Here is a 115,343-nt window from a genome sequence, read left to right as displayed (position 1 = left end):
CGTTTAGAACGATTAAAATGCCCTGACAGGAAAAAGACGATGAATATAACGAAAACTACAAGCACTAGCATAAAAAGGATAGGAAGGAACTGTGTTATATTTTCAGTCATTGGATATTATCTCCTTTTTTCTTCCATTATACTCCATGCTTACGGCTGCTATGATATAGGGAGCCAAGTTTTTTAAACACTGAAAGGGGATATGCGAGCATGCATATCCCCTTTCAGTCAGTTCTGGAATAGCGAGGCGAACTTTTGAAGTCTGGGCAAGTCTGATTCTTGATACATCTGTTCTATCTTCAATGTCACCAATAACTGGCTCTTGGCAAATAACATGTCCCGGAAATGATCGACCGCCCCACAAAAATGATTATAGTTGGTTTCACCAGTGCCGAAGACTCCCGTTTTCAGATGAGCAATAGGCAACTGTTCCAGTTCTTTATAAAGGGCTGCTGATTTAGCGGGAAGCTCCCCATTGCCCCATGTATAGGTGCCGACGATCAATGCATCGTAATCTGGCAATGTACGTGAATCGAATTCATTCATTCGATATAGTCCAGCTTCAGGTAAAAGGGAAGCGAGGGCTTCAGCAAGCGCTTTTGTATTGCCGCCGGCAGAATGATAGACAATGGCAACTTTACAGCTCATCGAACCCATTGCTGGCATTTACTTGACTGTATGTCCTTGACTTCTGTTCGAAGAAATCGGTTTTGGTAAGTCCGATGGATTCATCATCGAACGTTTTGATCCATGGCATCGGGTTCTCGCCATACTCTTTATACAAATTTTCAAGGCCTAGCATACGTAACCGTTTGTTGGCGATATATTCGATGTACTCATTGAATTCTTCCAAATCAAGATCGGCTTTGGTTTGGATATCTTCGAGCATATATTCAGACCATTCCTTTTCGAGTTCGACTGCTTTTTCAATCGTTGTATAGATGAACTTCGTGTTTTCTTCATTATTTAACTCCGGATATTCATACATCAAGATTTGAATGAGCATTCCAATGAAATCGAAATGTACCATTTCATCGCGATGAATATAGGATATCATCGTAGCCGATCCGGTCATTAGATTTTGCCGTCCTAAATTATAATAAAAGGCGAAAGCCAGATAGAAATAAATTCCTTCAAGGTTCGTTGAATGGATCAGTGCCTCGAATAAATGCTGTGGGCTGGGATCGTCCACGAACGTTTGATAAGCATCAACGATCGGTTGGTTACGCTTAATCACTTCAGGATGTTCTTTGATGCGGTCGAAAAGCTGTTTTTGCTTGCCTACCGGAATCAAGGAAGCAAGGATATAGGAATAAGATTCATTATGGATCGATTCCTGCTGGGCCATGTTGGCCAGGATAGCTTTTGCCGCCGGATCTTTGATGTACCGAAGGATTTCTACTAATGTGGGCGTTTGAAGACTGTCCATTCCAGCAATCATCGTAAGGATATCGAGAAATGCATCCTGGATATCTTCATCCAATTCGCCCCACTGCTTTTTATCCTGAATCATGTTCACGCTCGAAGGCTTCCAAAAGTTATTGATGAGCTGTGTATAGGTATCATAGAATTTTTCATACTGAATATCGTTCCAAAGGAGGAAGCCTGAAGCTTCTCCTTTGAAAACACCGGTTGCCTTGGTTGGATGCGTCGGTTCGAGCATCCGAATTTTTTTGATATGATTGGTCATTCGTGAAAACTCCTTTAAGAATAGATTACTGGGTCATGATTGTCGTTAACTTGAACAGCTTTCGCAGGCATTGTCATATTCGGAAGAAGTCGAACGAACATAATACGTTGATTTCAACCCGCTTTCCCATGCCGTTAAATGTATATCCAACAGGACCTTCGCTTTGATTGTATTGTGTACATACAGATTAAAGCTGATTGCTTGGTCAATATGGCGTTGTCGGGCTGCATTTTGCCTGATGCTTTCCAGTTGGTCCAAATTGAATCGCGTCTTTTTATAATATTCATACGTATTTGGCGTCAAGCCTGGTGCGGTCACCTTGAATTTGAAGTTTTTCTTTTCTTCGTAAAATTCAATTTCATACAAAGGGTCGATGCCATCCGTGGAATTACCGATTTTGGCTGTCGATGAATTGGGGGCAATCGCCATTAAATATCCATTACGGGTTCCGTGTTCCTGTACGTCTGCTTTTAAATCCATCCATTTTTGATCTGTATAGTCACGGAGTTCGAAATAGTCCCCTGTATGCCAATCAGATCCTTCAAAATATGGGTATGATCCTTTTTCCTTGGCCAATTCGTTGGATGCCTTGATTGTTAAGTAAGCGATCTTTTCGTATAAAGCATCGGCATATTGAACAGCCTCATCGGATTCCCAATAAATATTCTGTGTGGCAAGTAAATGATGCCATCCAAACGTTCCTAAACCAATTGCCCGGTAACGTTTGTTCGAGATGGATGCTTGTTTGACAGGAAGATTATTCACATCAATGACATTGTCCAGCATACGGATCTGAATGGGAATCAATCTTTCCAAAACATCGCTGCCCACCGCCCGTGGCAAGTTAATGGATGAAAGGTTGCAGACAACGAAATCGCCGCTTTTACGAACCACAACAACATCTCCATCTTCTGTTTCATATTCATCCGTGATCGTCGAAGGGCTTAGGTTTTGGGCAATCTCCGTACAAAGGTTGGAACAATAAATCATACCTTTATGTTTATTGGGATTCTTCCGATTCACTTCATCGCGGTAGAACATATACGGTACGCCTTCTTCTAATTGAGAAATCATGATGCTTTTCATGATGTCCATCGCATTGATTTTTTCAAAGCTGTAGTTTGGAAGCGTGCCATTTTCTGCGGCCTCGACAGCAAGTGCATAATGTTTCCTGAAGCTTCCTTCGCCTTTCTTCTCGTCATAAAGATCTTCAAGTGAAAATCCAAGGGTTTGCTTAACGGTATGCGGATCGAAAAGATACCATTCTTTTCTGTCGCGTACAGCCTCCATGAATAAATCCGGTATGCAAACGCCTGTAAATATATCATGGGCTTTTAATCTGTCATCCCCGTTTTGTGTCTTCAAATCGAGGAAGCTCATGATATCTTTATGCCAGGCATCCAAGTAAATCGCGATGGCACCTTTACGTTGCCCCAATTGATCGACACTTACAGCTGTCTGGTTGAATAGTCGAATCCAGGGAGTCGTGCCGGAACTATTTCCAGAGAAACCCCGGATATCAGAACCAAGCGAGCGAACCTTACCAACGTAAAGGCCGACACCGCCGCCGAATTTAGATACTTTTGCTGCATCGTAGTTTGATAGATAGATGCCATCAATGGAATCTTCAATCGCGTCGATAAAGCAAGAGCTTAACTGTCCATGTGTTTTCCCAGCATTGGAGAGTGTAGGAGTCGCAACGGTCATATAAAGGTTGGACATGGCCCAGTATGCTTCTTTTATAAGTTGCAGGCGGTGCTCCGTTTTTTCCATTCGCATGATTTCCATCGCGATGATCATGAAACGTTCTTGCGGCAGTTCGTAGACCTTGTCCTTTTTTGGGCGGGCCAGATAGCGGTCGTTCAATAAGTAGATGCCTATGTATGAGAATAATTTATCTTTTTCCGGGTCGATCACCGAGCCCAATTCCTCAATTTCCGCTTTTGTATATGAAGATAGCAGTTCTGGCTTGTAAATTGGATAACGCTGACCTTCCGAAAGCTGGGAGAGTTCTGTGATCAGCTCATAGAATGGGCCATAACTCTTGCCTGCATAACCTCGATTGGCTTGTGCATCCCTATACATTGTATTCAACAGTTCTGCTGCAGCAACGAATGTCCAATCCGGAGCATCGATATCCACACCCTCAAGAGCGAGCTGAATCAGTTTTTTTGATGCCTGTTCTTCGGTTGAGTCACTTTTGCGATCAAGCCATTTTGTAAAACGCTTTTTGAACTTTTCCATATCGAGACGGCCTTCGAATTCCTTCGATAACATCTCAAGCTGGATGGATTTCTTTTCTGTTTCATTTTCACTTATGGTAGAGTTATATGTTTGAGTCATTAATAATCCTCCTTGTTAACTTCCGCTAAAATAAAAAAACCGCCCAAAGAATTGAGCGGATCAAACGATAGAATAAAAGAGCCATGAAAAAATAGCCGTTATACTATCGTTTCATCATCTCAATCCCCGAAGAATAAGAAACGTCAAAAATTCAAGGCAGGTCTCCTGACTCATGATCATCCTACTTTGAGTCCTTCCCGTATAGAGAGCTATACAGTGGGTTTCTCATTTCGTCACATTTACAGTTGCGGGGACAGTTCCGGGTTTACACCGGATTCCCTTTTCAGCCATCACTGGCACCTTGGATTATAAAAATTCTATATATAGTTATTGGTATAGATTATGTAATCAATATCTAGTATTTCTGCTTATATTATCGTAAGCCATATACGATGATAATTCAACTAATATATTTGAAAAAAACCAACCCTTATCTATTGACAAAGTGATGGCAGAGGGTGAAGGAATGAAAGATTTTATTGGGGAATGGATAATTCAAGCGCTGATTTTACGGGATTTTGTGTTAAAATAAAGTGTCTAGTAAAGGTGGCTCTCCCTTATTGCGGTGAGGGGATTCGCGGAAAAATATTTATGAAAAAGGGGATAAAATCTTGGAAAAAGTATTAGTTTTTGGACATAAAAACCCGGATACAGACACAATCTGTTCAGCAATCGCTTATGCAGATCTGAAAAAGCAGTTAGGTATCAACGCTGAACCAGTTCGTCTGGGTGAAGTGAATGGTGAAACTCAATATGCATTGGACCAATTCAAATTCGATGCTCCCCGTCTTGTGGAAAAAGTTGCAGGGGAAGCTGATGGCGTAATCTTGGTCGATCATAACGAACGCCAGCAAAGTGCTGAAGATATTGACCAAGTCCGTGTGTTGGAAGTTATCGACCACCACCGTATCGCTAACTTCGAAACGAGCGATCCTTTATATTACCGTGCGGAACCAGTTGGCTGTACGGCAACCATTTTAAATAAAATTTATAAAGAAAACGGCATTGAAGTTCCTAAAGCAATCGCAGGTCTTATGCTGTCTGCCATCATTTCCGATTCTTTATTGTTCAAATCACCTACATGCACGGAGCAAGACGTTGCAGCAGCTATGGAATTGGCTGCCATTGCGGGAGTCGACGCTGAAACATATGGCTTGGAAATGTTGAAGGCGGGAGCTGACTTGAGCGACAAAACGATCGCCCAGCTCATCACACTTGATGCAAAGGAATTTTCCATGGGATTGGCTAAAGTGGAGATTGCACAAGTAAATGCTGTGGATCCAAACGAAGTCCTTGCTAAGCAAGCTGAATTGGAAGCGGCGATTGAAGCGGTAATCGCTGTCAAGGAATTGGACTTATTCCTATTCGTCGTAACGGATATCTTGACTAATGATTCTGTTGCCTTGGCTCTTGGTAAAGCGGCTTATGCAGTGGAAAAAGCATACGACGTTTCATTAAACAACAACATCGCCGTCTTAGAAGGCGTTGTATCGCGTAAAAAACAAATCGTTCCGGTCTTAACGGACGTATTCAGCAAGTAATAAAGGAAAAGGGATGCTCATTATTTGGGCATCCATTTACTGTACATGCAAAAAAAGACTCAACCATCCATTAAGGATGTTTGAGTCTTTTTTCTTAATTCAAGGCTTCCTTTTCTTTTTCATAGGCGATGACAATCAATTCTTTATTGGCTTCCTCGCCAAGTTTGCTTTCAAAGCTTTTCAGTTCATTCAATAAATCCGGTGACAGATTTGCTGCTGTATAATCCTGCTCGGGTGTCATGCTTTTCGCTCCTTTCAAAAGGAATTGATTCATGTTATCTATTTTGTCGGTTTGAAAAGTTTCTATTCAGCAGAATGTTACTTCTTCAAGATATTTTACTTTCTGAGGTGGCGAGTTTTTCAAGCAATGACGAACTTTCTTCATCGAGCCCTTGGACTTGGACAGGTATTCCCAGAAGCTGATATTTAAGGATAACCGTATCAACAGCACCGACTGCTGAAGCATCCCAGATCTTGGAATGGGAGAAGTCGATGACGATTGCATCGGCTTTTTCCTTGAAGTCAAACTTCGAAACAAAGTCCTGGACAGAAGCAAAAAATATTTGTCCGCTGATACGATAAGTGATTTTCTTAGCCTGGATATCTTCCGTTTTCTCTGCTGCCACTTTAGAAATTTTAGCCGAGAAGAAAATCATGCTCAAAAGCACTCCGGCAAATACGCCTTTTGATAAGTCATGTGTATAAAGAACAATGAGGACCGTCACGATCATCACGGCTGCATCCGACTTAGGAGCTTTAGTGAGCCTCTTTAGGGAAGACCAGTCAAATGTCCCGATTGAAACCATAATCATGACCGCGACAAGTGCAGCCATCGGTATTTTAATAAGGACATCATTCAATACCACGATTAATATCATAAGGAATGCTCCCGCTACAAATGTCGAGAGCCGGCCCCTTCCACCTGATTTAATGTTGATACCGGATTGGCCAATCATCGCACATCCTGCCATGCCTCCAAAACATCCGGCGATTATATTCGAAATCCCCTGGCCTTTGGCTTCCCTATTTTTATTACTATCCGTGTCAGTCATCTCATCGACAATTTGAGCTGTCAATAACGATTCAAGCAGCCCAACAAACGCAAGGGCAATGGAATAAGGGAAAATGATCGCCAAAGTTTCGAAGGTCAAAGGGATGTCTGGAAGCATGAACATCGGGAGCGCTTCGGTCAATTGCCCCATATCCCCAACTGTCCGCACCGTAGCCCCTGTGGTAACTGCAACGACCGTCATGAATATGATGGCGACAAGTGGTGAAGGTATGACTTTCGTGACCAGCGGAAAAAGATAAATGATTGCTAATGAAACGGCTGTCATGACATACATAATCCACGTTTCGCCCACGAAATGGGTAAGCTGTGCCGTGAAAATCAAGATGGCTAAAGAATTCACAAAACCAGTCATGACCGGTTTCGGGATAAACTTCATTAATTTCCCGATTTTTAAGACCCCTAGTAAAATTTGCAGCAAACCAGTCAATATTGTTGCAGCAAGTAAATAGTTCAAGCCATGATCTTTAACAAGGTCGACCATGACGAGTGCCATTGCGCCAGTGGCAGCCGATATCATTCCCGGCCTCCCGCCGACGAAAGAGATGACAATGGCAATGCAGAATGAGGCATATAGACCAACCATTGGGTCAACGCCAGCAATGATCGAAAAGGCAATCGCCTCCGGAATCAATGCCAGGGCAACGACAATTCCCGATAGGACATCTCCTCTAACGTTGCCGAACCATTCCTGTTTGTATGCAGATGTATTCAAAGAAACACTCCTTCTTTCTTTTTTATATATGTGTGTGTTAATTTCATTTTTAACGCACTAAATTATAGCATGAGTCCTTCTTTCTATCTATACGGATAATTAAACGACAAATCGAGGGTTATTCATTTCTAATTGAATGAAGGTAAAATGCCTAAAGCGGGAAGAATTGATACAAAAGGTGCTTGAGCCATCTTGTAAGGGAACCAAGGCTGAAGAAGCCTCGATTCATCTATAGGATGAATCGGAAAACTGTCTATTGACCTTCGGTAGGGTCTCGAAAAAATGAATGACTAAAAGGGATGATATGAAGATTACCGGTTGAGGGGCAAATAAACTCGTACCTTCGTATTGGGAGGGATATATCATTATCTTATAACAGCCAATTATATATGGAGGTAGGCGGTACCACTAGAAAGCTGGATCATTTAGTATGTTTGCATACAGGGCATGCAAGTAATAATGTCAATCGAAATGGATTTCCGAAAAAATGGCTTGGCCATTTTTGACGTAATGGGCTCCTACACGCTTTGCCCCAACGAATGGAACCGGTTCATGACAGTCCAGACATGGGCTTTAGAAGGTAGTGAAACGCGGTAGAATCTAATGATTTCTTATAAACCACATGATGATTTATCAATCGAGCCAGTTATAGGCCGACCGTACATTTACTATTCATATAATGAAAAATGATAGTGCTTTAACTGTGTCAGTATAATTGGGCATGAGGTAATTGAGTGTTTTTTACCGGAACTATATATTCCTTTTTTTATACAAGGAAGTGGTGAGGGTTAAAAAGTAAGGAACCCCATACCATTGTTAAGGGGCTAACCATTATCAATGCTGGATTTACATTTAGGACATGTCACTTCTTTATAATGCTTGAACCTGATCTTTCGAAGGTCGCTTCTGGACAACATTGCGAATACATTATATCTTGTGCCGCATGCACAAGTATTTTTATCTTTAACTATGTGTCTCTCATCCGTAGTAGCTGAATAAATGGTTGGAAAGAACATATATAACCCTCCTTGTTTTAATTTTAGGCAAATTAAAAAGGGGCAAGAAATTGATAATAAAGTGATCCATTCAAGAAAAATCTTGGCAGCCCGGCTGCCATGACAACTAGTTGTTGGTTTAGGCCCGTGGCTTTGCGTCTTTTACTTTCATAAAATTTGCCTATAATAATCATAACATAAAACCTAATGTGTGATGAAGTGCAGTGCAGTAAAAATACTTATCAGTTTATGGGTGGGACCTAAGGTTGGATGGAGTTTACGGATAGGCATGAACGTTACCGGTTTCAAATTTTCAACTCACTGACTGTATCGGAATACGACCGAAACGAGATTCAGTTCCAAAAGTATCCAGCACTACAGCTGTATGAGCATTAAACATGAGAAAGCCTGCTTCCATCTGGAAGCAGGCTTTCTTGCCAAAGTGTGATTAATGTGATCTGGCCAACTCCGGATTGCGGTGCATCGCGAAATAGAGGACAAGTCCGGCAATGAGGAGTAAAGTGCTGGTCGTTATGAAAACGGCGGAGAATCCGTAGAAACCAGCAACCATTCCGCCCATAGCGGGTCCGATGATATTGCCTAAAAAGCGCAGGCTCGTATTGTACCCAAGCACTTCCCCCTGCATTGCGACAGGCGCTTCTTGGCGAATGTAGGCAATCCTTACAGGGATGATGCCGCCTATTGCCATGCCTAGTATGAAACGTACAAAAACAAGCTGCCAAAAATGATTGATGAAGGCACCGGGCAAGTAGACAAGAGCTGTCAGAAAAAGAAGCAGCACAAGAATCTTCACATGACCATGCCGATCACCTATCTTGCCCCAGTGACGCGCCATCAATAAATTCCCCAGGCCTGCTGCAGAAAAGGCGATTCCTGAATAAAATCCGAGATTGGAAGTTCCATGCAGCTCGCCAACGTATAAAGAAAGAATGGGCTGGATGCTGAAGTGGGCAACTTGGACAAGTGTCGAAATGAGCATGACATTCACTAAGATGGGGTTCCTTAAGATATGCGAAAGAACCTCCCTGCTTGTATAGCTCGACTTCGTTCCCTTCTGCTGTTCCATTATGTACTCCTTGGTTGCAAAAACAAGAAGTCCAGAGATGAAAATGGTGATGGAGGTGAATTTAAAGGCGGTTGAATAGCCGAGTGTGTCTGCAAGCACGCCGCCAAGCAATGGTCCGAAAAGGGAACCGGTTATATTTCCCGTTTGTAAGGTTCCAAGTACACGTCCGGCAATTTCTTTTGGTGTCTGCGTTGATATGAAGGCCTGTGACATGGAAATGAAGCCAGTGAATATTCCTGTGAACATCCTTAAGACGAATAGCTGCCAAACATTTTCGACGAATCCCATCAGGAAGATGGACAGACCCATCCCAAAGGCGCAGGCAATCAGGATTTTCTTTCTGCCATACCGGTCACCAATCCGTCCCCAAATGGGGGAAAATAAAAAGGCTGTCACGAAAGTGATTCCAAAAGTCCATCCGGACCAATGCTGGATATATTGAGTCGAGTAATCTCCGAATGTACCAATGTATAAGGATATGAATGGAAGAACCATCGTCATGCTCCCGCCTATGAAGAAATTGGCGAACCACATGATGAAAAGATTCCGTTTAGCTATTTTATGAGCGTTCATTTTACATACAACACTTCTTTCCTCCGAAAAAACTTCGGGTTCCTAAATAATAGTATACAGAATTTAACTAATTTATTAAACGAATTTGTTTTACTGGTTTTTTAATGAATGTGCAAATGTTATAATGTGAAAATATTGATTTTTCAGAAAAATTAAAAAATCTAAAGGTTCTCATATTTTCAATTAAAGGAGTTTTTAACATGTTAACGATTTTAGGATTTTGCATGATTTTAACGTTTCTTGTCTTAGTCATCACAAAGCGCTTATCAGTGGTTGTAGCTTTTATTTTCACGGCGATAGCCTTTGGTCTGATTGGTGGGTTTGCTTCGGAAATGGGAGATATGATGGTTGCCGGTATTTTAAAGGTGACACCAACAGCAGTCATGATCGTTTTTGCTATTCTATACTTTGGTTTAATGATTGACGTTGGTTTATTCGAGCCCATGATCGCTAAAATACTGAGTTTTGTAAAAGGAGACCCGCTAAAGGTTGTCATGGCAACCGCCATAATAACCATTTTGGTAGGTTTGGACGGAGACGGATCTTCTACATTCATGATCACCGTTTCAGCCATGCTGCCGCTTTATATCAAATTAGGGATGAACAGGCTCGTATTGGCCTGTGTCGTTGGTTTAGCCGCTGGTGTCATGAATATGATCCCTTGGGGAGGTCCTTTGGTCAGGGCGGCCGCGAGCCTTCAGGTTGAAGTATCGGAGTTATTCATTCCTCTCATACCGGTCATGATCTGCGGTCTTTTATGGACGCTTTTTTCGGCATATGTGCTTGGCAAAAAGGAAAGGGAGAGATTGGGAGTCAGCTCCCTGGAAACGAACATGCAACCTGGTATGAGCGAACAGGCTGCAGCTGTTGAAACCGCACCTCAAGGAACATCCAAGCTTTTTTGGTTTAATTGGTTCTTGACGATTTTACTGATGGTTTTGCTGGTGATGGAAGTGCTGCCGATACAAATCTTATTTGCCTCCGCTTTTGCGATTGCACTATTCGTTAACTTTCCGAACCCAAAAGAACAGCAGGAAAGACTTTTAAGTCATGCCAATAGTTTTGTGATGATCTGTACACTCATTTTCGCTGCAGGGATTTTTACGGGTGTATTCACAGAAACAAAGATGATGGACTCGATGGCTGCTTCAATCGTAACCGTAATTCCGGAGTGGCTCGGGGCACATTTGCCACTGGTGGTAGCGCTGACAAGCATTCCGATGGGGTTCATTTTTTCACCTGATGCCTATTACTTTGGCATTCTGCCAATAATAAGTGAAACGGCATCGAACTTCGGTATTGCTCCTGTAGAGATCGGAAGGGCGGCTTTATTAGGTCATTCGACCGCAGGGTTCCCCTTATCGCCATTGGTGCCTGCAACATTCATATTGATTGGCCTTGTAGGCGTGGATTTTGGGGATCACCAAAAATTCCTGTTTAAATGGGCGTTTGGGACAACCATCATCATGACGATTGCAGCCATTGCTTTCGGGGTCATCACTTTGTAAAATATGAGCCCATTAAGCTATATTGTAAAATCCTTGTCTGTGAATTTAGTAAGGTGTTCACTCTCACTGGTGTAATCTATTTTCCTATTTATCCCGCTTTCTGTTTATTCTTCCATAATAGTGGAAAGTAATAAGAGGAAATACATATAAGAGAGTGAGGGAATTTATCATGAATTATAAACAAAAACTTATACTGCCTATGTGTACTGCCTTTTTACTGTATGGATGTAATTCAGCGGATGATTCAAATCAGGCCGATAATAATGCCGAGGACATGACTACAGTGGGACAAGGAACAGATGCAGAGGTTGATCCGCAGGTGAAAGCGGAAGTTAAAGATGTTGAAGGTAATACACTTGGGACGGTGAACTTTACCGCTGAAGAGAATTCTGTAGTGATCGAGACCGCTTTGGAGGGCCTTGAGCCAGGCTATCATGGATTTCATGTTCACGAAAACGCAGCATGTGAGGCGGATGCCAAGGATGGCCCTTTCACTACAGCTGGAGGACACTTCAATCCAACTGACGAAACGCATTCTAAGCATGCAGGTGATATGCCTCCTTTATATGTAAAAGAAGATGGGACAGCAAAATATACGGCAACATTGGATAACATGACAATAGACCAACTGAAGAAAGAAGAGCTGGCTGTAATCGTTCATGCGAATCCAGACAACTTTGCCAATATTCCTGACCGCTATGAAGCCAATGGAGAAAAAGGACCGGATGCAGATACTTTGAAAACTGGTGATGCAGGCGATAGGCAAGCTTGCGGGATTGTTGTAAGTGCAGAGGCAAAATAAAATTAATGAAGTAAGAGCGATTCCTCTAAAGAGGAATCGCTCTTTTCATGAAGGTAGGACTGCAGACAGCTAAAATCTAAAAGCTGAAACCATTCTTTTTACGAATTAAGAAGGTTTTTTCTATTGTGATATAGAAGTAAGAATGTAAGTAATATTGCAAAAGAAGCAGTAGTATTAAAAAAGATCATAGTTAATTCTTGCAGTGGAATGAAGTCCAAGACATAGGTTTAATATAGGAAAATAAGGTTTGGTTTGAATCGATAAAAAAACCCGAACAGGGATCTTGTCCACTGATTCGGGTTTGCTAAAATTATTTTGCCGTAATGGAATTATCGATTAGCTGTAATCTCTCAGCCACTTCTTCTTCAGAAAGGTTATGCTCGACTACATAGCGATTACGCGGATGCACTCGGCATTCATGGGTACAGCTGCGCATATGTTTGTGTTCGTTCTCTTCGCTGCAAAGGATTTTCTTGTTGCATTCAGGATTAGCGCAATTGACATAGCGTTCACAAGGTTCGCCGGAATAAATATCGCGTCCGACAATGACATGTTCCTTTTGATTGATAGGTACGGCAATCCTTTCATCGAAAACATACATTTGGCCATCCCATAGTTCACCTTGGACTTCGGGATCCTTCCCGTATGTTGCGATGCCGCCATGCAGCTGGCTTACATCTTCAAAGCCTTCTTCGACAAGCCAGCCGGAGAATTTCTCACAGCGGATACCGCCCGTGCAATACGTTAGGATTTTTTTGCCTTCGAACATTTCTTTATTTTCCCGTACCCATTCCGGAAGTTCACGGAAATTCGTGATTTCTGGCTTGATTGCACCCCTGAAATGTCCTAAATCAAATTCATAGTCATTTCTGGCATCAAGGACGATGGTGTTTTCATCTTGCATTTGCTCGAAGAACTCCTTCGGGCTCAAGTATTTGCCAGTCGTCTGGTTCGGGTTGATGTCGTCTTCCAAGCGAAGCGTTACAAGTTCATTGCGTGGACGAACATGCATTTTTTTGAAAGCATGGCCTTCAGCTTCATCTATTTTAAACACGATATCGGCAAAGCGGGGATCGCTTTTCATCATGTCCATATATTTGTCGGTTTGTTCGATCGTACCTGAAACTGTTCCGTTGATACCTTCTGAAGCCACCAAGATACGGCCTTTCAATTCAAGGGCTTTACATGCCGCAAGATGCTCGACTGCGAATTCTTCGTGATTCTCGATAGGTACATACAAATAATAAAGTAATACTCTATATGGTTTTGTTTCCATTTTTTATTTACCACCTATGTTTTATATTTGCAAGATATAAAGGGTGATCATTTAGACACTTTTCTCTTACAGATAATCATTATACCAAGAAAACGTAAAAATGATAAGGGCATGAAGAAAAATCAAGAGGAGTTGTATGGAATGTTGAAAGAGTTAATTAGATATCCAATCATTCAGGCACCGATGGCAGGAGGAGCTTCCACTCCGAAGCTTGCGGCTTCAGTATCCAATGCAGGAGGATTGGGCTTTCTCGCAGCTGGCTATAAGACTGCGGAAGAGATGAAGGACGAGATAGGGCAGACCCGTCAGTTGACTGAGCGCCCTTTTGGCGTGAATGTATTTGTGCCAGGCAACGAGGCGGTGGATGAAAATATATTATCTGGCTATCGTGAAAAGATCGAGAAAGAGGCCGAGAGCGTTGGGGCTGAGATTGGAAAAGCCGATAGTGATGACGATGATTGGGGAAATAAACTACATGTATTGAAGGAGGCTGGGGTCGCTGTCGTCAGTTTTACGTTTGGATGTCCAACGGAAGATGTAATAAGGGAGCTCCAAGAGGTCGGTTCCCTTATAGCCGTGACAGTAACCAACCTTCAGGAAGCAAAAAAGGCGGCGGGAGCAGGCGCCGATGTTCTATGTGTACAGGGGTTTGAAGCAGGGGGGCACCGGGCCAGCTTTGATAACCGCACAGAAGATGATTATGGTCTTTTAGTATTGATACGGATGATAAAAGATGAACTGGACTTACCGATCATTGCCGCGGGCGGACTGATGCATGGAAAGGATATCGCGGCCGTGCTCGAAGCGGGAGCAACAGCGGCGCAATTGGGAACCGCTTTCCTTCGCTGTCCCGAAAGCGGGGCAAGTCCGGTCCATAAGGCGGCGCTGGGAAATCCACGATTTACTCAAACCTCTATTACCCGAGCCTTCAGCGGCCGGAGGGCACGCGGGTTGGTGAATCACTTTATAACGGAATATGATAGCGTTGCACCCGTCGCCTATCCTTTTGTCCATCACATGACAAAACAAATGCGAAAAGCGGCTGGACAAAAAAACAATCCTGAATTGATGGCTTTGTGGGCAGGACAGGGATATAAGTTGAGCAGGGAACTTCCTGCATCGGAATTGGTTGAACTTCTTGTAGAAGAATTAAACTGAGAAGGGTTTGGATGATGATGGAGATAAGGGAATTATTCAAGGATGAGCCACCCCCGATGCATTTATTGCTTTTGGCAGATCCTTCAAGGGAATTGGTCGAGGAATATTTGGGGAGCGGAACGTGCTTTGTTGCCGTGAGTGATAAGCGAATGATCGGTGTTTATGTTTTACTGCAAAAAGGCCCGGAACTGATAGAGATAATGAACATCGCAGTCGATGAACGGCACCATGGAAGGGGAATCGGCAGGCAATTGATTGAACATGCCAAAGGCCATGCAAGGGAACAGGGATATAAAATGATTGAAATCGGAACGGGGAATTCGGGGATAGGGCAGCTTGCCCTTTACCAAAAATGCGGTTTTAGAATCACTGGGGTCGATCGGGATTTTTTTAATAGAAACTATTCCGAGGCCATTTATGAAAATGGGATTCAGTGCCAGGATATGATTCGCTTGTCACAAAGCTTAGACTAAGCAATGATCATCCAGTTTGACGGAAATGCTTTACAGACAAAAGTGCGCGTCGCATTGCTTAGGGGGAATGAAGTTGTTCTTTGGTGATATGATTTATCTTCTTTTTGCTTTACTTATGCCGTTTTTATTTGCGATTGGCGTTTTCATATTCATTCGATCAACGAAAAGGCAAAAGGATTCTTTATCGAAAATTCGTAAAGACTCAGATGAAAAATAGCGCAAGAGAAAAAGAGTGCAAAACAACGGCACTCTTTTTCTCATTTTCACCTTTCCAAAAAAGCTTCCAAATTACTTTTCACACTGGGCCATTCATGCTCAAGAATACTATAGACCACCGTGTTCCTGATCCTCCCATCTTGCAGTTTTTTCTCCATCCTCAAAATGCCTTCTTCAAGGGCGCCGAGCCTGGTTATTGCTGCACGCGATCTTTTGTTGCATTCGTCAGTCCTGAATTCAACCCGTTTCATTTGCCACTTTTCAAAAGCATGCTGCAATAGCAGGTACTTACATTCTGTGTTAATGGCTGTTCGCCATTTGTCGGGATGATACCAAGTCGCGCCGATTTCCAGGGATTGATTATGAAAGTGAATATTTCTTAAGCTCGTGCTGCCGACTATCGAATCATCAGTCCGATCGATAACGATAAATGGATGATGAAGTTCCTGTTCCCTTGCTCGAATGCCTTCCTTTACATAAGAGATCGCCTCTTCATATGACAAAATTTTTGTTGCACTCCATTCCCATATTTCAGATGGCAGGGAAGCGGCGTAAAGTGGTTCGATATGACGTTCCAGCATCGGGGTGAGTATCACATGTTTCCCGTATAATTCGATATGCTCCATAGTTTCCTCCTCTTGATTGATATCTTCATTATAAAAATATTCTGGTTCTGCAATAAGGACCAATGCTGATATAATTTATGGAACCAGTTTGAAGGAGGACCAAATGTTTGAAATCACTCTAACCTTAGATAAAACGAATAAAGAAGCTTTATATGTCCAATTGTATAAATACTTTATAAAGGAAATCCAGAATGGGCAAATCCAGGCCGGAATGAAACTGCCTTCTAAACGAAAACTAGCCTGGCATTTAGGGATAGGCCTGAATACAGTGGATACGGCTTATCAGCAGTTGATGGCAGAAGGATATGTGGAAAGTCAATTAAGGAAAGGTTATTACGTAGCCGATTTAGAACCGATCTCAGCTATGAATGAGCCGTTGCCTGTAACAGAAGGGATGATGTGTCCTCCGAATGAAGGAAATGAGATAGATTACAACCATGGCCGGGTGGACGTGGATTCTTTCCCGCATGCCGTGTGGAAAAAATGCTTGAACAATACTTTGTATCTACAGGAAAGGGAAATGTTCATGAGCGGTGATCCTCAAGGGGAATGGGGGCTCAGGGCTGAGATTTCATCCTATCTATTTCAATCAAGAGGAGTTCGCTGCGGGGCTGATCAAATCATCATTGGAGCAGGTACCCAGTATTTCATCCATCTGCTGCGGTTACTTCTTGGAAATGAACGGGTATTTGGGTTGGAAGACCCTGGCTTTCATCGGGTAAGGGAGGTACTGAGGCTGGAGGGAGCGGATATGGCATACATACCCTTGGATGAAAGTGGAATGAGTGTGGACTCCTTGAAAGGGAGTGCAGCGAATGTTGCCTATGTCACTCCTTCCCATCAATTTCCTTCCGGTATGATCATGCCGATAACTAGACGGGTGGAATTGCTCAATTGGGCAGTGGAAAAAAAGGGTTATATTATTGAAGATGATTATGACGGGGAATTCCGACATGCTGGTAAACCGATTCCGTCCTTGCAGGGGTTGGACACCAATGGAAGGGTCATCTATTTAGGCACGTTTTCAAAGTCGCTCATCCCATCAATCAGGGTGGGATTTATGGTGTTACCCATGGAGTTGGCTTGCCGCTATCAGCAGAAGTTAATAGGATACAAACAGACCGTTTCCAGACTGATTCAGGAAACGCTCTGTCTTTTTATGAAAAATGGACATTGGGAACGCCATCTGAATAAAATGCGAACGATTTATCGAAAAAAGAATAAGGTGCTGCTGAATGCTATTGAAGAGAGCTTCCATGATCGTGTAGCCGTAATCGGTGAAAAGTCAGGCTTGCACGTTCTTTTAAAAGTGAAAAACGGCAGCAGTGAGGCAGAGCTCATTCAAAAGGCTGCCAGTGTGGGGGTTAAAGTCCACCCAACATCGGTTTATCATTCAAAGAATGTGAAAGATCCGACTATTTTGATTGGGTACGGTGGTTTAACCGAAAGGGAAATCGAAGCAGGAATCCGGCTTTTAAAAAAGGCATGGCTATAGCTTGGTGTGCAACAATGATATAAGATACCCATTTTAGTTTCTTATATTATTGAGGATTTTAAGGACCGTCTGGAAAAATACTTCCTGTTCTTCTTCTGTAATGCCTTCCAGGGCTTTCCCTTCGATTTTTTCGGCAATCTTAAGACATTTTGTATGTACCTCTTTGCCCCGGGGGGTCAATTCGATTCGTTTTTCCTGTTCATCTTTTCCAGGAACTTGTTTAATCATATTATTCTGTTCCATACTGTTGACCGAACGTGTGATGATAACACTATCTACATCCAAGTAACTGCAAATATCGGGGATTGTGGAATAGCCACAGTTCTTTAAGTAATTCAGGATTGTCCACTGATTATGGTAAATTTCAAGTGCTGTAATTTGTTCATTCATTTTGCTTACTAATGATCTCGATACTTGTAAATATTGATGAAATAATTGAGTAGGGTTCGTCATATGATTCTCCTTTATAATGGTCGACCAATCCATTATATTCTTTAATTCTTAAAAGTCTATTGTAAAGAATCATTTATTTCAGTCAATGTTTATTTTTGGAAGCAAAGCGGGAAAGGGAAAAACACTGGCAATATGAATGAATTGAGGGAAAGCTCAGTCTTCCCAAATCATCAAAAAACTACGGGGAAGCATAAGCACATTCACAAGAAGAACCTTAATATATGATGGGAGATATTTTAGACTATAGGAAATTCGAGTTTGCCAACAGTTTATTAATGGTTTTTCCATTTGGGCGTTTATTTCCGCACCAGGCACTCGCTTTCCTCGGCTTGCACCCCTTGGGCGCGCTTTTCCCGCAGGAGTCTCGACACCCGCTCCAATCAACTTTGTTATAACATTTAGTCAGAAACCATACCTGAGGAGTTGAAGGTGTTGCTTTCCGGGTCAGTTAGGCCCGGTACATCATTTAATTAAAAATACGTTTTCCGAACTCCTTTTGACTACTAACTGTAATATATGTTTTCCTTCAAATATTCTATTAGCAAGTACTAGTGGCGCAGAGAAAAGTCTATACGACACCTCACCTTGAAGCCTGAATTCAGTATATCCTGCAAACAAAACCCAGCCTCTAAAGTGGCTGGGTTTTGTTTAAAGCTTCTCGCTGGTGGAGCGGTGTTTTGTTTCTTTTTTATTTCTTTCTTCTTGTTGTTCATATTTAATTTCATCAATTGGTAAATCATCAATGGGCATGACCACTTGATCACGTTCCAGCTGTTTTTCCTGATTTTTCTTGAAGGCCTTGGATTTATCATTACGCTCCTCAAGATACTTTTCTTTATCTTTATTATCCAATGTCAATCCCTCCATCTCTTTGTATCTCTTTTTCCCCTTATTGAGAAAATAAAACGTATAAGCGAAATATATGTGATCCCATTTCATAAATATAAGGAGAACAGGAAAGTGCAAGGAGGGTTTGTTCAGTGAATTTCGCCGTCTTTTTTCGCTGGTTTTGGAGGGGGCTTCTCCTTTTAGTCATAGTAATCGTCATTCCCTATTCATGGGCTTTGATTTTAGCGTTGCTCACCGCCATTCTTTTGGATGGATTGGTCCGCATGATTGGTGAAACGGCAAAGCTGCATCGTTTTTGGGCAGTATTGATTTCATTTGTTTTATATGTAGGTGGGCTTATGAGCATCACTTATTTTTCCTTTTCGGTATTAATCAAGAAGGTCATTGTCTATTCGGAAGAATTTCCCGGTTTCATACGTGAAGTGTATTTGACGGCAATATTGCCAGTCATTAGGCAATGGGAAAGATATTCCCAAACTTTACCGCCAAATCTCATTCAATCAATAGAACAAACGATGGAAAAGGGAGTCATGGCTCTGGAGGGGTTCACAGAGGGCTTTGTTCAGGATATGGTTCAATTCGTTACACTCATTCCGGGATTTTTCATTGACTTTTTAATTTACTTAATCGCTTTATTCTTATTTAGTCTTGAATTGCCAAAGTTAAGAAAAAAGGCAGTCCTTTATTTGAAGGCATCCACCTATCAAAAGATTTCGCTAGTTTATCAAGATTTAAGTATGGCAGCCGTAGGCTTCATCAAGGCACAAATCACGTTGAGTTTAGTAACGTTCATCATGGCTTATGGAGGACTATGGTTGTTAGAAGTGAAGTATACGATTCCGTTGGCACTCTTAATAGTAGTTGTGGATATTCTTCCTATCTTGGGGACGGGATCTGTACTGGTTCCTTGGGCAGTTATCGTCTGGGCTCAAGGAAACCATCATCTAGGTATTGGCCTCATCATCCTATTCCTGGCCATTACCATCATAAGAAGGACAATCGAACCAAAAATCTATTCAGCAAATATGGGGTTGAGCCCATTGGCATCGTTGATCAGTCTTTACTTAGGGTTTAAGATGCTTGGCTTCATTGGGCTTTTCCTTGGACCTTCGATACTGATTGTTTATGATACGTTAAAGAGGGCAGGTGTCATCAAAACCAATTTCAAAATATGAAAGATTATTAGATGTTTTTTGCCTGATTTCTTAAATTTGACATATCTTTTACCGCTTTACCTTGACCGTTGCAATGATTGCAGTCCCGGGAAAAGAATTGCAGAAAACGGGTTTTCCCTTTCCCTTTGCAGTGCTGGCAAATGGTTATGAGTTTCATGATTCCTCACTCCTTCAAAAAGTATCGCTTTTTTAACAGTATGAAACAATTAAGGTAGAACTATACTTCATGTAATCATTCAATGTTAAAAGCAGCAGGTTTTATATAATATGTATTTATTTTATTTCATGTACCAGTTGAAAAAAATAACCCCCGATCCTATTGTCTTTTAGGAACGGGGGTTATTATCATGAAACGATTTCGGTTTGTGATATGATCGGGAATTCTTTTACTTCGCTTACGACTTTTACTTGTTTATATATTTCAATATAACGAATATGGTGATCTTCCATTTCCTTTATCTTAAAGTTATAAGGACCGTAAGTCAGAATATCACCTTGTTTGGCCTCGTAATTCTCGGTAAGGATCCATCCGCCCATCGTATCAATATCTTCATCATTGATATCCAATCCAAGTAAGTCATTCACTTCGCTGACCAATACCTTGGCATCGATGATGTAGTGATCTTCTTTTAATTTACGGACATCGGGCACTTCATCCAGGTCGAACTCATCGCGGATATCGCCAACGATTTCTTCAAGGATATCTTCAACGGTCACCAACCCTGACGTACCGCCGTATTCGTCCATGAGGATAGCCATGTGAATCCGTTCCTTTTGCATTTTTAAAAGTAAATCGTGAATGGGGATACTGTCAATGACACGGATGATCGGACGAACATATCGGTCGATCGTTGACGCAGCCTGATTGTTCTTATCTATCATTTCAGTGAATAGCTCTTTGATATTGACCATTCCGATAACATGATCCTTATCACCGTCAATGACAGGATATCGTGTAAAGTTCTCTTCCGCCATAACAGTGAAAAACTGCTGGATCGTATCTTCTTTGGATACCGTTGCAATTTCTGTACGTGGAACCATGATTTCTTTTGCAATCCGATCATCAAATTCAAAAATTTTATTCACATATTTAAACTCTGATTGGTTAATTTCGCCACTTTTGTAGCTTTCGGAAACAATGATACGCAGCTCTTCTTCTGTATGAGCCAAATCATGTTCGGAAACTGCTTTTAATCCTAGCATTCTTGTAAGCGACCTTGCAGAGCCATTCAATACCCAAATGAAAGGATACATGACTTTGTTAAAGGCAATTAAAGGTTTCGAAACCAATAATGTTACTTGCTCCGCTTTTTGAATCGCCAATGTTTTCGGTGCCAATTCTCCAACAACGACATGTATGAACGTAATGAAAGAAAAGGCAATTGCAACTGAGAGTACATGTGAAGCCGACTCCGGAAGATTTAATTGATTTAAAAGTGGTCGCAAAATGTTTTCAACTGTCGGTTCCCCAAGGAATCCAAGCCCTAGAGCTGTAACGGTAATTCCGAGCTGACAAGTTGAGAGGTATTCATCCAGGTTGGAGATGACCTTCTTTGCTGAAATAGCATTCCTCGTTCCTTCTTCAATTAATTGATCGACCCTCGTGCTTCTCACTTTAACAATCGCAAACTCCGTAGCTACAAAAAATGCTGTTAAAGCAATTAAAATGGCAATAAGAACCAAGTTTATTATGTCCAAATAGTCTCCCTTAACTCGCCTTCGAGACGAATAAGGAGTACACCTCCTACATTTTTAAAATATACAAGTATATTTTTTTTCCATGCTGAATATTTTTGGGATTACTTCAAAATGGCTGTGGTAATAGATGTGCAGCCGCTTGAACTCCCATTTTTTTTAGTGATGAAGAGAATAATAGTATATGCCGATTAGCGATGCGTAGACGGGAAATAGAAGAATTTCTGTCTGAAGGAGTGCAGCCATTTTCCAAAAGGATGCACATATCCGTTACGCAAAGCAGCTTCCGTCCGTCAAAACGAACATTCTTTAATGCCCCATCAAATCACCTCATTCTAATTAATTTAAATACTTTCATTATAGAAAGAGTTAATCATTCAGTCAAACAGCTTACGGCACCTTAAATCCGGTAAATTGCTTGTAAAGGATCAGTTTGAGCTAATAATTAGCTGTTTTTGACTGTTTTCTCTACTTTATTGTAACATATTATAGAATATTCAGAAAACTAAGAGCCGTTTCATAAAAAGTTGGTCAGTTACATTATTTTTTTGATGGTACAAACATATTCTATAGAAACCAAGACAAGTTTTAACGGAAGATTAAAGGGGGTGGCAGCCATGAAAATCATGGAAAGGATGGCAGCGATCATTGCTGGCAGCATGCTGGTAGGTGTGGGAATCAATTTTTTTCTGATACCTTATCATTTATTGGATGGTGGCATGATAGGGATTGGGCTGATTTTTCATTACTATATAGGACTTCCTACCGGACTGGGTGTGATTTTGAGCAGCATTCCATTATATATATATGCTTGGTATTTTGAAAAAAAATTATTTCTGAACAGCTTGCATGGCTTGCTTTTTTCCTCTTTATGCATCGACATTTTTTCCGACGCTGTCACAGGATGGAGTCTTCCCATTTATGTAAGTGCGATAATCGGGGGAGGGTTGATTGGACTTGGAATCGGCTTGATGCTTCGGTATGGGACTTCTACAGGCGGAACGGATATGCTGGCACAGATCCTTTCCAGGAAAAGTGGACTCAATGTAGGGCTGCTGATTTTTTTCATTGATGGATGCGTATTGCTTTGCGGATTGAGCGTTGTGGGGACTTCAATCTTTTTATATTCATTTTTAACGATCATCGCAGTAGCCATGCTGACTTCAGTCACCGTGATGCGGACGATTTAGTTTTGATTTATGTATAAAAATCTGAAAAATGGAAAGGATGGGCAATATGAAAAGGACAGATTTTTAGTCTAATAAATAGTAAAGGGAAGTTCATATGAAAAAACTTTATATGTGTACTGCATTGTTAGTTATGCTAGCTGGGTGTCAAGAGGCTGAAATGCCAGAGGATAAAGAAGTGAACAGTGCTGTTCCAGAATCGATGGATGCATCAATTGTCATTAAAGGGAAAGTGGAGCCTGGAAAAGAAGTCATTCTTGAAACGACAGTGAAACAGGGAAGCCAATTGGTGAATGAAGCTGATGAGGTACTGTTTGAAGTGAGAAAGTCCGGACAGGATAAACGGGAAATGCTTGAAGCGAAGAATACTGGAAGTGGAATGTATCAAGTGATGCATACTTTTGAAGAACAAGGCAAATATATTGTAGTCTCCCATGTAACGGCTAAAGGCCTTCATGTAATGCCTGAAAAAGAAGTTGTCGTTCCTGAACATGAAAGTGAAGGTGCATCGGTTCATCCTAGTACGGATGTATCCATCGAGTTTCAAAGTAACCCAGTAAAGGCAGGAAAAAGTTCAAACTTTGAAGCGACCGTTGAATTGAATGGGAAACCACTGACAAATGCAGATGTGAATTTCGAGGTCTGGAAGGAAGGCAGCGAAGAGAGTCATTTCACCAAAGCTGAAGAAGATGGAAATGGAACATATCTAAATAAGGTATCTTTCGAAGAATCGGGAACCTATAAGGTGCAGGTACATGTTGAAAAAGACGAAGTGCACGAACATCAACTGCAAACGATTCAAGTCAATTGATTGTTTTTTGATCCCATCGTTTAAACAGGTTTCATCTCTTCGTTAAATGGGAAGTTAAAGGATAACGGTACAGCAGAAATGGAGGGTAAGCATGAATAATCAAAAAATCAACAAGTATAAAAATCTCGGGATTCATATCGAAAAAACGAAATCACGCCAGGAGATTTTCACTAATGTTTCACAAAATGATTCATCCTTACTCACCACAGCTGTTTTTTCTCAATTTTCCCAAAAACGGGAGCTAAAAGAATATTGATGCAAAGAGACCGGAGTACATATCAGCTGGTCTTTTTTTTGTGCATTCCAAAATGTGATGTATTGTGAAGCTGGTATGAAAAATCGAATAGAACCTCATGAGCTGAAATAGGATAGAAGGACAAACAATTTGAAATTAGCGGTAAGGGGAGTCCGATAGCATGATATCACAGCTTATTATGACGATATTGAATTGGTTTGCGGAAATGGGGTATATGGGGATTTTATTGGGGTTGATGGTTGAAATCATCCCGAGTGAGCTTGTTCTCGGATACGGTGGTTATGTCGTCGGCCTGGGGAAAATGAATTTTTGGGGAGCTGTTCTTGCAGGAGTGGCAGGCGGGACGATGGCACAGCTATTTCTCTATTGGGCTGGTTATTATGGAGGACGGCCCTTTCTCTTGAAGTATGGAAAATATATATTAATTAAAGAAAATCATATTGTACATGCTGAAGAATGGTTTCAAAGGTATGGCGTAGGCGTGATTTTTACGGCTCGGTTCATTCCAGTGGTTCGCCATGCCATTTCCATCCCTGCCGGAATTGCGAGGATGTCCGTATGGAAGTTTATATTTTATACGGTTGCGGCTGTCATACCTTGGACCATCTTGTTTCTGACCTTAGGGCGGATCCTCGGCGAGAATTGGCAGCAAATCCGGGAAATAACGGAACCTTATCTCATTCCGGCTGCTGGTTTTTCCTTTATCTTTATCATGCTGTATATTCTATGGAAAAAAAAGAGTACACCTCCAATCGTAACGGTCAAAAAAATGGGACGGTTTCCCGATAAATGAACAATCGAAAAAACAGCCACGTAAAATCACCTTTTACGTGGCTGTTTTTAATCATTATCCTTGGGTAAGGTCTTCTTCCAGCGGAAGCTGAACGACCTTTTTTGTCACCTCGATAGAACGAATGGCGTGATCTTCCATTTCAATCACTTTAAAGCAGAAGCCGTCTTTTTCCATGATGTCCCCTACCTTCACATCATAATTTTCAGTAAGGACCCATCCGCCTATCGTATCGACATCATCTTCTTCTAAGTGAACGCCAAGTAAATCATTCACTTCCTTTACAAGAAGTTTAGAATCTAAAATATAATGGCCATCTTTAATTTTCCTGATCGAGGCAACTTCATCGATATCGAATTCATCACGAATTTCGCCAACGATTTCCTCGAGGATATCCTCGACTGTGACAAGTCCGGAAGTCCCGCCGTATTCATCCATCAAAATAGCCATATGAATGCGTTCTTTTTGCATTTTTAACAGCAAATCGTGAATCGGGATATTTTCCATTACCCGAATGATCGGACGAGCGTAATTTTCTATCGCTTTGATATGGATTTCCCGATTCTTTATAAGATCCGAGAAAACTTCCTTTAAGTTCACTAAGCCGATGACATGGTCTTTATCACCTTCGACAACAGGATATCGAGTGTATTTTTCCAATTTGGCGACATCGACGAATTCCTGAACCGTATCATCTTTGGATATGGTCATGATTTCCGTCCTAGGAACCATGATTTCTTTGGCAACACGATCATCGAATTCAAAGATGTTGTTTACATATTTAAATTCCGACTGGTTGATCTCTCCGCTTTTATAGCTATCTGATAGGATGAAACGCAATTCTTCTTCCGTATGGGCTATTTCGCTTTCGGATGCTGGCTTGAAGCCAAATAAACCGACAACTAATCGGGAAGAATGATTCAAGGCCCAGATGAAGGGAAAGGCTATCTTATGGAAAAATATCAGCGGGCTGGCAATTGCCAAGGCCACTTGCTCAGCCTTTTGGATGGCAACCGTCTTTGGAGCCAATTCACCTACAACCACATTCAGGAACGTAATCAGGGAAAATGAAATGACGAATGTCAGAATGCTTGTGACTTCTTGAGGGAAATTCAAGGCATTGAATAATGGACCAACCAATTTTAGGACGGTCGGCTGTCCAAGCCACCCCAATCCAAGGGCAGTAACGGTAATACCAAGCTGTGTCGCGGATAGGTACTCATCAAGATCGGATGTAACCTTCTTAGCCGCAATGGCTTTTTTATTTCCCTCTTCAATCAATTGATCGATCCTGGAGCTGCGAACCCTTATGATCGAAAATTCAGAAGCTACAAAAAAGGCCGTTAAAGCGATTAAAATAATGACGAATAAAAAACTTAATATGTCCAATTAGTGTGGGACTTAATTGAATCGCAAAACGATTTAATTATCCCAGTCACCTCCCAAAACCAATAATGAATGAAATGATATTTAGTGTATAAAATGTTAGATGAAAAATAAGTCTTGTCTATCTTGTATGAAAATTATGCTGGTTTATATTTTCAATCTATAGGATCATTCACCTCGATTAGTAGTGGAACCTACCTATTAGTATAAGTAACTGGACGTCAATCAGTCAAAAATTTCACACTAAAAACCTAAGTAAAAAAGGTTGTTTATCCATTATTTAGTTTTCAATTGTATGGAAAAGGTCGTTAGGAAATCGGTAGAGTGGCAGGTTAAGGTTCCATGATGCTTTAAGACGATTTCTTTACAGACGAATAATCCCAATCCCGTTCCCCTTTTTTTGGTTGTGATGAATGGTTCAAAAATATTCGGCAAAACGTCGTCAGGTATCTTCGGCCCGTTGTTCGATATATTTAAAGTAAGAATGCCGGGTGGTGATTCAGAGCCTGAAATGTAAATGGATGGGGAAGGCATCCCTGCAACCACATCAAGAGCATTTAAAATAATATTAAGTAAAACCTGACGGAATTCTTCTTTAGAACCGGAAATTACGGCATCCTCGGCAATATTACATGTAATGGAAGCATTTACTTCCAAGATGCTTGGATATAGAAATTCGATTACCTCATTAACAAGCTGAGCAATGGAAAATAGATCAGGTGGTGATGCTGAAGTTTCCTTTTTGGAAATATTAAGGAATTGTGTGATCCGGTAATTGAGCTGATCCAATTCCTTTGAAATGATATCAAGGTATTTTATTTCAGGCTGTTCTGCCTGTAACAATTGTATGAATCCCATGATGGAAGTCAGTGGATTTCTGAATTCATGGACAAAACTTGAGGTCATTTGGCCAAGTAGCGTCAAACGGTCTTTATGGTTTGGGCTTATGAATTGATAGCGTTCTTCAAGTTCCATCGTTTTCAATTCGGTATAATGGGATAATGCAAAATGAATGAGTTTATCGAAGCAAACGTTTATTTGCTTAATTAGATCCGATATTTCTTCTTTGGGTGCTTCGGAATTCAATACGTGCTCAATGATGATGGATCTCCCGATGGTTGCAGTGGAAAAGAAATTTTCCATATCCAATTGCTTATTAACTCGATCAGACGCAATTTTTTCCCCTACGACCTTCAGTACATCGCCTATTTCAGTATCCGATTTTCCAAGCTGATCCATTAGCAGATTAAAAATATTTTCCACTTCTCCTTTAAAATACCCTAGATATCCGTCAGGTAAATGCAGCAACTCATCTTTCCATTTGGAAATGATGCTGGTTTTTTGAGAAGATAAAAAGTGAATGGTCATTTCTCGATTAGATACCATTTTGCCCTCCATACTGTAGGAAAATGAATTTACTTTTGACCCAGAAAGTGCTTTATTAGAATAAAATTACAAAATATCAAAATAATTACATGTTGTTTTCATGATAACAGATTACTGTTCTTTTAACATGTGTCAATTGGATAAATATTCGGCAATCAATCAATAAATACCTTTTTTTGACACAGTTTTATTACAGTAATTACAGGAATTAATAACAAAAAAAGGTATCCGTAAAGTTAATGACGGTTACCTTTTTTATGAAATGCATATGGTTCGATATGAACGATCACATGCTGAATATTATATTCCTTCAAAAGATTCTCTTCGATTTTAACCGTAATATCATGACCTTGAATGACGGTCAAAAGGGGGTTAACGTGAACGGTAGTTTCGAGCAGGATTTCACTTCCGTGCATCCGGGCTTTAATTTCACTCATTTCTTTAACACCTTCTGTCAATATAATGGTTTTTCCGATCTTTTGCAGGAGCTGCTCGTCGAAACCATCGGTTAAAGAGATGGAGGCATCACGAAAGATATCCCAGGCTGTTTTACAGATAATGATCCCCACGACTGCTGCAGCTATCGCATCCAGCCAAGGGATTCCCATCTTGGTGCCGATGATTCCAATGAAAGCACCAACACTGACAAGGGCATCGGATCGATTATCCTGTGCGACGGCATAGATGGAAGAGCTGTTGATCTTTTTACTTAGAGATAAGTTATAACGGTAGATTCCGTACATGAAGATTGCAGAGAATAGAGCTACATAGCCGGTCAGCATACTGGGAACGGTTGTTGAATCTTGGTGAAAGAAGGATTCAATGGCACTGAATACAACCTGGAGGCCCACGGTGATCATGATGAAGGCAGCTACCAACGAGGCTACGGTTTCCGCCCGTAAATGACCATATGAATGATTATCATCGGGAGGTCTCTTTGAAATTTTTAAACCGATCAATACGGCTATGGAAGCGATGATGTCAGTCGTATTATTTAAACCATCAGCCCAAAGCCCTTTGGAATCTCCAAAATAACCGAATGACAATTTAAGAGCAGACAAGAATATGTAAGCGGCGATGCTTATGTACGCGCCTTTTTCAGCTGAAATCGAATGTTTATCCATGTCCATTCCCTCCCCAATGTAAATTAGGCTTAATAAAGATACCAAATCAAACCTTAGTGAGTCTATAGAAAAATTGTCGTATTTAGCCATCTAACATGGTTAATAGCAGGTGTATTGAAGGTCTGTAAAGAAGTTGGATAAACGAAAGAATATCGCCATAAAATGGGAACGGCGATTTTTGATGACATGTGCATTTTCTTTAATTGTAATATTCTATCCGATGATCGAAAATTAAATACTTACAAAGGGGAGCCAAATAGGCTGAGAGTGAACAGTTCGAACTGGTGCAGGGATGTGGTTTTGGATACAAACAATACATGTATTACTGAAAAATCCAACAAAAAGTCCGGATTCTATAAGAAAACGGACTTTTTCGAAGTATGAACAATTAGTGTGAACCGGCTCAACTTTCATTTTGCAATGAATACCGAACAGGGGGCGTTTTTCAAAATGGAACTACTTGTACTGCCAAGGAAGAACTTTTCCAAACCGCTTTTAGCGCTATTTCCGACAACGATAAGATCAGCTGAAGTTCTTGCTGCAAAGTCACATACGCTATCTGGCGCATATCCTTCCAATAGTTCGAATTTCCCCTTGACTTGACATTCACTTAACAATCTCAACGTATTACTTTCTGCGTTCTGAATACTATTCTCGATGGCGGAAGGGGTGTCATTTACCTTTTGATTTCGTGGCTGATCAACTTCAACAACAGGATGTGTCTGGACTGGATCTACATAAAATCCGGCAGCAGGTACGAACCCTGGAGCAGAGGCGTCTCCCACGATACGCTGTTCAACTTTATCATTTAGGACATGAACTACGGTCAACTCGGCTTTTGGAAAGGCCTTTTTCAATGTTGCTCCATATTCGACAGCCCGTTTACTCTCTTCGTTTCCATCAAAAGCGACGACAATATGCTTTAAGTCCTTCATTAATATCATCTCTCCCCTTTTTAAGACCTTAAAGGTGTTATACCCACTTTTAAATGGCTTCACGCCTTTAATCTGTATATAGCCTGCCATTTACGGGTAAAGGATAGATACGAGCATAGTTAAAATGGTAGGATGAAATCTGGTCCTTAAGTAAGTTGTCATGCTCAGACTATGAAGAAATATCATCAAGGGTGCCGATATCCGAGTATAGTGCTACATGAAAAGGGCGCCTAGCTTCGGCCTTTTATTCAATCGACGAGTTATCTTTAATAAAAAGGGTAAAATATTTTTAATGAAACATGTCGCAGATGGGAAAATGGGGGTACAAATGAGAGGGTTAGTGAAGTTAGGTCTAATTATAATATTGGTGATTGTGGTTTTAGGCGCCGGTTCACTGTTGTATTTCAGGCAGGGTGCTGATATAAGTCATCTTGAAAATAAGCTTCAGCAACCGACCGGGATCTATGATTTGGATGGGAATCTTGCCAGTACGATCACGGCAAATAAATCCGAAGGTGTTGCGATAGATGAAATACCGGAACATATGAAACAAGCGGTGGTTTCCATTGAGGATCACCGTTTTTATGAACATCACGGCATAGATTATCAAGGAATTATGCGGGCTTTGGTTAAAAATGCAAAGGCTGGAAGTGTTGTTGAAGGCGGGAGCACGCTCACCCAGCAACTTGTGAAAATCACGATGCTGGAATCGGATCGAACACTGAAGAGGAAGATAGGAGAGTTTTTTCTCGCCCAGGAAGTTGAAAATCAGTATACAAAAGATGAAATTCTGGAAATGTATTTGAATCAAGTTTATTTTGGCCATGGGGCATGGGGAATCAAAAAGGCTGCAAATATTTATTTTTCCAAAGAGGTCTCTGAATTGACCGTTGCCGAAGGCGCATTGCTGGCGGGAGTCATTAACTTGCCATCCAAACTTGATCCATACAAGAATTTAGATGGGGCAGTAAAGCGGCGCGATTTGGTTCTTTCGAGAATGGCGGAACATGGTTATTTGACGAAAGATGAAGAAGCAGCTGCAAAAAAAGATGCGGTGACACTTCTTATGGGGGAGAAGGAAACCGATCCATTAAGAGGTAAATATCCCTATTATGTCGATCATGTTTTATCGGAAGCATCAAGTAAATATGGAATTAAGCTTGAGGAGCTGCTTTCAAAGGGCTATAAAATTTACACGACTCTGGACCAATCCATGCAGCAGGCTACAGAAACCGTGTATGAGAATGCAGCCAATTTTCCAGCTGGAACGAGTACAGAAGAACTGGTTCAAAGCGGGTCTGTTCTCCTTGATCCTGAAACCGGCGGCATAAAAGCACTTGTCGGCGGGAGAGGTGAACATCAATTCATGGGATATAATCGGGCCACCCAGCTGACAAGGTCTCCTGGATCATCCATTAAACCGCTTGTCGTTTACACGCCAGCTGTTGAAGAGGGATATGATATCACTGACCCTTTAAAGGATGAAAAAATGAGCTTCGGTGAATATGAGCCAACAAACCTGAGCGGTGAATATAAAGGAGAAGTCCCCATGTATGAAGCGGTGATGAATTCCTTGAATGTACCGACGGTTTGGCTATTGAATGAGATTGGCATCGATAAGGGGCTTGATTCACTTAAGCGGTTTGGAATTCCATATGAAAAGGATGATCGAAACCTGTCGATCGCTTTAGGAGGGATGAAAAAAGGTGTTTCCCCGCTGCAGATGGCAGGAGCCTTTTCAGCTTTTGCCAACGAAGGGGAACGGATGGAGACCCATGCCATTGTAAGAATAGAAAATGCCGATGGAAAAGAGGTTGCCGCCTGGAAAGAGAAGAGCACCAAAGTGACCTCAGTAGGCGCCGTCGATAAAATGAATGCCATGCTGCTTGGAACAGTGGAATATGGCACAGCGAAAAACGCCGCAGTTTCAGGTTATGAAATAGCAGGTAAAACAGGCTCCACACAAGTTCCCATCGAAGGAATATCAGGGGTTAAAGATCAATGGTTCATCGGTTATTCACCTTCGCTGGTCGGTGCTGTATGGGCTGGATATGATAAGACCGACGAAAATCATTATTTAACGACACACAGCAGTCAGGGAAGTGCACTTATCTTCCAAAAAATAATGGCGCAAGCTTTACAGAATCAAGCGGCTCAATCTTTTAAAGCTCAGGATATCGGACCGCTAATAGCTGAACAGCAGGCACTTATAGCAGAGCAACAGGAGAAGGAAGAAGAGGACAAAAGGAGACAATATTGGATTGATAAAGGAAATGAGATTAGGGAAGGTTTGAATAAATGGAGGGACTGGGAGGTTCCATGGTGATTCTCAGGTAAGGGAGTTTAAATAAAATTAACAAACTGAGACTGTCAATCATTTGACAGTCTCAGTTTGTCGACGAAAGGGAGCGGATTTAATACGTGGCTCCGGAGTCTGAATAATCCGTGAACGGCCGAATAAAGAGCTGGTAAGGTCGAATAAATCCGAGAAGGGTCGAATAAAGAGCGGGTAAGGTCGAATAAATCCGAGAAGGGTCGAATAAAGAGCGGGTAAGGTCGAATAAATCTGTGAAGGACAGAATAAAGAGCGGGTAGGGTCGAATAAATCCGAGAAGGGTCGAATAAGGAACGGGTAAGATCGAATAAATCCGAGAACGGCCGAATAAAGAGCGGGTAAGGCCGAATAAATCTGTGAACCGCCCAAAAAAGCTCAGGATGAAATCAACTGGAACGTTTTTAAAATAAAAAAACTGCAGGCAAACTCGCGTTTGGCTACAGTTCTTCATTTATTTTAAAAAATTTGATTTGCTATAATGCCGATTACGACAATTGCGCCTATCACCATTAAAATGGTTCTCATTTTTATACACCCTCTTCATAACGTAGTCGGAATCATTTAAATATTAACGGTTTGGTTCGATTGGAAACCGAATGAACTTTCATCATTTTCTTTACAAATAGCCTGTACTTTTTCTAGCATGGCATGTACATTCTCGCCTTCAAGGATGACTTTCATGGTTGCACACTCTTGAAGAATGAGCACAAAGGATACGAAAGTCGAAAGTTTCTTGGCATCGACCAATTTATGGTTGCAGATAAAATATATATTCCCTTTAAATTCTTTTGTAACTTGATATAGGTTCATGATTTGTCGCATGGATAATCTTTTATTTGTTTTAATGTCAGAAGAAATCACTTTATTCATGTCGTTTGCTCCTTTTGTTTTTATACTTTTGGAAAAGCATAATCAAGATGTCAATTCGGCTACAACTTTTAAAAAATGAACAAGTATGTTTGGTCTTTTTTATGTAATTGTTAGCTGGTCATGTTGTATATTTACCCGGGTAAAAGATTTTGAAACCTATTTGAAAATTTGTATTTTTTGAAGGGAGAAGGAGAATGCTCACACTTATTAAAAATGGGGAGCTATATGGTCCGGAATATATGGGCCAAAAAGATATCCTCTTGGTTGGGAAGCAAATTGGATTCATCGAGGACAAGATTGAGGTACCTGACAATTTCGTTGAATTGGAGGTGATTGATGCGGATGGCCAAATCGTGGCTCCGGGTTTTATAGATGGTCACGTACATATTATCGGCGGAGGCGGGGAAGGCGGCTTTAAAACGAGGACTCCTGAAATCCAATTAACAGATGCCACTTTAGCGGGTATAACGACATTGGTAGGGGTCATCGGAACAGATGGAACGACAAGGACGATGCCCGCACTGCTTGCTAAAGCGAGAGCGCTTGAAGAAGAGGGAATTAGCTGCTTCGTTCAGACTGGTTCCTATCAAGTTCCAGTCAAGACGTTAACAGGTAAGATCGAAGATGATTTGATTCTTGTCGATAAAATTATCGGTGTTGGCGAGATAGCCATTGCCGATCATCGTTCTTCGCAGCCGACTGCAGCTGAGCTGGCTAAACTGGCCTCTCAGGCGCGTAATGGAGGTCTGCTGTCCGGGAAATGCGGTATCGTCAACATTCATGTCGGAGACAGTCTAGATCATTTGCATGTAATTGAGGAAGTTGTCGAGACAACGGAAATACCGATTACTCAGTTCTATCCTACACATATAAACCGAAATCCGCATTTATTCAATGCAGGGGTGGAATATGCAAAAAAAGGGGGGTATATCGATTTTACGACAAGTACGATCGAGAAGTTCCTTGAAGAAGGGGAGGTCAAAGCAAGTACAGCAATAAAAAGGGCACTGGAAGAAGGGGTTGAAATCGGGCAGATTACCATAACTTCAGATGGACAAGCCAGCCTGCCTGACTTCGATGGAAGCGGCAACCTGCGGGGTTTGAACATTGGTACATGCATGTCCTTATATGATTGTGTTGTCGATGCGGTCCTCGAGGATGGAGTGACAATTGCCGATGCCATACGAGTTGCGACGGCAAACCCGGCAAACATTTTAAAACTTTCTGCAAAGGGTCAGCTTGCGGTAGGTAAGGACGCCGATATCATCATAATGAAGAAACAAACTTTAGAAATAAATAGTGTTATCGCGATGGGGCAAATCATGGTCAAGGATGGTGAAGCAGTCGTGAAAGGAACATTTGAAAAATAGATCTTTCTAATTTTTGGTGCTATTTCGGTGCGAGTTCTACCCCATTTATCCTGAATTGCAAAAAGGGGTAACATTGATCTAATTTCGGATTTCTGAAAGAGGGAATGTGTAATGATTTCCACTCCAGGCACTCACTTACCACGGGCGGTCCGGGATCCTTCTCGGCGCTCGCCTGCGGGGTCTCTCTCGACGCGCTTTTTCCCGCAGGAGTCTCGAACACCCGCTCCAATCAACTGGAACTTCTTTTTTAAGAAATATTGTATGGAAACTGGCCCTTCTCCAATTCGTCTAGAGTCTGGCGGCTCTATCAATTTTTTTTTGACAAAAGGAGTTTCGGATTTCTCGACCTGAACCAAGATTAAAAAAGTAAACTCGATTATCCTTCATGTTTTTACTATAATCCTCATTGGATTTCAGAAATCAACTGGAATATTCCATTAGAAAAAAACGTATGCAACTGGATTTTTCCTTGGAGTTTGTATACAGTCTAAGACCCTTAATTATATAATGGGTCTTTTTTTGTGCTGGATACTTTTTGGGTGAGGTCGTGAATAAATCAAGCATATCACAATTTGTAGGTAATAAATGAAATTTACCCATTGAATGTTCTCATTTTCAAAATGAAGGTAAGGTATCAGAAAACATATTCTAAATAAAGGTAAACTGTGAAAAATTCATTCTATTTAACATATTATTAAAAACATGGATGTATTATCCTTTTATATAAGGAAATGTAGTTTATGAAACAGCATTTAATCACAGACATAAAGACCAATAAATATATTTTGGGCTGTTATTTCATGACTGTTCAAAACCTTGGTAAGTTTGCGAAACAAATCTATCTTAAGGGGAGAAATGAAATGGAAAAGACGGGAAACCCAATAATGAAAGCGTATTCAAATGAAGTTGAGCCGGAAATATTTCGTGTATTGACTCCTGATGGGGAAATCATTGAAACGATTGATGGAAAAATCGATAAATCACTAATGTTAAAGATGTATGAGAGCATGCTCCTGCTCAGAACATTTGACCGAAAATCAATTAATCTACAGCGCCAAGGCAGGATTGGAACTTATGCACCTTTCGAAGGACAGGAAGCATCCCAGGTAGGAAGCGCTTTAGCGTTGTCGGCAGGAGATTGGATGTTTCCCACATACCGTGATCATGGAGCGGCAATCATTCATGGGCAGGAATTATACCGTGTTTTCCTCTACTGGATGGCGCATTTTGATGGCTCAATTTGTCCAGAAGGAAAAAGGATATTGCCACCAAGTGTTCCAATTGCCACTCAAATGGTTCATGCCGTTGGAACGGCTTGGGCAAGTAAGATTAGAGGAGAAAAGAATGTTAGCATTGCTTATTTTGGTGATGGAGCAACTTCTGAAGGGGACTTTCATGAGGCGCTGAATTTTGCTGGCGTTTATAAAACCCCAACAATCTTTTTCTGCCAAAATAATGGCTACGCGATCAGTGTCCCTTTTGAAAAGCAATCGGCGTCCAAAACAATATCCCAGCGGGCTGCCGCTTATGACATCCATGGGGTGCGAGTGGATGGAAATGATATTTTCGCAGTATGGCTGACTGTAAAGCAGGCTGTCGAAAGAGCGCTTAAAGGGGAAGGACCTACATTAATCGAAGCCATTACCTTTCGTTATGGCGCCCATACTACTGCTGACAATCCGAACATATATCGCGATCAGGACGAAATTTCAACGTTCTGGAGGGAAAACCGGGATCCCATTACACGTCTTAGAAAGTATTTGATTAAAGAGGGTCACTGGAATGAAGAGCAGGAGGAATTGGCGTTAAAACAATTCAACGAACTGATTGATGCTCACCTTCAAAAAGCTGAAGGGTATCCAAAATCCGACCCGCTCGAAATGTTTAACCATGTATATGCCGAGGAGTCATGGCATTTAAAGGAACAGAAGCAGGAATTGAACCAAATCTTAAGGAAAGGCGGGAAGAAATAATGGGCAAAAATTTAACGATGCTCCAGGCTATTACGGAAGCGATGGACCAAATGCTGGGTCATGATGATCGCGTGATGATCATGGGTGAGGATATTGGGGTGAATGGCGGGGTTTTTCGATCGACGGAAGGACTTTATGAGAAGTATGGAAAAGATCGAGTCGTTGATACGCCATTAGCTGAATCCGGAATCATCGGCTCTGCCATTGGTTTAGCCCTTAACGGAATGCTGCCCATAGTAGAGATACAGTTTCTCGCCTTTATTTATCCGGGATTCGAACAACTCGTTTCCCATGCTGCCCGTATGAGGTATCGTACCCGTGGGCAATTTGGGGTGCCCCTTTTAATCCGTACTCCATATGGTGCCGGAATAAGGGGCCCCGAACTTCATTCCGAAAGTGTTGAAACCTTCTTTGCCCATACCCCGGGTTTAAAGGTGGTTGCACCCAGTAATCCATATGACGCAAAAGGGCTGCTCATTTCTGCGCTCGAAGATCCTGATCCGGTGATTTTTTTGGAACCGACTAAATTGTATCGGGCTTTCAAGGAAGAAGTTCCCGATGAAATGTACCGAATACCAATCGGTCAAGCAAAAGTGGTCCAGGAGGGAAGCGACCTGACCATTTATGCATGGGGGGCCATGTTAAGAGAAGCAATGAATGCCGCAAAAAAGATTGAAGCAGAAAAAGGCTGGAAGTGTGAAGTGGTCGATCTTCGAACATTATACCCTTTAGATAGGGATACGATCGTGCAATCCATTAAAAAGACAGGTCGTGCATTAATCGTCCATGAAGCCCATAAGACTGCCGGATTAGGTGCGGAGATTATCTCCATCATTAATGATGAAGCTCTTATTTACCTGAAAGCGCCGATTAAGCGTGTAACAGGATTTGATGTACCGGTTCCACCTTTTACAATTGAAGATCATTATTTACCGACTGTTGACCGTGTAAAACAAGGTATAGTCGAAACGATATCATTTTAATTGATGATTAAGGGAGAAGGAGGAAGTCGCATGTTGGAATTTAAACTTCCTGATGTAGGGGAAGGGATGCATGAAGGGGAAATTATCCAATGGCTCATCAAAGAAGGGGATGCGGTAAAACAGGACCAACCCATTGTTGAAGTGCAAACGGATAAAGTCAATGCGGAATTGACGGCTCCCGCAGCGGGAGTGGTCAGGAAAATATTTTTTTCCGAAGGGGATATCGTGGAAGTGGGAACCACTATATTCACAATTCAGCAAGATAACGATATGCCAGCTCCGGATACAGGCATGATTGAAGAAGAAATTCAAGTCGTGCGATCTGATGATGTAAAAGTAAATGCAGAGCATATTACGACTAAACCGCATTATGAGGCAGTGCGTGCGTTGGCAACGCCATTCGTGCGTCAAATGGCGAGGGAAATGAAGGTTGATATCGAGAAGGTTAAAGGCTCCGGTCCGGCTGGGCGAATTACCGAAAGTGACTTAAAGCAGTTTAAAGAAAATAACTCGATTACACGGGGAAATGCCAATCAGCATGATGACAAGATTGTTCAAGAGATGGCCCCGATGAAGGATGCCATCCAGGCAAAAGGAGTGGAAAATGAGTGGGAAGAACGGATCCCGCTTAAGGGCATTCGTAAAAAAATCGCTGAACATATGGTAAAGTCTGTTTCGACCATTCCTCATGTAACCCATGTAGATGAATTGGAAATGGACCGATTGAAGGAATTTAAAAATCAATTAAAGGAGTACTCAGATGATAAGGATATTAAATTGACTTTCTTGCCATTTTTCGTTAAAGCCATTGTCATCGCCTTAAAGGAGTTCAAAACATTAAACGCTTCAATTGATGAAAGAACCAATGAAATCATCCTGAAAAATTATTATCATATTGGAATTGCGACGAATACAAACGAGGGTCTTATTGTTCCAGTGATCAAACATGCCGATCAAAAAACCATTTTCCAACTGGCTGATGAAATTAGGCAACTGGCAGCTCAAGCCCGTGAAGGAAAGTTGAGTATTGAACAAATCACAGGCAGTACATTTACCATCAGCAATGTAGGACCGATAGGAGGGATGCACGCTACCCCGATCATTAACTATCCGGAAGCGGCCATATTAGCTTTACATAAAATGGAACATCGCATGGTCGTTCGCGATTTGGAAGGTGTTATCCGGTTAATGATGAATATGTCTCTTTCTTTCGATCATCGTTTGATTGATGGGGTAACAGCGGTGCAATTTACCAATAAAATCAAGGAATTGCTGGAAAATCCAATTCGTTTAGTTGTGGAGATGAGATAAATGGTAGTAGGGGAAGTTGCTGTTGAGACGGATGTTATCATCATGGGAGGAGGTCCGGGAGGATATGCTGCGGCTATCCGTCTCGGCCAGTTAGGAAAATCGGTCGTGCTGGTTGAAAAGGATAAGCTGGGCGGGGTTTGCCTTAATCGGGGCTGTATACCTTCAAAAGCATTGATTCACGCAGCTGATCTATATCATGGGCTTAACGATTTAGGGAAAATGGGAATCCGGCTACCTCAGGAAGGAACCACTATGGACTTGGGAGTTTGGCAGGATTGGAAAGCGGGCATCACATCCCAGTTGGGGCAAGGTATTGCCCATTTGTGTAAGGAAAACGGAGTGACGGTGGTTAAAGGCCAAGCAACTTTTTTATCTGATGACCGCATTGGAGTTGAAACCGATGGCGATTTTGAAACCTACAAGTTTGAACAGGCAATTATTGCGACGGGGTCCAGGCCCTTCATTCCATCCTTCATTAAAGTCGATGGAGAATATATATTGGATTCAACATCATCTTTGCAGCTGAAGGAAGTTCCAGCAAGCTTGTCGATCATTGGCGGAGGATATATCGGAATCGAGCTGGGTATGGCATTTGCAAAGCTAGGTACTAAAGTGACCATCATTGAGATGGACAATCGCATACTCCCCCACGTTGCTGAAAACCTTGTAAAGGAAGTCACCCGGAATGCCAAGAAGCTTGGGATCAATATCAAAACATCCTCTAGGGTAGAGAAAGCGAGTGTAGTTGATGGTCAAGTCCATCTTCTTGTTTCCTCGGAAGAACCTGGGACGGAAGCGGTCGTGAGCGAAAAGACCCTGGTTACAATTGGCAGGATTCCTAACACTGAAGAAATTGGCCTGAATCGGGCTGGAGTGACGGTTGGTGAAAAAGGCCATATAGCAGTGGATATGGAATGCCGTACAAATGTACCGCACATCTTTGCCATCGGTGATACTACGCCTGGTCCGGCTCTTGCCCATCGAGCGTCCAAACAGGGAATCGTGGCAGCTGAAGTGATAGCGGGGCTGCCAAGTGCCGTTGACTCGCCTTATGTTCCCTATGTAATCTTCTCGGAACCACAAATAGCTGGTGTTGGTTTAAGCCGTGAAGAAGCTGAACAACAGGGATACAGCGTCAAGGTTGGCAAATTTCCGTTCAGTGCCAACGGAAGGGCGCTTGCAACGAATGAAACGGAGGGATTTGCAGAAGTGATCGTGGATGCCAAAAGCCATATATTGCTCGGAATGCATATGGTAGGTGCTGATGCTTCCAACCTTATAGGTGAAGGGGTCCTTGCCCTTGAGCTGGCGGCTCGGGTCGAAGATATAGCCCTCAGCATGCATCCCCATCCAACTTTGACCGAAGGGTGGTTGGAAGCGGCTGAGGCAGTTTTGGGACATGCAATTCACATCGTAAATAAATAGGAAAAGGTAAGTAATGGGGATTACCAATGTAGTCCCCGATTAGAATATTATATCTTAATGGAGTCAATGACCTGATAATTGGTCCCCGAAAGGCAAGCCTATCAGTAAATTCACTCCATTTCGAAAATCTTTCCCGGCGTTTGACCAAACAGGGTCCGTATTGCCTGCAATGATTCCCTCTTGTAAAACCATCGGCATATTGATATCATTTTTACTTTGGGGAAGTATAGAGTTTTCAATAAGGCTTGGATCCTTCCACTCCTAAACCATAACTGTTGATGAGATAACATATCTATTCGCCATTCAACGATTGAAATGGGTTTAATTTATACGAAAAAATTATGGAATGAAGGAGGCAAATGTAATGGAGTCAAATGGTGGGTCATTGCAAAAGAAATTATTGCCGCGGCATATTAGCATGATGGCAATGGGAGGGGCAATAGGTACTGGGATTTTTAAAGGAAGTGCCGAAACCATATCGTTAGCAGGGCCAGGAGTCATATTCACTTATATTTTTGCAGGATTATTACTGCTTGTAGTCATGGGTGCTATAGCGGAAATGGCAATTGTCTATCCAAATACGAATATGAAAGGCTTCGTTCAGAAAGCTTTCGGTAAGCGCTTTTCCTTCATCGTAGGCTGGATGTATTGTTTCATGTGGCTGTCCGTTTGTGTCATTGAGGTAGTGGTGGCAGGAAGCTTCTTGCAGTATTGGCTCCCGGCAATCCCGTTATGGATATTAAGTTTAGGGTGTGCAGCTTTCATTATTGGGATTAACATGATGAATGTCAAAAATTATGGTGAATTCGAATTTTGGTTTGCTGGCATTAAAATTACAATGATAATCGTATTCATCATATTGGGAGCCTGTATTTTATTTGGAGTCATCCCAAGCGGCGGATCTAATTATCTACAAAACTTCACCGGGCATGGAGGGTTTTTCCCAAATGGGTGGATGTCCATCTTTTCGGCATTACTGATCGTCATGTTCTCTTATGGCGGTTCCGAGTTAATAGGGGTGACAGTAACCGAAGCAAAGGATGCGGAACGCATTTTACCGAAGGTCATTAAAAACTATATTTGGAGAGTCGTATTATTCTTCACCTTACCGATACTTGTAATCTGCGGTTTGATTCCTTGGAACGAAATTAGCGACCAGGCAAGTCCGTTTGTACAAGTTTTGTCAATGTCCGGTTTTCCGGGATCTGCACATATCATGAATTTCATTTTGATTACGGCCGTCTTATCTGCCGCTAACTCTGGAATATATGGGTGTACCCGTATGCTACATTCTTTGGCTGCAGAAGGGGAAGCTCCCAAGTCGTTCTCTTATGTATCAAAAAATGGTGTTCCCATGTACAGTTTGATATTAAGTGCTTTTGTATTGGTCGTCGGCTCCATGGTTACTTTCGTTGCACAGGACAAGGCATTTACTTTATTAATGGCGTTTCCAGGTTTTGTAGTATCACTTGTATGGATCAGCATCTGTTTAGCGCAGCTAAAACTTCGCAATTCATATCCCAAAGCCCCGAGTTTTAAATTGTGGGGATTTCCATATGTAACCTTGTTTGCCGTAATCACCTTAAGCATCATTTGTGTAACGTTCGTGTTCAATGAACAGAATCGGATCAGTATCATTGCTTGCCTGATTGTATTGGCTTCATTAATCTCGATTTCCATTTTTAAATTTAAAAGTGGGGATGAACAGGAAACAACGGTAATAGAAAAGGATATTGCTAAATAAATTCACGGAAAAGATAAGACATGGGCAAAGGCGTCCATGTCTTATCTTTCATTAATAATCATCGATATACTGCAACTTCATTTCGATCGTTCATGTACCTGACGTTTCATTGATTATATGTTGTAAGGAGGATATGAACCTCTCGTTTTCAAGTGGAGTGCCGATGGTCACGCGGATAGTATTTTCATAGCCTAGCAAATGACCGGAACGGATGATGACACCTTGAATTAATAACTTCTCAAAAATGTCCCTGCCAGGCTGATTCAATTTAACCATCAGGAAGTTGGCATGTGAAGGGAAGAATGTTAATCCCATCTTGCTTAGTTCGTTTTCTAAATATCTTCTTCCTTCCCCATTCTTACGAACACATTCCTCAACAAATGGATGGTCGTCGAGGGAAGCGAATGCCGCAGCCTGTGCTAAACGATTGGTATTGAAGGGTTCCTTCACTTTAACTAGCTCTTGTATGATGGAAGCATCCATTAAACCGTATCCAATCCTTAATGCAGCCAGTCCATAAATCTTTGAAAAAGTGCGTAAGATGACCAGATTTGAATGCATATTTAAAAGCGGCAAGGTTTCTAAATATTCTGTATCATCGACATATTCATAGTATGCTTCATCAACGATCAGTAAAATATGTTTCGGCACCTTCTCGATAAAAGAGCGTAACTTTTCTTTTTGAACGATCGTTCCTGTCGGATTATTGGGGTTACAGACAAATATCATTCTTGTTTTTTCTGTTATGGCATCATACATCCCCTTCAGGTCATGTACACCATTAATAAGAGGTATCTTTACTGGTGTGCCGCCGTCAATCAATACATTCGTTTCATATCGTGGAAATGTCACATCAGCCATGATGACCTCATCATTTTGTTGGATATAGGTTCGTGTTAACAAACGAATCACTTCATCAGATCCATTGCCTAAAATGATATGATCTTTATTGATATTCAATTTCCTTGCCAACTTTTCAGCTAATGCAGGTGCCATACCTTCAGGATAAAAGGAGGTTTGCTCCATTTCGGTAATCATGGCTTCCTTTGCTAGAGTTGAGCAACCGAATGGATTCTCATTGGATGCCATTTTAACGATCGTTTCAAGACCAAGTTCACGTTGCACTTCTTCAATTGGCTTGCCGGAAACATATGGGCTAATGCTTTCGATGTTTTGTCGAACCGGGATTTTCGTAAAGGTCAATGCAGGTTCCTCCCTTTGGTAAATTCTGAATTTTCTTTTTCTATTGGATTATTTTAATGATAGAATATTAACTGATAAAATTACATACAAAAAAGAATGTATTTTTCACTATCCATACAACATTTTAAAGAAATATAAGCTTATATTCCTTCATTATGAAAGGCGGTTGCTTCATGGATGAAATAGATGTCAGTTTACTGGAACTTTTACAAAAGGATGGACGCATTACGATTAGTGAACTATCGAAGAAATTGGCTCTCAGTCGACCTAGCATCTCTGAAAGAATGTATCGCCTGCAAGAAAAGGGGATCATTGAGGGGTTCAGCGCAAGGGTTTCACCTCTGGCAATAGGAAGAGGTGTACTTGTGTTCATTCAGGTGAGTGAACTTAAGGTTCCAGTTTCCGATTTTGAGCAATTGGTGAAAAATGATTTAGACATTATCGAGTGCCATCGTGTAACAGGAACCGTTGGATATTTCTTGAAAGCGGCTTTGGCTGATATGGACAGCATGAGATTACTGATAGATCGATTAATACCCTATGGACATCTGAATACATCCGTGGTTTTGACATCCCCGGTACCTTCCCGCTCCATCCTTCCTAGGATCAATGAAATGGAGGATCATGGTGCGAAATCCTAGGCGGAATTTCAACCGATCCTTGTAAATGGGTTTGCACGGATACTAATGAAGGTTTACAGAAAGGAACGAGGCACGGTGCCTGTTCCTTTTTTGGTGTTATTATAAATCCATCAAAGCCCCGAAATATTGCTGGGCCGTTGTAAAACAAATGAATGCCAATAGTTCAGAAATCTCTTCATCACTGAATGCCTCCTTCAATACTTGGAAAAACTTTTCCTCCGTTTTTTCACGTTGTAAGAGGAATACTTCCGCAAAGGCGATTGCATAGCTTTCTTTCATATCTTCGGGCTTAAGTGGAATCCCTTTTGCCTGACAATATGAGCAGCCATTACCGTATGCCAGGACCCTTCTGACGTTTTCCTTTAACTTCTTTGAAAGTTTCCCATCTGCAGATATGCAATCTGATAGGTCCGACCATTTATGCGAAATCTCTTCAGAATGAAATAATCTTTGAAATGGACTGGATCCCTGCGATGATTTTTTTATTCTTGTCATGAACATCTCTCCTTTGAGATAATCCTAATATAAAAATTCAGGAATTTTAATTCCGTTTGTAAAGCATTGCGGTTTAATAGTGAATAAGTGTAAAGAAAAGAAGGGGAATATTTGTAGAATGAAAATTGATGAAAAAGACCAGAGCATCCTTGCTGAATTAACGTTGAATAGCCGAATTTCCATGAGGGAATTGGCAAAGAAAGTAAACCTCTCCGCTCCCACCGTTGCCGAACGGGTACGGCAAATGGAATCGTTCGGGATCATTAAAGGGTATGTTGCCGAGATTGATCATAAAAAGATCGGTTTTCCAATTGAGTGTATCGTGGAAGCAACGGTAAAAAATGGGGAATATGAGAAATTCAAAAAGTATATCTCCGAGGTGCCGAATGTTGACTTTTGTTATCGAATTGCCGGGCAGGCTTGCTTTATGCTGAAAATCCACACTCAGAGTCTTGAAGAAGTGGAGGAATTCATCAATCGGACCATTCCTTTTGCGGCAACCGTTACCCATGTGATCCTTTCACAGGTGGAGCGGGAATAGGAATGAGTATTTTTCTAATGGAAGAAAAAGAGATCTGTAGGCCGATCATTTGAATTAATGGATAAAATCACGTGTCCATAAAGGTATACATAAGTTTGCAGCGCCTGGATATTTCCAGGTGTTTTTTTGCAATCAATGCTTTCGGTGATTCAAGAAAGAATAAGCTAATGGAATAAAGGGTACATGTAATAGTGGATTATAATCTGAAAAGGTGGGGTGAGGTATGTTGGAGGAAACTGACGACTTGAAACCTGAATTAGCCAGGGAAGCAGTTAATGTGATTGAAGATGTAGCTGGAAAATATCCTGGTTATCGGCGTGCACATGCAAGGGGATATGTTTATGAGGGGGTTTTTACCCCAAACGGAAAAGCGTCCCCATTAACGGTGGCTTCGCATCTTCAGGATGAAGCCGTGCCGGCGATCATTCGGTTTTCAAATAGCTCGCCGATTCCAAGCCATCCTGATGCCATTTCCCCTGTAAAGGGCATGGCAGTCAAGTTTCAATTGCCGAATGGAGAGGTGTCAGATCTTATTACTGTGACCATTCCGTTATTCTTTGCGAAAACACCGGAAGCGTTTGTTGATATAGCTGGCTTTTTCAAATCTGCCAAAGAAGGTTTCCCAAATCTGAAAGAGCTTGCAAAAATCCTGTGGAAGTATCCAGAAAGCAAGGCAAGCCTGCAAATGCTTAAAGAAATGCGTTCTCCAGCCAGTTTCTCAACGTGTCAATATTATTCCATTCATGCATTCTATTTCATTAACGCGGAAGGAAGGAGGCAGGCCATCAAGTACGAGTGGGTACCTGATGCCGGCCTTAGTATGCTAGAAAGAAAGGATTTGGCCAAGCATTCGCCAGAGTATCTGAATGAAGAAATGGAAGAGAGGCTGAAAGAAGGTCCGGTGGGCTTTAAATTGAACATACAAATAGGAGGGGAAAATGACCCGACTGACGATCCAACCACAGCTTGGCCGGAAGATAAACAGGTAATCACGATTGGGCATTTAATGATCTCCAAAAAATCGGAAGTGTGTAAAGATTCTTTATTGTTTGATCCAACCAATATTTCTGAAGGAATCGAGTGCTCGGAAGACCGGATCTTGAATTTTCGCCATAGTGCGTATGCCGTTTCATATGAACGACGGATAAATAACCAATGAATGAAATCACGAAAAGGGAACCCTGCATTAAAGGGGTTCCCTTCAGACTGCTGGAAAACCTGCTTTCGGAAATCCACTCCCTTTCCAACTGTAGACAAGCCTCATCAATGCAAGCGTCTGTGGGTTTCGGCTAGCCCAGTTATTCGGCAGGAGTGTCGTAAATTTCTTCAATCCAGTGAGAATTGCAGTAAAAAACTTAAAGGATAAGGACTTGTTTTAAATTCATGGTTCGGGATGAAACCAATCTGAACCCCTTTTATAGTAGGTTACATTTTTCCGGATCTGAATATGGTGTAGAGCATAAGTAAGAACATCAGGGTTGCAACGACAAATCCAATCTCGATAACCGGTATTTTCCATAGGATTAAGGTTTCCCCGCCTATTGCAGAGCCGATAATGAGACCGACCATAATTATGCTGAATGCAAGCAGGATAATACTGAACGACAGCCGGTTCGAGATTTGATCAAGCTTATGTAAAAATACTTGAAGTTCGGGAATGTTGATATCGAGCCGCAATTTCCCTTTTTTAATGATACTTGTCACTTCCTTGACATCCTTGGGCAGTTCGGCAATGGCTTCAGCAGACTCGATGAATTGATTCCAGGCGTTTTTCGCAATGTTTTTTGGATTGTAGCGTTCCTTAAAAAGCCTCTCCCCAAAAGGTTCAGCTGCCTTCATGATGCTGAAATTCGGATCTAACCCTTCGACAATGGCCTCCATGGTAAGCAGAGCCTTGCCGAGCATCGTGAATTCGGGAGGGATTTGGACTTGATGCCGATTGGCAACAGTGAACAGGTCATTGACTGCTCCGCCTAAACTGATTTGGCTCAATGGGATATCATAATATTTATTTCGCAGCTCATCAATATCCCCCCTTAATGGAGCCATATCGATTTCGTCCGTCAGGAGGCCCATATCTGAAAGCGTCTTGATCAATCCATTGGTGCTTCCGCGTTTCAGGTTTATGACTAGCGAGGCGAACTGATACTTCGTTTCTTCCTCCAGACGTCCCACCATTCCGAAATCCATGAGTGCGACGACATTTCCCGGCAAAATGATGATATTGCCCGGATGGGGGTCGCCGTGGTAAAATCCATCAATCAATATTTGCTGAAGCATGGAGTTCGCTAATCTTTCTGCGATTTGCCGGCGATCATAACCTTCATCATCAAGCTGCTTATAATGGTTGATCTTAATTCCTTGAATGAAATCCATCGTCAGGACCCTTTTTGTGGAAAACTCCCAATGGATCCTTGGTACCTTAAACCCTTGATCATCGATGAACTGCTTGGCAATTCTTTCCCCGTTTCGACCCTCGGAGTTATAATCGAGTTCTGCGCGTAGTGATTTAGCGAATTCATCAATCATTTTTCTGATTTGGTAGCGTCTTGCCCAAGATATGCGAGCTTCCATAAGTCTTGCCAAATCATCGAGAATTTCCAAATCCGTTTCCACTGTCGGCAGAATATCGGGCCGCTGCACTTTGATTGCTACGACTTCCTGTGAAGGAAGGCGTGCCGTATGGACCTGTCCAATTGAAGCGGTTGCCAGAGGGGTTTCATTAAATTCAAGAAAAATGTTTTCCAAAGAATCACCCAATTCGGCTTCGACAATTTTGCGAACCTTATCAAATGGAAAAGGGGTCACCTGGTCCTGTAGCTTTTCAAGTTCGCGGACGATCTCATCGGGAACGAAATCACGCCTAGTGCTTGCAATCTGACCAAGTTTAATGAATGTTGGTCCCAAGCTTTGTAATATCTTATGCAGCCGCTCTCCGATTGAGCGGAGGTTCAGGTTTTCATCGGGTTGGAGTTTCGATCCCGCTTTGCTCTCGGATAATCCCAGGCGATAGATGAAGTAACCGAAACCATTTTTCAAGAAGGCATTAATGATTTCCTGGTAACGATGTGCGTGTTTCAGTCGCTTGCGAAACATTCAAGTACCTCCTGTCACGATTGTAAGTTTTGGTTCTGCTTCTCCAAAATTACGATACGGCGCTCCAATTCCTGAACTTCTTCTTTAGTTGCCAAGTTTAGGCCATTGAGCGCTTGGTTGACTTTGGCCTTGATGGAATCATCCAGCTGCTTTTGGGCTTGTTCCCCTTTTTCGACCCATTGCTTCAAAAGGACCTTGGAGTCTTCTTTGCTGATATCGCCTTTTTTGACAAGAGAGTCCACTGCTTTTTCAATTTGCTCTTTTGTAGCAGCGGCAGCACCTAATCCTAAAGAAAACACATTTTTTAATAAGTCCATTTTTACATTCCTCCAATATAAGTTTTTTACACCGTAAGAAAGATAATAGCGGATCCCGTTCAATCTGGTTCATTCTTGCTGTTATTATCTATCATACATCACTTTAGGGCAGCTAGAAAAATATAAGGGTCCTCCAGGTTATTGATGATAGGAAATTGTTTGAAGTGTAGCGAATTGGATATTATGATAGGGACAAATCTGTGAAAGTGAGGATGGAATAATGGGTTTCAAAAATAAAACGGTGATTGTAACTGGCGCTTCGAATGGGATAGGGAGAGGCGTGGCAAAGGGATATGCAGAAAGCGGCGCTTCAGTCGTTCTCGCAGATTTGGACGAGCGGGAAGGTCTTTCGTATGTGGAAGAGCTCAAAAGTAACGGTCATGAAGCCATGTTCGTCAAAACGGATGTACGCAAGGAAGCTGACATCCATCATTTGATGGATGTAACTCTAAAAACATATAAGACCATTGATATATTAATCAATAATGCAGGAAAGGCATTATTCAAATCGCTTTATGACCTGACGATTGAGGAATGGGACGATATGATGAATACGAATTTGCGCAGTGTTTTCCTTTGTTCCCGGGCTGCTGCAGAATCGATGCGGAAAAATGAAAAGGGAGGTGCAATCATCAATTTGGCATCAACCAGAGCGGTGATGTCTGAACCTGATTCGGAATCCTATGCAGCGACAAAAGGAGGGATCAAAGCACTGACACATGCACTTGCCGCTTCTTTAGGCAAAGAGAAAATTACGGTCAATTCGATTTCTCCGGGATGGATTGAAACGCGAGATTATGAATCGCTGAGGGATAAAGATCACCAGCAGCATTTTTCCAATCGGGTTGGCAAGCCTGAAGATATTGCAAGGGCCTGTCTTTATTTGACGGCATCGGAAAATGATTTCGTTACGGGTGCGGACCTTATCGTCGATGGAGGCATGACAAGAAAAATGATGTACGAGGAGTAATCTCATTTTTTCCGATAAAGATATTGCAGTTCAGTCCCGAGTTCACGGTTGAGCAGCTGTTCCATTTCTTCAAGCTCCTTTATGCCGATAGGGCCATCGGCAGCTGTCCAGTGAATGGTATAAACAAAATAGTAATCTCTTATTTTTCGGAAAATAACAGGCGAATTCGGGAATTGATCAAAAATTGCCTTGATATTATAGCGTCTCATGTAGGACCACCTAACAAGCTGCATGTAGCTACCCATCCTTTTCAAAAGAGATCAATGACTGCCATGATGGCAGCCATTGGTCCGATTCTTATTTATCGTTGAATAAATTGAATAAGCCTCTAGCTACGCTGCCTTCTTCGGAGGATCCTCCATTTTGCGGAGCTGCAGCAAATACACGGCTTGCAAGCCGGCTGAATGGCAAAGATTGCACCCAGACGGTTCCTGGTCCTTTTAATGTTGCAAAGAATAAACCTTCGCCACCGAATAAAGCTGTTTTCACGCCTTTTACAGTTTCAATATTATAATCTACCCCGCTAGTCATCGCTACTAAACATCCTGTATCGACCCGTAAGATCTCTCCTGCAGCCAATTCTTTTTTATGGATTGTGCCGCCGGCATGAACGAAGGTCATTCCATCTCCTTCAAGTTTTTGCATGATGAAGCCTTCACCGCCAAAGAAGCCTGCCCCTATCTTTCTTTGAAACTCAATTCCGACTGAAACGCCTTTCGCTGCCGCCAGGAATGCGTCTTTTTGACAAATGATTTTCCCGCCGAGCTCGCTTAAATCCATCGGAATGATTTTACCTGGATAAGGCGAGGCGAATGAAACATGTTTTTTATCTCGTCCTTCATTCGTAAAAGCCGTCATGAAAAGACTCTCACCAGTAAGGAGCCGTTTCCCGGCACCGAATAGCTTACCCATCATTCCGCTGTCACCATTCGATGACCCATCGCCAAAGATGGTTTCCATCTTGATTTGATCTTCCATCATCATCAAACTTCCAGCTTCGGCAATCACCGTTTCCTGAGGATCCAATTCCACTTCAACAAACTGCATGTCATCTCCATATAATTTAAAATCTATTTCATGGTTATTCATTTTCCATTCCTCCTATCAATCTTATTTTCATTGTAAAAGATAAACTCTTAACCTGCCAATATTTTTCAATTTTTCGCCGTAATTTATATATTTTTTGTTTTCACGGGTATATCTAGTAAAATGTAGGAAGAAAAACAGCATGACACTTAAGCGGGAATGAACTTTTTCTTAAGTGCAGGAGGAGACAGCCATGGAGACTTACATACTATCATTGGACCAGGGAACGACAAGTTCCCGGGCCATTTTATTTAATAAAAGCGGGGAGGTTTTGCATATTGCCCAAAAGGAATTCACCCAATATTTCCCGAATCCTGGATGGGTGGAGCATAACGCCAATGAAATTTGGGGTTCCATCCTAGCGGTAATCGCTTCCTGTCTATCGGAAATGAATGTAAAGCCTGAACAGATCGCTGGAATTGGCATAACGAATCAACGGGAGACGACCGTGGTATGGGATAAGGAAACAGGTCAGCCGATCCATCACGCCATCGTCTGGCAATCCCGGCAGACAAGCGAAATTTGCACGCAATTGAAGGATGGAGGTCTCGAAGACTTATTTTTGCAAAAAACCGGTTTGTTGATTGATGCTTATTTTTCCGGTACAAAGGTGAAATGGATTCTCGACCATGTAGATGGGGCACGGGAAAAGGCTGAAAACGGAGACTTATTGTTTGGTACGATCGATACGTGGCTGATATGGAAACTTTCGGGTGGTAAAGCACATGTAACCGATTATTCGAATGCTTCAAGGACGCTGATGTATAACATTCATGACCTGAAGTGGGACGAAGAGCTGCTGGAAATCCTGCAAGTGCCGCGATCGATGCTCCCGGATGTTCGCTCTTCATCGGAGATATACGGGAAAACAGCGCCACACCATTTCTTTGGGCACGAAATCCCGATTGCCGGGGCAGCGGGAGATCAACAGGCCGCTTTGTTCGGACAAGAATGCTTTGAAAAAGGAATGGCTAAGAATACGTATGGCACAGGATGCTTCATGCTGATGAATACAGGAGAAAAGGCAGTGAAATCAGAGCATGGCCTGTTGACCACGATTGCATGGGGGCTGAATGGAAAAGTCCAATATGCCTTGGAAGGCAGTATTTTTGTCGCAGGTTCGGCCATACAATGGTTAAGGGATGGGCTGAAACTCTTGCATGATCCGAAAGACAGTGAAAAGTATGCTTTGCGGGTCACTTCAGCCGATGGTGTCTATGTAGTTCCCGCATTTGTTGGATTAGGTACCCCTTATTGGGATAGTGATGTCAGGGGAGCTGTATTCGGACTGACAAGGGGGACATCGAAGGAGCATTTCGTCCGGGCAACATTGGAAGCGCTGGCCTACCAGACAAAAGATGTACTTAAGGCCATGGAAGTCGATTCAGGGATTAACCTAAAGGCATTGAGGGTCGATGGCGGCGTTGTCAAAAACAATTTCTTGATGGAATTTCAAAGCGGCCTCCTGAATGTACCAGTCGAAAGACCGGTCATTAGTGAAACGACAGCTTTAGGGGCAGCGTATTTAGCTGGGCTTGCTGTCGGATATTGGAAAGATCAGGAAGAGGTTTCAAAGCTGTGGGCAGTCGATAAGAAATTCGAACCCGAGATGGAAGAACAGGAACGGAAGGATTTATATGATGGCTGGAAAAAGGCAGTTCAGGCGGCAAGGGTTTTTAAATAGAGTAAGTAAGGGTATTAATAGAGAGAGATGAATACAGAACGTATAAACTTAAAAAAGGGGTGGTAATATGTTAGTTAAGGATTTCATGATAAGGGAAGTCTACGTAGCCCGTCCTGATTTTACATTAAAGGAAATTCTGCGGATCTTAATCGAAAATAAAGTGGGCGGGGTCCCCGTTGTGGATGAACATGATAAGCTATTGGGAATGGTGACGGACGGGGATATCCTCCGTTACTTGACACCCGCAGAGGAAGCCATCATGGGGTATTTCACCTATATTACGGTTCTTCCCGGTGAAGAGTTGGATGAAAAGGTTACATCCAAAATGAATGATAAAGTCTCACAAATCATTAAAAATAAAAGGATTACAAAGCTATCTCCCGAAGATCCGTTAGATGAATTGATAAAGGTCCTTTCCAAGCATCATTTCAAGAAAATCCCCGTCGTGGACAAAAATGATAAAGTCGTCGGCATCATCAGCAGGGGAGATGCACTTAGGGCCCTTTATAAGGAATTCGTTCAAAAGCTGGAATAAACGGGCATCATAAAAAGGCCTGCTCGATTACGAGCAGGCCTTTTTTTGTAATCATCATTGAGTGCTTTCTACTGCTTTATCTGCATCAGATTCACCTTTTGCTCTTTTTTCCTTCAATTTAAAGTAGGCGTCCATTACGTCCCGCCCGATCCGTTTGTTAATATCATCAGAGGGCTTGCCTTGATACACCCATGGCACGACGACAGAAAATGCCACTTCCGGATTATTGTGAGGTGCATAACCTACAAGCGTCAAATTGATAGTCGGGACTGGCGCGCTATATTGATTTCTCCGCGGTCCGTCGTAAAAGGCCTCGGCAGTACCCGTTTTTGCTGCCGCACGGTAGGACTTCCCGCCGAAATATTTATATGCCGTCCCGCCTGGTTCCTGGGCAACCTGTCTGAATCCTTCCTGGACACGTTGCATCCAAACGTCTTTCCCGCCTAAATCGTTTAATACTTTAGGACTCATTGTTTTAAAAACGCTGCCCAATTCTTGGTGCTCATTGGAAGGATTCCTGATTTCCCTGACCATATGGGGCTCAAGCCTTTTTCCGCCATTTGCAATCGTCGAAACATACTGTGCCAATTGCATAGGAGTATATGTATCATACTGCCCAATCGATAAATCCAGCAGCAATCCGTCTGTTGACATATCGACTCCTTTAAACCCTACGGATTCATTTGGCAGGTCGATGCCTGTGCGGACACCCAATCCGAATTGGGCATAATGATTCCGCATGATTGAATAAGCTTCCCGGTTGATTCCTAACGGCCGGTGAGGGATATAATGACCGCCGGCAATTTTGATTGCCGTCATGAACATATAGACATTCGACGATTTCTTTAATGCGGAGACATCGGTTACATAACCCAAATCACTATAAGATCCTTTCTCAGGGGCCCCTGCTAAAAGGAGTTTTCTGTCAAAAAAAGCTGACCCTGGTGCGATGGCTCCTGTCTGAAAGCCCGTGTAGACAGTGGCTCCTTTAACAGATGACCCCATCGTATAGGATGTCGTAATGTTTCCAAGGGCGAAATCGTTCATTTCGGTCATTCCGGTCTTACTGTTGCGGCCGTATTGCCTGCCGGCCATTGTAAGCACCTCGCCTGTATTCGGGTCCATTAAAACGACGAAGGCACGATCCAATAAGTAGGTATTTCCTTTAGCTTTCGATTTCGACAATTCTCTCTCGATGATTTTTTCAACCTGCTGCTGCAGCTCCATATCAATTGTAAGGACCAAGTCTTTTCCGCTTTGCCCTTCAGTGAGGGTATTCGTTTTGATGACTTCCCCTTTGCTCAGCACATTTTCAATCCGCGTCTTTTGACCGCGCAGGACATCTTCATATTGTTTTTCAATATAACTTTTTCCGACCCGGTCATTCCTGGTATAGTCGCGTGCCAGGTAATAGTCGATATTTTCACTGGGAATGCCTTCTTCGGAAGAAGAGACCTTGCCAAGAACCGAGCGGAGGGTCTCGTCATACTTATAGGTCCTTTCCCAATCCGTCGTTACATCCACACCTGGCATTTCATCCAAATGTTCGCTGACCCTGGCGAATTCCTTAGTGGTGACATCTTTATTCTTCACGATCGACGGTGCGAGGGCATAGCCGCTATTGAATTCCCGGAAGATGGCGATCACTTCCAATTCAACCTTGGTGAATTCCTTGATATTCTCATCGGTTACCCGTTCCATTTGAAGTTTGTATAAATTTTTTTGCTCCAGTTTCTTTTCGACTACTTTCTTCCTCTCGGCCTTGGTAATCAAGGCTTCGGCTTCTTTCGGATGTTTTAAAATCCAAAAATCCTTTTTATCCGGCAGGGTTACCTTTTTGGTATCTTTTTCTATCAAGGTGGCAAGGACCTCTGCCGTCTTCACCATATCTGCCGTTTTTGTATTCGGGTATTTCGTATAAGTGATGGCATTACGTGGCTCATTATCAACGACCGGATTCAAGTTGCGGTCATACATCTTACCACGGGGAACCGGGGTATTGGCCACATCGTTTTCCGTTCGGTCGACTTCGCGGAGGTAATCATCCCCATACACGATTTGGACGATGCCAAGCCGGATTATTAAGCTTGAAAATAAAATGAATATTAAAAAGAACATAAAGTTCAGTCGGAAAGGAATTGGGGTTTTTTTCTTTTTTTCTTTGGCCATCATTAACATTCCTTTCTAGTAATAGTAAAAAATAAGAAAATTCCTATCTCCAATGATATATAAAATTAACTTATTTTTCTATGCTTTATCCGTAAATTTATCTATATTTCCAAAAGAATGTTATGGAGTTATATAATCCCTAGTAATCTTATAATTGGGAAAATTGATATAAATATAAATGTCAATGGGGTTTTAATAGATAAAGAGAGGGAGAAGCGGCAAAGCGACAATCATGAGGAGAGATGCATATATGAGTCGCTCTTGTGGCAAAAGCGCTAGGAAGGACATTTTGTAAATGAATGAAAAAAAGGTCTTTAAACCTTAGAATCCATTCACAATGACTTAAGTACCATGATAAGCATTAATTTACTTCATATTTCCTAACGGGAGTTTGAGTCGTGACACTGATAACCTCTTTGAAATATCCGCATAGCTCAAGCCATTTTTCAGGGTAAATATAGTTGAAGCGTTCGATCGTTTCTAGGGAGTGAAGCACAAGGGAATCGATTTGACCCGCTTTTTTACTTTGTAAATTGAATAAAAGCTCATGCGGGATTGTGTAATAAGGGTGGATTTGATACGGATTGAGTATGACCGGGGAAATATTCTTCTCTTCCATATACTTGTCCGTCACGATCTTTTGGATTGCAAAGCTTTCATCAGTATGTAAATCCCCGATTTTGTAATTTGGATTCAATAGTACAATGCCTCTCATTTGCTTCACCCATTCTTTTTTGCTAACCATTCTTGCCAAATGGGGGAAGGGATATTCAAAGTAAGAGGCTTGATGCTAGAAAATGGCTTTCATTCCGTTAAGGGTTTTGAGATGCTTGACATTTTCGAGCACCTCGTTGGTCAGGTCCGACTTTTTAATGATCGGTAAGCTTTGTAAATCTTCTATGAAGCTTACATTCGTGAACCAATCAAAGGAATGGGGAGGAAAGAATAGTTGATCTTCCCATGCATCATGAAGAGTGGGGCTGTAGACTTTATCATCTTTTGAAGTGGATGCATCAGAGGTATATATGCTTGCCCAGTAATCCTCTCTGGAACCCGTGTGGGGAATCTCTTTAGTAAATTGGCCAACACCGCGAAAAACCACCGGATGCTGAAAAAGAAGCTCATATAATGATTTCCCCGTTTCAATACGCTGTTTCGGGTCGGCAAAACGTTCAACGGTAAGGCCGGTCAAGGAATGAAGTCCTTTTTGCTTGTTTGCATAAGGAAAGATCACTTTCATGAAGCCTAAGTATTCCTGCAGCTGAAAATCAAGCCTGCGGAGGATTTCACCATGACGGGTGCGTTTTAATATCCTTTCCTGAAGCATTCTTTGCTCATTAATGATAAGGGCCGTTGTCAAAAGGGGTGAATGGGGCTCTTCAATGAAAGATTCCCAAATCGGGGCCATGAATCTTGAAATGCGGAATACCGGTAAATACCTTCTTAGCGGAAGTTCTTTTTGTTTAGAATGTTCATATAAAAGAAGCTGGGGGAAGGCATCATCAAATATGGCTGAATTGGCGCGCTCAAGGAACAGGAAGAATTTCTGCCGTTCCGATTGGTCAAAGAGGTGGGTCATGGCTGAGCTTTTCAAGTCAGTCATATGGTATCCTCCATTCCTCGAAACCATATGTGCTAAAAAGGCCCAATGGACCTCTGGATTACGATTGTAAAAGGCAAGATATGCTTGTGTTCTTGTGATATTGTTCCGGTTCAAGGCAGCAGTCTCGGTTCGAATGCTTTTTATAAGAGCGGTTTCCTCAGGGAAAAAAGCTTTTGACTCATCAAAAGGCTGAAAGAGCTCTTTTTGTAAAAGGGATTTTAGCGTGCCATATCTTTCATCATCGATGATGGGTTTTGTTTTGGCAGGGTGTTTACCCAACAGCTTTTGCAAATATTGGGAGAGCATACAATCACCACGGTTGTTTTTCGATCATTATATGCAGAGCCGTCAAGAAAGGGGCGTTGCATTTGCAACGCCCCCAAGGTGAGGTCATCTTTTCTTCTTCTTTTCCAGGTACAATAAAATATAATAGACTATCCAGAAAAGAAACACAGGCATGAAGGATAAAAATCTATATTGGACCGGTACGGCAAATAAGATGAAAATGGATGATAATAAAAAGGGAACCGCCAGGAGTATATATTTTCTCCATTGCATATGCTGAACCTCCTTAGGTTACGTCATTCTTATAAGAATAAAGGATTATCCATCAATAATCTAGAAAAGTCTCAATTGACAAAAATATGCAAACGTAGTAATCTTTAAATATAAGTTAAAAATTACCATTAATTAATGAAAAAGGAGGCGAACGTCATGACTAAATCAGTTAAGCACAGTGATGTCATAATCGAATATCATACGTCCGCCTGCCCTGAGACCTTGTCTTTCTAGACATAGGATCCGACGTGTTCATTGATCATTTTAAAGCGCAGGTTGTGGAATTTTCGCGGCCTGCGCTTTTTATATGTGTTATTACGCATTTAAAAAAGCTTCCGCTAATTGGCGGGGGCTTTTTGGCATTTGGACTACAGGTGCATTCGCATCCTTTCCATATAAAAGATAGGAGGAATTTTAAAATGAGACAAAAGACATTGGAAATTTTATTGCAGCCGGGAGATCCAGAAAGCGGTTAGCGAGTGAAAGAGTTGATCAAAAGGGAGGGGAATTCATGTTTGCGATTTTTAAAAAGCTGTCCTGGTTCTTTAAAGAACAGTGGCAGCGTTACACCTTGGCGATTTTATTTCTATGTATAGTGAATATCTTGGAGGTTATCCCGCCAAAACTTGTCGGGAATGCCATCGATGATATGAACAATGGCAGCATGACGCAGGAAGGGGTCATGAAATATGTTATTTATTTGCTGATTGTACTGATCGGCAGTTATCTATTTGGTTACTTATGGAGTTATCTGTTATTCGGCGGCGGAAACTTGGTCGAACGAAAACTAAGATCCGGATTTATGGGCCATTTGCTGAAAATGACGCCGAGCTTTTATGAAAAAAACCGTACAGGGGATTTAATGGCAAGGGCAACCAATGATTTAAAGGCAATATCCCTCACAGCTGGTTTCGGGATATTGACCCTCGTTGACGCTGTGCTGTTCACCATTACGGTAGTGGTCATGATGGGAGCCACGATCAGCTGGCAGTTGACGATTGCGGCGGTTCTGCCGCTTCCGATCATGGCAGTGATGATGCAAATTTACGTGAAGAAAATTTACAAACGTTTTACGGATGCACAAGCAGCCTTTGGTACTTTAAATGACAAGGTCCTGGAATCCATTTCAGGTGTCCGTGTTATCCGGGCCTATGTCCAGGAACGGGAAGATGAAAAGCGGTTTGATGAAATGACCGAGGATGTATATCGCAAAAATCTAGCCGTGGCAAGAATCGATGCCCTCTTCGATCCGACGATCAGCATTATCATTGGCATCAGTTATTTAATCGGGTTGGGCTATGGGGCTTACCTTGTATTTCAACAGGCCATAACTCTTGGCGGACTTGTTTCGTTCAATGTGTACCTAGGCATGTTAATTTGGCCGATGATCGCGGTGGGTGAACTGATCAATGTCATGCAAAGGGGAAATGCTTCGCTAGATCGTGTTCAGGATACCCTTTCACATGAAGCGGATGTGAAGAATTCATTGGGGCTGGAGAGTATTGCGAATCCGGGAAATATCCAATTCAATTCAGTGTATTTTACATACCCTTCCTCAACGGTTGTGAATCTATCCAATATTTCCGTTCAGCTTGAGCGCGGTCAAACATTGGGGATAGTGGGGAAAACAGGTAGTGGAAAAACGACATTCGTGAAGCAATTGCTGCGGGAATACCCATTAGGAAAAGGTGAAATCGCTTTTGCAGGCATGCCGCTGGAGCAACTGACCCTTGAAGATATTCGTAAATGGATCGGCTACGTTCCCCAGGACCATTTTTTATTCTCGAAGTCTGTTAGGGAAAATATCTTATTCGGTAAAATGGATGCAACCGAAGATGAACTGGCTGAAGCTATCCGGCTTGCGGATTTTGAGAAGGACTTAATGATGCTGCCAAACCGTCTTGAGACACTCGTCGGTGAGAAGGGTGTCGCACTATCCGGAGGGCAAAAGCAGAGGATCTCGATTGCCAGGGCACTGATCAAAAATCCGGAAATCCTTATATTGGATGATTCCTTATCCGCTGTAGATGCAAAAACGGAAACGACGATCATCGAAAATATCCAAAATGAACGAGCAGGAAAAACGACCATCATCACAACCCATCGCTTATCGGCCGTTCAGCACGCGGACAGGATAATCGTATTGGACAGCGGAGAGATCATCGAAGAGGGGACTCATGCGGATTTACTGCAGAATGATGGCTGGTATAAGGAGCAATATGAGCGACAGCAGGTTGACGAAGGGACGGAGGTGAAGGCATGAAGGTCGTAAAGAAACTTTTTAATTATGCTGCCCTTTATAAAAAATTGATCATTGGCGCCCTGATCATGCTGGCACTTTCGGTAGCCGCCGATTTAACGGGTCCTTTCGTTGCCAAGAAAATCATCGATTCACATATACTTGGCATTGAATCTTCCTGGTATGAAGCGGGTAAAGGAAAAGATGCTGTCAAGTATGATGGAAATTGGTATAAACGGGCTGATTACTTTGCAAAAGGTGAGAAGAAAGGCAGGGAAGTACATGTTCTGCAGGTCGGCAATCAATTTGTCTTCGTAAATGAGGCTGTCCCTATCGATGGGCGCAGAACCTTGGAGGACCAATCATTGATAATAAGGAAAGACGGGAAAGAGCAGCGTACGCAAGCAGTGAAATTGACGAGTCAGGAAGTGATGGGATTTTACCAACCGGAAATCCCTCGGATCATAAAGCTTGTGGCTTTTTATTTTAGTCTTGTCATCCTTTCCTCCATTTTTCAATATGGGCAGAGTTTTTATTTACAGAAAGCGGCGAACCGAATCATACAGAAGATGCGAAATGATATTTTTACGCATATTTCCCGTCTGCCGATACGTTATTTCGATAATATGCCAGCGGGTAAAGTTGTAGCCAGGGTCACTAATGATACGGAAGCGATCCGGGAATTATATGTAACCGTGCTCGCCAACTTCTTCTCGAGTACGATTAATATTTTCGGCGTTCTAATTGCTTTGTATATTCTGGATCCACGAGTCGGTACCATCGGCACGTTACTTATTCCGATCATCGTTATCTGGACGATGGTATACCGTAAATTCGCCTCGAAATATAATCACATCATTCGGGAACGGGTCAGCGATATTAATGGGATGATCAATGAATCTATTTCTGGAATGAGCATCATTCAGGCATTTGGACGTGAAAAGGAGACAAAGCAATCTTTTGAAAATCTAAACAGGGAGCATTATTCCTATCAAAATAAAATGCTCCATTTGAATTCGTTGACGGGTGGAAACTTGATTGGCGTCATTAAGGTTTTGGCGCTTATGGCATTCGTCTGGTATTTCGGCGGGATTTCCCTTACAGCCAGTTCGGCCATTTCCTTAGGGATGATGTATGCAATTGTTGATTTGATCAGCCGCCTGCTTCATCCGCTTCATGGAATCGTCAATCAGTTCGCTAATCTTGAACAGGCGCTTGTTGCAGGGGAGCGGGCATTCAGTTTATTGGATGAGCAGGGATTGGCAGTCAGTGATGAAAACATATCCAGATACAAAGGAAACGTGCAATTCGAAAATGTTTCTTTTGGTTATAAGGATAATGAATATGTGTTAAAGGACATTTCCTTCTCCGCTAAACAAGGGGAAACGGTCGCTTTAGTTGGCCATACTGGGTCAGGAAAAAGTTCCATAATGAATTTATTGTTCCGCTTTTATGACAGCAGTGAAGGCCAAATTAAAATCGATGGCACGAATATATTGGATATCCCTCATCAGACGCTTCGTGAGCATATGGGAATCGTCCTTCAGGATCCCTATTTATTTACTGGCACCATCGCCTCCAATATCAGTCTGAATCATAAAGACATTACAAGGGAAATGGTTGAAAAATCATTAAGAGATGTCGGGGGGGACAAAGTGCTGAAGCATCTTCCTTTAGGGCTGGACGAACCCGTGATCGAAAAAGGCGGAACGCTGTCTTCCGGGCAGCGGCAGCTAATCTCTTTTGCCCGTGCTCTTGCATTCAATCCGGCCATATTGATTTTAGATGAAGCGACAGCGAGCATCGATACCGAAACCGAGGCAATTATCCAGGAGGGGATGGAAGTGCTGAAAAAAGGGAGAACAACCTTCATCATTGCACATAGACTTTCCACGATAAAAAATGCCGACCAGATTCTTGTACTGGATAAAGGGCGGATTGCTGAGCAAGGTACACATGAGGAATTAATGGAACTAAAAGGGAAGTATTATCAAATGTATGAACTGCAGGCTGGTCCGCATAAAGGCATGGCTGGTTGAACACAATTGAATAAGGGTGAATCATCAAGATTAAACTATAATGAGGGTACCGACTTTTGGTACCTTCAAGCATAATTATTGATAATAGTAATCATTACGTTTAAGATATGCCTATACTGACGATGAGGTGATAATAGTGAAACAAGAAATTCATCCCGATTATCAACAAGTGGTATTCATGGATACCAACAGTGGGTATAAATTTTTGACAGGCTCCACGAAGACGTCCAATGAAACGATCGTTTGGGAAGACGGACAAACATATCCATTATTAAAAGTGGAAATCAGCTCGGATACGCACCCTTATTATACAGGAAAGCAGAAGTTTGCTGAAAAAGGAGGACGGGTGGATCGCTTCCTGGATAAATATAATATGAAGAATTGAGAGTCAGGCCATCGGGAAATCGATGGCCTTTTTTATGACTGGGAAGAAAAAGAGTTAATAATGATGCAAGGAAAAAGGGTGCCCATAATTTATGAGGCACCCATCCTTTATTCATTTTGCAGCAATTGCTTCCCCTTTGGCAATATTGACGAGGGCCGCATCGAAGTCCTTGATTATATCGTCCGGATTTTCAAGTCCGACAGAGAGGCGGAGCAAGCTGTTCGTGATGCCCCGCTTTTCCCTTTCATCATCAGGCATGGCAGCATGGGACATTTTGGCCGGGTAAGATAATATGGATTCGACCGCTCCCAGGCTTACGGCAAATACAGGGAGCTCGACAGTGTTCACGAAGGAACGGAAGATTTCCTCACTTTCCAATTCAAAAGATAGGACCGCCCCTGCTCCAAGTGACTGGCCTTTCTGGATGGCGTGCTGTGGATGATCGGCTAGGCCGGGATAATACACTTTTTTCACCAAGGGCTGATCTTTTAAGTAGGCTGCAATCTTTTCTGCCCCTTTTTGTGAATGTTCCATTCTAACTGACAAGGTTTTTAAACCTCTCATTACAAGCCAGGCATCTTGGACACCAAGGACCGCTCCAAAGGAGTTTTGGAGCGAACCGAGTCTTGCCGCCAATTCCGGATCTTTCACGACCGCAAGCCCAGCTACCACATCACTATGTCCGGATAAAAACTTCGTCGCGCTATGAAGGACAACATCAGCGCCCAGATTCAGCGGTTTTTGCAATGCGGGCGTCAAGAATGTATTATCAACAAAACTTAAGGCACCGGCTTTTTTTGCAATATCACATACAGCTTGAATATCGGTCACTTTAAGTAACGGATTTGAAGGCGTTTCAATGTATATGGCCCTGGTATTTGGCTGAACGGCCGCTTTGACGCTTTCAAGGTCCGTCATGTCAACGAAGGTATGCTCAATATTGAAACGGGTCAATACGCTTGTGACCATCCTGAACGTTCCGCCATACACATCTTCGGAAATGACGATATGGTCTCCGGCAGACAATAGCAGGAAGGCTGTTGAAATGGCAGCCATACCTGATGAAAAGGCAAAGCCGTGAGTGCCTTCCTCTAAATCGGCAATGATATCTTCAAGTGCCTCGCGAGTTGGGTTCCCGCTTCTGCTGTAGTCATATTTGCCGAATTGATCGATATCCGATTGATGGAACGTCGATGCATGCTGAATGGGGACGCTCACACCGCCCGTTGCCGGATCGAATTTATGTTGATTATGAAGTAATTTCGTTTCAAAGCTAAAATCATGACCTGTCATCGTAGTGCCTCCCTTTTTACATGTGCGAATGCTTGCTGCAGGTCGCCAATCAAATCATCGCTATCCTCGATGCCAACGGAGAAGCGAAGCAGGCGATTACAAACCCCATTTGCCGTTCTGACTTCAAGCGGTATATCGGCATGTGTTTGTGTGGCAGGATAGGTGATGAAGCTTTCAACCCCTCCAAGGCTTTCTGCAAAGGAAATTAATGAGAGCGATTGTAAAAATGGGTTGACCGCCGCTTCATCAATGATGCGGAAAGAAATCATGCCGCCTCTGCCGGGATACAATACATCAGTGACACAATCATGCTCCGATAAGTAATCTACAAGTATCTTAGCATTCTTTTCATGACGCTCCATCCGCAATGCCAGGGTTTTCATTCCGCGCATCAACAGCCAAGAATCAAATGGGCTCAAGACAGCTCCAGTACCATTATGATGGAAGGCAAGTGCATCACATAATTCAGCGCCGCTAGCAACGATCAGTCCCGCGAGCACATCATTATGACCACCGAGATACTTGGTTGCACTATGAATCACAATATCCGCTCCAAGCACGATGGGTTGTTGAATAAGAGGCGTGTAAAAAGTGTTATCAACGATTAACAATAAATTATATCGTTTGGCCAATGCCGCAACGGCGCTAATGTCCGTTTGCTGCATAAGGGGGTTAGTGGGAGTTTCGATGAAGATGGCTTTCGTGTGAGGAGTGATGGCTTTTTCGATATCCTCCAAACAACAAGTGTTTACATAGTCACACTGCAATCCCCATTTTTTAAAACCTTGTTCTAACAGACGATATGTACCGCCATAAAGATCTTCGCTGACAATCCATGCATCCCCGGATTTAAAAAGGGCAAGAATAGTGGAGATGGCGGCCATTCCTGAACTGCAGGCATAACCTTGGTCTCCTTTTTCCAGATCGGCGATGGATCGCTCCAATAGCTGGCGTGTAGGGTTACCAGTCCTTGTGTAGTCGAATCCCGTCGATTGGCCAATTCCTTCGTGACGAAAAGCTGTTGAAAAGTATACCGGCGGATTGACTGTTCCTGTCGCCGTTTCGCTGCGATTTCCTAATTGAGCAAGATATGTTTCAGATTTGTACATGGTTTTCACTGCTCCTTTGAGTTATATAAAATAAAAAAAAGTCTTCTTTAAGAAGAAGACTTTGATTAAGTAGGGACGAGTCATTCTTCTTATCTTCCAAGTTCACAAACTTGTGGAATTAGCACCTTTTCATTGGTTTGAAACAAATGAAGGTTGCTGAGGTGTCATCGGGCCATTCCCTCTACCTCTCTCGATAAGAGTTTAGATTATTCAATTTCTTTTGAATTTACTATATATACAAAATACTGTCAAGGACATTTTGGGAGTGATAATGCTTTGATGTTCATGACCAGGTCAATTGGAGCCTAGCGGTGTCTACACTTTATGTGTCTAAAAAGAATAATTGAATTTTCATATAAACATGAATGGAACTTGGATTTTTCAGAAAACATGGAAAGGGTCAGCGGGATATTTTTGCTTTAAAATAATAAAGTTTGTACAATGTATGGAGAGAAAGAATAATCCGACATTATTCATTTCATATGCAAAAGGTCTTCAATGAATAGTGCAAACATAGGAGGAGAACACATGGAATACAGAATCGAACGAGATACGATGGGTGAAGTGAAAGTTCCTGCTGATAAATATTGGGGAGCACAAACTGAGAGAAGCCGTAACAATTTCAAAATAGGTAACGAAAAAATGCCGATTGAATTAGTTCGTGCATTTGCATACGTTAAACAAGCTGCGGCAAAGGTGAACTATGATCTTGGTGATCTTTCCGAAGTTAAAAAGAATGCCATCGTCAAGATTTGCGGGGAAATCCTTGAAGGTACGCTTGATGAACATTTCCCGCTTGTAGTTTGGCAAACGGGAAGCGGCACGCAAAGTAATATGAACGTGAACGAAGTGGTCGCTAACAAAGGGAATGAGTGGTTAAAAGAAAATGGTGAATCTGAAACCCTTCACCCGAATGATGATGTTAACAAGGCGCAAAGCTCAAATGATACTTTCCCGACCGCCATGCATATTGCAGCCTTTATGGAAGTCGCTGAAAAATTGGTCCCTGCCATCAAAGCCCTTCGTGATACATTCGATACAAAAGAAAAAGAATTTTGGGATGTAGTGAAAATTGGCCGGACACATCTTCAAGATGCTACTCCATTAACATTAGGACAAGAAATTTCCGGTTGGAAAGCGATGCTCGATAAGGATCTAGCGATGATTGAAGAAAGCAGCCAAAAATTATTGAACCTTGCTCTAGGCGGAACGGCTGTAGGAACCGGAATCAATACAAAAAAAGAATTCCCGGGACTCTCTGCCAAACAAATTGCAGCAGATACAGGATACCCTTTTGTCACATCTGATAATAAGTTCCATGCATTGACTAGCCATAACGAAATCGTCTACGCACACGGTGCTTTGAAAGCATTGGCGGCGGATTTAATGAAAATTGCGAACGATGTCAGATGGCTTGCAAGTGGACCAAGAAGCGGAATCGGCGAAATAGCCATTCCGGAAAACGAACCGGGCAGCTCCATCATGCCAGGTAAAGTCAATCCAACACAAAGTGAAGCGCTTACCATGATTGCAACACAAATCGTTGGTAACGATGCTACAATTGGCTTTGCAGCAAGTCAAGGTAACTTTGAATTGAATGTATTCAAACCAGTCATCATCTATAACTTCCTGCAGACGGTCAAATTATTGACGGAAGGCATTCATTCATTCAACGACAATTGTGCGGTAGGCATCACTGCAAATGAAGATAAAATCAAAGAAAATGTAGAACGTTCCCTTATGTTGGTGACAGCATTGAACCCGCATATCGGTTATGAAAAAGCAGCCAAGATCGCCAAAACGGCATTCAAGGACAACTCTACGTTAAAAGAAGCGGCGTTGAAATTGGAGTTCCTGACGGAAGATGAATTCAAAGCATGGGTCGATCCTGCAAACATGGTTAATAAATAATTAGTAGTGCCCTCCCTCTGGTATTAGGGAGGGTGTTTCCATGTGTTAAAATAATGGAATCTACAAATACTGAAATCATAAGTATCGGGAACAGGAGGAAAAACAATGTCTATATGCCCGCTTTGCAACGGTCTGAGAAAAATTCATGTGAAATGCCCGGAATGCGGCAGTGATCTTGAGGATAAAGGGAAATTCATGGACTACGCGGATGATTACAGTGCTTACATGGATATCGACATACTTAAAGAAAACGACGGATACCCTCAATCCCTTCAAAAAGGCCAATGCCCGCATCTCATGAAATGCCCGGAATGCGGACATGATGAAGTGGTATTGGTCCAGGAATGAATTTGAATAAACGTAAAAAGACCCATTATGAATGGGTCTTTTTACGTTTAATTGGCAGATAACTTCATGCTTTCCTGCATCTGTTCATCTTCTTCAACTAAAATGCGATGTTCAGTCCCTTTATCAAAAAAGTGTGCTTTATTCATGTCGAGGGCAAGATCGATCTTTTCCCCTGCCTGAATAATATTCTTGGCATCGACCCGTGCAACGAAGTCCTGCCCCTCTAATGTGGAGTAGAGCATAATCTCCGCGCCCATGAGTTCGGCTACATCAATTTGGGTCGTGAATGTAGTGTTAGGGGACTTCGTGAAGTAAGCTCCTTCATTATGGAAATCCTCCGGACGGATTCCAAGGATAACATCTTTTCCGGCATATCCTTGATCACGCAGCATTTTCATTTTCAATTCAGGTATTTCAAGCGTTTGTTCGCCTATTTTAATTGTGCCTTCTTTTAATGTTCCGGTAAAGAAGTTCATGGCAGGCGATCCGATAAAGCCGCCGACGAAAACATTTATTGGTTTCTCATAAACGTCCTTTGGAGCACCAACCTGTTGGATGATACCATCTTTCATTACAACAAGGCGTGTCGCCATGGTCATTGCCTCTGTTTGGTCATGCGTGACATATATCGTTGTAGTGTCGAGCCGTTTATGCAATTTTGCAATTTCGGCACGCATTTGAACCCGCAGCTTTGCGTCGAGATTGGATAATGGCTCATCCATCAAGAAAACTTTTGCGTCCCTTACAATTGCACGGCCGAGAGCCACACGCTGGCGCTGACCACCTGAAAGCGCTTTAGGTTTCCTGTTTAGCAGCTCTTCAAGTCCGAGAATCCTTGCCGCTTCATTGACCCTTTGCTTGATTTCCGCTTTTGGCGTTTTCCTGAGCTTTAATCCGAATGCCATATTGTCAAATACGGTCATATGAGGATATAAGGCATAGTTCTGGAAAACCATCGCAATATCACGATCTTTAGGAGGGACATCATTGACTCGCTTGCCGTCTATGTATAAATCCCCTTGGGAAATGTCCTCCAGTCCGGCAATCATCCTTAATGTCGTTGATTTGCCGCAACCGGAAGGTCCCACAAAAACGATGAATTCCTTATCGGCAACACGAAGGTTGAAGTCTTTAACAGCCGTCACCTTTTTATCATAAATCTTGAATATATGATCTAACACTAACTCTGCCATGAAAAATCCCCCTTTTAAACTCCTGATTACTTGTACCAATTAGCTATAGTCTAAGCTATCGGTTTAGAAAAAAGTATGGGCACATTGCACAAAAAAGGATGATATTACCTCTTTGTAATGGAAATTAATCATTCAGAAGAAAAATCAAGTACGCAGTAAGGGCATGACGGAAGTTTCTAATATCGAGACCAGTTCTTTCAGAGAATTTATCGATTCGGTATTGTAAGCTGTTCCGATGTATATAAAGCTGTTTGGCGGCATAGGTGGCATTGGAATTACATTCAATATACGTTTTAACTGTTTTGATAAGCTCAGTATCCTGCTTGGTCTTGCCAAGAATTTGATTGATATACCACTTTGCATTCTTAAAGGATGGATCATTTATTAATGAATGAGGGATGATATCTGCCAAATCAGTCACCTTTAGATCCGGCAGATGCACCTGTGCCAAATCAAAACACCTTTTCTCCTGGGCCCAGTGATGGTGAAGGTCTTGATTTACAGGATGAAAGCGCCCCGTGAACATACGGGTCTTTACATAAAAATCACTCTCAAGCGTGGAAGAAATGGCGATTAGTTCTTTATTTGATAATGGTTCATCCTTGTCCGTTTCAATTAAGACTCCTGCCGTTTCATTTTCCCAGATAATAGCTGCGTCAGATGGAACGAAAGCGAGGAAGGCCTCTTCAAAATCGGAGTTGGAAAAATCAGCATGAGTCAGCTTGAAATGAAGGAATCGAACATTCTCCCAGCTCGTTAAAGGCAATGGTGCATTCGATTCGGATAAAAAATTTTTCCATGATGAGTCTGGATGTGCATTGAGGTTCTTTGGGTTTATGGAAGGAGCAAAAAGCAGTTCCAATAAACGGATTTCCTCGGCTGTGATTTCTGAACGGGGAATGCCAAGTATACTTCTGGATTCTTCGAACCAAACATAATCAGAAATATCATCAGTATCCTTTTTATTGGTAAGAGCGTTCGGGAATTTTTGTTTAAGATTTTCAAGCATCGGTTCCACCTTCTTTCTCTCTTTCCATTTCATTATAGCGAAAAAGAATAAAGTTCAAAAGATTAGGATATTGCCAGTTTTTCCGAAAGGGAAAATCAAAGAAAAGTTGCAAGTATTATTAATGTTTGGAAAGGGTATTGCGTATGCTTTATGGAATATCGTTAAAGAGGAGGAGATCTTATGAACATTTTACTATTGGGCGGTACACGGTTTTTAGGCCGGTATTTAGCAAAAGCTGCGATAGGGAAAGGGCATGATGTCACACTTTTTAATCGTGGAAGCGATCCTTATGTCTTTCCCGAAATAGAACAGTTAAAAGGGGACCGCGACGGGGACCTGGAAATGTTGAAAGGGAGACAGTGGGATGCAGTCATTGACACATCAGGATTTATCCCGCGAACTGTATCGAAATCCTGCAGATTGCTTAATCAAGTTAAACACTATACATATATTTCAAGCATCTCAGTTTACAATGATCCGACCGAGCCAGGAATTGATGAAAATGGAGAAGTTCATACACTAAATGAAGATAAAGCAGAGGAGATCACCCACGGAACTGCTGGACCGATATACGGTGAATATTATGGACCGTTAAAATCATTAAGCGAAAAAGCAGCTGAAAAAGAACTGCCGGGGAAAGTCCTGTCAATTCGTGCCGGGCAAATAGTGGGTCCATATGACTACACTGACCGATTGCCGTACTGGCTTAAAAGGATAGCGGATGGGGGAGAAATTTTAGCTCCTGGACGCCCCGGACGTCCAATCCAAGTTATCGATGCAAGGGACTTGGCCCAATGGATCATACAAATGATAGAAAAAAGCATGACAGGTACGTATAATGCCGTTGGCCCAGATTACACACTGACTATGGAGCAATTACTTGAAGGCTGCAAAAAGGTAACAAGAAGTAATGCTGATTTTACATGGGTATCTGAAAAATTTTTAAAGGACAATAAAGTAGAGCCGTGGGGAGAAATGCCTTTATGGATACCAGAAGAATTCCCTTTACCTGGAGGAAAGGAACCTTTGAATGGGTTTTTGGCTGTCGATAACGATAAAGCCATCAATAATGGACTAACATTCCGTCCCCTATCAGAAACTCTCGAAGATATATGGAATTGGGAAAAGAGCCGTCCGGAATCTGCCGATAGAAAAGCAGGCATTCACAGACAACATGAAAGTGATCTCCTTGGATTATGGAAACAGACAGTAGGTTGAAACATTCTTTTATTATTATTTTTAAATAAACAATGTGAAGGAAATTAAAAAAACGATGGGGTAAAGACCCCATCGTTTTTTAGTTCATGGAGCTGCTTGCATGGTTTGTGAGGATTTCAAGGTTTTCCATGGCCGCTGCCACTTTTTCCTTGTTGATATTAGGGAAAAGGAGATGGATGTCTTCACCTTCTTTGACAGAGTGGGCTGCAATCTGTTGAAGTTCGGCCTTATGTTCAATCGTCAGGCCAATATCAAGCAATGTCATCGGCAGTTTAAGCACCTGGTAGATTGGCAGCAATTGTTTGATTTCCGAGAATTTCCCTTCTAGCACAAGCTGGACTAAAATGCCATATGCCACTTTTTCCCCGTGAAGTAAATGATTCGCTTGCGTGATGGAAGTCATGCCATTATGAATGGAGTGGGCTCCGCCAACCCGCAGGTACTGGTCGCCAAAGCCGCCAACTAGACCGCTGGTGATGATGTTCGTTTCAATGATACGCTGCAGCGCGTCTGACCATTTACCCTTTTCCAAATCAGCTAGGGCTTCCTCGCCATATGTCAATAAAACTTCCTGACATTGCCTTGCGGCCATATGGGCCAATTCAATACAAACGGACTTGGTGGCAAGCTTTTCGGCCAGTGCATTGCCCTCGTACCATTTCGCCAATGTATTGCCGATTCCAGCACGTAAATAGTTAATGGGTGAATTAAGAAGAATTCCTGGTTCAATAAATAACATCCAAGCGCTTTTTTCATGAATATCATAGCGGACATATGAACCATTATCATCATAAATGACACTCAACGGTGTCCAGGCAGCGCAGGTGGAAGCCAGGGTCGGAATGAGGATGATTTCCTTTTGAAGCAAGTTACCGGCCGATTTGGCGAGGTCGAGCAGCTTACCTCCGCCAATGCCGATCAATGCATCCGCACCGTGTTCATGAGCTGAGTTCTTGACGCGTTCAATTTCCGCATCACTGCATTCCCCGCCGTATGTGAAAAAGATCGTCTCAATATTTTCTAAGGAAGGAAAAAAGGGTTCAGCAACTTCCCATGATTTTCTCCCATGAATAACGAGCACTTTACGAATGTTTCCTTTACTCAGTTTTGCTTCCAGTGTTTCAAGGACATTAGCTTTACAGGCATAATAAGCGGGGCCGCTGCGGACCTCCAGTAAGGTATTCATATTCGTTCTCCTTAATGAAAGGCCTGTACCCGGTAAAGGGGAAGCAGGCCTCGATTATTTGATCAATTCATCCAGTCTGGTTTTCCGAATCCGGCAAATTTGTCATCGATCACTTTTTCAAACTGGTCGGATTCCACTACTGATTTAATATCCTTGGGAATTTGAGCGTCTACATCTTTTGTCTTGTGGTCCATTTTCGCTGCAAGAGCGAAGTTGCCAAGGAGCGCCGATAGGTCAACACTGCCTCGCAATTGAGCGTATTTCAATGGTTTGAGTTGGATGTAGGCCGGGATATTATACAATAATCCAGCATTTACATCCAGGTTAATTATACCAACAATTCCTTGTCAAAAAGGTAAAGTGGTACTACATTTATTATAGTAAAGTTAAAAAAAGGAAGATAAAACTATTTTTGTACAATGATGGGGAGGCGATTGAATGATAGAAATTAAAACGATAAATGATGTGGTTTGTGTGCATGGGACTCCTGGCGGGAACAAGTCGGGGATGAGTGTTAATGTTTTTTTAACGGATGGACTATTGATAGATACTGGCGCACAGATTTTACTGGAAGAGCTTATTCCGTTCTATGAGTCCGCAGACTTCGACTCAGTGGCCCTGACTCACTATCATGAAGACCATACGGGGGGCGCTGCATGGATACAGGAACATAAAAAGGTACCGCTTTTCATTCACCCGATGTCGGTTGAGGTTTGTGCAAAGGATGCTGTATATCCTGAATATCGCAAAATTTTCTGGGGGAAGAGAGACGCCTTTAAAGCTGAGCCGCTAGGGGAGGTCATTCATTCACGCACCCAAACGTGGGAGCCGATTTTTACCCCCGGCCATGCGAAGGACCATATGGTGTATTTGAATAACAGTAATGGAGTGCTCTTTTCAGGAGACCTTTTCGTAACACCAAAGACAAAGCTTGTCTTACGGGAAGAGTCTGTCCCGGTCATCATTGATTCAATAAAAAGATTACTTCAATTTGACTTCGGGGAAGTGTTTTGCTGCCATGCTGGGCATGTCCCTGATGGAAAGGAAATGTTCAGGAAAAAGTTGGATTATTTGGAAAACCTCCAAGGTGAAATTTTACGCCTGTATTCTGAAGGGCTGACCGTTCATGAAATCCAGCAGGTCGTTTTACCGAATCGCTATCCCCTTATCGAGATATCTGGGCATGAATGGGATTCAGAGCATATCATTACATCGATATTAAACGAAAATATTTTGAGTGCCATGGAGAATCGAACAATTTGAATGTTAACGGTCTGACTGATATAAAGGAGAGCTCTCCATAAGAGAGCCCACATAATTCATTTATTGATATTGGGATCTGTTTCATCATAAAAATCATGTGCTTCTTCGATGTTCTGAAGGTTAGCGACTTCATACACATTTCCGCCCGCCATTCCTTCATTGATGATACGGTCGATATCAAGGTAAACGGAGTCCTTGCCATCATATTCGGTATCCTTCAAAAATGTCATTTTTTCTTTATCCAAAATAAATCCCTCCTAGCCTTTTCTTTAGTTTAGGCAAAGGAGTTTTTTTTATTCTGTTTAGGGATTTCATGAATGTAAAGGCGGTTCATTCATATACATGGAAGATCATTAAATCATGTATCATGCTTTTAAGTTTGGCTTCATCTGTTTCCGAAGGCGGATTGGCTGTCCACTCGATGGATCCATCTTTATGATACAAGGCTTGGATTGCCTGCTTGTTGAAATAAAAGGAAATTTTCCATCCTGGCAGATTCTTATGCAGTGGTGTCCATTGAAAATGAGTAATCATATGTATTACCTCCATATATACAGTTTCTCATTTAATTATAATGGAAAACGGCAGCTGGAGGTGCTATTTAATTGTCAGGCTGGGAAAAGTTAATTCAATAAAAAGATTTTTTAAATGCAAAAGTCTGTTTGTTTCAATTTCCTCCTCATCGAATTGCATGGGCTTTGAGTTCACTTCGTATATGAAGAGCGATCCTGATTCGTCTTCCCCTATATCCATGGAAAACTCTCCGAGAAATCCGATTTTTTTTGAAAGTATCTCACCGCTTTTTTGGGCGATTTTCGCTAATTTTCGATTCAGGCTTCTTGATTGCAGGTCTTGATAAGGAAAGATCTTACCCCCTTGGGGAGTGTGGGTGGTGATTTCCTGAGTTTGTGACATCCTTACCGCTTTGCCGGTCACTTTATAAAAACCTTTTTCATAATGGACCAGAATCCGGTAATCATAACGGTGTCCAAAAAGTTTTTTTGGTATGATCGCCTGTTGAGCAAGGTAGCTTCTTTTTAATAAATCCCTTTTTTTTGTTTCCCAGAATGACTCGAAATCCGGGAAGGACTCACTATGCTTTAAGCTATTGAACAATAGTGTATCATCATCATTTCTGATGATGGTATAAATGCCTTTACCTTGGCTTCCTTTGCAGGGTTTAAGGTATATATGCCTGTAGGTCTCCAGGAAAGCATCAAGGCAGCCGCTGTTTCGCAAGACCATGGTGGGCGGAAGGTGATTGGTGAGGGATCCTTCTTCCATCAATGCTTCGAACATCACATATTTATCTATGAAACAGGGGTTGAAAAGATTCATGCGAGATTCTTTAAAATATCCGATGAGCTGTTGGAATTCTCCTGACGCCTCATAGCTCCTAGAGGGGATTCGGTTATAGACGATGTCAGGGAAGGGCACTTTACATTCGATCCACTTGTTTGAAATGGAGGAAAAAACATACCCTCTCATCGATTCGGAATGAAGGGCCTTTTCTGTGAATACATACGCCAATATTCCATGTTTCAATAAATATAGTGATAGGTCCCGAAAAAGGGTCAGGTTTCCACCCAAACCTGATTCCTTTTTGGGATTGGAAACAGTCAGTATGCCGACGGCAAGCATCCGGTTACCTGGAAATATGGTGATAGGAAATAGGGGTTGATTCGTATGATCCTTATTATAGCTGATTACCTCTTCGGCAGAGCCTGCGAAAAGTTCCGCATTTTCTTGAATGTGGTACCAATTTTCAGTGGGGATATCGTAAAAAATGTTCATCGCGGCACACTGATTGATTTCGTAATCGTCTGTTCCGTAAGATAAATGGCGTAATCAAGGCTAAGCTTTCTGGTCAGCAATTCGAAATCCTTGAGTTTTGGATGGGAGAAGATGGAACGTCCCGGTTTGGAATTGGCTTCAAACATCCAAACCTGCCCTTTTTTATCCAATCCAAAATCAAATCCTATTTCTGCAACGATGCCGTCCAAGTTCTTTTCTATACTGTCACTTAAAATCAGTGCGGCTTCCGATAGCTTTCGTTCGACTTCTTTGGCCTCACCGTCATCTCCAAACAGTTCGGCAACCGTTTTAATCACACCCCCGCTTTTAATATGGGTCGTGACGCTGCCGGCACCGGCGATTTTTGCGGCGATCGCGGTTACCTGCCATTTTCCATTACTGTCCTTGTTCGTATGGACCCGGAAATCCACTGGACGTTTTTCAGATCGAATTAATGGGATGCCCTGCTGCACGATAAGATTCTCAAGCGGCCGGTCGTGAAAAATATGTTTAACGATGGATTCCAGTGTGGAAAACTTTTGCAGTTTATTTTCTTTTGCTTCATTTGTATAGCGGCAATAGTAAACATTCTCATGCTTATCATAAAGAATTTGATGAATCCCTAGGCCGAGGCTGCCGTGAATGGGCTTTATATAAACTTGCCGGTAATGGGAAAGAAGGGTTTCCACCACAGACATGGATTGAAATGGATACGTTTCCGGCAAATATGGCAGTGCCCGCTCATCTGCGCATAACCTTTCATTTACCTCCCATTTATTGAAAAAACCAGGATTATACCATGGAATGGTATATTCTTTTTGAAATTTCTGCTTCACTTCTTTAGGTCCATCGCGGTTTTCCGTCAACCGATTTGGGAGCCGGTCATAGATGACATTAGGAAAAGGAAATTCATTAATGTGCCAGTCATCGTTATCAAACACATAACCTTTGATTGTCTCCTCATCCCAATTGATTACATTCTCCCCAAATACAAAGGGGATACAGCCTGTGGTCCTGCTAAGCGAAAGGAGCTTTGCGAAAAAATCCGATCTCTCGCCCAATGGTTTGTTTGAAATGCCGGTGAAGCCTGATGAAAAGATTCCGACCAGCGGTCCGATATGAATGCTCTTGCCGTATATGAATAAATGAAGGGGAATATCGGTATGATCGAATATTAGAGATTCCGCAAGACTTTCCGAAAGGACGATTGATTGATTGACGGCCGGGTTTTGTTTGACGGTGGCAGGACATGAATGTCGTCCGAAATAAATTAATTCAATCTCTGCCAAATCTCCAAGCTCTGAAGGGTAGTAGAGAACATTGCCGGGGATAGCGGCAATTTCGGCAGGATAAGTCTTTCTCACTTTCTATTCACCTGCTTTCTGAAGATGTTCGGCTAAATACTGGCTATATTGAAACGGTGCGCGATGAATATCTTTCATGGTCTCCGGCTGTAGTGCCTGAATGATTTTCCTTCCGGGCTTCGAGTTAATGTCCATTATCCATATTTGGCCTTTTTTATCGATGCCTATATCGATCCCCAACTCGAATAACCTTTCAAAGACAGCTTCGGCTTCTGCCGGCAGGGTGCGAAGGATATGCTGAATCTTTTGTTCGACGGCAATCGAAATCGTTTCCGGGTTTCTTTTGATGAAATTATCCAATGAAATGGCTTCCCCGCCTGTGGCAAGATTTGAGGTGAGTCCGTCCTTTTGTCCCGTACGAATTCCGCGGCCACGTTCCATCCATTGATTCTTCTCGTTTTTTTGAAGTAAAATCCGTAAATCGAATGGCTCGTTATTTTGGTTGCAAAGCTCCAAATATGGCTGGCAGAGGTAACGGTAACGATTTAATAAATGCTGCAGCCATTTGTTAAGCTGAGATTTGGAGGGGAATTGGCGGTCATATTTGGTGCCCTTTTTCGTCATGGATACCAAGGTGCCGTCCTCGTTTTTTGAAAGCAGATAGATCCCTGTACCGCCTGCACCGAATTCAGGTTTGATGATGATTTTATCCAGGCGTTCCAAATGACCGGTAATATCTTCAGGTGTCGTCACTTGTACGGTCTCTGGAAAAAATGCCTGTAGGTGTGGATGGTTTTTTAGGATTTGATACACTTCCCACTTACCAGGAAGGCCAAGCCCCAAGAAATACGAGTTATCTTTTAACCAATCGATTTTGTGCCGCGTTTCCGTTGACTCCCGGACTAATCCGTGAAAACAGCGATCATAAACAAAATCAGGTATATCAAAAGATGCGGCGATCCAAGTTTCATTCTCGTCATCAAAACGCTCGCCGCGGACTTTTTTCAGATCCATATCAATATTTTCCGGTGAGAATTTACAAACTTTCATATTAAATGATTTTGCGGTTTTGGCTATTTCGGTGAAGTAGTTGTTTTCATGTGTATCCGACGCGGCCATTAATCCTATTAACACGTGCTAGCAACTCCTTTTATGGATGGTTTTCGCGGTTAAGGGCAAGCATGAAATCTATGATGGATTTTACTGATGGACGAAAGGTTTCATAGTTGCCTTGAAATTTTTTCGAAGGCTTTGAATTCACTTCGATGATCCATGGATGGGTATCGGTATCCAGTGCTAAATCGATCCCTAGCTCCCCGAATGAATCTTCATGGTTTTCGACCAAGGCCTGGGCAGTGTTTTTAGCCAGCCGAACGAGCTTTTGATATATGCGGCTGGCGTTCTGAAGGTCAAATGCTTCCTTTAGAAAATCCGGGCCATTTTTCATCAAGCCGCCTTGTGCAAGATTGGAAACGATAGTGCCAGGGTCCCCAATCCGGGCAACCATTGAAGAAACTTTCCATTCAAGCAGTTCGTTCCGGTGAAGAAGTATACGGAAATCAACTTTTCTCTGATCGGTTTCGAATAGGGAAATCCCTTTTTGAAGAATGAAGGATTGTTTTCTGGAAAACCTTTTTAAGGTTTCGTACAACTTTTCATCCGTATCAGCAAAATGCACATCCTGGAGATTTCCGGATTGCTCGATTTTCCATTTTCCAGCTACTTGCGTTAATCTGCATATATTCCTGCCTTGGCTGCCTGATGCGGGTTTAAAGTAGATTACCGAATGCTTTTCTATAAACCTCAAGAAAGATTCCATTTCGTTAAAAAGTATCGTCTCCGGCAAATTTGGCAACAGCTCATTTTCTAAGATTAGCAGTTCATGTACATCATGTTTGGAGAGGAACCTTCCATTGAACATCGGTATCGACCGTTCCTCCAGTTCAGTTTTAAACAGCTTGAAAGAATGCGATTCCTCAAGTTTGCGCGAATGTATCCGGTTATAAAACACATCAGGAATGGGGAGGTGCAAGGTTTGCCAGCCATCTTGCCCAGGCAGGTAGCTTTCCACAACTCCTTCTTGAAGAGACTGCAATTTTACTAAATAGAAGGGGATTCCTTGCTGATTACAATATGATTTCATTTCCTGATAAAATTTTTCCATCTCACCGAATGTCCCGTCTTGCAAGGGAGTCTGGTTCATGAGTGAAGCGAAGAACGGGCCTATTTTAATTGACCTTCCTTCCGCATTGTATGAGACCGAGATTGGATCGCAAAAACTGGGTAAGGATAAAGTTTGGTTCATATCATATGAAAGTTTCAATGTAGGCTGGGATGACGGGAATGGCTGGACAAGTACCGGGACCGAACGGCATCCAGCCATGATCGTTACGGGTTCTCCAAATTGAAGGCCCCATTCCTCAAATAGTTTTTCTTCGATAAACAGTAGCGCCTTCTTTCGCGTCTCTGCGGGATTTACCGTAATGAAAACTTTCTGATGGTTAAGGTTCATAATAATTCCCCGTTTGCACTAAGTTTAATATCCTTTAATAATTAAATGATGGGCAAATGTGGATAACACATTCTATGTTCTTTTAATTAGAAGGTGTCATCAAGCCTCTATTTAAAGCAATAAATGGAGAAATTTCATGGCGTTTTGGTTAAGGATACTGTATGGTCGTCTTAGGTGCTGTAATAGGTGGCTTCACTAAATTATTAGCTATCACAATGTGTTCAGACTTTATAAAGCAATCTATATTTTCGGGAAACAGCTGCCGTTGACACAGGGGTGATTCCGAAGCGGCAGGATGTGCCAAACAGTTAGGCAAATGGTGTTGATCATTTAATCACGCCAGAGAGTATTCAAAGTAAAGTCATCAGATGCCTCTATACAGAATATGAAAATTTTCGTGAAGGCAGAAGTAAAGAAAGCATTGTCCATGGAAAAAAGTACTGCTGAAATGCTTGATCAACTGGGAATGAAGAATTCTTCATTTACGTTAGAACAGAGATTACAAACATTCTTTCTTGGTAAATATGAAACATGGTCGGAAGAGAAACGATATATAACGAAAAAATGGCTGAAATGCTTCCTGTCACTTCGATCATGAATAAGCCGGTTCCATTTCCCGACTTGAGGAAATGATCGTTTCCATCACTAAGAAGAAATTGTCGATAATCATCTACCTTGGGGCTTTGCTTGGTGGAATACGGTTTATTTCAAGGTTTCGTAACTGTTTTAATAGGATGACGTGTAATTCGCAATCGGATTTGTTATAGTGGAAAAGGTGTAGGAATACAATGATTACCGGGAGGGGAAATAAATGAGTAACGTATATGATGCAGCGTATGAAATGGAAAAGGCAATTAGGGCAAGTAATGAATATGCCGATTTGCAACGCTTATATGATCTTGTCAATTCTGATGAAGCAACAAAAGGAATGTTTGAAAACTTCCGTAATTTGCAGATGACATTGCAGCAAAAGCAAATGATGGGACAGGAGATTGCACCGGAAGAGGTTGAGCAAGCACAAAAGACGGTGCAGCTTGTCCAACAAAACCCAACCATTTCACAATTGATGGAAGCTGAACAACGGATGAGCATGGTCATCGCAGACCTCAATAAAATTATCATGAAGCCGCTTGAAGATTTATATGGCTTACCTGAACAACAGCAATAAGCAGTTAAAGACTCCCTTCCATAATGGTTGGGGGTTTTTTTGTTTCCTGTAAGCACCGTTGCAAGGGTCGTGAACCACTATTTGTTCTATTCCCGAAATTTTAGTCATAAATTTGGAAAGAGGATACTACAGATGGGGGAGATCAGCATGGTATATCGACTACTTGCGGTCAATATCGACGGGACATTGCTCCAGTCGAATGGCCGTTTAAATAAATCGACTAAAGAAGCAATAGATTATGTTCACCAAAAAGGTGTCCATGTTGCACTTGTGACGTCAAGAAACTATCACTCAGCAAAAAAAGTGGCCAAAGCCCTAAAAATAAATCCGATGATCGTTGCTCAGCAAGGAGCCTTTGTCGGAGCTTCCATAGAAAAGCCGATAATGGTAAAAAGAATATCAGAAGAACTGACTGCAGAGCTCGTGCAAATGCTTGAAAAGACAACGTGCCAAATATTGCTCATTCATGAGAAATACTCGCTGGGCAATCGGGTGAACCTCCCGGAGAATTTGCTTGGTAAATCGGTAATGTATTTGAATGATCAAAATATTTATGCTCAAAATTATGTGGATGATATCAGTGAAGAGCTTATTGACCAGCCGATGGCCCCGACGAAGATGGACATTATATTTCCAGAAAAAAGTGCTCGAAATGATATGTTGAAATTGATAAAGGAAATGTTCCCTGAGGTTGATGCAATCTTGCATCCAGGACATAAGCTGACAATCGTTCCGAAGGGTGTTTCTAAATGGAGCGGTGTATTGTATTTAGCTGACCATTTAGAGGTGAAAAGAACGGAAATCGTCTCGATTGGAGATGGATTGGATGATATCGAGATGATTGCCGGTTCCGGTCTGGGAGTTGCCATGGGCAATGCGGATGAGGAAGTAAGGAAAGTGGCTAAATGGGTGACGCGCTCCAATGACCAAGATGGTGTTGCCTATATGTTGAGGGAATTCTTCCGGAAACAGCATCCAATCGATTTTTTACAAAAGATGAATATGCTTAAGTGAATGGCGGGGCTCCTTCATATAGAAGGGGCCCCATTCAGATAATTCCGCTTTTTAGGCCTGTCATATATCATAAATAATTATAAGCTTCTTTCCATAAGCTAAAGGAAAATCAGTAATGGAAAGGAAGAATTCAATGGGTGTAATCAATGCAAAAGAAGTGCAAGTCGGTGACGAGGTGTTTGTGATTTATAATAATCCCCACGTTCCTACCGTTTCGAATATAAGGGCGGCGGAAATCGTTCAGCATCCCAAAGATCCAAATGCAGTTGCCTTGTTCCTGAACGATACATTTCATACGATTGAGGACGATGATGCTTTGTTCACTTCGGAAGCCGCAGCGGAAAAAGCATACAGTGATTATATGGATAACCAAATGACTTAAAGAGACGTTCACTTTGCATGAACAGATGAAAGCCCTCGCTTATAGAGCGGGGGCTCTTTTTGATTATATTTATGAGTAAAGCACAAAATTCACGAGTATTTGCTGCAAACTCGCGAGTAAACGCTCGGAATTCACGAGTAACCCCCCGAACTCACGAGTAGACGCACCCATACCCACATGTCAGAAGTCATTAGTGATTAAAACGGCATATTTAACTGTGAAAAATAAAAAAATGCCACTCCTATTTCAAGAAATACAGAGTGACAGTTATGATTTAATCTCAGTTCTTGGATTGGATTAAGAGTTTCATTGCGTGAATTTGTCCAATATGATTGGCTTCATGGAGCACTACAAAATTAATGAATTCCCCCACTGTTTCCATTCCGTTGAAAGGCTGTGCCGTTTTTTCAGTCAATCGTTCTTCCGGAATTTCAAGAAGGCGATCAAGTTGTTCATGCAGTTGTTGCTTTAATACTTCAACGGAAGGTACGTCCCCAGTCCAGTCCGCTGGTTTTGAACCATATCCGAATAGTTGGCCGTAATTCGCTGGCAATTCACTATTGGAGTTCAATAAAAATTTTTCGGCTGCAGAAAGGACATGGCCAAGGTGCCAATGGATTGTATTATTAAAACCTTCAGGCTGTACATCCATAAACTCTGGTTTGATTCCATCGATTTCTTTTAAAAGATTGCCGCGCATAACCGTTAGCTGATTTTTTACATAATTCATTTTACATTCCCCTTTCAATCTTGTTTTTTTCTAAACGCTATCCCATGAAATTATAGCAAGGATAATTCAATATTATCAAATTTTAGCTAAGCCTTTTCAATAGGGGAAGGCTTATCAATTTAAAAGGGTTCTTTATTGTCGGCTAATAATGGAATTAAATGCAATATAAGTAAGTATGTGCTTTTGATGAAATGGAAGGCTGCATCAACTATTTTCTCTATGGTTGAATGCAGGGCCAAGGGATACCAGGGGTCAAGAACTCTTAAGCCAAAAGCTTAAGTTTTTTGGTTAATAAATCGATAAATATTCCTATTACTCTTTTGCGTGGAGAAGTATAATGAAATATATTGGATAATTAATCCAGTTGGGTAAGAGGAGATGACAGGAATGAAAAGGAAACCGCTGCTTGTTGCACTTAGCCTATTATCAATAACGTTAGCTTCAGGCTGTACAACAAAGCAAGAACATATTTCCGTCCAAAAATATGAAGGTAAAAACTACAAATTCGAAGCATATAAAGAAAAGGTAGAAATGGCGAAAACAGAAAAAACAAAAGAAATAGTAAGAAATGCTGATTGGGAAGAATTCGTATTGGAGAAGGATCATCCTAAGGCGGACTTCATCTTTTATTTTAATGATGAAAAAAGCGAAGGTAAAATAGCTGTATATTATGTTTGGGTTAATACTGATGAAAATATTGTAGAATTGACGAAGGATGAACATAGCCAGTATGCACAGTTAAATAGAAAGGATTCAAAAATCTTATTAAGACTGCTGCATAAATGAAAAGGCCTCCAGACAAGCATTAACATTAGAACTCTCATGTGCCTCAATATCAACAGAGTTATTTGAAAAAGTGTAATGGATGGAATCGAGGCATTAAAAAAAGAACTAAACCCTTAATCCTTCCTGTTTTATGACACCTTGTTGAAAAAAGGCGAAAGAACCCGGATTTTCATACAAGTCCGGGTTCTTTCATTTTGCTCAGGCTGAATCAGGCTTCTTACTCGTTGTCCTCAATAGTGGCATTGTGCAGCAACGGAAGGAGCCGCCGGACTTGATGATTTCGCTTATATCGACTTCGATGACTTCGTATCCGCGTTTACGAAGCTCACTATTTACCTGTTTATTACATGGAAGACTGAATAATTTTTTATTCCCAATCGAAAGCACATTGGTTCCTAATGTGAATTGTTCTTCTTTAGTCACTTCGATCATGTCATAACGTGAAGATAATAAATCCATTTCTTTTTTTGTAAAGGACTCTGGAAAAATAAGCGCCTCTGTCGGTGATATGATATTGAAAACACAATCTAAATGTAGGAATGTTTCAATGAAAGGAACCGCGATGACATCGTATTCCGGTAATAAGGTTTGAAGATGCTTGACGGAAGTTTCATCCGTTCTTTCACTAATTCCAATATAGATGGTCTTTCCGTCAATAAGGACGTCCCCGCCCTCAATATGATTTTTGAGTAGGTTGAAATATGAGATGCCATTCGTTTCGAGCCAGGATTTCAATATTTGTTCTTCACCCTGCCTGATACCTGTTGCCAACTCAGCCACATAAACGGTATTGCCAAGAGTGAAACCGATATCCCTAGTGAAAACTTGTTCTGGATATGTAAATTGAGGCGTAAGTTTTATGACTTCAATTCCTTCGTGTTCAAGTGCCTTTGTAAATTGGGTGTGCTGCTTCAAGGCTAGTGCTTGATCGATATTTTCCTCTTGAAACTCTTTTTGTGTTTCGTTAATGATCTCCCGGATTTCCATATAACGAGGTTCACAGACGATCACCCGTGATAGCTTTGAATATTCACTCGCGCAATAAGCTTCTAGTTCTTCGTTTATTTTGTTTACCATAAATGAGCTCCCTCTAAATATAATTGTATCTTTACTATTTCCTCTTTTTTCTAGAAAGAAACATAAAAATATATGTCAGGGAACTGCACCGATAAATTTGGAGGTCAGATTACGCTCCTAAGAAATGATTCCGTTATATACCGGTTTGATCCTTTCAAATCGAAGAAAGCGAGATTGCCTGCAGTTTTTTATTTAAAAAACATTCCAGTCGTTTCAGAAATCCGTTCCCTTTCCGAAATCGTCAAACTGATTTAAAAATTTTATCTAGATAAACCCAAATTCAAAATAATCGTAAAAGGCACCTAGGGATAAAGGATTATTTTTTTTCTGGTCGAATATATAATGAGGATGCTTTTAATATAAGGGGGAGATTGTAATGATGGATACTCCATTGATCATGACTCAAATCATTGAGAGAGCTGAAAAATATTTTCCGAAGAAAGAGGTAGTTTCGCGTACGGATGGTGGAATTCACACATTTACATATGCAGAGATTGCTGAGCGTACAAGAAGGCTGGCCAGTAATCTTGAAAAATTCGGCATTCAAACCGGTGACCGTATTGGAACGCTTGCCTGGAACCATCATCGGCATTTAGAAGCATATTTTGCGATTCCTTGTCATGGTGCTGTCCTTCATACAATCAATATGCGTCTGTCTCCTCAACATGTTTCTTATATCGTCAATAGTGCGGAGGATCGATTATTACTGATAGACCCAGATGTCATTCCCCTCTTGGAAGCAATTAAAGATGAGTTAACGACAGTGGAAGGGTACATCATTATGACGGATAAAGAGGAGCTGCCTGAAACGACCCTTTCACCCATTTATCATTATGAAAAATTATTAGCCGAGGGGAATCCGAAACAGCCATTCATTCAAACCTTGGATGAAAATGCGCCTGCCGGCATATGTTATACTTCCGCCACGACTGGAAATCCGAAAGGTGTGGTTTATTCACATCGCGGAATTTTGCTGCATGCGATTGCACTGGGGCTTGCCGATTCCACAGCATTAAGCGAACGTGATGTAGCCCTTCCTGTCGTGCCGATGTTTCATGTAAATGCTTGGGGCATGCCTTTTGCCAGTGTTTGGTTTGGAACGAAGATGGTTTTGCCGGGACCCTATTTCACCCCAAAGATTTTGGCTGAGCTTATAGAAAAGGAGAAGGTTACAATCGCAGCAGGGGTTCCGACGATATGGCTGGGCTTATTGAAGGAGCTGGAAGAAGGCACCCATGATACGAGCAGCATTCGCACTGTTCTATGCGGAGGGTCGGCTGCTCCAAAAAGCATGATTAAAACCTTTGAACAAAAGTATGGGATACCATTCCTGCATGCCTATGGAATGACTGAAACGAGCCCGCTTGTTTTTGTTTCGAAACCAAAAAGCTATCAGGAGGACCTCCCTGAAGAAGAACTTTATGAGTTGAAGGCCAAGCAGGGCCTTGTTTCGCCAATGATAGAAATTAAAGTGGTCGGTCAGGACGGCGAAGTGAAACCAGATGGAAAAGAAATGGGCGAATTGCTGATCAGGGGTCCTTGGATAGCGAATGAGTATTTTAAGGATGAGCGGTCAGAGGATACGTTTAAAGATGGCTGGCTGTATACGGGGGATGTTGTCACGATTGATGAAGAAGGATTCGTCAAAATCGTTGACCGGACGAAAGATTTGATAAAAAGCGGCGGTGAGTGGATTTCTTCCGTAGATATAGAGAATGCATTAATGGCCCATGAAGGAATCTTTGAGGCGGCGGTAATTGCAGTGCCTCACGAAAAATGGCAGGAACGGCCGATCGCTTGTGTTGTCTTGAAGGGCGCATATAAGGGGCAAGTGTCCCAGGAAGACATCATCGAATTTTTAATGCCGCAGTTTGCAAAATGGTGGCTGCCGGATGAAGTGGTCTTTTTGGATGAAATTCCGAAAACGGGTGTTGGGAAGTTCTTGAAAAGGGCATTGCGTGATCAGCTTCAGGATAAATATATCAATAAATAATGCTGGATCTGTATAATTGTAACTTTTCCCCCTATTCTGATAATTGTGAGGGATATATAATAGAGTCATAGAACGAAAGAGGAGGAAATAAATTGAGTATTGAATCGACATCACCTGCAGGCACTGTTTTAGTCACATATTCGGACAGGACGGCCACTGTTGCAATGAACCGTCCAGAGGCCATGAATGCTTTAAATCCGAAAATGCTGCATGACTTTATTCATGCCCTGAAGGAAGTAAGTGAGAATGATGATGTGGATGTCGTCATTTTAAAAGGGAATGGGAAAGCATTTTCCGCAGGTGGTGACATTAAGATGATGCTCTCGCCTGGAAAAGAAAACGCTTTCGATGAACTGATGGATGGAATCAGTGAATTGGTGACCACTCTATACTTCATGCCTAAATTGACCATCAGTGCCATTCATGGTGCAGCTGCGGGGCTTGGGTTAAGTATAGCTCTTGCAACCGATCATCTTATTGCCGATTCGGAAAGTAAGGTTGCGATGAATTTTATCGGGATTGGATTAATCCCCGATGGAGGCGGACACTTCTTCCTTGAACGCCGTCTTGGAGAAGTGGGTGCAAAAGAACTAATCTGGGAAGGTAAAGTGCTTACTGCGCTTGAAGCAAAAGAAAAGGGCCTCATTCATGAAGTGGCTGACGGAACCTTGGAACATGCGGTAGAGAAGAAAGTGCAATCATGGCTGCAAAGCCCGGTTCAGGCCATGATTAAAACGAAAAAAATTCTTAGTGAAAAAAATCGCCCGCTATTGATTAAGATCCTTGAGATTGAAAAAGCTGCCCAGATGAAAATGCGCCAAACAGCGGACCATCAAGAGGGAATAAAAGCATTCGTGGAAAAAAGGAAACCGAACTTCATCGGAAAATGAATGAAAAAGGCCGTCACGTTATTGTGACGGCCCTTTTTATATAAGGTATGTGTCTGAAACTTGATCATGTTTTTAGTGATTGCGCTTCCATTTTCGATCAGCGATGAAAAAGCAATAAAGCGCCTGACGGTGATGTACAGCGATGTGTTCGATCTTGATAGTTTTTTTCCTTCAATAAATTTTGTCCCAATTCTTTAGCTTGCTCATCATTCTCGGCTGTAAATGATTCATCCAATAGTTTTTCCCCTGACGGTTCAAAAACGGTTAATTTGTAGATTCTGCTCATTTCAAAAACTCCCTTATCAAAAATGTTATTGTCTTAGTAACTGTTATCAAAATTTTATCATTATCTGTCAATTTTGACTATTGTTATGTGAGGGAAATGTATTAAGACAGGGAATATTGATATGTAGCTGAATATCTTGAAACACGATGGAAAATAACTATACCGAACTAACTTCAAAACAAAACCTATTTATACTAGAGGAATTCTCTCTTTAAAATGAAAAATCATAAATGATATAATGAATCTGAGTAAAAGTGCATCTAGGAAGTGTATGGATCGAAGGGGGATTTTTTGAATGACGGTAAAAATCGTTAATAATATCACTGAATTGATAGGAGATACACCTGTTGTAAGGATTAATCATTTAACGGCGGAGGGTGATGCTGAAGTATTTGTGAAACTTGAATATTTCAATCCGAGCCGCAGTGTAAAGGATCGGGCTGCCTTCAACTTAATTAGGCAGGCTGAACTGGACGGCATCATTCAATCCGGGGCCACGATCATAGAACCAACATCAGGTAATACAGGTATTGGGCTTGCTATGAATGCCGCGGCAAAGGGGTATCGGGCGATTATGGTCATGCCGGATAATATGTCGAAAGAAAGAATCAATATCTTAAAGGCATACGGAGCGGAAGTTGTCCTCACCCCTGCATCAGAGCGGATGCCGGGAGCCATCCGTAAAGCTGAGGAACTAGCCGCAGAAATTCCTAATAGCTTTATTCCGCAGCAATTCGAAAACCAAGCCAATCCTGATATTCACAGAGTGACGACAGCAGTCGAGATTCTGGATCAGATGGATGGTAAACTGGATGTGTTTGTCGCTACTGCTGGAACGGGAGGAACGATAACCGGTACAGGTGAAGCATTAAAAGAACATCTGCCGGATTTAAGGGTTGTAGTTGTCGAACCTAAGGGTTCCCCAGTTCTTTCGGGCGGAAAGCCTGGTCCTCATAAGTTAGTGGGTACGAGCCCTGGATTTATTCCCAGCATCTTAAATACAGAGGTATTTGATGAAATCGTTCAAGCGGCTGATGAAGATGCGATATCCACCATGAAGGATCTGGCTTCGAAGGAAGGGATATTGATTGGACCTTCAGGAGGTGCCTCTGTCTGGACTGCCCTGCAGGAAGCCCGTCGTCTTGGAAGTGGAAAACGAGTATTATGCATTGCACCGGATAATGGTGAACGCTATTTAAGTATGGATATTTTTGAATGATGAAAAAGACCGAATGCCGTGCATGAAACAATGTTCACGCCATTCGGTCTTTTTCCTGTTGAATTTGCCCATACTGCATGATGACATATTAAAATAATAATGTATGGGAAAGTATGTTCTGTTCATGTTAAAATTAAATGTGAAACGTTGATAGAAATCGAGGTGACACTATTGAGCGGTGTGAGGTTCATTCATGCGGCGGATCTCCATCTGGATAGTCCCTTTTCAGGGTTGAAGGATATGCCGTCATCTATATTAAAGGAATTAAGGGAAGCTCCTTTTAAAGCTTTTCAAACCATCATTAATGAAGCAATTTCCCTTCAGGTTGACTTTATCGTGTTATCGGGGGATTTATTTGATGGGGAGAATCGGAGTCTCCGGACACAGGTCCGCTTTCGGACTGAAATGGAAAAACTCCAGCAGCATCAGATCCCTGCCTATATCATTCATGGTAACCATGATCATCTCAGCGGCTCATGGATTACTGTGGAGCTGCCGGATAATGTCTACATATTTTCAGGGCAAACCGAAGTGAAACGGTTTGAAAAAATCGATGGGACGACTGTCCACCTTTATGGGTTCAGTTATCCGCGCCGTCACGTAAGGGAAAGAATGATCGAAACCTACATAAAAGCTGAAGGGGCCGATTATCATATAGGGCTGCTTCATGGGAATTTGGAAGGCAATTCCGAACATAGCCCATACGCCCCTTTTTCATTGAAGGAACTAGCTGCCAAAGATTTCGATTACTGGGCATTAGGCCATATTCATAAGCATCAGGTAGTTTCAGAAGATCCGCTAGTGATATACCCAGGAAATATTCAAGGCAGGAACAGAAAGGAGTCTGGCGTTAAAGGGTGCCTGCTCGTCGAATTCGACGGGGACATGAAGCGTCATTCCTTTATTGAAACTTCTGAAGTGATATGGGAAAGCGAAACAATTGAAATAACCGCGGATGGTGGATTTGATGCCCTGTTCAAGCAATGCAGGGAAGTAATTGAACGGAAGGGCTTCGATGGGAGAAGCTTTCTTTTGGAATTGAAGCTGGATGCAGGTGACGCAGCAGGGGCTTCCGGGGAATATCTTGAAGAATTGACCCGGATCTTGCAGGAAGAGGAGCAGGGAGAATCGTTTGTCTGGGTGTATAAAATCAAAATCATCCAATCGATGCCGATGATTAAGTCAAATGAAACATTATTGCCATTTATGGCTGAAGTATCAATGCTTGCATCTGAATTTGATGATACGGATGCTGCTCTGGCCCCGCTTTATATTCATCCGGGTGCAAGAAGGTTTCTTGATACAATAGAGCCAAAGGAGCAGAGGGAACTTGTGGATGAAGCGGAAAGATGGCTATTGCAAGTTTTTGATGCGAATAAATGAGTGTAGGGAGGAGGAACGGATTTGATTATTAAAGACCTCCATGTTTATGGTTACGGCAAACTGGAAAATCAGCGTTTTCCTGAATTGGGACAGATGCAGATTTTCTTTGGGGAAAATGAATCGGGCAAGTCAACCATCATGTCCTTCATTCATAGTATGCTGTTTGGTTTTCCGACAAAGGTTCAAAACGAACCGCGTTACGAGCCCAAAATGCATGCCAAATATGGGGGAAGGCTCAGTCTCATAACAAAAAAAGATGGGGAAATCGTTATTGAACGTGTGAAGGGAAAAGCTACTGGCGATGTAAAATTGACCTTCGAGGATGGAAGGGTCGGCGGCGAGGAAGAATTGAATGAGATTCTCCATGGAGTTGATAAAAACTATTACCAAGCCATTTTTTCTTTCGACCTTCAAGGGCTGCAGGGATTACATACACTAAGTGAAGGGACCATGAGTAAATATCTGCTTTCAGCTGGGCTGATCGGGAATGATAAACTTCTTGAAGCCGAAACGAAATTGCAAAAAGAGCTCGATTCGAGGTTCAAGCCATCAGGCCAAAAACCTTTACTGAATGTGAGATTGAAAGAACTTAAGGAATTGCAGAAAAAGGTGAAAGCATCAGAAGAAGAACAGCAGTCGTATACGGCATTACTTCAGGAGGAAGCAAAACTTAAGGAGGAGCTCTACAAAGTCACGGAAGATATTCAAGAGATAGAAGAAAACCTTGTTAACGTGAGTACTTTTTTGCGAATTAAACCATTGGTTGAAGAACAGGGGGAACTTGAGGCCGAAATAAGTAAAATTCCGGATGTGAGTTTTCCTGTTGATGGCTTAAAAAGACTTGAACAGCTACAGGCAGTTGGAATGCCCATGAAAGCCCAACTTGCGGCATTGACTGAGAAAAAGGACAAACTTGAGGGCAAACTCACGGAAATCGAAATCAATCCGTTCATCAAGGAGCATAAAGAGCAAATTGAACATGCAATCGATCAAGGAACATTGCTGGAAAAGCTCGAGCTGGATATGAGAAAAGCGGAACACGAAAGGCTGTTGGAAGAAAAGAATATCGAAAAGGTGAAGCAGGAATTATTCTTGGATGTTTCTGATGATGAAATAAGAAAACTGGATATCAGTACATTCATGAAGGAAAAGGTGAAAAGGGCTGAGAGGGAAAAGCATCAACTCCAAAATGATAAAAAGCAGCTTGATGAGAAATATGAACTGCAAAAGGGAAGTTTGGAAACGACAGAAGCCCGCTTGAAAGAGATAAACGCCCAGTTAATGCCAGATGAAAAAAGAATCGAGCTGGAGTCCATATACAACAAGCAGAATAACATCGAATTTGAAGCAGCACAATCGCTTATACTTGATGAACAAATACTTGAACTTGAAAAGCAATTGGCATTACAGAGGAAGAAGGAAGCGGATAATCGCAAACGTTCACATATCATGAATGGCAGTTTAATAGCACTTCTTTGTTTAGGTGCTATTGGAAGTTATTTCAGTGAACAGATTTTGTTGGGGATGATACTACTAGCCGTAGCTGTTCTGTTTGCGGTTTCCAGGTATCTTTTTAAAGTTGATGATGTATTGTCCGGATATATCAGGCAATTGGATGAGATGAAAAGGAAAAGGGCAGCAATTGGGAGTGAGACCAATAGGGGGAGTGAAGGAGAGTCGATGGGTCGGCTGCTTGAACTGGACCAACGTCTCCAAAGGCGTTTTGAAAGTGAAAGTTTCAAATATGAAGAAAGGGAGGAAGCGTTTGAATCGACCATTCAGGAGTATGCCGATTGGGAAGCTAGAAGGGACCGGTTGGATAAAGAATTGAGGAGCATCTTAAGCGGTTGGGGTCTGTCTTATTCCGGAATGGAAATCAATCTTGAATCTGTATTTGAACTTCTTGAGAAATGGAAGGAAGCTGTTGATAGGAAATATGAATCAATCAAGAGGCATAATTTTCTGCAGGCAGAATTTGAGGGTAAATCAAAGGCTTTATTTCATTTTGCACACAGCCTTGATTTTGAACCATCCACATGGCGGGAAGCGATTGGCCTATTGAAGCGGGAATTGAATAAAGCGGTTGAATTCTCGGTTCAACTAACGCAATGGATGCAGGAACGAAGTCGTTTGACGAACGAAATCGAGCAGCTGACGATGGAAAATGGCTATCTTGATGCAGAAATGGAAATGCTTTTTAAGTTAGCGAAGGCCAAGGACGAGGAAGAATTCAGGCATGACGCTGCATTGTCCGAAAAGAAAATCACTTTACAAAAACAGCTTGATTTGATTGCCATTCAAATTGGGCAATCCAGAATGCTGCCTGATCAAATCCGAACTTACTTAAAACAGGAGATCAATACTTATACATTTGAAAATTTGGAACGGAAGCGGAAGGATTCTGTAAAGGTGAAATCCCACTTATTAGAGAAGCAGGCGGATGCGAGGCATAAGATAAAACAGCTTGAAGTTTCAGGGATTTATGATGATTTACTTCATCGTTTTCATGAAGAAAAAGCTGCTTTTAACGAAGAGGCGAAGGAATGGGCGAAATTGGCAATAGCCAAAAGCTTATTGAATAAAACATTGGACCGATATAAAAGGGAACGCCTACCTAAGGTCATCGCTGATGCCGAGCGGCACTTTTCCTTTTTAACGAATGGGAGCTATCGTAAGATCATACTTGATCAGTCGGGTGAAGGAATTTGGGTACAGCGCAATGATGGTTTGAGTTTCAGGGTTGAAGAGGTCAGTCGCGGGACAGCAGAGCAAATTTATGTTTCCCTAAGGCTTGCACTTGCTGACCATACTTTTGAAAATGATTCATTCCCTCTCATCATTGATGATAGTTTCGTCAATTTTGATGCGGAAAGGACAAAACGGATGCTCGAGTTATTGAAAAAAATTTCGGAAAAGCGGCAAATTTTATTTTTTACTTGTCACCGATATATAATGGAGCACTTTAGCGAAAATCAAGTGATTCGTCTATCCAGCCCCGTATTGCGCCAGGATATGAATGATTTGATCATCCCTGAAATATAATGGGTTTTAAACTATAGATAAAGAGAGTGAAGTCATTGAATATGAATGAGTTTGTAAGCCGCCATGATTCTTCTTTGAAGTTAATCATCGAAAAGGAGTTTCCTGGTAAACGGTGTGTTGGGGGAAAATATTCCGCCAAAGGACATAGCATCACTTTATATGAGAGAGATATCGAAATTCAGTGTGAGCGCTCCCTAGGCTCGCTTGCAAGGCTTGAGGAATATACATGGGTGATCCTTACACATGAGATGGGCCACGCATCAGACCCTGATCTCGCTGTGCTTAGTGAGGAGCTACACAGTACAGGAAAATCAGAAATCCTTTATCAAATAGAGGTCAATGCATGGAATATTGCAGAAGGATTAATTCCTTTTATCGATCAGGATTTATTTACCTTCATTAGGGATGAATCCTTGGCACATTGTACAAATCGCCTGCTGGTAGGTTAAAAAGCTCTCCATATGGAGGGCTTTTTTTTCCCTAAATGGAGAAGAGGCTAGTCCAGCGGAGAAGCACGCACTGATGAATCGGGAAGCTACATGCATGGTATGGGAAATGGCATTAATGTTTCCAAAGGAAGCTTCATATCTTTAAAAGAGCATTCACTTTAATGAATCAAACAGGAATGGGACATGGAGTTTTTGGTTTATATTCTTTTTTAAGATTGACAGTGAGAATCATTTTCATTAAACTGGTATTATTAGACTAAAAGGGGAGTATTTTAATGCGACCAGCTATTAACACACAGTCTTTATCGCTCGGTTATGGTGATAAATTAATTATAAATGATATGAATATAGAAATACCCAAAGGGGAAATCACCGTATTCATCGGTGCTAATGGATGTGGAAAATCAACACTTCTAAGGTCTGTTGCCCGATTGTTAAAACCTCAATCCGGCTCAGTTTTGCTCGAAGGCAAAGCGATTTCGACCATGTCATCGAAGGATGTAGCAAGAAAGATGGCGATTCTTCCACAATCCCCGGTTGCCCCTGAAGGGCTTACAGTATATCAGCTTGTTAAACAAGGAAGATATCCTTATCAAAGTTGGTTGAAACAGTGGAGTTCCGTGGATGAAGAAAAAGTTCAAAAGGCGATCGAAGCAACGAACCTGACCGATTTAAAGGATCAGGCAGTCGATGAATTATCGGGAGGCCAGAAGCAACGGGCATGGATAGCCATGACGCTGGCTCAGGATACGGACATCATATTATTGGATGAGCCGACTACATATCTTGATATGACTCATCAAATCGAGATTTTGGACTTATTGTTCGACTTGAATGAGTTTGAGAACAGAACGATCGTGATGGTGCTTCATGATTTGAATTTAGCTTGCCGTTATGCGGATAATCTGGTGGCACTTAAAGATGGGGCGATACATGCTCAAGGCCGGCCAGAGGATATCATCACCCCTGAATTGGTACAGCATGTATTCAGCATGGACTGCCAAATATCCTTTGATCCAATTTTCGGCAGTCCCATGTGCGTCCCGTTTGGTAAAGGCCGCTACGCCCAAAGTCAGGTAAAAGCGCTGGCCAATGCATAACCTCACACCATCCATGGAAAAAGAGCTGCAAGGATATCGCATATCCATCCGAGATGAGGCCAAAGTTTCCAAGACCTTCAATCATGCTGATGAACTTATTCAGTATGCACAAGCCCGGACTGGGGCGGAAACGTCAGGGGTAGCCATTTCAATGTGGTTCAGACGCTATGCTTTTTTTGTCACGGCACAATTTTACATGTTAAGCAAACATCGGCTTATCTGGGAAGGCAGACTTCTGGATATTGGTGTTTTGGATGATCAGGAAGATGAACATTGGCTCCCGAACTTTTTACTGAAAACTAACAGTTGGAGCAATGTCTCGGAAAAGGAAAGCCCTTCTGCCCTCCATTCCATATTGAGCAGCTTTGGTGCTGATGCCATTCGCTTCTTTTCCGGAACTGCTAAAATATCAAAACTAGTACTCTGGGAAAATATTTGGAGCTATACGGTATGGATGTATAGTGAGTTATTGAAGCAGACTGATATAAAGACGCGAGTTGAAAAGGACATTGAAAAACTGCTTGAAGATGAAGTATGGCTGAATATTGAACCGCGTTCCCCCTTTAAACGATTCATTGGGGAAAAAAGTGTTCCGGAGTCCATGAATCCTTATAAACGGGTGACATGCTGTTTATATTACCGAATTGACGGCCAGGACAAGTGCGCGTATTGTCCGAACAAAAACTGTTGAAATAGATTTGATTGGAGAGCCAGGCTTGGGGTCAAGCCTGGTTTTTTTGTGGAGTGATAAGAGAGAAGGTCAGCCTGTCCATTGTCCATCACTTATTATCGAAAACTAAACGCATTAACGAGATTGGTATGTTATAATGTTGATATTTAATTGAACGGAGGCAGTCGCATGGGAAATGGGATCATACACTACGGAATTGGTGAAGTAGTAGATATATATATGTACATTAAAACGAGCACAAAAGCGGTGGCAAGTAATGGAAAGCCGTTTTTAACATTGATTTTGTGCGATAAAACCGGGGAGATCGAGGCAAAGCTATGGGATGTTTCCGAGGTTGATGAGAAAACATACAGTGCGGAAGCTACGGTGAAAGTTCAAGGGGAAGTCCAGAATTATCGAGGACGCAGCCAATTGAAAATCCGTAACATTAGAATTACTTCAGATACTGATGGGGTCACGAAAGCCGATTTAATTCAAACGGCGCCTTTAAGTCAGGAAGAAATGATGGAAACCATCACTCAATTCATTTTTGAAATGAGGAATCCGAATATCCAAAGGGTGACTAGGCACCTCATTAAAAAATATCAGAATGAATTCCTGACGTTTCCTGCTGCTACCAAGAACCATCATGAGTATATGTCGGGACTGGCCTATCACGTTGTATCGATGCTAGGGCTGGCTAAGGCCATTTCAACCCTATATCCTTCGCTCAATAAGGATCTTTTGTATGCAGGAGTCATTCTGCATGACCTTGGAAAGGTACATGAGCTATCTGGACCTGTTTCGACTGTTTATACAGTGGAAGGGAACTTGTTGGGGCACATCACCATCATGGTGAATGAAGTCGGTAAAGCTGCAGAGGAATTGGGCATTGAAGCGGAAGAAATCATGATTCTTAAGCACCTGATACTAAGCCACCATGGTAAAGCTGAGTGGGGCAGTCCCAAGCCGCCAATGGTTAGGGAAGCGGAAGTGCTGCATTATATTGATAATATGGATGCCAAGATAAATATGATGGACCGGGCCTTGGAAAAAGTGAAACCGGGTGAATTTACGGAAAGAGTTTTCGCACTCGATAATCGTTCATTCTATAAACCAACATTTTAATGAAATATGCTTCTTTCTCGATGGAGAAAGAAGCATATTTTATTTGTTCGCGCATATTCTCTAGTAAATGAATAGTAGATTTTTTGGGAGGGAATGGACATGCCAATTTGGATCTGGTTCGTGTTTATTGGGATAATCGTCAGTGCAGTCATGTCAATTTGGACAGCTAGGCAGGAACGCCTCATAGATGATGCTTGGATTGAGAAGGAAGGTCAGAAGTACATTGAACGCATGGAAGAAGAACGAGAGAGGCGTAAAAAGGATATAAATCAGGGAGCATAGCTCGAACCATGAAAAAAAAGCGACAGGCAAAGTCCTGTCGCTTTTTACTATTCAATTATTTTTCAGCATTGGCTGCGCCACCGGAAGTGATTGCATCTTTTAGATCTTCGTCTTTAATCTTCACGTCCGCTTTTTTGACTTCTGAATTCAAAATGTCCTGAACTTTAGTTTGGTCAATTTGAGCGACTTTCAAATCATATTCAAGATCTTTTTTCATATCTTCGTATGATTCTTTTTCTTTTGTATCAAGAAGTTGGATGATGTGGTAGCCATAATCGGATTTAATCGGCTTGCTGATTTCATCTTTCTTCATTTTGTAAGCTTGCTCTTCAAATGCAGGAACCATTTCACCTTGTCCGAACCAGCCTAGCTCCCCGCCTTTTTCAGCTGTGCCTGTGTCTGTTGAATATTCTTTTGCAAGTTTAGCGAAGTCTTCGCCTTTGTCTAATTTAGCTTTAACTTCGTTGGCTGTTTTTTGGTCTTCCACTAGAATATGTCTCGCTTTGATTTGCGGTTTATAGTCTTCATAAGCTTTTTTCACATCAGCTTCTTTAACTTTTATATCGGCAACGGCTGCTTTTTCTTGAAGCATGCCGATTTTAAGTGCACGTTTAAGATCATCTTCGCTCTTATATCCGGAAGAGGCAAGGGCCGTTTCGAAGTTTTCACCCATTTGCTCTTTAAGTTCGTCCGTTTTAGCTTTAACTTCTTTATCCGTTACTGTATATTTTTCAGAAAGAACTTTTTCATAAACAAGTTCTTGAAGAACGGTTTCACCATAACGGTCTTTCATTACATTGTAAAATTCTTCTTTAGTTATATCCCCCGCTTTAGTTTCAACGACTGCTTCCTTGTCGCTGTTGCATGCTGTAAGTCCGATCAGCCCTGCAGTAACAGCAATCGATAATGCCCACTTCTTCATAAAAACAACTCCTAGTTATAAGTTTCTTGTTTGCTATTTTTTCGTATTTCCACAAAATTAACTATAACATATTCTGGTTACTTTACAAAAAATAATATATTGGTGCATGAATAAGAATTTTTTGAAAAATGGGTGTTCGCCTACCCAGATATTAATCCAATACATATGATAAATCGAGGACAACAAAAGGGGGTAGCATAATGGGTAATGGATTTAACGGGGGCTTCGCTTTGTTAGTGGTGTTATTCATTTTATTAATAATTGTAGGAGCAGCCTTTTGCTAATCGGCTGCAAAATTAATAATGGAAAGAGCCCACTCCTTTTGCCATGGAGTTGAATAGGATAGGGTAGCCGCTCAACAAAAAAGATTGAAGTGATTCTCAAGCTAGGAAAGGAATGGATTCCTTTTGGCGGATATAAGAGTGTGCATGAAGATACTATTACTTAAGAATGGAAAGGAGGAAGATCAATGTCTGGAGGAATAGGTGGAGGCTTTGCTCTAATTGTCGTTCTTTTCATCCTGTTAATCATCATTGGAGCTTCTTGGTTATAAGCCCATAAACAAAAGGCGAAGCTGTTGCTTCGCCCTTTTTCTTTATGTGGATAATGCTCCGGGTATCACCAATGTATGTAACAAATGATGGTCATCATTTGTTGCTCATCTCTACGTATACAAAATTTCAATATAGGAGGATAATAACATAATAGTAATTAATACATTAATGGTCCTGAATACTTTAGGCTGCCGGTCTTCAGCAATTTCCTTTTGAATGCATAAAGAGTTTGTCATTCTATTAATATTATAAAGGATCAAAATAGCAAAAATAATAAACCAGAACGAGATCAAAACCTAAAATCCCTCCTTGCAAAACATCATGTATAAATACGATACCAAATTATAATGAAAAAAGATACCTAAAAATCTTATCAGGTATCTTTATGGATAAATAAGAAATCACTTTTGAATAAGTATATCGTATCCTTCGAGATGTTCCTCGATAAAAGAATGCCTTGGGGAACCAACCAGATTTTTTATATAAATAAAATCCGATACGCATAATCCGGTGTGCAGAGATAATAAAATAGTGAAATAATGGATGTAATGCGGAAAGCTAAGGGCACAACCAATCAAAATGACCGACATAATGAAGAAAGGCAACACAAGGGTCAAGAGATAAAGATGCTTTCGAATCGGATCATGCACATTGACTCTGCATGTAAGCACAACGTTCCACTTCAAGGACCAAGAAGTTTTTACTTTTTTACATAATAATCGTAACGGTAAATAGTGTAATAGTTTGTGAACAGGATATAATAAGAGCAATAGGCTAAAAAATACCATTGTTTGATCGCCATACAAAATAACATGGGTTGAAAAGACACTAAATAATGTATAGATCAGAACAAAAGACATCAATATAGTAAAAACTGAAAAAAAGAGCAGACGGCAATTCCCATATTGTTTTGCCACGTCAATTGTTTTCCACGAATTCATTTCGAAATCAGCCCTCCAAAGCTGTTGAATTTACTTACATACATTACGATGAATGGGTGGAAAAAGCAATGAAATTCTTGGATTAAATTTAAGATAAAATCACTTTAGTGTGTAAGCATGGCTAAGGGCAATTCATGCCAGGTTCTGAACCAGGGATAAGAAGGATTACTGAGTGTGAAAAATCAAAAATTGGTTATAAGCTTTTATGTTAAATTGAATGATCGATTGGGGATTAGTGATGTATGAAAAATATAAATGAAGAAATAGAAATACTCCGTTTTCATCAACGGCTTTTGTTGAACCTTATACGCAATCCGGAGGCCAAGTTGGACTATCTATTTGTGGAAAAAAATTTCACGAAGAAGGAAGCGGAAGAATTATTGGAAACTTGTGATATCTTGAGCAAACGCTATGAAATAGAAAAAGCGGAAGGGTATATGAACTTTCGACCGCTTTTTAATCAATTTGAAAGAAAGGTTAATCCAAAAATAACCACAAAGGAATGCATTGATGCATGCCTCGCACAGGGGTTATATGTATCATTCATGAAGGAAATGGATAGAGTATGAGATTAAACTGGCTCAGTTTCTTTCTCTATCTTTTTTTTTGTGATTTTACCCTCCACGTCAGTAAACTCCTGATCGATGTTATCGAAGGATCGTTCAAAGATTTGCATGAAGTCTTCACCGTATATATTTCGGATGATGGCCATCATTTCAATCATATCCGGAAACTTGCCATAAAGCTCACGCAGTGGGAGTGCACCCGAGAAAGCAGAGTTCTTACTTGGGTCATATGTCTCCATTAAGTCAAGTAGGATTTTTTCACCTTCCGCTGTGATCTCTATATAGGTATTCCTTTTGTCATTTTCTTTTTTTGAAAATGTTAAGTACCCGCGTTCCTCTAATTTTTTTGAAAAATTAAATGCCGTAGAAACATGCATGACCCCAAATTTTGCAACATCTGAAATGGAAGAGCCATTAAGATGGTAGGCAATCCAAAGGATATGGTGCTCATTGATATTTAAATCATAGGGCTTGATCCATTGCTGCCAATCTTTTTCAATTGATTTCCATAATGCTTTGCTTAATTGTGCAATTCGTTGACTAAAAATCATTGCTTCTTTCATAGAATAATTTTTATTCTGCATATTATGGGCTCACCTACTTATAAGATTCTATATATTTATTATGACAATAAAATAAAAATTAATAAAGATAAATATTTGCAAAATTTTTAGAAAATTTTAGTTTTTTTAATGAATTCTCCATTCTTCTCCAATAAACCATGTGATTTATTGGGAAAAATGGAGAATCAAGCTTGTGTGTCGATGCCAGCTATTAATTTTTAGAAGTAGGTGCTGCCGCTTCCAATTCTTTCAATGAATTTTCAATTTCCTGAACGTTCTTCAATAATTCATTCTTATTGGGCTCGATTTCCCGCTTCCAGCTCTCGATGACCACCTGAACATCCGAAATGAACGTTTTTACCGTTTCTTTGCTGATTTGTGAAGCTTCCATCGTGTCATCTTTAATATTTAGCATTTTTACCTTTAACTCATCAATTGTATTCTTAATTTCGTCGGTATTCGTTTTGATGCGGGTCCGTAGGTCTTTACCTGAACTCGGTGTTGAAAGTAAGGTTGCCGCACCAGCTACTACTGTTCCGGTCAAAAAGCCAATTAGTAATGATTTTGCTTTCATTAGGATCACCTCATTTTATAATATGTTTTCGCTTTCCATGGTCTGAATCCCTGCTGCATCAATTGGAAATTATGATAAATAGGGAGAGAAATACTATTGATATCAAAATACCATAATTTTCATCCTTATGGAAGAGAATCGACCATTTTATCTTTATATCACAAAAATATTTTTTAAAACTTAGAGAGTAAATATATAATATTTAAAAATAACTTGAAGCTTTATTAATAATGCTACATATAAAGGGAAGAGCAGCATATAGATAATAAAAACAAGCTGTCGGAACATGGATGGCACTGGTGGGTTAATAATGAAAATCATTTTTTTATTAGGCCTGATATGCCTGTGCGGAATGGGGTATTTTCTAAGGCAAGCAAAAACTCCTGGCATCTATCCGCCCAAGAGGGTGCTCCAGGCTAGAGCCTTCGCAATGGGTCTCCCTGGGGCTTTACTGCTTTTCATTTGGTTTATGTGGATATTGATTCATTGATCATTGGAGGATGATTGTGACTAGAATTCCAGATTCATAAGATTGGAAAAAAAGCACCGGACATTCCGGTGCTTTTTAAGGTATGATGATCCCGCTTTATGCATTAATGGGTATATTTGATTTTCTAACAATGCCGTTCACAATTGGATAAATGATGACCATCGCAACTGTATTTAACAGTACGGCAGGAAGTACAACAGCGCCGAAAAGTGCAACGAAAGGCCCTGGAAGGGAAACGATATAATAAGCCGAACCAAGGAAGACAGCGCCGGAAATCATTGTTCCTACGGCAGTCAAGATACTAACGGTGACAACGGATGTTGAAAACTTCTTAAGACTGATGAATAAAAGGTAAAACAGAAAGGCTGTTGCCAATTTGTCTATGATATTTGGAATCTGTCCTCCAGGAAATGTAGTTGTCATGGCAGAGATGGCTCCAGCAGCCAGGGCGACAATGAATACATTCTTCTTCGCGGGAAACAGGGTAATCGCCAAAAACATCATCAACAGCATCATATCCGGTTTCATTCCAAGGAAGAATCCAGGTACGATAAAATGCAGGGCAGCCCCAATCCCGATTAATAGGGACAGTGACACAAGGGTTTTCGTTTTCATTTACTCATCTCTCCTATTCTCATCTCAACTAACATTTTTTCTTCAACAATGCACTATTGCCTGTTGCAAGAAGTATAAAATAGTATATCATAAGACCTATTTTTTTAGAAGTCATATTTGTTTGATTTATAGGGTTTGAGCTTCCTTCGCTTTATACGACTCCTGGAACTTCTTCATGAAATCAGCAAGGTCCTGGCAATGGGATAGAGGGACCGCATTATAGATGGAAGCTCTGCAGCCGCCGATGGAACGGTGACCATTCAGTCCTACGAATCCGGCTTGCTTCACTTCTTTAAGGAATTGTGCTTCAGCTTCTTCTGACGGAAGCGTGAACGTTACATTCATCAATGAACGGCTGTCCGGTAGGGCATGGCCTTTATAAAAACCATCACTGCCGTCAATGGCATCGTAAATGACTTTTGCTTTTTCTTCATTGATCTCAGCAATCTTTTCCACGCCGCCCTGTTCTTTTGCCCAATCCAACACAAGGGACAATAAGTAAATGGCCAATGTCGGAGGAGTGTTGTATAAAGATTTATTTTTTGAATGGATAGAATAGTTCATCATGGACGGGATTTTGTCATTATCCGTTATTAAGTCTTTACGGATGATTACGACAGTGATTCCAGACGGACCTAGATTCTTTTGTGCACCTGCATAGATGATGCCGAATTTACTAATATCAATCTTTTTGCTGAGAATATCACTTGACATATCGGCTACTAAAGGAATGTTGCCTGTTTCCGGGAAATCTTTCCACTGTGTTCCGTAAATCGTATTATTGCTTGTGATATGAAGATATGCAGCATCATCATTCAATTTGATATCTTCGACTTTAGGGATGAACGTATATTTTTCATCTTTGGATGAAGCGACTACGGCCGTTTCACCAACCTTTTTGGCTTCTTTTAATGCTTTTTCCGACCAAGAACCAGTGAGGACATAATCTGCCCTTTTTTCATCATTCAAAATGTTCATGGGAATCATGGAGAATTGCAGACTTGCTCCTCCTTGCAGCAGGAGAACTTCATAATTCTCAGGAATTTCCATAAGGTCTTTTAATGATTGGATGGCATGGTTATGAATTTTTTCGAATTCCGAACTTCTATGGCTTAATTCCATGACGGACATACCAGAATCCTCAATATTCAACCATTCGTTTTGGGCTCTTTGTAAAACTTCTAAGGGAAGGGCGGCTGGCCCAGCGTTAAAATTGCGTGCACGTTTCAATTTTTTTCCTCCTATGCGACTATGTGATAAAGTATTTGAGACTATTCATATATCCTACCAGAAAACTAAATTCAATAGGAGGAAAATTTAGAATTTTAAGTGACAATCTATTTTAATGATAGTCCAAAGTAAAAAAAGGTCCTGCACTTTAAAGTGAGGACCAAATTAGGATCATTGTTTTTTCATGCAACAAGCGTGCTTAAGTTCGATTCTTTTAAAAAGATATTAAGAAAGGAGAAAGAAACCTTCATGTGCCAGCAGTTCATTTTAAATGCTGTGCAATGGAGTCAGCGATTTGTTTCAGGTCATCTGGTGTATAGTCGCTGGTATTCGTTTTCCAAACTGCCCCAAAGCCGTCACCTTCCCCATGCCGTGGAATTAAATGCATGTGAAAATGGAAAACGGACTGTCCTGCAGCTTCCCCGTTATTGTTTAAAAGGTTCAGGCCTACAGGTTGGAATTCCTGTTTCATGGCGCGGGCAATTTCCGGTACCACTTCAAAAAGATTCTTGGCAATCTCAGGTGTCAACTCATAAAGATTTTCCTTATGTACTTTAGGTATTACCAGTGTATGGCCTTTTGTTACTTGACTGATATCGAGAAAGGCCAATACATGTTCATTTTCGAAAACTTTACTGCTTGGAATTTCCCCGTCGATTATTTTGCAAAATATGCAATCACTCATTAAAAACGCTCCTTTAAAAGTTAATGTATTTGGTTAATCGTACCATAGCTTGAATCCTTGAGAAAAGGAAAAATCATAAAAACAGGATGCAACATTAAGTTGCACCCTGCCTGTCGAAAAAGGGGGTTTTGCTTCAAAATTCGCATTAGCATAAATTCTCTGCGACAAACACCTCATCTACATTTTAGTAAAATACGGTTATTATCTGATTAGAGATTTTCCATTCAAAGCAACCATCTCCTATATCTTTAAAGTTTCATCAACTTTCAAAGCATAATTGATAATTATTGAATGATTTTTCTGCTTTTACGTGCAAGAGAACCATCTCCTTGCTCGAAACGATTTTTTTTATGAAGCTTCTGGTTTAATTCAGTTATACGTCTTTAACTGACACCTCATTTACAATATGATGTGAATCATTTGTAATAAATCTTATGGGTATTTCAGTGTAATACGTCTTTAACTGACACCTCATTTACAATATGATGTGAATCACACGTAATGACTAACCCCTTCTTCCTTAATTATGATGACCACAAAGGAGGAGAAATATAATTAGTTATTTATGGAAATTTAGTTCCGGGAACACTCGACTATATAAAAGCAGGAGAATTTGATAAAATGGAAATAAGAACCTCTATATAGAAAGGATCGTTTATATGTCCTTATTGGAAATAAAGCAATTAGTGGGCGGATACACGAAAACGCCCGTTTTAAAAGGAATAAGTTTTGAAATTCAGCCAAATGAGCTAGTAGGGTTAATTGGGCTCAACGGGGCTGGGAAAAGTACGACAATCAAACATATCATCGGACTCATGGAGCCGAAAGGCGGAAGTGTCTCGATTCATGGTAAAACACTTGCCCAGGACCCGGATACATATCGTAAACAATTCACTTATGTTCCAGAAACGCCAATTCTGTATGATGAGCTTACACTTGAGGAGCATTTAAAGCTTACGGCCATGGCACATGGTTTGGCGGAAGCCACATATAAAGAAAGGATGGACGTTCTGTTAAAGGAATTCCATATGGAGAAAAGGCTTAAATGGTTCCCGGCACATTTTTCAAAGGGAATGAAGCAAAAGGTCATGATCATGTGCGCCTTTTTAGTGCAGCCGTCTTTATATATCGTCGACGAACCATTCGTGGGTCTTGATCCATTAGGCATTCAATCCTTGCTTGACTTGATGAGGAAGATGAAAGAGAGCGGTGCGGGAATTTTAATGTCTACACATATACTGGCGACAGCAGAGAGGTATTGTGATTCTTTCATCATATTGCATAATGGAGAAATTCGGGCAAAAGGCAATCTTGAGCAGCTTCGTGAACAATTTTCCATGCCGGGGGCAACTCTGGACGATTTATATATCCAATTGACGAAAGAAGAAATCGGTCATGAATAGTCAAAATCTCTGGAAGGAAAGATATTTAGGCTATATAAATGAAACGCAAAAATATCTTCGTTATATTTTTAATGGCCATCTTGTTTTTGTCATGGTATTGGTTCTAGGTGGTTTGGCATATTATTACAGTGATTGGGTGAAGACGTTAAACAGTGATTTCCCTGCTGAATTGATCATGGCCTTAGTTTTATCGATCATTGTAACCAGAAGCCCGATAAATACTTTCTTGAAAGAACCCGATACGGTATTCCTGCTTCCGCTTGAAACGAAGTTGAGAAGCTATTTCAAGAATTCACTGATATTAAGCTGGGTCATGCAAGGCTTTATTCTTCTTGTTGTCCTGATTGCATCGATACCGATGTATTCGAAAGTTACGGGGGCAGGAGGTAAGGACCTTGGAATTATCCTGGTCGTATTGCTTATTTTGAAGTTTTTGAATTTAACCATGCGCTGGCTGGTATTGAAATATCAGGATACATCAGTGAGCCATTGGGATTCTCTCATCCGTTTTTTACTTAATGGAGTGATTCTTTATTTCATCTGTTCAAGGGCAAATATACTGTTTGCACTTATAACATTCTTATTATTGTTAGGTCTTTACATGTATTACCGAAGCGCAACTAAAGGTTTTGTGCTGAAGTGGGAACGGCTGGTGGAACTGGAGAACAAACGGATGAATTCTTTCTATCGAATAGCGAACATGTTTACAGATGTTCCTCATTTGAAAGGGAAGGTAGCGAGAAGGAAATGGATGGACTGGCTATTATCACTCATTCCGTATGGTGATAAATCAACTTATACCTATCTTTACGCCCGTACTCTGTTGCGATCCAATGATTATGTGGGCCTTTGTTTGCGTTTAACTATCATTGGATCCGTGATTTTAAGTGTATTCACTAACATATGGGCACATTTGATTGTAACGTTCATGTTCCTATTCATGACAGCCCTGCAACTGCTGCCGGTTTGGAAGGCTCATGAATGGAAAGTATGGGTCTCACTATATCCATTGCCAGCAAAAATGAGAGAATCTGCGGTCATAAAGCTAATTTCCTATTTCCTATTATTTGAGGACCTTGTCTTCAGTTTGGTCCTGCTAGTGAAAGGGGAATGGATGTCCGCTTTAGCCGCCTTGGCAATGGGGCTTGTTTTCATATTCGGTTTTAAAATCTATGCAGCAAAGAAAATTAAAAACTTTTAGCAGAAGCTGATTTTCAAAAAATCAGCTTTTTCTTTATTAATGTTTCAGTTGATTTCAGAAATCTTCTCCATTTCCGTTGACTGTCTGCCAAGCCTCCTCGGCGCAAGCGTGGAGTGGAAAACAACGTTCGAATTTTACAAACCCTCAAAAAAAACGTTTCAGTTGATTTTATGAAAATTGAAAATAAAAGCCTCGTAGGGGGTATATACATATTTAACGGAGGTGTTAATGAATGGATGAATATGAACAAAAGGCATTTTCGGAACTAATATCATGGAAAAAGAAAGTAGCCAAGAAATCTGGCAGGCTTGAGCGAATGTCCAAAAAGGCGCAGATCAAATTGAATAGTTATATTCCAGACCGAGTGCACAAAATGATTACTGATAGTATTAAAGGGATGATAGAGGCCGTATTATCAGGTTCTAAATATATGTCTAAAGAAAAAAATGTAGTGCTACTATCCTTGCAGCAAAAAGAAGAGTGGGTTGCGGAAACTGTAACGGCATATCGGAAAACGGCCGTTATAGAAGGTGTGGGAACCGGAGCGGCAGGGCTTTTAATTGGATTGGCTGATTTCCCATTACTGCTTAGCATCAAGATGAAATTATTATTCGAACTATCCCGTATATACGGTTTCGATCCAAATAAATATGAGGAACGATTATTCATTCTCCATATCTTCCAGATGGCATTTTCAAGCGAGGAGAAGAAATTGGAAACTTTACAGGTAATAGAGGAATGGGATTCAGGGAAATGGCCGGAAATAGACTGGCAAGAATTTCAGCAGGAATATCGCGATCACATCGATGTCATCAAAATGTTCCAGCTCGTTCCAGGTATTGGGGCAGCTGTCGGTGGATATGCCAACCATCATTTGTTGGAACATCTTGGGGAAACGGCTGTCAATTGTTACCGAATCAGACTTCTTAAAGAGTAAGGGACGGGGGTAACCCGTCCCTTCACCATTACCGCAATAAAGATTCATTCACCATTTGGGATGATTGTTTCTTATTGTGATAAGTTACCGCTGCAGTGCCTAATATTTTGGCTGCAATGAGCATCGCATTTTCATCAATATCAAACAAAGGATGATGATGCGGATATGTATGTTCATTTTTTGGCCTGGCTCCCGTAAAGAAGAATGTACCTTTTACATTTTGTAAATAATAAGAAAAATCTTCACCTGTCATATCCGGGTCAATTTCCTCTGTAATCAAAACTTCCTTGACTGACTCAGTGCTTTCGATGAGGAATTTAGTTTCCTCAACATGTGGAATAACAGCTGGATAACCTTGAAAGTATTGATATTCATAGGTGCAGTCCGCAGCTATGCAGGTTCCTTTAACAATCCGCTCTATTTCTTCGCTAATGAATGAACGGACATCTTCCTTGAATGTGCGGACGGTCCCGATTATTTTAGCCTTATCTGCAATGACGTTAAAGGCATTATCTGCTACAAAGGAACCGACGGTAATGACTGCAGAATCTATTGGGTTTAGGCGGCGGCTCACGATTTGCTGCAGGGCCATGACGAGCTGAGAGCCGACTACGATTGCATCACGGGTTTTATGCGGCTGGGCTCCATGCCCGCCCTGCCCTTGAATGGTGATTTCAAAACGGTCAGCAGCGGCCATAAGGGGTCCATAAGCGTATTGGACTGTTCCGGTTGGGGCCGTTGCCCATAAATGGGTGCCGAAAATTACATCCACTCCATCAAGGCAGCCAGCCTCAATCATCGGTTTGGCACCCCCTGGAGCATATTCTTCAGCATGCTGGTGGATAAATATATATTCACCTTCGAGCTCATCCTTCAGTTCATTCAGATTTTTTGCAAGGACAAGGAGTGTCGCTGTATGGCCATCGTGTCCACACGCATGCATTACCCCGGGTACGGAAGATTTATAGGGAACTTCTTTTTCATCTTGAATGGGTAAGGCGTCGAAATCAGCGCGCAATGCTACGGTTTTACCAGGCTTACTGCCTGTGACCTTGGCAATAACACCATTACCGCCTACATTTGTTCGGTGTTCGATTCCAAGTTTTTCATAATATCCGGCGATGAAGGCCGCCGTTTGGGTTTCTTGAAAAGAAAGCTCGGGGTTTTGATGAAGATAACGCCGGATGGATACCATTTCTTCATATGAACCATCTAGAAGATCGTGTAATCGCTGTATCATTTTGCACCTCCCAATGATTGGATTAATTGTAAATAGTATATCATATTCTGAATAATCCAAAGTATATTAAATACCTCGAGGAGAGATATATAATGATTAAATATTTCTGGATTGCTTTGGTTTTGCTTTGCATGTTGCTATTCTTTTTTTTGATGCATGAAGTCCAAAGTGAGGAGGCTTTAGCGTTCGATACATATGTTGCGGAACTTTTTTCGGTAGGTGAAAATACTTTTTCGTTCACTTTCTTCAAAACCATTACCTATCTTGGGAAATCCAAGTTCATTGGTTTTGGAAGCTTATTATGTGTTCTCTATTTGTGGATAATAAAGAAGGATTATTGGACCATGGCCGTCTTCTCTATCGGAATTGCTGGGGGTGATGTGTTAAACGGGTGGATAAAAAATCATGTAAAAAGAGTGCGCCCTGAAAATCATTTGATGGATACCGCTGGCTTCAGTTTTCCAAGTGGCCACGCAATGGTGGGCCTTATTTTCTTCAGTATGGTTGCTTATTTAATCATGAAAGAAATTAAAGGAAACTCATTGAAATGGGCATTAGGAATCGGTTTCTTTTGTCTCATTCTGCTAATTGGTGTCAGCAGGATTGCTATGAAAGTTCATTTTCCAACTGATATCTTTGCAGGTTATGCATTAGGCGCGGCATATAGTTTAACCTTGTTTAAATTGCATAAATTCCTGGGGCCTAGAGTACTTTGAAAAAAGGATTCAGATAAAATATATGTAAATATCCGTTGTATTTCCCCGGAAATAAAGAAGGAATTTGTCGGATTGTTATAGGTCTTTATGATTTTTTAGCGTCCAAATAACGATCTGCATTACTATGAAAAGGCCCATCCTTAAGGGGATGGGCCTTTTATTGAGCAAGAATGGATTATTCTTCGGAATCCTTCACCAATGTATATTGAGTAACATAGGCATCACCCGAAAACATCTTCTGGCTGGAATTCGTAACGGGAGCTTTGGAGTCGCTGTTATGCGCCATCTTAAAGGAACCGGAATTCTTCCAGTTCAGGAAATCAGCTTGTTTCTCCCAAATCGTTAGAATTACATAAGTTTCAGAATTGATTGGCCGCAGGACACGAAGTGCGACGAAACCTGGTTCATTTTCAATGAATCCGGCCCTGTTTTTAAAACGATGTTCGAATACCGGCCTTCCTTCTTCACTTACAGGGATATTGTTCATGACTACATACCCATGATCCTGAAGGTTTCCTTTCCCATCAACTACTTCATACTTACGTGGAGAGCTGAAGATCGTTTTACCTGTTGTTTCATGTAAAAGTACTGCAGTGTCAGGATTTTGCATAAGTAATATTTTTTCATTCGGGTGCTTATCTTTTTTGATTTTTAAAAAATCGTAAGTGCCTGATGTGATGAATACATTCATAAATTCCCCTCCAATTTCTATATAGAACCTGTATACCCATTTTACCCAATGAATAGTGCTTTTACCATTTCCAAACTAACCATTAGGCTTGTAAACCGGTAAGATATTTATAAAAACGTCGATTTTCTGACAAATATATAGGTTGGCTATACTTCTATTATAGAAAAAGCTATAGTTTAAGGAGATTCGATTTGAAATTCAACATCCTTCTGATATTCTATGTAGGTAATGAATAAAAATAGAAACGTGATTGCTTGAAAGGTGGATATTAATGTCTAAGGAAATTACGAATGATACATTCTTAAAAGCTGCGAGAGGAGAGAAAACGGATCATGTGCCTGTTTGGTATATGCGTCAGGCCGGCCGTTCACAGCCGGAATACCGTAAATTGAAAGAGAAGTACTCTCTTTTTGAAATTACTCATCAGCCGGAATTATGCGCTTATGTAACTAGATTGCCAGTCGAGCAATATGATGTAGACGCTGCGATTTTATATAAAGATATAATGACACCGCTACCAGCCATTGGTGTCGATGTTGAGATTAAGTCCGGAATCGGTCCGGTCATATCCAATCCGATCCAATCGGTATCAGATGTTGAAAAATTAGGTGAATTGAACCCAGAGAAAGACATCCCATATGTGTTGGACACGATTAAATTATTGACCACGGAGCAATTGTCCGTTCCTTTGATCGGTTTCTCCGGGGCTCCGTTCACCATTGCTTCATACATGATTGAAGGCGGCCCCTCCAAAAACTACAATAAGACGAAAGCTTTCATGTATACAGAGCCAAAGGCATGGTTTGCATTAATGGATAAGTTAGCGGATATGATCATCATCTATGTCAAGTCGCAAATCAAAGCCGGCGTTAAAGCCATCCAAATCTTTGATTCCTGGGTGGGTGCTTTGAATGTTGAAGATTACCGCGTATTCATCAAGCCGATCATGACTCGTATCTTTTCATCATTGCGTGAAGAAAATGTACCGCTAATCATGTTCGGGGTCGGCGCAAGTCACTTGGCACTTGAGTGGAATGATCTTCCGATTGATGTAGTCGGGCTTGATTGGAGACTGCCAATTACAGAAGCAAGACAAATGGGAATCCAGAAAACGGTACAAGGTAATCTAGATCCTGCCCTGCTATTATCTTCATGGGATGTTATAGAAGAACGGACGAAAAGGATCCTGGATCAGGGCATGGAGCAGGACGGCTACATCTTTAATCTTGGTCATGGGGTTTTCCCGTCCGTAAATCCGGATACACTGAAGAGGCTGACCGCTTTCATTCATGAATATTCATCAAAAATGAAGTAAGGTGAGCGAACCATTTGCTAGAACTCCTTAATTGGATGCACAATAAAAGAACGAAATCTTTAAAAGAGGTGTAACTTCATGTCAAGAAAAAAAATGGGCCTTTTAGTCATGGCTTATGGTACTCCATACACTGAAGAGGATATTGAAAGGTATTATACACATATTCGTCATGGGAGACGGCCAAGCGACGAATTGATTGCCGACCTAAAGGGCAGATATGAAGCGATCGGTGGATTATCCCCGCTTGCAAAAATAACGGCAGGACAAGCTGAAGCACTTGAAAAGAAATTGAATTCCGTTCAGGAGGAAGTTGAATTCAAGGCATATCTTGGACTGAAACATATTGAACCTTTTGTTGAAGACGCAGTGAAACAAATGCATGAAGATGGAATCAAAGAAGCGGTCAGTATAGTATTGGCTCCGCATTTTTCCACATTCAGCGTGAAGTCTTATAATGGACGTGCCCAGGATGAAGCAGCTAAATTGGGGAACCTCACCATCACTTCCGTTGAAAGCTGGTATGATGAGCCAAAATTCATCCAATATTGGGTAGACCAAGTAAAAGAAGTAATCGGGAAAATGACCTCGGAAGAACGCGATAATTTCGCTTTGATTGTGTCGGCACATAGCCTCCCTGAAAAAATCCTGCAATCGGGAGATCCGTATCCAAATCAACTGAAAGAAACGGCAGACATGATCGCTGAAGGCGCAGGGGTTAGCAATTATGCAGTAGGCTGGCAAAGCGCTGGACAAACACCTGAACCATGGTTGGGACCTGATGTACAGGATTTAACCAGAGATCTTCATCAAGCAAAAGGTTATAAAGCTTTCATTTATATTCCTGTAGGCTTTGTTGCCGAGCACCTTGAAGTCCTTTATGATAACGATTATGAATGTAAGGTTGTGACGGAAGAGATTGGTGCAGGCTACTATAGGCCGGATATGCCCAATGTTAAACCTGAATTCATCGATGCTTTGGCAACAATCATTTTAAACAGATTACAGGAAAAGTGATCAGTCAATAGGAGAAAGTAGTTTAACCATGTTTGCAATGTGCTCTACATATTTACATGTGAAGTTGAAAGATGTTGTACAACTGGCAAAGCGCCGCTTTCTTTTTACTTGACCTTGGTGAGTTAAATGAATACTCGAAAAAGTGGCTGTCCAGTAATGAGGATGGCCATTGTTTCTATAAGTAATTGAAAATATAATTGAAAAGACTGAAAATTTTTGGTATGATATCGTTGAACATAATGACTGTTTTGTCCGTTTGGTCAGGATTGAGGTGGGAAATGTCTGTTGATCGTAAAAAATTAATTTTAGAAGCTGCGACCAAGTCGTTTTCACTTTTTGGATATAAGGCAACGACGATGGATCAAGTCGCTAAAATTGCCAATGTGGGAAAAGGGACCATTTATACCTTTTATAAAAATAAAGAAGAGCTGTTTAAAGAAATCGTTCAGCGGTTGATAGAGGAAATGAAATATGAGGCGGAACAATCTTTGGATGACCAACTTTCCTTTTTTGAAAACCTGCATCGGGCCGTTTATCGAATTCTGGAGTTCAGGCAGGAACATCAATTATCTTTGAAACTTCTTCAGGAAGAGCGCGAAATTGGGACGCCGGCCGTTCAGGAAATGGTTAATGAAATGGAAGAAGCCATTGTCTCCTACATTAAGGAAAAACTAAAGATAGCGATTGATAAGGGCTATATACAGCCTTGCGATCCAGAGATAACAGCATTCCTGATGCTAAAGATGTACCTAGCCCTGATTTTTGATTGGGAAAGGAACCATGCCCCATTAGAGAAAGAGGAAATTGCTGAACTATTTAAAATATATTTATTCAAAGGATTATCCGTTACGTGATAATTCTATTTTTTTTTTGCTCAAATGCAATGAACCCCAAATAAAAAGAAGAGATACCGTTCGGTACCTCTTCTTTTTATTTGGGGTTTTCAGCTGCGAAACCGAAACCATATATGAATTCATCCTTGTATTTGGGAAGTGGATGGTGAAACACAGGACAACTACTCTCCAGATAGGCAATGATCACAGTGGTTTCCATAACATTCGTGCTGTTCTTCAATTTTTTTTCCGCATTCCGTGCATTGTTTCGGTGGCAGGTTTTTAAAGAACTCAACGCTACTTTGAAGCATGAACATCATCTCCTTAATTTTTTTATTATTCGCTTTTCTATGGTTTTATTGTATTATAACAGATTTTGAATGTCAATTAATGTTTTATAACATAAGTAAAAAAGGTGAAATAAGGGCAAGAATAGTTTATATTAATGGGGAAGTCATTGAGAGAAAAAAAGGAGTGCCTAAGCATGAAAATCACCGTAATTGGCTGCTGGGGCGGTTATCCAGCTAAAAATGAGGCAAGTTCCGGCTATTTGCTTGAATATGAAGATTTTCGCATTCTGCTTGATTGTGGCAGCGGTGTTCTATCACAGCTGCAAAACCATATGAAGCCGGAGGATCTTGGTGCAGTTGTATTATCCCACTATCATCCGGATCATGTAGCGGATATTGGTGTACTGCAGCACGCTGCGTTCATACAGCAGATATTGGGCAGCGAAAAAAGGACCATTCCTATTTATGGTCATGATTTGGACGAAGTCGAATTTGGTAAGTTAACTTATAAAGACGTGACAAAGGGGATAGCTTTCTCTGCTGATCAACCCTTAACCATTGGACCGTGTAAATTTACGTTCATGAAAACGAAACATCCAGTCCCTTGTTTTGCAATGAGGATTGAAGCTGAAAATCATTCGATAGTTTACACAGGTGACAGTTCATATATGGATGAGCTTGCAGATTTCGCTAAAGACGCAAATGTTTTATTATGTGAAAGTAACTTTTACAGTGATATGGATGGGTCAAAGGCGGGGCATATGACGGCAAGGGAAGCGGGCATGCTTGCAGAAAAGGCTGACGTCCAGCTTTTGCTGTTAACTCACCTCCCGCATTATGGGAATCTTGATCAACTGAAAAAAGAAGCATCCGAGGTATTCAAAAGAGAAATAGCTGTAGCCAAAACCAATCTTGAATTTCAACTATAAATGAAACATCGGGGATATGAAGTCTACAAGGAGGAACAACTGTGCTTTTTATTGATAATAAGGGAATTACAGATCCAAGAATTAATCTGGCCATCGAAGAATATGCGCTTAAACATTTAAATATAGATGAAACCTATCTTCTATTTTACATTAATCGTCCTTCAATCATCATAGGAAGGAATCAAAATACGATTGAAGAAATCAATTCCGATTATGTAGATGGAAATGGCATTACAGTTGTTCGCCGCCTTTCCGGGGGTGGAGCGGTTTATCATGACCTAGGGAATCTCAATTTCAGCTTCATTACGAGAGATGATGGGGATAGTTTCCATAACTTTAAGAAATTCACCCAGCCTGTCGTGGAAACGCTCGAGAAACTAGGAATACATGCTGAATTGAGTGGTCGTAACGATATTCTGGCTGAAGGAAAGAAGATTTCGGGAAACGCGATGTTCTCAACTAAGGGCAGGATGTTCAGTCATGGGACATTGCTGTTTCAATCAGAAATGGATCACATTGTATCCGCTTTAAAAGTGAAAAAAGATAAAATCGAGTCCAAAGGGATTAAATCGATAAGAAGCCGTGTCGGTAATATTGCCGATTTCCTAAAAGAACCGATGTCTGTTGAAGAATTCCGTTCATTCCTTCTGCAAAATATTTTCAAAGAGAGCGGAAAGGTAACAGAGTATGTTTTAACCGAGACGGATTGGGAGAAAATTCACGAAATCTCGGAAGAAAGATATCAAAACTGGGAGTGGAATTACGGGAAATCACCTAAATTCAACTTGCAAAACTCACATAGATTCCCTGTGGGATCTGTTGATATCCGCCTTGAAGTGAACAGGGGAATCATTGAAAATTGTAAAATCTACGGCGATTTCTTCGGGGTCGGAGAGGTTACGGATATTGAACAAAAGCTTACTGGAATACGCTATGAAAAGGAAGCAATCAGCAGGGTACTAGATGAGATTGATGTTCGTCATTATTTTGGCAATGTAACGAAAGAAGAAATATTGGCTTTAATATATTAAGCCTGAAAAGCCGTCCCGACTTAATGGGATGGCTTTTGTTCCTGATAATGACAGTAATTGCTGGAATATGGATAAAACTGTTGCTGTGATCGCATTCTTTTAATATAATAAAAATGTATTTAGTTTACCATAAAAATGAATGACTATTCATTCATGCTATTTGCAGGGGAGGGAGAAAGATGAATTTATCTGAACAGCTTCATCAAATGGCTTTAAAAAAGGCAGGTAAGCCAGCATATTACTTTATGGATCAATCCACTTCATATGGGGAATTGGATAAAGCCGTTACGAAGTTCGCAGACGAATTACATAGGCTTGGTGTTTCAAAGGGTGATAACATTGCGCTGCTATTAGGCAACTCTCCACATTTCATCATTTCGTTGTATGGAGCTATGCGAGCAGGGGCGACCGTAATTCCCGTCAATCCAATTTACACACCTGACGAGATTGGTTATATCCTGAATAATGGCGATGTAAAGGTTGTTGTGGCATTAGATAAGCTTTTACCCTTACTTGAGAAAATGAACCCGATTCTCTCAAGCGTAGAACAATATGTGATTTGTGAAACGCAGCCTGATAATGGGGATATTAGCAAATTTAACATCTACCCAAAAATGAAATCGTTTACAAAAATGATCGAATCGGGGGATGAAGGCTTTAAAGGTCCAGAACTGGATCCTGAAGATACGGCAATCATACTCTATACTTCGGGAACAACGGGGAAACCAAAGGGGGCCATGCTCACACATACCAATATCTACTCCAATGCACATGATATTGGTGAATATTTAAGAATCACGGAAAGTGACCGTGTCATTACGACATTGCCAATGTTCCATGTTTTCAGTTTAACGGTAGTTGTGAATGCCCCATTGATAAGCGGAGGTACGCTTTTAATTGTCCCGCAATTCAGTCCAAAGGAAATATTCAGGCAAATCAAAAAATATGATGCGACCGTTTTTGCTGGAGTGCCTACGATGTATAACTTTCTTTTCCAATATCCAGATGCGAAAGAAGATGCTTTAAAGTCGTTACGCATTTGCATATCGGGCGGATCCGCCATGCCGGTGTCCTTGCTTGAATCATTCGAGCGGAAATTTAATGTCAGGGTTTCAGAAGGATATGGCCTATCCGAAGCTTCTCCTGTTACCTGCTTCAATCCTTTGGATCGTCCAAGGAAGGCGGGATCCATCGGAACCTCCATCCTTAGGGTGGAAAACAAAGTGGTCAATGAGCTTGGAGAAGAAGTGCCGATCAATGGGGTAGGGGAATTGATTGTCAGAGGTCCGAATGTAATGAAAGGGTATTATAAAATGCCTGAAGAATCAGCCGCTGTCTTGAAAGATGGCTGGTTATATACAGGCGATTTAGCCAGGATGGATGATGAAGGCTATTTTTTCATTGTAGATCGTAAAAAGGAGCTTATTATCGTCGGTGGCTATAATGTCTATCCACGTGAAGTGGAGGAGGTTCTGTATGCCCATCCTGAAGTAGTTGAGGCGGCTGCCATAGGCGTTCCCGATCCCAATCAGGGGGAAGTGGTTAAATGCTTTGTGGTAAAGAAAAACAATGCATTGACCGAGGAAGAACTGCTTTCCTATTGCATGGAACACTTGGCCAAATATAAGGTACCGGCAAAAATTGAGTTTTTGGATGAACTTCCAAAAAACGCGACAGGT

The 115,343-nt window shown here is 41.4% G+C and carries 115 protein-coding genes and 3 riboswitches (2 of these 118 running past the window's edge); of the genes, 61 read left to right on the top strand and 54 right to left on the bottom strand.

What is annotated here, in order from left to right:
• The 4 genes from ACYP5M_RS19610 to ACYP5M_RS19595 all read right to left on the bottom strand — a co-directional run.
• Nucleotides 1-110 carry the 5' portion of a hypothetical protein gene (locus ACYP5M_RS19610; RefSeq protein ID WP_402941076.1) on the bottom strand. It extends 58 nt beyond the left edge of the window, so the window shows 110 of its 168 coding nt (coding positions 1-110); the start codon lies at nt 108-110; its stop codon lies off the left edge, out of view.
• Nucleotides 111-227: 117 nt separating this feature from the next.
• Nucleotides 228-665 carry a flavodoxin domain-containing protein gene (locus ACYP5M_RS19605; RefSeq protein WP_230177290.1) on the bottom strand — a complete coding sequence of 146 codons (438 nt, stop codon included), beginning with the start codon at nt 663-665 and terminating at the stop codon, nt 228-230.
• Nucleotides 637-1,689 (bottom strand): ribonucleotide-diphosphate reductase subunit beta, encoded by a 1,053-nt coding sequence (locus ACYP5M_RS19600; RefSeq protein WP_137023613.1) that lies wholly within the window; start codon nt 1,687-1,689, stop codon nt 637-639. Before ACYP5M_RS19600 ends, ACYP5M_RS19605 begins: the two co-directional genes overlap by 29 nt.
• Before the next feature lie 45 nt (nt 1,690-1,734).
• Complete coding sequence (locus ACYP5M_RS19595; protein WP_260356847.1) at nt 1,735-4,032, bottom strand: ribonucleoside-diphosphate reductase subunit alpha; 2,298 nt, start codon at nt 4,030-4,032, stop codon at nt 1,735-1,737.
• 138 nt (nt 4,033-4,170) lie between these two features.
• A riboswitch (cobalamin riboswitch) is annotated at nt 4,171-4,351 on the bottom strand.
• Between the two features lie 292 nt (nt 4,352-4,643).
• Here ACYP5M_RS19595 and ACYP5M_RS19590 point away from each other — a divergent pair.
• A complete protein-coding gene (locus ACYP5M_RS19590; RefSeq protein WP_101224252.1) occupies nt 4,644-5,573 on the top strand; it encodes a manganese-dependent inorganic pyrophosphatase in 930 nt (309 codons plus the stop codon).
• A gap of 94 nt (nt 5,574-5,667) precedes the next feature.
• On the opposite strand, the gene ACYP5M_RS19585 is transcribed toward ACYP5M_RS19590, so the two are convergent.
• From ACYP5M_RS19585 to ACYP5M_RS19575, 3 genes are all read right to left on the bottom strand, one after another.
• Nucleotides 5,668-5,814 (bottom strand): hypothetical protein, encoded by a 147-nt coding sequence (locus ACYP5M_RS19585; protein WP_155726446.1) that lies wholly within the window; start codon nt 5,812-5,814, stop codon nt 5,668-5,670.
• Nucleotides 5,815-5,899: 85 nt separating this feature from the next.
• Nucleotides 5,900-7,357 (bottom strand): SulP family inorganic anion transporter, encoded by a 1,458-nt coding sequence (locus tag ACYP5M_RS19580; protein ID WP_459735419.1) that lies wholly within the window; start codon nt 7,355-7,357, stop codon nt 5,900-5,902.
• A gap of 1,097 nt (nt 7,358-8,454) precedes the next feature.
• Nucleotides 8,455-8,544: riboswitch (cyclic di-GMP riboswitch) on the bottom strand.
• 256 nt (nt 8,545-8,800) lie between these two features.
• Entirely contained in the window at nt 8,801-10,012 is a 1,212-nt protein-coding gene (locus tag ACYP5M_RS19575) for an MFS transporter (protein WP_101224249.1), read from the bottom strand.
• A 200-nt stretch (nt 10,013-10,212) separates the two neighbouring features.
• On the opposite strand from ACYP5M_RS19575, the gene ACYP5M_RS19570 reads away from it, so the two are divergent.
• Nucleotides 10,213-11,520 carry a CitMHS family transporter gene (locus ACYP5M_RS19570; protein ID WP_434168780.1) on the top strand — a complete coding sequence of 436 codons (1,308 nt, stop codon included), beginning with the start codon at nt 10,213-10,215 and terminating at the stop codon, nt 11,518-11,520.
• A 169-nt stretch (nt 11,521-11,689) separates the two neighbouring features.
• Nucleotides 11,690-12,322 carry a superoxide dismutase family protein gene (locus ACYP5M_RS19565; protein WP_101224247.1) on the top strand — a complete coding sequence of 211 codons (633 nt, stop codon included), beginning with the start codon at nt 11,690-11,692 and terminating at the stop codon, nt 12,320-12,322.
• A 310-nt stretch (nt 12,323-12,632) separates the two neighbouring features.
• Here ACYP5M_RS19565 and trhO read toward each other — a convergent pair whose 3' ends face one another.
• A complete protein-coding gene (gene trhO, locus ACYP5M_RS19560) occupies nt 12,633-13,598 on the bottom strand; it encodes an oxygen-dependent tRNA uridine(34) hydroxylase TrhO (RefSeq protein WP_434168782.1) in 966 nt (321 codons plus the stop codon).
• 141 nt (nt 13,599-13,739) lie between these two features.
• On the opposite strand from trhO, the gene ACYP5M_RS19555 reads away from it, so the two are divergent.
• The 3 genes from ACYP5M_RS19555 to ACYP5M_RS19545 all read left to right on the top strand — a co-directional run bounded on the left by ACYP5M_RS19555 (nt 13,740) and on the right by ACYP5M_RS19545 (nt 15,446).
• Nucleotides 13,740-14,756 carry a nitronate monooxygenase gene (locus ACYP5M_RS19555; RefSeq protein ID WP_459735417.1) on the top strand — a complete coding sequence of 339 codons (1,017 nt, stop codon included), beginning with the start codon at nt 13,740-13,742 and terminating at the stop codon, nt 14,754-14,756.
• Nucleotides 14,757-14,773: 17 nt separating this feature from the next.
• Nucleotides 14,774-15,229 (top strand): GNAT family N-acetyltransferase, encoded by a 456-nt coding sequence (locus ACYP5M_RS19550; protein ID WP_459735480.1) that lies wholly within the window; start codon nt 14,774-14,776, stop codon nt 15,227-15,229.
• Nucleotides 15,230-15,302: 73 nt separating this feature from the next.
• Nucleotides 15,303-15,446 carry a hypothetical protein gene (locus tag ACYP5M_RS19545; RefSeq protein ID WP_157831096.1) on the top strand — a complete coding sequence of 48 codons (144 nt, stop codon included), beginning with the start codon at nt 15,303-15,305 and terminating at the stop codon, nt 15,444-15,446.
• A 46-nt stretch (nt 15,447-15,492) separates the two neighbouring features.
• Here ACYP5M_RS19545 and ACYP5M_RS19540 read toward each other — a convergent pair whose 3' ends face one another.
• A complete protein-coding gene (locus ACYP5M_RS19540; RefSeq protein WP_459735416.1) occupies nt 15,493-16,071 on the bottom strand; it encodes a GNAT family N-acetyltransferase in 579 nt (192 codons plus the stop codon).
• Nucleotides 16,072-16,174: 103 nt separating this feature from the next.
• Here ACYP5M_RS19540 and pdxR point away from each other — a divergent pair, with 103 nt between their 5' ends.
• A complete protein-coding gene (gene pdxR / locus ACYP5M_RS19535; RefSeq protein WP_459735415.1) occupies nt 16,175-17,566 on the top strand; it encodes a MocR-like pyridoxine biosynthesis transcription factor PdxR in 1,392 nt (463 codons plus the stop codon).
• A gap of 33 nt (nt 17,567-17,599) precedes the next feature.
• On the opposite strand, the gene ACYP5M_RS19530 is transcribed toward pdxR, so the two are convergent.
• The gene (locus tag ACYP5M_RS19530; RefSeq protein ID WP_034314851.1) at nt 17,600-18,019 is read right to left on the bottom strand and encodes a MarR family winged helix-turn-helix transcriptional regulator; all 420 of its coding nucleotides are present in this window, start codon (nt 18,017-18,019) and stop codon (nt 17,600-17,602) included.
• 648 nt (nt 18,020-18,667) lie between these two features.
• Nucleotides 18,668-18,871, bottom strand: coding sequence for a hypothetical protein (locus ACYP5M_RS19525; protein WP_101224447.1), 204 nt, complete (start codon nt 18,869-18,871; stop codon nt 18,668-18,670).
• Between the two features lie 128 nt (nt 18,872-18,999).
• Between ACYP5M_RS19525 and ytvI the strand changes: the two genes are divergently transcribed.
• On the top strand, nt 19,000-20,043 hold the full coding sequence (gene ytvI, locus ACYP5M_RS19520; protein WP_434168786.1) for a sporulation integral membrane protein YtvI: 1,044 nt from the start codon (nt 19,000-19,002) through the stop codon (nt 20,041-20,043).
• Nucleotides 20,044-20,388: 345 nt separating this feature from the next.
• On the opposite strand, the gene ACYP5M_RS19515 is transcribed toward ytvI, so the two are convergent.
• A complete protein-coding gene (locus tag ACYP5M_RS19515; RefSeq protein ID WP_434168787.1) occupies nt 20,389-21,741 on the bottom strand; it encodes a hemolysin family protein in 1,353 nt (450 codons plus the stop codon).
• Between the two features lie 614 nt (nt 21,742-22,355).
• Here ACYP5M_RS19515 and ACYP5M_RS19510 point away from each other — a divergent pair.
• The 4 genes from ACYP5M_RS19510 (at nt 22,356) to uptA (ending at nt 24,785) form a co-directional block, all read left to right on the top strand.
• Nucleotides 22,356-22,928, top strand: a complete 573-nt coding sequence (locus tag ACYP5M_RS19510) for a YitT family protein (protein WP_311735918.1) — start codon at nt 22,356-22,358, stop codon at nt 22,926-22,928.
• Between the two features lie 94 nt (nt 22,929-23,022).
• Nucleotides 23,023-23,736, top strand: coding sequence for a FixH family protein (locus ACYP5M_RS19505; RefSeq protein ID WP_101224241.1), 714 nt, complete (start codon nt 23,023-23,025; stop codon nt 23,734-23,736).
• 91 nt (nt 23,737-23,827) lie between these two features.
• On the top strand, nt 23,828-23,992 hold the full coding sequence (locus tag ACYP5M_RS19500) for a hypothetical protein (RefSeq protein ID WP_157831095.1): 165 nt from the start codon (nt 23,828-23,830) through the stop codon (nt 23,990-23,992).
• Nucleotides 23,993-24,155: 163 nt separating this feature from the next.
• The gene (gene uptA, locus ACYP5M_RS19495) at nt 24,156-24,785 is read left to right on the top strand and encodes an undecaprenyl phosphate transporter UptA (protein WP_101224445.1); all 630 of its coding nucleotides are present in this window, start codon (nt 24,156-24,158) and stop codon (nt 24,783-24,785) included.
• Between the two features lie 54 nt (nt 24,786-24,839).
• Here the strand turns inward: uptA and ACYP5M_RS19490 are convergent, their stop codons facing one another.
• From ACYP5M_RS19490 to ACYP5M_RS19475, 4 genes are all read right to left on the bottom strand, one after another.
• On the bottom strand, nt 24,840-26,171 hold the full coding sequence (locus tag ACYP5M_RS19490) for a hemolysin family protein (RefSeq protein ID WP_459735414.1): 1,332 nt from the start codon (nt 26,169-26,171) through the stop codon (nt 24,840-24,842).
• A gap of 273 nt (nt 26,172-26,444) precedes the next feature.
• On the bottom strand, nt 26,445-27,554 hold the full coding sequence (locus ACYP5M_RS19485) for a histidine kinase N-terminal domain-containing protein (RefSeq protein WP_459735413.1): 1,110 nt from the start codon (nt 27,552-27,554) through the stop codon (nt 26,445-26,447).
• 236 nt (nt 27,555-27,790) lie between these two features.
• Nucleotides 27,791-28,678, bottom strand: coding sequence for a cation diffusion facilitator family transporter (locus ACYP5M_RS19480; RefSeq protein WP_402941120.1), 888 nt, complete (start codon nt 28,676-28,678; stop codon nt 27,791-27,793).
• A 410-nt stretch (nt 28,679-29,088) separates the two neighbouring features.
• Nucleotides 29,089-29,613 (bottom strand): universal stress protein, encoded by a 525-nt coding sequence (locus tag ACYP5M_RS19475; RefSeq protein ID WP_402941123.1) that lies wholly within the window; start codon nt 29,611-29,613, stop codon nt 29,089-29,091.
• Between the two features lie 292 nt (nt 29,614-29,905).
• On the opposite strand from ACYP5M_RS19475, the gene ACYP5M_RS19470 reads away from it, so the two are divergent.
• Nucleotides 29,906-31,939 carry a transglycosylase domain-containing protein gene (locus tag ACYP5M_RS19470; RefSeq protein ID WP_260356857.1) on the top strand — a complete coding sequence of 678 codons (2,034 nt, stop codon included), beginning with the start codon at nt 29,906-29,908 and terminating at the stop codon, nt 31,937-31,939.
• 570 nt (nt 31,940-32,509) lie between these two features.
• On the opposite strand, the gene ACYP5M_RS19465 is transcribed toward ACYP5M_RS19470, so the two are convergent.
• Entirely contained in the window at nt 32,510-32,818 is a 309-nt protein-coding gene (locus ACYP5M_RS19465; RefSeq protein WP_098372549.1) for a hypothetical protein, read from the bottom strand.
• Nucleotides 32,819-33,012: 194 nt separating this feature from the next.
• Between ACYP5M_RS19465 and iadA the strand changes: the two genes are divergently transcribed.
• The 5 genes from iadA (at nt 33,013) to lpdA (ending at nt 39,880) form a co-directional block, all read left to right on the top strand.
• Complete coding sequence (gene iadA, locus ACYP5M_RS19460) at nt 33,013-34,188, top strand: beta-aspartyl-peptidase (RefSeq protein ID WP_101224235.1); 1,176 nt, start codon at nt 33,013-33,015, stop codon at nt 34,186-34,188.
• 860 nt (nt 34,189-35,048) lie between these two features.
• Nucleotides 35,049-36,161, top strand: coding sequence for a pyruvate dehydrogenase (acetyl-transferring) E1 component subunit alpha (gene pdhA / locus ACYP5M_RS19455; RefSeq protein ID WP_459735412.1), 1,113 nt, complete (start codon nt 35,049-35,051; stop codon nt 36,159-36,161).
• Nucleotides 36,161-37,144, top strand: a complete 984-nt coding sequence (locus tag ACYP5M_RS19450) for an alpha-ketoacid dehydrogenase subunit beta (protein WP_377446786.1) — start codon at nt 36,161-36,163, stop codon at nt 37,142-37,144. Before pdhA ends, ACYP5M_RS19450 begins: the two co-directional genes overlap by 1 nt.
• Before the next feature lie 30 nt (nt 37,145-37,174).
• Nucleotides 37,175-38,455 carry a dihydrolipoamide acetyltransferase family protein gene (locus ACYP5M_RS19445; protein WP_377446789.1) on the top strand — a complete coding sequence of 427 codons (1,281 nt, stop codon included), beginning with the start codon at nt 37,175-37,177 and terminating at the stop codon, nt 38,453-38,455.
• Nucleotides 38,456-39,880 carry a dihydrolipoyl dehydrogenase gene (gene lpdA / locus ACYP5M_RS19440; protein ID WP_459735411.1) on the top strand — a complete coding sequence of 475 codons (1,425 nt, stop codon included), beginning with the start codon at nt 38,456-38,458 and terminating at the stop codon, nt 39,878-39,880.
• Between the two features lie 63 nt (nt 39,881-39,943).
• On the opposite strand, the gene ACYP5M_RS19435 is transcribed toward lpdA, so the two are convergent.
• Complete coding sequence (locus ACYP5M_RS19435; RefSeq protein WP_459735410.1) at nt 39,944-40,078, bottom strand: hypothetical protein; 135 nt, start codon at nt 40,076-40,078, stop codon at nt 39,944-39,946.
• A gap of 166 nt (nt 40,079-40,244) precedes the next feature.
• On the opposite strand from ACYP5M_RS19435, the gene ACYP5M_RS19430 reads away from it, so the two are divergent.
• On the top strand, nt 40,245-41,624 hold the full coding sequence (locus ACYP5M_RS19430; protein ID WP_459735409.1) for an amino acid permease: 1,380 nt from the start codon (nt 40,245-40,247) through the stop codon (nt 41,622-41,624).
• Between the two features lie 90 nt (nt 41,625-41,714).
• Here the strand turns inward: ACYP5M_RS19430 and hisC are convergent, their stop codons facing one another.
• Complete coding sequence (gene hisC, locus ACYP5M_RS19425; RefSeq protein WP_459735408.1) at nt 41,715-42,827, bottom strand: histidinol-phosphate transaminase; 1,113 nt, start codon at nt 42,825-42,827, stop codon at nt 41,715-41,717.
• 173 nt (nt 42,828-43,000) lie between these two features.
• Between hisC and ACYP5M_RS19420 the strand changes: the two genes are divergently transcribed.
• Nucleotides 43,001-43,468, top strand: a complete 468-nt coding sequence (locus ACYP5M_RS19420; RefSeq protein WP_034314805.1) for an Lrp/AsnC family transcriptional regulator — start codon at nt 43,001-43,003, stop codon at nt 43,466-43,468.
• Between the two features lie 99 nt (nt 43,469-43,567).
• Here ACYP5M_RS19420 and ACYP5M_RS19415 read toward each other — a convergent pair whose 3' ends face one another.
• Nucleotides 43,568-43,963: a carboxymuconolactone decarboxylase family protein gene (locus ACYP5M_RS19415; RefSeq protein ID WP_076367377.1), complete on the bottom strand. Its 396-nt coding sequence runs from the start codon at nt 43,961-43,963 to the stop codon at nt 43,568-43,570.
• 118 nt (nt 43,964-44,081) lie between these two features.
• On the opposite strand from ACYP5M_RS19415, the gene ACYP5M_RS19410 reads away from it, so the two are divergent.
• Nucleotides 44,082-44,504 (top strand): Lrp/AsnC family transcriptional regulator, encoded by a 423-nt coding sequence (locus ACYP5M_RS19410; RefSeq protein ID WP_101224441.1) that lies wholly within the window; start codon nt 44,082-44,084, stop codon nt 44,502-44,504.
• Nucleotides 44,505-44,727: 223 nt separating this feature from the next.
• Complete coding sequence (locus tag ACYP5M_RS19405; protein ID WP_434168799.1) at nt 44,728-45,663, top strand: catalase family peroxidase; 936 nt, start codon at nt 44,728-44,730, stop codon at nt 45,661-45,663.
• A gap of 266 nt (nt 45,664-45,929) precedes the next feature.
• On the opposite strand, the gene ACYP5M_RS19400 is transcribed toward ACYP5M_RS19405, so the two are convergent.
• Nucleotides 45,930-47,600, bottom strand: a complete 1,671-nt coding sequence (locus tag ACYP5M_RS19400; RefSeq protein WP_452444751.1) for an ABC1 kinase family protein — start codon at nt 47,598-47,600, stop codon at nt 45,930-45,932.
• A gap of 14 nt (nt 47,601-47,614) precedes the next feature.
• A complete protein-coding gene (locus ACYP5M_RS19395; RefSeq protein WP_230177310.1) occupies nt 47,615-47,917 on the bottom strand; it encodes a phasin family protein in 303 nt (100 codons plus the stop codon).
• A 220-nt stretch (nt 47,918-48,137) separates the two neighbouring features.
• Between ACYP5M_RS19395 and ACYP5M_RS19390 the strand changes: the two genes are divergently transcribed.
• Nucleotides 48,138-48,887 carry an SDR family NAD(P)-dependent oxidoreductase gene (locus tag ACYP5M_RS19390; RefSeq protein WP_101224225.1) on the top strand — a complete coding sequence of 250 codons (750 nt, stop codon included), beginning with the start codon at nt 48,138-48,140 and terminating at the stop codon, nt 48,885-48,887.
• 2 nt (nt 48,888-48,889) lie between these two features.
• Here the strand turns inward: ACYP5M_RS19390 and ACYP5M_RS19385 are convergent, their stop codons facing one another.
• Nucleotides 48,890-49,096: a hypothetical protein gene (locus ACYP5M_RS19385; RefSeq protein ID WP_241663311.1), complete on the bottom strand. Its 207-nt coding sequence runs from the start codon at nt 49,094-49,096 to the stop codon at nt 48,890-48,892.
• Between the two features lie 88 nt (nt 49,097-49,184).
• Complete coding sequence (locus ACYP5M_RS19380; protein ID WP_048687434.1) at nt 49,185-49,976, bottom strand: TIGR00266 family protein; 792 nt, start codon at nt 49,974-49,976, stop codon at nt 49,185-49,187.
• Between the two features lie 190 nt (nt 49,977-50,166).
• Between ACYP5M_RS19380 and glpK the strand changes: the two genes are divergently transcribed.
• Together glpK and ACYP5M_RS19370 are read left to right on the top strand one after the other, a co-directional pair.
• A complete protein-coding gene (glpK, locus tag ACYP5M_RS19375; RefSeq protein WP_459735407.1) occupies nt 50,167-51,657 on the top strand; it encodes a glycerol kinase GlpK in 1,491 nt (496 codons plus the stop codon).
• Between the two features lie 67 nt (nt 51,658-51,724).
• The gene (locus tag ACYP5M_RS19370; RefSeq protein ID WP_101224222.1) at nt 51,725-52,192 is read left to right on the top strand and encodes a CBS domain-containing protein; all 468 of its coding nucleotides are present in this window, start codon (nt 51,725-51,727) and stop codon (nt 52,190-52,192) included.
• A 54-nt stretch (nt 52,193-52,246) separates the two neighbouring features.
• On the opposite strand, the gene ACYP5M_RS19365 is transcribed toward ACYP5M_RS19370, so the two are convergent.
• From ACYP5M_RS19365 to ACYP5M_RS19350, 4 genes are all read right to left on the bottom strand, one after another.
• On the bottom strand, nt 52,247-54,361 hold the full coding sequence (locus ACYP5M_RS19365) for a peptidoglycan D,D-transpeptidase FtsI family protein (protein WP_459735406.1): 2,115 nt from the start codon (nt 54,359-54,361) through the stop codon (nt 52,247-52,249).
• 361 nt (nt 54,362-54,722) lie between these two features.
• A complete protein-coding gene (locus tag ACYP5M_RS19360) occupies nt 54,723-55,076 on the bottom strand; it encodes a hypothetical protein (protein ID WP_101224220.1) in 354 nt (117 codons plus the stop codon).
• Between the two features lie 75 nt (nt 55,077-55,151).
• Nucleotides 55,152-56,270 carry a DUF2515 family protein gene (locus tag ACYP5M_RS19355; protein WP_459735405.1) on the bottom strand — a complete coding sequence of 373 codons (1,119 nt, stop codon included), beginning with the start codon at nt 56,268-56,270 and terminating at the stop codon, nt 55,152-55,154.
• A gap of 84 nt (nt 56,271-56,354) precedes the next feature.
• Complete coding sequence (locus tag ACYP5M_RS19350) at nt 56,355-56,522, bottom strand: hypothetical protein (RefSeq protein WP_434168807.1); 168 nt, start codon at nt 56,520-56,522, stop codon at nt 56,355-56,357.
• A 511-nt stretch (nt 56,523-57,033) separates the two neighbouring features.
• On the opposite strand from ACYP5M_RS19350, the gene ACYP5M_RS19345 reads away from it, so the two are divergent.
• The 3 genes from ACYP5M_RS19345 (at nt 57,034) to ACYP5M_RS19335 (ending at nt 61,185) form a co-directional block, all read left to right on the top strand.
• Nucleotides 57,034-58,785, top strand: coding sequence for an ABC transporter ATP-binding protein (locus ACYP5M_RS19345; RefSeq protein ID WP_434168808.1), 1,752 nt, complete (start codon nt 57,034-57,036; stop codon nt 58,783-58,785).
• On the top strand, nt 58,782-60,800 hold the full coding sequence (locus ACYP5M_RS19340; RefSeq protein ID WP_452444745.1) for an ABC transporter ATP-binding protein: 2,019 nt from the start codon (nt 58,782-58,784) through the stop codon (nt 60,798-60,800). Before ACYP5M_RS19345 ends, ACYP5M_RS19340 begins: the two co-directional genes overlap by 4 nt.
• 136 nt (nt 60,801-60,936) lie before the next feature.
• Nucleotides 60,937-61,185, top strand: coding sequence for a type B 50S ribosomal protein L31 (locus ACYP5M_RS19335; protein ID WP_101224216.1), 249 nt, complete (start codon nt 60,937-60,939; stop codon nt 61,183-61,185).
• 111 nt (nt 61,186-61,296) lie between these two features.
• On the opposite strand, the gene metC is transcribed toward ACYP5M_RS19335, so the two are convergent.
• Together metC and ACYP5M_RS19325 are read right to left on the bottom strand one after the other, a co-directional pair.
• Nucleotides 61,297-62,478 carry a cystathionine beta-lyase gene (gene metC / locus ACYP5M_RS19330; RefSeq protein WP_101224215.1) on the bottom strand — a complete coding sequence of 394 codons (1,182 nt, stop codon included), beginning with the start codon at nt 62,476-62,478 and terminating at the stop codon, nt 61,297-61,299.
• Nucleotides 62,475-63,587: a methionine biosynthesis PLP-dependent protein gene (locus tag ACYP5M_RS19325; protein ID WP_230177317.1), complete on the bottom strand. Its 1,113-nt coding sequence runs from the start codon at nt 63,585-63,587 to the stop codon at nt 62,475-62,477. Before ACYP5M_RS19325 ends, metC begins: the two co-directional genes overlap by 4 nt.
• 86 nt (nt 63,588-63,673) lie before the next feature.
• Nucleotides 63,674-63,787: riboswitch (SAM riboswitch) on the bottom strand.
• Between the two features lie 328 nt (nt 63,788-64,115).
• On the opposite strand from ACYP5M_RS19325, the gene fumC reads away from it, so the two are divergent.
• Together fumC and ACYP5M_RS19315 are read left to right on the top strand one after the other, a co-directional pair.
• Complete coding sequence (fumC, locus tag ACYP5M_RS19320) at nt 64,116-65,498, top strand: class II fumarate hydratase (protein ID WP_101224213.1); 1,383 nt, start codon at nt 64,116-64,118, stop codon at nt 65,496-65,498.
• 105 nt (nt 65,499-65,603) lie between these two features.
• On the top strand, nt 65,604-65,846 hold the full coding sequence (locus tag ACYP5M_RS19315) for a hypothetical protein (RefSeq protein ID WP_076367341.1): 243 nt from the start codon (nt 65,604-65,606) through the stop codon (nt 65,844-65,846).
• Between the two features lie 47 nt (nt 65,847-65,893).
• Here ACYP5M_RS19315 and ACYP5M_RS19310 read toward each other — a convergent pair whose 3' ends face one another.
• Both ACYP5M_RS19310 and ACYP5M_RS19305 read right to left on the bottom strand, forming a co-directional pair.
• Nucleotides 65,894-67,039, bottom strand: coding sequence for an ABC transporter ATP-binding protein (locus ACYP5M_RS19310; RefSeq protein WP_101224212.1), 1,146 nt, complete (start codon nt 67,037-67,039; stop codon nt 65,894-65,896).
• Nucleotides 67,040-67,163: 124 nt separating this feature from the next.
• Nucleotides 67,164-68,048, bottom strand: a complete 885-nt coding sequence (locus tag ACYP5M_RS19305) for a PucR family transcriptional regulator (protein ID WP_459735404.1) — start codon at nt 68,046-68,048, stop codon at nt 67,164-67,166.
• Between the two features lie 180 nt (nt 68,049-68,228).
• On the opposite strand from ACYP5M_RS19305, the gene ACYP5M_RS19300 reads away from it, so the two are divergent.
• A complete protein-coding gene (locus tag ACYP5M_RS19300) occupies nt 68,229-69,266 on the top strand; it encodes an NAD-dependent epimerase/dehydratase family protein (protein WP_459735403.1) in 1,038 nt (345 codons plus the stop codon).
• A 79-nt stretch (nt 69,267-69,345) separates the two neighbouring features.
• Here ACYP5M_RS19300 and ACYP5M_RS19295 read toward each other — a convergent pair whose 3' ends face one another.
• The gene (locus tag ACYP5M_RS19295) at nt 69,346-70,452 is read right to left on the bottom strand and encodes an iron-containing alcohol dehydrogenase family protein (RefSeq protein WP_459735402.1); all 1,107 of its coding nucleotides are present in this window, start codon (nt 70,450-70,452) and stop codon (nt 69,346-69,348) included.
• A 62-nt stretch (nt 70,453-70,514) separates the two neighbouring features.
• Nucleotides 70,515-70,754, bottom strand: coding sequence for a hypothetical protein (locus tag ACYP5M_RS19290; RefSeq protein WP_459735401.1), 240 nt, complete (start codon nt 70,752-70,754; stop codon nt 70,515-70,517).
• A 136-nt stretch (nt 70,755-70,890) separates the two neighbouring features.
• Here ACYP5M_RS19290 and ACYP5M_RS19285 point away from each other — a divergent pair, with 136 nt between their 5' ends.
• Complete coding sequence (locus ACYP5M_RS19285; protein WP_434168818.1) at nt 70,891-71,715, top strand: MBL fold metallo-hydrolase; 825 nt, start codon at nt 70,891-70,893, stop codon at nt 71,713-71,715.
• A 56-nt stretch (nt 71,716-71,771) separates the two neighbouring features.
• On the opposite strand, the gene ACYP5M_RS19280 is transcribed toward ACYP5M_RS19285, so the two are convergent.
• From ACYP5M_RS19280 to ACYP5M_RS19255, 6 genes are all read right to left on the bottom strand, one after another.
• Nucleotides 71,772-71,960, bottom strand: a complete 189-nt coding sequence (locus ACYP5M_RS19280; protein WP_053534060.1) for a hypothetical protein — start codon at nt 71,958-71,960, stop codon at nt 71,772-71,774.
• Nucleotides 71,961-72,045: 85 nt separating this feature from the next.
• Entirely contained in the window at nt 72,046-72,249 is a 204-nt protein-coding gene (locus tag ACYP5M_RS19275) for a YheE family protein (RefSeq protein WP_137017043.1), read from the bottom strand.
• Between the two features lie 63 nt (nt 72,250-72,312).
• Nucleotides 72,313-73,509 carry a YheC/YheD family endospore coat-associated protein gene (locus ACYP5M_RS19270; protein ID WP_434168819.1) on the bottom strand — a complete coding sequence of 399 codons (1,197 nt, stop codon included), beginning with the start codon at nt 73,507-73,509 and terminating at the stop codon, nt 72,313-72,315.
• Nucleotides 73,506-74,873: a YheC/YheD family endospore coat-associated protein gene (locus ACYP5M_RS19265; protein WP_101224205.1), complete on the bottom strand. Its 1,368-nt coding sequence runs from the start codon at nt 74,871-74,873 to the stop codon at nt 73,506-73,508. Before ACYP5M_RS19265 ends, ACYP5M_RS19270 begins: the two co-directional genes overlap by 4 nt.
• 3 nt (nt 74,874-74,876) lie before the next feature.
• On the bottom strand, nt 74,877-75,947 hold the full coding sequence (locus ACYP5M_RS19260) for a YheC/YheD family endospore coat-associated protein (RefSeq protein WP_434168820.1): 1,071 nt from the start codon (nt 75,945-75,947) through the stop codon (nt 74,877-74,879).
• A gap of 16 nt (nt 75,948-75,963) precedes the next feature.
• On the bottom strand, nt 75,964-76,977 hold the full coding sequence (locus tag ACYP5M_RS19255; RefSeq protein WP_434168822.1) for a YheC/YheD family endospore coat-associated protein: 1,014 nt from the start codon (nt 76,975-76,977) through the stop codon (nt 75,964-75,966).
• Between the two features lie 37 nt (nt 76,978-77,014).
• Here ACYP5M_RS19255 and ACYP5M_RS19250 point away from each other — a divergent pair, with 37 nt between their 5' ends.
• The 5 genes from ACYP5M_RS19250 to ACYP5M_RS19230 all read left to right on the top strand — a co-directional run bounded on the left by ACYP5M_RS19250 (nt 77,015) and on the right by ACYP5M_RS19230 (nt 79,889).
• Nucleotides 77,015-77,221 (top strand): hypothetical protein, encoded by a 207-nt coding sequence (locus ACYP5M_RS19250; protein ID WP_434168823.1) that lies wholly within the window; start codon nt 77,015-77,017, stop codon nt 77,219-77,221.
• Between the two features lie 531 nt (nt 77,222-77,752).
• Nucleotides 77,753-77,923, top strand: coding sequence for a hypothetical protein (locus ACYP5M_RS19245; protein WP_434168824.1), 171 nt, complete (start codon nt 77,753-77,755; stop codon nt 77,921-77,923).
• 213 nt (nt 77,924-78,136) lie between these two features.
• Nucleotides 78,137-78,493, top strand: coding sequence for a YlbF/YmcA family competence regulator (locus ACYP5M_RS19240; RefSeq protein WP_101224200.1), 357 nt, complete (start codon nt 78,137-78,139; stop codon nt 78,491-78,493).
• Between the two features lie 147 nt (nt 78,494-78,640).
• Nucleotides 78,641-79,507, top strand: coding sequence for a Cof-type HAD-IIB family hydrolase (locus ACYP5M_RS19235; RefSeq protein WP_101224440.1), 867 nt, complete (start codon nt 78,641-78,643; stop codon nt 79,505-79,507).
• Between the two features lie 115 nt (nt 79,508-79,622).
• A complete protein-coding gene (locus ACYP5M_RS19230; RefSeq protein WP_241663197.1) occupies nt 79,623-79,889 on the top strand; it encodes a transcriptional regulator SplA domain-containing protein in 267 nt (88 codons plus the stop codon).
• Nucleotides 79,890-80,169: 280 nt separating this feature from the next.
• Here ACYP5M_RS19230 and ACYP5M_RS19225 read toward each other — a convergent pair whose 3' ends face one another.
• Nucleotides 80,170-80,619 carry a DinB family protein gene (locus tag ACYP5M_RS19225; protein WP_434168826.1) on the bottom strand — a complete coding sequence of 150 codons (450 nt, stop codon included), beginning with the start codon at nt 80,617-80,619 and terminating at the stop codon, nt 80,170-80,172.
• Nucleotides 80,620-81,006: 387 nt separating this feature from the next.
• Here ACYP5M_RS19225 and ACYP5M_RS19220 point away from each other — a divergent pair, with 387 nt between their 5' ends.
• A complete protein-coding gene (locus tag ACYP5M_RS19220; protein WP_459735400.1) occupies nt 81,007-81,405 on the top strand; it encodes a hypothetical protein in 399 nt (132 codons plus the stop codon).
• Nucleotides 81,406-81,603: 198 nt separating this feature from the next.
• Here ACYP5M_RS19220 and ACYP5M_RS19215 read toward each other — a convergent pair whose 3' ends face one another.
• On the bottom strand, nt 81,604-82,482 hold the full coding sequence (locus ACYP5M_RS19215; protein ID WP_459735399.1) for a dimethylarginine dimethylaminohydrolase family protein: 879 nt from the start codon (nt 82,480-82,482) through the stop codon (nt 81,604-81,606).
• A 376-nt stretch (nt 82,483-82,858) separates the two neighbouring features.
• Here ACYP5M_RS19215 and ACYP5M_RS19210 point away from each other — a divergent pair, with 376 nt between their 5' ends.
• Together ACYP5M_RS19210 and ACYP5M_RS19205 are read left to right on the top strand one after the other, a co-directional pair.
• Nucleotides 82,859-84,475 carry a long-chain fatty acid--CoA ligase gene (locus ACYP5M_RS19210; protein WP_434168830.1) on the top strand — a complete coding sequence of 539 codons (1,617 nt, stop codon included), beginning with the start codon at nt 82,859-82,861 and terminating at the stop codon, nt 84,473-84,475.
• A gap of 92 nt (nt 84,476-84,567) precedes the next feature.
• Nucleotides 84,568-85,365 (top strand): enoyl-CoA hydratase, encoded by a 798-nt coding sequence (locus ACYP5M_RS19205; protein ID WP_101224194.1) that lies wholly within the window; start codon nt 84,568-84,570, stop codon nt 85,363-85,365.
• 97 nt (nt 85,366-85,462) lie between these two features.
• On the opposite strand, the gene ACYP5M_RS19200 is transcribed toward ACYP5M_RS19205, so the two are convergent.
• Nucleotides 85,463-85,651, bottom strand: coding sequence for a YhzD family protein (locus ACYP5M_RS19200; protein ID WP_034314725.1), 189 nt, complete (start codon nt 85,649-85,651; stop codon nt 85,463-85,465).
• Between the two features lie 295 nt (nt 85,652-85,946).
• Between ACYP5M_RS19200 and cysK the strand changes: the two genes are divergently transcribed.
• The 8 genes from cysK to ACYP5M_RS19160 all read left to right on the top strand — a co-directional run bounded on the left by cysK (nt 85,947) and on the right by ACYP5M_RS19160 (nt 94,924).
• Entirely contained in the window at nt 85,947-86,870 is a 924-nt protein-coding gene (gene cysK, locus ACYP5M_RS19195; RefSeq protein WP_101224192.1) for a cysteine synthase A, read from the top strand.
• 180 nt (nt 86,871-87,050) lie between these two features.
• On the top strand, nt 87,051-88,253 hold the full coding sequence (locus tag ACYP5M_RS19190; RefSeq protein WP_434169622.1) for a metallophosphoesterase family protein: 1,203 nt from the start codon (nt 87,051-87,053) through the stop codon (nt 88,251-88,253).
• A gap of 21 nt (nt 88,254-88,274) precedes the next feature.
• Nucleotides 88,275-91,295, top strand: a complete 3,021-nt coding sequence (locus ACYP5M_RS19185; RefSeq protein WP_459735398.1) for an ATP-binding protein — start codon at nt 88,275-88,277, stop codon at nt 91,293-91,295.
• 41 nt (nt 91,296-91,336) lie between these two features.
• On the top strand, nt 91,337-91,744 hold the full coding sequence (locus ACYP5M_RS19180) for a hypothetical protein (RefSeq protein WP_434168833.1): 408 nt from the start codon (nt 91,337-91,339) through the stop codon (nt 91,742-91,744).
• A gap of 275 nt (nt 91,745-92,019) precedes the next feature.
• Entirely contained in the window at nt 92,020-92,844 is an 825-nt protein-coding gene (locus tag ACYP5M_RS19175) for an ABC transporter ATP-binding protein (protein ID WP_101224188.1), read from the top strand.
• Nucleotides 92,837-93,535, top strand: coding sequence for a (2Fe-2S)-binding protein (locus ACYP5M_RS19170; protein WP_459735397.1), 699 nt, complete (start codon nt 92,837-92,839; stop codon nt 93,533-93,535). Before ACYP5M_RS19175 ends, ACYP5M_RS19170 begins: the two co-directional genes overlap by 8 nt.
• 168 nt (nt 93,536-93,703) lie before the next feature.
• Nucleotides 93,704-94,642 carry a 3'-5' exoribonuclease YhaM gene (gene yhaM / locus ACYP5M_RS19165; RefSeq protein ID WP_101224185.1) on the top strand — a complete coding sequence of 313 codons (939 nt, stop codon included), beginning with the start codon at nt 93,704-93,706 and terminating at the stop codon, nt 94,640-94,642.
• A 99-nt stretch (nt 94,643-94,741) separates the two neighbouring features.
• Complete coding sequence (locus tag ACYP5M_RS19160; protein WP_053344914.1) at nt 94,742-94,924, top strand: sporulation YhaL family protein; 183 nt, start codon at nt 94,742-94,744, stop codon at nt 94,922-94,924.
• 55 nt (nt 94,925-94,979) lie between these two features.
• Here the strand turns inward: ACYP5M_RS19160 and ACYP5M_RS19155 are convergent, their stop codons facing one another.
• Nucleotides 94,980-95,846, bottom strand: coding sequence for a peptidylprolyl isomerase (locus ACYP5M_RS19155; protein ID WP_434168835.1), 867 nt, complete (start codon nt 95,844-95,846; stop codon nt 94,980-94,982).
• Nucleotides 95,847-96,046: 200 nt separating this feature from the next.
• Between ACYP5M_RS19155 and ACYP5M_RS19150 the strand changes: the two genes are divergently transcribed.
• A complete protein-coding gene (locus tag ACYP5M_RS19150; protein ID WP_083450669.1) occupies nt 96,047-96,130 on the top strand; it encodes a YjcZ family sporulation protein in 84 nt (27 codons plus the stop codon).
• A 185-nt stretch (nt 96,131-96,315) separates the two neighbouring features.
• The gene (locus tag ACYP5M_RS19145) at nt 96,316-96,399 is read left to right on the top strand and encodes a YjcZ family sporulation protein (protein ID WP_061462016.1); all 84 of its coding nucleotides are present in this window, start codon (nt 96,316-96,318) and stop codon (nt 96,397-96,399) included.
• 111 nt (nt 96,400-96,510) lie between these two features.
• On the opposite strand, the gene ACYP5M_RS19140 is transcribed toward ACYP5M_RS19145, so the two are convergent.
• Nucleotides 96,511-96,693 carry a hypothetical protein gene (locus tag ACYP5M_RS19140; RefSeq protein ID WP_034314696.1) on the bottom strand — a complete coding sequence of 61 codons (183 nt, stop codon included), beginning with the start codon at nt 96,691-96,693 and terminating at the stop codon, nt 96,511-96,513.
• 108 nt (nt 96,694-96,801) lie between these two features.
• Nucleotides 96,802-97,188, bottom strand: a complete 387-nt coding sequence (locus tag ACYP5M_RS19135; protein ID WP_353616234.1) for a DUF3267 domain-containing protein — start codon at nt 97,186-97,188, stop codon at nt 96,802-96,804.
• Nucleotides 97,189-97,583: 395 nt separating this feature from the next.
• Here ACYP5M_RS19135 and ACYP5M_RS19130 point away from each other — a divergent pair, with 395 nt between their 5' ends.
• Entirely contained in the window at nt 97,584-97,910 is a 327-nt protein-coding gene (locus ACYP5M_RS19130) for a DUF1878 family protein (protein ID WP_101224182.1), read from the top strand.
• A gap of 2 nt (nt 97,911-97,912) precedes the next feature.
• Here the strand turns inward: ACYP5M_RS19130 and ACYP5M_RS19125 are convergent, their stop codons facing one another.
• The 5 genes from ACYP5M_RS19125 to ACYP5M_RS19105 form a co-directional block, all read right to left on the bottom strand.
• Nucleotides 97,913-98,491 carry an HTH-type transcriptional regulator Hpr gene (locus ACYP5M_RS19125; protein ID WP_034314691.1) on the bottom strand — a complete coding sequence of 193 codons (579 nt, stop codon included), beginning with the start codon at nt 98,489-98,491 and terminating at the stop codon, nt 97,913-97,915.
• Between the two features lie 190 nt (nt 98,492-98,681).
• Nucleotides 98,682-99,044 (bottom strand): YtxH domain-containing protein, encoded by a 363-nt coding sequence (locus ACYP5M_RS19120; RefSeq protein WP_101224181.1) that lies wholly within the window; start codon nt 99,042-99,044, stop codon nt 98,682-98,684.
• A gap of 586 nt (nt 99,045-99,630) precedes the next feature.
• Entirely contained in the window at nt 99,631-100,149 is a 519-nt protein-coding gene (locus ACYP5M_RS19115) for a tryptophan transporter (RefSeq protein ID WP_076367276.1), read from the bottom strand.
• Between the two features lie 126 nt (nt 100,150-100,275).
• Nucleotides 100,276-101,379 (bottom strand): 3-phosphoserine/phosphohydroxythreonine transaminase, encoded by a 1,104-nt coding sequence (gene serC / locus ACYP5M_RS19110; RefSeq protein WP_434168837.1) that lies wholly within the window; start codon nt 101,377-101,379, stop codon nt 100,276-100,278.
• 262 nt (nt 101,380-101,641) lie between these two features.
• Nucleotides 101,642-102,064: an HIT family protein gene (locus ACYP5M_RS19105; protein ID WP_053534082.1), complete on the bottom strand. Its 423-nt coding sequence runs from the start codon at nt 102,062-102,064 to the stop codon at nt 101,642-101,644.
• Between the two features lie 659 nt (nt 102,065-102,723).
• Between ACYP5M_RS19105 and ACYP5M_RS19100 the strand changes: the two genes are divergently transcribed.
• The 3 genes from ACYP5M_RS19100 to ACYP5M_RS19090 all read left to right on the top strand — a co-directional run bounded on the left by ACYP5M_RS19100 (nt 102,724) and on the right by ACYP5M_RS19090 (nt 105,605).
• Nucleotides 102,724-103,467, top strand: coding sequence for an ABC transporter ATP-binding protein (locus ACYP5M_RS19100; RefSeq protein ID WP_101224178.1), 744 nt, complete (start codon nt 102,724-102,726; stop codon nt 103,465-103,467).
• A complete protein-coding gene (locus ACYP5M_RS19095) occupies nt 103,460-104,668 on the top strand; it encodes an ABC transporter permease (RefSeq protein WP_459735396.1) in 1,209 nt (402 codons plus the stop codon). The genes ACYP5M_RS19100 and ACYP5M_RS19095 overlap by 8 nt, the downstream gene beginning before the upstream one ends.
• 232 nt (nt 104,669-104,900) lie before the next feature.
• Nucleotides 104,901-105,605 carry an EcsC family protein gene (locus ACYP5M_RS19090; RefSeq protein WP_101224176.1) on the top strand — a complete coding sequence of 235 codons (705 nt, stop codon included), beginning with the start codon at nt 104,901-104,903 and terminating at the stop codon, nt 105,603-105,605.
• Nucleotides 105,606-105,633: 28 nt separating this feature from the next.
• Here ACYP5M_RS19090 and ACYP5M_RS19085 read toward each other — a convergent pair whose 3' ends face one another.
• Entirely contained in the window at nt 105,634-106,845 is a 1,212-nt protein-coding gene (locus tag ACYP5M_RS19085) for a M20 family metallopeptidase (RefSeq protein WP_230177342.1), read from the bottom strand.
• Nucleotides 106,846-106,937: 92 nt separating this feature from the next.
• Between ACYP5M_RS19085 and ACYP5M_RS19080 the strand changes: the two genes are divergently transcribed.
• Nucleotides 106,938-107,561 (top strand): phosphatase PAP2 family protein, encoded by a 624-nt coding sequence (locus ACYP5M_RS19080; RefSeq protein ID WP_101224174.1) that lies wholly within the window; start codon nt 106,938-106,940, stop codon nt 107,559-107,561.
• 175 nt (nt 107,562-107,736) lie between these two features.
• On the opposite strand, the gene ACYP5M_RS19075 is transcribed toward ACYP5M_RS19080, so the two are convergent.
• On the bottom strand, nt 107,737-108,252 hold the full coding sequence (locus ACYP5M_RS19075; RefSeq protein WP_459735395.1) for an antibiotic biosynthesis monooxygenase family protein: 516 nt from the start codon (nt 108,250-108,252) through the stop codon (nt 107,737-107,739).
• A gap of 271 nt (nt 108,253-108,523) precedes the next feature.
• Here ACYP5M_RS19075 and hemE point away from each other — a divergent pair, with 271 nt between their 5' ends.
• The 3 genes from hemE (at nt 108,524) to ACYP5M_RS19060 (ending at nt 111,435) form a co-directional block, all read left to right on the top strand.
• Entirely contained in the window at nt 108,524-109,567 is a 1,044-nt protein-coding gene (gene hemE / locus ACYP5M_RS19070; protein ID WP_101224172.1) for a uroporphyrinogen decarboxylase, read from the top strand.
• 78 nt (nt 109,568-109,645) lie between these two features.
• Entirely contained in the window at nt 109,646-110,581 is a 936-nt protein-coding gene (hemH, locus tag ACYP5M_RS19065; protein ID WP_101224171.1) for a ferrochelatase, read from the top strand.
• 278 nt (nt 110,582-110,859) lie between these two features.
• A complete protein-coding gene (locus ACYP5M_RS19060) occupies nt 110,860-111,435 on the top strand; it encodes a TetR/AcrR family transcriptional regulator (protein WP_101224170.1) in 576 nt (191 codons plus the stop codon).
• Between the two features lie 161 nt (nt 111,436-111,596).
• Here ACYP5M_RS19060 and yhfH read toward each other — a convergent pair whose 3' ends face one another.
• Entirely contained in the window at nt 111,597-111,725 is a 129-nt protein-coding gene (gene yhfH / locus ACYP5M_RS19055) for a protein YhfH (protein ID WP_101224169.1), read from the bottom strand.
• 173 nt (nt 111,726-111,898) lie between these two features.
• Here yhfH and ACYP5M_RS19050 point away from each other — a divergent pair, with 173 nt between their 5' ends.
• From ACYP5M_RS19050 to ACYP5M_RS19040, 3 genes are all read left to right on the top strand, one after another.
• Nucleotides 111,899-112,633: an MBL fold metallo-hydrolase gene (locus tag ACYP5M_RS19050; RefSeq protein ID WP_101224168.1), complete on the top strand. Its 735-nt coding sequence runs from the start codon at nt 111,899-111,901 to the stop codon at nt 112,631-112,633.
• A 41-nt stretch (nt 112,634-112,674) separates the two neighbouring features.
• Nucleotides 112,675-113,664 carry a lipoate--protein ligase gene (locus ACYP5M_RS19045; protein ID WP_101224167.1) on the top strand — a complete coding sequence of 330 codons (990 nt, stop codon included), beginning with the start codon at nt 112,675-112,677 and terminating at the stop codon, nt 113,662-113,664.
• A gap of 179 nt (nt 113,665-113,843) precedes the next feature.
• Nucleotides 113,844-115,343 carry the 5' portion of a fatty acid--CoA ligase family protein gene (locus ACYP5M_RS19040; RefSeq protein ID WP_230177346.1) on the top strand. It continues 45 nt past the right edge of the window, so only the first 1,500 of its 1,545 coding nucleotides appear in the window; the start codon lies at nt 113,844-113,846; its stop codon lies off the right edge, out of view.

The sequence above is a fragment of the Peribacillus sp. N1 genome (assembly GCF_054600815.1).
This window is presented reverse-complemented; position numbering and strand designations above follow the sequence as displayed.

Coding starts and splice junctions, on each gene's coding strand:
- ACYP5M_RS19605 (WP_230177290.1), bottom strand. CDS start 665: ATGCCAGCAATGGGTTCGATGAGCTGTAAAGTTGCCATTGTCTATCAT.
- ACYP5M_RS19600 (WP_137023613.1), bottom strand. CDS start 1,689: ATGACCAATCATATCAAAAAAATTCGGATGCTCGAACCGACGCATCCA.
- ACYP5M_RS19595 (WP_260356847.1), bottom strand. CDS start 4,032: ATGACTCAAACATATAACTCTACCATAAGTGAAAATGAAACAGAAAAG.
- ACYP5M_RS19585 (WP_155726446.1), bottom strand. CDS start 5,814: ATGACACCCGAGCAGGATTATACAGCAGCAAATCTGTCACCGGATTTA.
- ACYP5M_RS19575 (WP_101224249.1), bottom strand. CDS start 10,012: ATGAACGCTCATAAAATAGCTAAACGGAATCTTTTCATCATGTGGTTC.
- ACYP5M_RS19570 (WP_434168780.1), top strand. CDS start 10,213: ATGTTAACGATTTTAGGATTTTGCATGATTTTAACGTTTCTTGTCTTA.
- ACYP5M_RS19565 (WP_101224247.1), top strand. CDS start 11,690: ATGAATTATAAACAAAAACTTATACTGCCTATGTGTACTGCCTTTTTA.
- trhO (WP_434168782.1), bottom strand. CDS start 13,598: ATGGAAACAAAACCATATAGAGTATTACTTTATTATTTGTATGTACCT.
- ACYP5M_RS19555 (WP_459735417.1), top strand. CDS start 13,740: ATGTTGAAAGAGTTAATTAGATATCCAATCATTCAGGCACCGATGGCA.
- ACYP5M_RS19550 (WP_459735480.1), top strand. CDS start 14,774: ATGGAGATAAGGGAATTATTCAAGGATGAGCCACCCCCGATGCATTTA.
- ACYP5M_RS19540 (WP_459735416.1), bottom strand. CDS start 16,071: ATGGAGCATATCGAATTATACGGGAAACATGTGATACTCACCCCGATG.
- pdxR (WP_459735415.1), top strand. CDS start 16,175: ATGTTTGAAATCACTCTAACCTTAGATAAAACGAATAAAGAAGCTTTA.
- ACYP5M_RS19530 (WP_034314851.1), bottom strand. CDS start 18,019: ATGACGAACCCTACTCAATTATTTCATCAATATTTACAAGTATCGAGA.
- ACYP5M_RS19510 (WP_311735918.1), top strand. CDS start 22,356: ATGAAAATCATGGAAAGGATGGCAGCGATCATTGCTGGCAGCATGCTG.
- ACYP5M_RS19505 (WP_101224241.1), top strand. CDS start 23,023: ATGAAAAAACTTTATATGTGTACTGCATTGTTAGTTATGCTAGCTGGG.
- ACYP5M_RS19500 (WP_157831095.1), top strand. CDS start 23,828: ATGAATAATCAAAAAATCAACAAGTATAAAAATCTCGGGATTCATATC.
- ACYP5M_RS19485 (WP_459735413.1), bottom strand. CDS start 27,554: ATGGTATCTAATCGAGAAATGACCATTCACTTTTTATCTTCTCAAAAA.
- ACYP5M_RS19480 (WP_402941120.1), bottom strand. CDS start 28,678: ATGGATAAACATTCGATTTCAGCTGAAAAAGGCGCGTACATAAGCATC.
- ACYP5M_RS19475 (WP_402941123.1), bottom strand. CDS start 29,613: ATGAAGGACTTAAAGCATATTGTCGTCGCTTTTGATGGAAACGAAGAG.
- ACYP5M_RS19470 (WP_260356857.1), top strand. CDS start 29,906: ATGAAACATGTCGCAGATGGGAAAATGGGGGTACAAATGAGAGGGTTA.
- ACYP5M_RS19465 (WP_098372549.1), bottom strand. CDS start 32,818: ATGAATAAAGTGATTTCTTCTGACATTAAAACAAATAAAAGATTATCC.
- iadA (WP_101224235.1), top strand. CDS start 33,013: ATGCTCACACTTATTAAAAATGGGGAGCTATATGGTCCGGAATATATG.
- pdhA (WP_459735412.1), top strand. CDS start 35,049: ATGGAAAAGACGGGAAACCCAATAATGAAAGCGTATTCAAATGAAGTT.
- ACYP5M_RS19450 (WP_377446786.1), top strand. CDS start 36,161: ATGGGCAAAAATTTAACGATGCTCCAGGCTATTACGGAAGCGATGGAC.
- ACYP5M_RS19445 (WP_377446789.1), top strand. CDS start 37,175: ATGTTGGAATTTAAACTTCCTGATGTAGGGGAAGGGATGCATGAAGGG.
- lpdA (WP_459735411.1), top strand. CDS start 38,456: ATGGTAGTAGGGGAAGTTGCTGTTGAGACGGATGTTATCATCATGGGA.
- ACYP5M_RS19435 (WP_459735410.1), bottom strand. CDS start 40,078: ATGCCGATGGTTTTACAAGAGGGAATCATTGCAGGCAATACGGACCCT.
- ACYP5M_RS19430 (WP_459735409.1), top strand. CDS start 40,245: ATGGAGTCAAATGGTGGGTCATTGCAAAAGAAATTATTGCCGCGGCAT.
- ACYP5M_RS19420 (WP_034314805.1), top strand. CDS start 43,001: ATGGATGAAATAGATGTCAGTTTACTGGAACTTTTACAAAAGGATGGA.
- ACYP5M_RS19415 (WP_076367377.1), bottom strand. CDS start 43,963: ATGACAAGAATAAAAAAATCATCGCAGGGATCCAGTCCATTTCAAAGA.
- ACYP5M_RS19410 (WP_101224441.1), top strand. CDS start 44,082: ATGAAAATTGATGAAAAAGACCAGAGCATCCTTGCTGAATTAACGTTG.
- ACYP5M_RS19405 (WP_434168799.1), top strand. CDS start 44,728: ATGTTGGAGGAAACTGACGACTTGAAACCTGAATTAGCCAGGGAAGCA.
- ACYP5M_RS19400 (WP_452444751.1), bottom strand. CDS start 47,600: ATGTTTCGCAAGCGACTGAAACACGCACATCGTTACCAGGAAATCATT.
- ACYP5M_RS19395 (WP_230177310.1), bottom strand. CDS start 47,917: ATGGACTTATTAAAAAATGTGTTTTCTTTAGGATTAGGTGCTGCCGCT.
- ACYP5M_RS19390 (WP_101224225.1), top strand. CDS start 48,138: ATGGGTTTCAAAAATAAAACGGTGATTGTAACTGGCGCTTCGAATGGG.
- ACYP5M_RS19385 (WP_241663311.1), bottom strand. CDS start 49,096: ATGAGACGCTATAATATCAAGGCAATTTTTGATCAATTCCCGAATTCG.
- ACYP5M_RS19380 (WP_048687434.1), bottom strand. CDS start 49,976: ATGAATAACCATGAAATAGATTTTAAATTATATGGAGATGACATGCAG.
- glpK (WP_459735407.1), top strand. CDS start 50,167: ATGGAGACTTACATACTATCATTGGACCAGGGAACGACAAGTTCCCGG.
- ACYP5M_RS19370 (WP_101224222.1), top strand. CDS start 51,725: ATGTTAGTTAAGGATTTCATGATAAGGGAAGTCTACGTAGCCCGTCCT.
- ACYP5M_RS19365 (WP_459735406.1), bottom strand. CDS start 54,361: ATGGCCAAAGAAAAAAAGAAAAAAACCCCAATTCCTTTCCGACTGAAC.
- ACYP5M_RS19360 (WP_101224220.1), bottom strand. CDS start 55,076: ATGAGAGGCATTGTACTATTGAATCCAAATTACAAAATCGGGGATTTA.
- ACYP5M_RS19355 (WP_459735405.1), bottom strand. CDS start 56,270: ATGCTCTCCCAATATTTGCAAAAGCTGTTGGGTAAACACCCTGCCAAA.
- ACYP5M_RS19350 (WP_434168807.1), bottom strand. CDS start 56,522: ATGCAATGGAGAAAATATATACTCCTGGCGGTTCCCTTTTTATTATCA.
- ACYP5M_RS19345 (WP_434168808.1), top strand. CDS start 57,034: ATGTTTGCGATTTTTAAAAAGCTGTCCTGGTTCTTTAAAGAACAGTGG.
- ACYP5M_RS19340 (WP_452444745.1), top strand. CDS start 58,782: ATGAAGGTCGTAAAGAAACTTTTTAATTATGCTGCCCTTTATAAAAAA.
- metC (WP_101224215.1), bottom strand. CDS start 62,478: ATGACAGGTCATGATTTTAGCTTTGAAACGAAATTACTTCATAATCAA.
- ACYP5M_RS19325 (WP_230177317.1), bottom strand. CDS start 63,587: ATGTACAAATCTGAAACATATCTTGCTCAATTAGGAAATCGCAGCGAA.
- fumC (WP_101224213.1), top strand. CDS start 64,116: ATGGAATACAGAATCGAACGAGATACGATGGGTGAAGTGAAAGTTCCT.
- ACYP5M_RS19315 (WP_076367341.1), top strand. CDS start 65,604: ATGTCTATATGCCCGCTTTGCAACGGTCTGAGAAAAATTCATGTGAAA.
- ACYP5M_RS19310 (WP_101224212.1), bottom strand. CDS start 67,039: ATGGCAGAGTTAGTGTTAGATCATATATTCAAGATTTATGATAAAAAG.
- ACYP5M_RS19305 (WP_459735404.1), bottom strand. CDS start 68,048: ATGCTTGAAAATCTTAAACAAAAATTCCCGAACGCTCTTACCAATAAA.
- ACYP5M_RS19300 (WP_459735403.1), top strand. CDS start 68,229: ATGAACATTTTACTATTGGGCGGTACACGGTTTTTAGGCCGGTATTTA.
- ACYP5M_RS19295 (WP_459735402.1), bottom strand. CDS start 70,452: ATGAATACCTTACTGGAGGTCCGCAGCGGCCCCGCTTATTATGCCTGT.
- ACYP5M_RS19285 (WP_434168818.1), top strand. CDS start 70,891: ATGATAGAAATTAAAACGATAAATGATGTGGTTTGTGTGCATGGGACT.
- ACYP5M_RS19275 (WP_137017043.1), bottom strand. CDS start 72,249: ATGATTACTCATTTTCAATGGACACCACTGCATAAGAATCTGCCAGGA.
- ACYP5M_RS19270 (WP_434168819.1), bottom strand. CDS start 73,509: ATGAACATTTTTTACGATATCCCCACTGAAAATTGGTACCACATTCAA.
- ACYP5M_RS19255 (WP_434168822.1), bottom strand. CDS start 76,977: ATGGAAAAATTTTATCAGGAAATGAAATCATATTGTAATCAGCAAGGA.
- ACYP5M_RS19250 (WP_434168823.1), top strand. CDS start 77,015: ATGAGTGAAGCGAAGAACGGGCCTATTTTAATTGACCTTCCTTCCGCA.
- ACYP5M_RS19245 (WP_434168824.1), top strand. CDS start 77,753: ATGGAAAAAAGTACTGCTGAAATGCTTGATCAACTGGGAATGAAGAAT.
- ACYP5M_RS19240 (WP_101224200.1), top strand. CDS start 78,137: ATGAGTAACGTATATGATGCAGCGTATGAAATGGAAAAGGCAATTAGG.
- ACYP5M_RS19235 (WP_101224440.1), top strand. CDS start 78,641: ATGGTATATCGACTACTTGCGGTCAATATCGACGGGACATTGCTCCAG.
- ACYP5M_RS19230 (WP_241663197.1), top strand. CDS start 79,623: ATGGAAAGGAAGAATTCAATGGGTGTAATCAATGCAAAAGAAGTGCAA.
- ACYP5M_RS19225 (WP_434168826.1), bottom strand. CDS start 80,619: ATGAATTATGTAAAAAATCAGCTAACGGTTATGCGCGGCAATCTTTTA.
- ACYP5M_RS19220 (WP_459735400.1), top strand. CDS start 81,007: ATGAAAAGGAAACCGCTGCTTGTTGCACTTAGCCTATTATCAATAACG.
- ACYP5M_RS19215 (WP_459735399.1), bottom strand. CDS start 82,482: ATGGTAAACAAAATAAACGAAGAACTAGAAGCTTATTGCGCGAGTGAA.
- ACYP5M_RS19210 (WP_434168830.1), top strand. CDS start 82,859: ATGATGGATACTCCATTGATCATGACTCAAATCATTGAGAGAGCTGAA.
- ACYP5M_RS19200 (WP_034314725.1), bottom strand. CDS start 85,651: ATGAGCAGAATCTACAAATTAACCGTTTTTGAACCGTCAGGGGAAAAA.
- cysK (WP_101224192.1), top strand. CDS start 85,947: ATGACGGTAAAAATCGTTAATAATATCACTGAATTGATAGGAGATACA.
- ACYP5M_RS19180 (WP_434168833.1), top strand. CDS start 91,337: ATGAATGAGTTTGTAAGCCGCCATGATTCTTCTTTGAAGTTAATCATC.
- ACYP5M_RS19175 (WP_101224188.1), top strand. CDS start 92,020: ATGCGACCAGCTATTAACACACAGTCTTTATCGCTCGGTTATGGTGAT.
- ACYP5M_RS19170 (WP_459735397.1), top strand. CDS start 92,837: ATGCATAACCTCACACCATCCATGGAAAAAGAGCTGCAAGGATATCGC.
- yhaM (WP_101224185.1), top strand. CDS start 93,704: ATGGGAAATGGGATCATACACTACGGAATTGGTGAAGTAGTAGATATA.
- ACYP5M_RS19160 (WP_053344914.1), top strand. CDS start 94,742: ATGCCAATTTGGATCTGGTTCGTGTTTATTGGGATAATCGTCAGTGCA.
- ACYP5M_RS19155 (WP_434168835.1), bottom strand. CDS start 95,846: ATGAAGAAGTGGGCATTATCGATTGCTGTTACTGCAGGGCTGATCGGA.
- ACYP5M_RS19150 (WP_083450669.1), top strand. CDS start 96,047: ATGGGTAATGGATTTAACGGGGGCTTCGCTTTGTTAGTGGTGTTATTC.
- ACYP5M_RS19145 (WP_061462016.1), top strand. CDS start 96,316: ATGTCTGGAGGAATAGGTGGAGGCTTTGCTCTAATTGTCGTTCTTTTC.
- ACYP5M_RS19135 (WP_353616234.1), bottom strand. CDS start 97,188: ATGGTATTTTTTAGCCTATTGCTCTTATTATATCCTGTTCACAAACTA.
- ACYP5M_RS19130 (WP_101224182.1), top strand. CDS start 97,584: ATGAAAAATATAAATGAAGAAATAGAAATACTCCGTTTTCATCAACGG.
- ACYP5M_RS19125 (WP_034314691.1), bottom strand. CDS start 98,491: ATGCAGAATAAAAATTATTCTATGAAAGAAGCAATGATTTTTAGTCAA.
- ACYP5M_RS19120 (WP_101224181.1), bottom strand. CDS start 99,044: ATGAAAGCAAAATCATTACTAATTGGCTTTTTGACCGGAACAGTAGTA.
- ACYP5M_RS19115 (WP_076367276.1), bottom strand. CDS start 100,149: ATGAAAACGAAAACCCTTGTGTCACTGTCCCTATTAATCGGGATTGGG.
- ACYP5M_RS19105 (WP_053534082.1), bottom strand. CDS start 102,064: ATGAGTGATTGCATATTTTGCAAAATAATCGACGGGGAAATTCCAAGC.
- ACYP5M_RS19100 (WP_101224178.1), top strand. CDS start 102,724: ATGTCCTTATTGGAAATAAAGCAATTAGTGGGCGGATACACGAAAACG.
- ACYP5M_RS19095 (WP_459735396.1), top strand. CDS start 103,460: ATGAATAGTCAAAATCTCTGGAAGGAAAGATATTTAGGCTATATAAAT.
- ACYP5M_RS19090 (WP_101224176.1), top strand. CDS start 104,901: ATGGATGAATATGAACAAAAGGCATTTTCGGAACTAATATCATGGAAA.
- ACYP5M_RS19085 (WP_230177342.1), bottom strand. CDS start 106,845: ATGATACAGCGATTACACGATCTTCTAGATGGTTCATATGAAGAAATG.
- ACYP5M_RS19080 (WP_101224174.1), top strand. CDS start 106,938: ATGATTAAATATTTCTGGATTGCTTTGGTTTTGCTTTGCATGTTGCTA.
- ACYP5M_RS19075 (WP_459735395.1), bottom strand. CDS start 108,252: ATGAATGTATTCATCACATCAGGCACTTACGATTTTTTAAAAATCAAA.
- hemE (WP_101224172.1), top strand. CDS start 108,524: ATGTCTAAGGAAATTACGAATGATACATTCTTAAAAGCTGCGAGAGGA.
- hemH (WP_101224171.1), top strand. CDS start 109,646: ATGTCAAGAAAAAAAATGGGCCTTTTAGTCATGGCTTATGGTACTCCA.
- ACYP5M_RS19060 (WP_101224170.1), top strand. CDS start 110,860: ATGTCTGTTGATCGTAAAAAATTAATTTTAGAAGCTGCGACCAAGTCG.
- yhfH (WP_101224169.1), bottom strand. CDS start 111,725: ATGCTTCAAAGTAGCGTTGAGTTCTTTAAAAACCTGCCACCGAAACAA.
- ACYP5M_RS19050 (WP_101224168.1), top strand. CDS start 111,899: ATGAAAATCACCGTAATTGGCTGCTGGGGCGGTTATCCAGCTAAAAAT.